This is a genomic window from Gottfriedia acidiceleris, assembly GCF_002128425.1.
GTDB lineage: Bacteria > Bacillota > Bacilli > Bacillales > Bacillaceae_G > Gottfriedia > Gottfriedia acidiceleris.
This window is the reverse complement of the sequence record NZ_NESS01000009.1, coordinates 1-115,343: the sequence shown is the minus strand read 5'-3', so window position 1 is coordinate 115,343 and position 115,343 is coordinate 1. Positions and strand designations below refer to the sequence as shown.

Below are 115,343 nucleotides of genomic sequence, written 5' to 3'. Positions count from 1 at the left end.
CAATTGTAAAACGATAGCGATCAGCCCGGTAAATACAACTTACATATTCTAGTGGTATTCCCTCATTAATAAACGTTACTTGATGTAATTCTAATGCAGGAGAATTCTCCGCTACTTCAAGAATTAATGAGTCTTTTTCTGTCATTAAAGATGCTTTAATCCATTTTGTAGCTTTTTTAATTGAATAACCTAATGAAACTTCAAAATATTCATATAAGGAATGATTCAATACTTTTTCATCAATTCGATTTACTAAGTTTTTAGGTAGATATGTTGTTTCGATTGCAATGGGATGATCATTTGCTAAACGAAGTCTTTCAATTTTAAAAATTTCAGATCCACTTTCAATTGATAATACTTCTGCTAAATATTCATCAGCTTCGATCGTTGAAAATCCAAGAAGTTTATTAGTAGGAGTCAATCCTATAGATGTAATATCTTCAGAAAAACTCCTTAATGATTTTAGTGATTCTTCAACTTCAATCCCATCTTTTACGGATACAAACGTACCAATTCCACGTTTCCGACTTATTAATGATTCCTTAACAAGATTGTTTAATGCTTGTCTAATTGTCATCCTGCTTACATTTAACATCTCACTCAATGTTTGCTCAGAGGGAATACGCTCACCTGGTTTCCATTCTCCTGAGTTAATTTTAAGCTTTAAAATCTCTTGTATTTGAAAATAAATCGGTAACGGTGAATTTTTATCTAGTTTTAACATTATTTATTACTAAGTGAGTATGCTTCTTCATCAACAACAATCGTTACATTGTTGTGGTTTTGAAGTGCAGTAGCAGGACAGTTAATATCTAATTTTCCATTTAACATTTCCTTAACTGCTTCAGCCTTTTTGATGCCTGAAGCTACTAAAATGATCTCTTTCGCTCTCATAATTGAACCAATTCCCATAGTTACTGCATGCGTAGGTACATCCTCTTCGTTCTCAAAATAAATTTTATTTGCGTTACGAGTTGATTCAGTAAGCTCTACAATATGAGTAGGTGTATCAAATGGTGTACCAGGCTCATTAAATGCAATATGACCATTTTCACCTATACCTAAAAGTTGTAAATCTACAGGATGCTTTTGTAGTAATTCTTCATAATTTTTACAAGCTTCTTCTAAATTTTTTGTATTTCCATTTGGTAAATGGTTTTCTTTAAAATTTAAGTGGTTAAAAAGCTGTTCTGCCATATAAGTGTGGTAGCTTGTTTGATCATCTTCAGCAAGTCCAACATATTCATCAAGATTTACAGTAATGACATTTGACACATCTGGTTTATGAATACGGAAAAGTTCATAAATACCTAGTGGAGACCCACCTGTAGCTAATCCTAATGTGAATTCCGCTTTCCCTTCAAATGCATTTACCATTTTTTCATATGCTACTTTTGAAATTTCTTCTGCATTTTTTACTACGATTACGTTCATAAAGTCACCTCATTCATATTTTTACCCTGTCTAGTTGTATCGATAACGAAGAAATCAGGAGTCATTTGCACAAAATCAGCGTCTTTACCTGGTTCTAATACGCCCTTATGTTTAAGACCAAACTCTTCAGCTTGGTTTATTGATGTCATTTGTACTGCCTCTTCAGGACTACAGCCAGTAAATGCCATAATGTTTCTGAATGCATCATCCATTTTCAGAATACTGCCCGCAAGCGTTCCGTCTTCTAATCTTGCACTTTTATTTTTTACAAATACAGGTTGTCCACCTAATTCATATTTGCCGTCCTCTAACCCTTTTGCTCTCATCGCATCAGTAATTACACTTATTTTTTTAGCACCTTTTAGGCGATAAGCAAGCTTTACCATATCAGGATGAATATGAATCCCATCAGGTATCACTTCTACCATTACTCGGTCATCAAGTAATACATGGCCAACTGTTCCTGCTTCACGATGATGCATTGGTCGCATTTGGTTGTACAAATGTGTAGCGTGGAAAATATTTCTACCTTCAAAATCTGATCTGATCGCATCAGAGTGACCAACAGTGCCAACTACATTAGTCCGCTCTAGCTCTGCTTCTAACTCTTTTGCACTTTCAACCTCTGGCGCATAAGTAACTAATTTGATTAATCCACCAGAAGCTTCTTGCCATTCCTTAAATAGTTCAACGTCAGGGTTAATAATGTATTCTAATGGTTGTGCTCCAGCTTTATTTTTATTAACAAACGGTCCTTCTAAATGAATATATTCAAAATGTGCACCGAGTTTTTTAGCCTCGTTTAAAGATTTTAAAGCATTTTTAATATTTTCTTTCGATTGTGTCATTGTAGTCGGGAAGAAGGTTGTAACTCCTTCCTTCATCATTTCTTTACCCATAGTTACCATTGAGTTTGGATCAGCATCCATTGCATCAACATCATATGCACCGTGTATATGAATATCAATCATTCCAGGAATAATAACTGTTCCTTTTCCATCAATTATTTCTTCACCATCATTTTCGTAACCATTCATATGACCAATAGAAGAAATTTTTTCATCGTATCGAATATAACCATTTTCAATTACTTCTGTACCTGTGTAAATTTTTACATTAATAATTGATTTCATTTTCTCTCCTCTTTCCTTTGCTTAAGAAGTCTTCGCCAATGTCCCAATATAGAAAGTAGTGTTTACTTAATCATCATTCACATTCATTTATATAAGTACCTTGATTTCTTCATAACTATTTTATGATATATACTCCTAGTTGTCTATACTACTTATAAGTAATTAACAAAAACATCACAAATTTGGATATGCTTTAAATCCCTATTCATCATAATTCACATAAAAAATAGAAGTATTGGTTTTTGTCCTTCATGGATCTACCAATACTTCTTCTTTTTCGATATATAATTTATGACCATTTGTTGATAATTCGATATCTCCGAACTGGTCTGTTGTATATTGCTTAATTCCAAGATGATTTAACCGCTTCATTACTGAACGATGTGGATGACCAAATAAGTTAAATTTATCATATGAAAGGATTGCGACTGTAGGATTTACAGCAAATAAAAACGCTTCTGAAGTTGATGTCGATGATCCATGATGCGGAATTTTTAGTACTTGAGCATTGATATCCTCATTTTTAATTAATCTTTGTTCGGCTTTTCTTTCAATATCACCAGTTAATAATATTGAAATGTCATCATATTTAACCTTCAACACGATTGAACTATTATTATTCGTATACGATTTTTTCCCGCTATTTAAAACAGTGATGTCTACATTAGGGTCAAGCATTATTTTTTCATTTAACTTTGCAATACTAATTGGAATATTCTTTTGATATGCTTCTTTCTTATATAAGTAATAAGAGTGTGAATTATATTTTTTCCCACTATCCAGGATTTTTGTTATCTTAACACTATTCATTACTTTTAATAACCCACCAATATGATCAATATCTGGATGTGTACTGACTAATAAATCAATCTCATTTATATGTAGTCGTCTAAGTTTTTTTATAACGACTCCACCATGTTCAACATCTCCTCCGTCAATCAGTACTGTCTTACCATTTGGTAAAATCATAACCATGCTATCTCCTTGACCTACATCAAAAAAATAAATTAATAATGGGTGAGTAATATAGCCGTAATTTGTAGTTCTTGCTTCACTATTTATGTTATTACTAAAAAAAGCAGTAAAAAAAATAAAGATAGAAAATATGAGAGAGTATCGTTTTCGATTTTTGTTCATTCACACTTCCTCCTAACATTATTTTCTCATAGCCATTTCAAAAGTATGTATGATGCCCATAAAAATAAGTTGGAAATTGAGTATACTTCAAATTGGATTTGTAATTCAAATCAATGTTAAAAATTTGCCAACTGCACAATAAAAAAACTGTAAGCAATTTTTCGCTTACAGTCTTTTTTAGTTATTCAAATACTTCCTCTAGTTTTTTTACAACTAACAAGGAGTCACTAACTTGTATGGTCGTTTGATTTGTAATATAAACTCCGTGCATACCTAATTTTAAAGCAGGAGAAATTTCATTAATGAAATTATCACCGATTGACACAATTTCATGTGGCATAACATTGAACTTATTCATGATATTTTTAAAATGGTTTTCAGTTTCTAATGGCTTCTTACCATCCGTAATTTCTAGATGAAATAAATCATTTAAATTAAGTAACTTCAATAATCTAGTTACATCTTCTCGATCAGAGTTCGTTAACAATACTAATTTTTTTGAATCCTTAACCTTTTCTAAAGCCTCTTTTAATCCTCTTATATAAGGAATATTAAACTCTTTTGTTGCCATATACTCTTTTGTTTTATCATAACAGTGATATACGTCTCTTGCACCGTAGTGATAACTTGCTACTAAAGGAATCCACCAACCATCACCTACTGGGATATATGGTAATTCATAATTAATTTTTTCAAGATATTTCTCTGGAAGTTCGTCTTTAGAAAGTAGTTGCCCTTCCCAAGTAAATACTTGTATTGGCTGCAATGTAATTGGATCTAACGATATGATTAAATCATTTTCTGAGTCATAAATTTTTCCAATTGTTAATGCATGGTCATAATCTTTTATTTTTTTATAATCCTTTAAAAAAGAATCACGCTTTTCTGAACTTATTTCATTAGCTAGTAATTTAGCATAGTAATCGTAGTGCTCAGTACCATCATACAAAGTACCATCTAAATCAAAAACTAATACTTTTGAAATCATTAATAAATTATGCATTTCTTACTCCTTAGCTGTCTTTGTCTTTTACGTCTAAAATAAAATCAAATGATTTATGATCGTCATTTAATTTAAATTCATAAAATATTTTATACATTCCTGCTTCAGGTAAATCAAGCTCATAGTTTACTTTTGAATAATTATTAGGATTACTAATTAGCTTAAAATATGTTCCTTCTTCATTCATAATATAAAATTGCTGATCTGTAAATTTGGAACGTTTTTTAAATTGATCAAAATCAAATGTAATTTTACTCTTAGTTTTTGGAAGAATTGAAGTATATAGTAGAGAAACTCTATAATCATCAGTCTTTTTCGTTAAAATTGCTGTCGGAAATACTTCTTCTTTTTTGTCCTTTTGTTTTTGGAATATCTTTGTATCAAGCGTTTGATTATTTAAAAATATACTAACATAATAAGGAATGTCTTTCTTAAAAGAATACTTAAATGTAAATTGATTATTTCCATTATATACTGGTTCAATGACTTTATAAGATTTTAATTGATCTGTCGTAATAAATATTCTGATTTTTTCGCGTTGTAACACATTCAAAGCTCTAGAGGATACGGTTACTTCTTGTGAATTTTTTTTAGTCGTAAGATTCCATTTTACCTTTTGAACTTTTAGGTGGCTAACCTGACTACTACTTGATAATATACTATGATTAACTAGGCGATTGCTAATTAATAGAATAATTAATATAGCTATACATAGAGCTGCAATAAAACGAAATTTCATAGATCATTCTCCCTTAACTAGTTAAAATTAATAATTTTTAGTTATTTCAAGAAAGCTGAAATTCTAATTGTAAACTCTTTCATTATTTTATCACCTGTGCAATAATTAAAATTCGCCATAAATTATCTGTATTGGTTAATTTTGTCTATGAGTATTTCTATATTTAATATGTACTACGTCCATCTTACTTTTTCCTTTAAGTTGCTTACAAATAAGAATGTTTTTTATTTAAATGTAGAAACTAATATACTGATAATTGATGGGCTATATACACACAGTTTTAAGGAGGAACATTAAATGAGTATACATATTGGTGCCGAACAAGGTGCAATTGCTGATAAAATTTTATTACCTGGTGATCCATTAAGAGCTAAATATATCGCGGAAACATTTTTAGAGGATGTTGTCTGTTATAATGATGTACGTGGAATGCTTGGATTTACTGGTACATATAAAGGCCAAAGAATTTCCGTTCAAGGTACTGGAATGGGAGTACCTTCAATTGGTATTTATGTAAATGAACTGATTAATAGTTATGGTGTAAAAACTTTGATTCGCGTTGGTACATGTGGTGGACTTCAAAAGGATGTAAAAATTCGTGATGTCATTATTGCGATGACGACTTGTACAGATTCAAATATGAATCGTCAAACATTCCCTGGTTTCGATTATTCTCCATGTGCTAGCTTTGATTTATTAAAGAAAGCGTATGATGGTGCAGTGAATAAAGGGTTAAATGTTAAAGTAGGAAATATTTTAACTTCAGATCTTTTCTATCGAGATAGTATGGACATGTATGAAAAATTAGCTAATTACGGTGTTCTTGCTGTAGAAATGGAAACTACTGCATTATACACAATCGCAGCAAAACATAACGTAGACGCACTTACTGTTTTAACTGTAAGTGATCATATCTTCACTGGTGAAGAAACATCTGCACAAGAAAGACAAACTACTTTTAATGACATGATTGTCATCGCTCTAGATGCAGCAATCGCTTAATATAGCTAAAAAAACCTGGGATTATGATCTCAGGTTTTTTTTAGCTTTTAAAATATTCTTTATATCAAAATCAAAAAGCCCAAAATATTGCCAGGCTCTTTAAAAAAACTAAAATTTAAATTTATTAAATATTAGTGACCAAACGTCGTTTTTATACCACTTTACATCCAATCAAAGGTACAATAACAATATCGAAAATCAAATTAAGGATGGTAAGGAATGAAGAAACAGCAATCAATTTTATTTTTCACCTGGATTGTAAGTATTATTGCAACACTAGGTAGTTTATCATTTTCAGTAATTAATCATTGGACACCTTGTTCATTATGCTGGTATCAGCGAATTTTTATGTACCCAATCGTTTTTATAATAGGAATCGCTTTTTATAAAAATAAAATAAAAGATGTTATTTATGTTTTACCTTTATCATTAATAGGTATGTGTATTTCGATCTATCATATTTTAATTCAAAAAGTTCCTGCACTTAAGGAAACAGCAACACAGTGTGGTCCGGTCCCTTGTACTGGAGATTATTTAAATTGGTTTGGATTCATTACAATTCCAATGCTGGCATTTGTTGCATTCCTACTTATTAATATTTGCTGCATAACTCTTTTACGAAAATCAAATTAAAATAATTCAAGCTGCTCGGTAGAAGATGGCCCAAATTCTATACCTAGCAGCTTCATTAATTGTTTAGCATTATCCGCTGCATCTCCACCAGAGTTATTATTAAACAGTATACAAATTTCTTTTGTGTTTTTAGATAACTGTTCAATTCGTTCTACCCATTCGTATAATTCTTCTTCATTATATCGGTATAAATAACGTACCTCACGCCAATTATCTTGTCCATTATGATTCCATCCATATATATTTCTACCGTGGAAACGGATTAAAGTTAAATTTGGATTCGTAGGATGTAATACGATTGGTATGCTTCCATTACCTGCTTGTGGCTCATCACAAATTGAATGAATCCATCCTTCATCCTCCATAAACTTCAACGTTTGCTCATAAAACCTAGGATAAAACCATGACTGATTACGAAATTCTAAAATTGTAGGAAGACCTTTAAGTTTACTTTTCAAAGTTCTTAATAATTCAACATTTTCTTTTTTACAATTAAACCATGGTGGAAACTGAAATAATATACCTTTTAATTTATTCGCTTCAATTAAAGGCTGGATTGATTCCAAAAATGGCGTTAACAGTAAAATTTGTTCCTCTTTAGAATAGTTTTGCCTTGAATGGCCGGTGATTCCGCCATACGCTTTAACGATAAATGAAAAGTCAGCTGTTGTTTCATTTACCCATTTTTGATAGTTTGATTGTGGCATAATACTATAATAGGAAGAATCAATTTCTACAATTGGAAAATGCATACAATATTGTCTCAATTTTTTTGAAGAGTGAATCCGATCTGGGTATAGACTATCATGATCGCCCCACCCAGTAACTCCAATTTTTATTTCCATACTTCTCTCCCATTAGTTCTTTCTTTACTAATTAATTATTTCTAATTTTCATTAAAATAAACGAATTAGTTTGATATAATGTCTACAGTATAATCTTATTTTAGTAGAAATTGGAGTATAGTGTAAATGATTAACGAGACAGTACAAGAATTAAAAAATAAAATAACCGAGCTTGAAGAAAAAGTAAAATCGTATGAAACAATTTTAAATACAATAACTTCCGGATCTATATTTTCAAATGAAACTCGTGAATTATCAAATTCGAATCATTTAACTAGAAATACAAGTTTATGTAATTCAAATAATGAAACACTTCCATTACATACTAAATTCTCTATCTTTTTATCTAATAGTCGAAGAACTTTACAATCCATCTACGATGCTTTACCGCATCACATAGTATTTATCGATAAATATGGGATCATTACGCTATATAACCAACAAGTTGCGATTGATTTTAGAATTACTAAATACGAATTAATTGGACGGCATATTAGAAATTTATTAAAAATAGACGATAAAGACATTTGTTTACTACAAACACTTTATTCAGGTGAAGAATTTTATAATAAGGAAATTTTAAATATTAACTATGGCATTATCAATACCCGTATCATTCGTGATATTAATGGAGAAATTTCGAGAGTAATTGGTGTTTTTCATAATTTAAACGAGGCAAGGGATTCTGAAAAGCTAGCAATGTCAGGTAGAATTGCTGCAGGTATAGCACATGAAGTTCGCAATCCACTTACAACTGTTAGAGGTTATTTACAATTCTTGCAAGAAGAAGCTCCACCTCAATATAAGCAATTGTTTAATGATTTATTGATACCAGAATTAGATAGAGCAAATGGAATTATTACTGACTTTTTATCTATTACAAAGAATGCGAACTATAAACCAGAGCCTATTAATATTAATGAATTTTTATCGAATCACATAAAACAACTATTATTTAGCGAGACTGTTTTAAATAATGTTACTATTGAATACTACCTATCTGAGGAATTAACAGGAGCACATATTTTCTTTGATAAAAACCAACTTGTACAAGTTATTTTAAATTTATTTCATAATGCATTGGATGCTAAAAAAGAAGGTCTGCTTACAATTATCATTGCAACTTATATTGATAAGGATTTTATTTATATTGCATTAAAAGATGATGGATCAGGAATTCCACCTTCAGATTTACCATATATTTTTGATCCATTCTTCTCAACTAAAGATGACGGTACTGGACTAGGTTTATCTTTAACAAAAAAACTAATCCAAAATCATAACGGTACTATATGCGTAATGAGTGATAATAATGGAACTACTTTTACAATTACATTACCAATTAAATAGTTTACAGACTGCCCGCCAAGCGCTTTCAATCAGTCTAAAAATCAATTTTTTAATATTTTGTCTACAAACAAAGACCAAAACATCAAAGTTTTGGTCTTTGTTATTAAACAGATAATATGATTTTTCCAGTTGATTTTCTACTTTCTAATAGATCATGAGCAAGCTTACCATCTTTTAAAGGAAACACAGTAGGTTGTTGTACGATTAATTGTTTAGTTGCGATCCAATTAAATAGCTCATTACTTCTAAGTAGTCTCTCTTCTTTTGAAATTAGAACATTCCACAAGTCTCCACCAGTTAGTGTTTTTGAAGTATCCATTAACATTCTTGGATCAATATGTACTGGATCCCCTCCAGCCATTCCATAAAATACAACTGTACCGTGGACTTTTGTTGCTTCAAAGCTATCCATTATTGTAGATCCTACTGATTCATATACAACATCTACACCATTTTTTTCTTTTGTAAACTCTTTTATTTGTGAAACCCAATTATCAGTATATAAAAATACTTCTTTCGCACCGATTGATAAAGCTTTTTCCCTTTTTTCTTGTGATGAGGTTAATCCGATTACCTCTCCACCTTTTAAAAGAATCATTTGAGTCAATAATTGACCAACACCACCTGCTACTGCATGAACAAGTGCAACATCACCTGCTTTTATTTTATAACTATCATTAATTAAATAATGTGCAGTTAACCCTTGTAGCATAATAGAAGCAGCAATTTCAAAATTAATTTCATCTGGAATTGGTACAATATGAGATTCCTTTGCAGCAACATACTCTGCATTCGAAAAAGGAACATCTGCAAACGCTACGCGATCTCCTACTTTATAGTCCGTTACATCAGAACCTACTTCGGTAATAATTCCAGAGCCTTCATACCCTAAAATATACGGAGGATCACCTGCTAAATGATAATTTCCTTTACGACGATAAATATCTGCAAAATTAACTCCTACAGCCTTCATTTCAACTAATACTTCATCGTTTGAAATTTTAGGTGTTGCTATTTCTTCGTATTTCAATACGTCTGATTGACCAAATTCTCTAAAAACAAGTGCTTTCATTTACATACTTCCTTACATTTAAAATTCAAAGACAAAATCCTCATCTGTTAATTTTTCCACTGTAACTGCTTTTACATACCCATTACCTTTAACAGAGAAGAAATCATGATTTTTTGTATCCGTTTTTAAACCATTTAAAACAATCGGATTAATATCTTCTTCATCAAAATAATAATCAAAACCTAAGTTCATTAACGCTTTGTTTGCATTATATCGAATAAACTTATTAACTTCATCTACTAAACCAATTGAAGAATAAATTTCTTCTGTATATTGTAACTCAATTTCATATAATTGAACTAATAATGACATTGTTTCATTGTAAAGTCGAGTTTTTTGTTCATCTGTAAATTGGTCATAAATTTGTTGCGCTAATATTCCTACAAATACACCGTGAATACTTTCATCACGTAAAATTAGATTAATAATCTCACCACTAGCAGTCATTTTACCTTGACCGGCTAAGTATAACGGGAAGAAAAATCCACTATAAAATAAGTAACTCTCTAAAAATACACTTGCAACCATTGCCATGTATAACTCTTCATCCGAAACATCGCGCTTTAATAAATTTAAATAATAAGAAGAAATTAATTCCGATTTTTTAGTTAAAATTGGATGCTCGTCCACCCATTTAAATAAATCTTCAATTTCATCTTCTGTAGCAAGAGTTGTAAAAATATGCGAATAGCTTTTTGCATGTACTTCTTCCATCGCACCCATGAATGCTAGTACACTTTTTGCTTGTAAATTTTTAAGATGAACTAAGATTAAAGGCATACCTTCTCCGCCTTGCTTAGTATCTAATAAAGTTAGACCACCTAAAACCTTTTTAAATGCTGATTGTTCCTCTTTTGATAATGTATTCCAAGTATTTTTGTCAGATGAAACGACAATTTCTTCTTCAGTCCAAAACTGCGATAGATTTTGCTTCCAAAATACTAAACTAAAATCATCTTCTTTTTTATTCCAGTTAACAGCTTTCATTCATATTTCCCCCTAATCATAAAGAAAGCTCGATGATATAGAACAATAGCATAAAGCATTCTATATTCGAGCTTTTCATTTTAGATCATTAAGTAATTTAATTTAGATTTCAATTTAGACTATTGAACTCTTTATATACTAAAGTCCAATACTACTTTTTATACTGAACAACTAATACATTCTTCTACACTCAATTTACGAGTACGTGTGTAATATAAACTCTTTAATCCTTTTTTATTAGCATAAATATAGTATCTAGCAAGCTCTCGCGTTGAGATATCACTGTTTACATATAGGATTGTACTAATACCTTGATCGACATGTTGCTGAATTTCAGCAATTAAGTCAATTAACTTAAATTGGTTAATATCATAAGCTGATTTATAATACCAGAAACTATTTTTTGATAAATATGGCATCGGATAATAAGTTGTTGAATTTGCGTAAGTTCTAGACTCTATAACATTTACAATCGGCATAACCGATGAAGTAGCATTTTGAATGTAGCTAATCGATTGTGTAGGCGCGATTGCTAGACGATAGCTATTATATAACCCATACGCTTGTACTTGCTTACTTAATGTAACCCAGTCAAATTCATTCGGGATATAGATCCCATTAAATAATTCCTTTACCTTGTCAGTTTTAGGCTCAAATGATTTTGAAGTATACTTTTCAAAATAAGTACCTTTAGCATATTCACTCTTTTGGAAATCCTTAAACGTTTTACCAGTTTCTTTAGCAATTAGCATACTTTTTTCAATTGAATAAAAGTTTACCATCATAAAGAATGTATTCGCAAAATCTTTTGCCTCAGCACTTTCATATGAAATTCCATTTTTCGCTAAAAATCCATGCAAATTCATTGCACCTAGACCAACCGAATGAAGTTCTTCATTTGCCTTTTTCACTGTAGGTGCATTCTCTATTTCCGTCATATCTGTTACAGCTGTTAATGCCTCAATTCCAACATGTACAGATTCTCTGATCTTTTTATTTTCCATTACGTTAACAATGTTTAATGATCCTAAATTACAATTCACATCACGTTTGATCTGATCTTCTTCACCATAGTTATTGATGACTGATGTTTCTTGTAGTTGGAAAATTTCTGTACACAAATTAGACATTTTAATTTCACCAATATCTTTTAATGCATGCTGCTGATTAGCATTACTTTTATACATCAAATATGGATAACCAGATTCTAACTGAATCGCAGCAATTTTTACTAAAAGGTCACGTGCACTTAAATCTAGTTTTTTCTTTTTAACTCGCTCATTATTTAATAATTCTTCATATCTTTCATCTATATCAAAATCATCTAAATGAATTCCATATTCTTTATACACTGTATATGGTGCGAATACGTAGAATGGTTCATTTTTTTCTGCTAGTTCAAAGAATTTATTTGGAACAATTAAACCGATTGATAGTGATTGAATTCTACTCTTCTCATCGGCATTAATTTTTTTTGTATCAAGAAATTCAACTACGTCCCAGTGGAAAATATTTAAATATGATGCACCAGCACCTTTACGTTGTCCAAGCTGGTTAGCATATGAAAACGAATCTTCTAATAGCTTCATAACAGGAACAACACCACTTGCAGCGTTATCAATTTCTTTAATTTGCTCTCCACGAGCTCTAAGTTTTGATAGATTTAATGCAACACCACCGCCGATTTTTGACAGTTGCATTGCTGTATTAATTTGAAATCCTATTGAATTTAAACTATCGTCCATTTCCAGTAAGAAACATGACACCAATTCGCCTCTACGACTTCTACCAGCATTTAAGAAAGTCGGAGTAGCTGGCTGATAGTTTTGTTGAATCATCATTTTTGCTAATTTCAATGCTTTTTCAATATTGCCTCTTCCTAAATATAGTGCAACGATCGCAATTCGATCTTCATATCCTTCTAAATAATGCTTTCCATCATTTGTTTTTAATGCGTAATCTTTAAAGAATTTTGATGCAGCCATATATGATTGAAAAGTGAATCCGGCATTGTATACTAACTCATACAATTTTTCTATTTCATCAAAGGAGTAATCCATCTCAACATTATAATAGTAGTTTTCTTGAATCATATAGTTTAAGCGTTCTTTTAATGAAGAAAACTGAATCTTTTTATCTTCAACTTCTTTTAAGAAACAAAGAAGCGCTTCTTTATCTTTTGCGAGATCAAAAAAACCATCTTTTTTAATCGTCAATTCATTATTCAGCTCAATATGTCTCAAGCTTTTCCACTCCCTCAATAAAATATTGTACATCTCGACTTGTCCCTGACAGTTCAAACTTTGATAACACTGGAACTTGATAGTCTGATGCTATTTTATCTGCACTTGCTGCAAAAGAATCTCCCCAGTTTTTATTACCACTTGCACTAACTGCTTTTAAATACTTTGAATTACTCTTCAAAAAAGTACTTACGTTTTCAGGTACGTTACCAAATCCTGTAGTATAAGTTACGAGAATATACGGTACTTCAATTTTTAGTCCATCTTTTATTTGGATTGACGGCATTCTAACTTTATTGACAAATCGCTTAACATTGCCAGTCATTGAACTGTAAACTATCACCATATTATCACCCTCGTTAATATGTAAGAATATTGAAAATACTTATATTATATACCTACATATTGTATTACCTTTTTAGAACAAACACAATATATAGGTATTGAAATTATAAAATAAACATTTCGACATTATGTCTCGAAATAAAACAATATATGAAATTTAACAAATTATGGAGAAGAGTGCAATAAAGTGTAAAACGATTTTTTTGTCAAATCAGGTCATAACATTTTCACAAAAAAAGTACTCATTAACACCTTGCGAAATAAGAAAAAAAGCTATAAAAACTTTTTTTTTTCGCAAACTTTTAATGAGTACACAATTAAAATAATATTATTTTGACTTTAGATTTAAACAAAAATTAGTTAACTTCTAGCTTCTTCCAAGTAAGTATAGATTACATGGCCTCCATGTTGAGCAATCCCACGAAAGTGTTTAAAGTCCTCTCGATTAACAATTATTTGCCTAAATGTTAAAAAATCATCTTTTGTAACATTAATTTCTGAAATCTCACCTTTAACTAGCCGATCAATCAAATTGATAAATTCATTTTGTTCCATATTATCACCCTTTATTATGTAGATTGATTTTTTGATGGTTACAAGAGATAAACTTCAAACCTAACATTAACAAAGAATGTACTTATTGGAAACTAAATAGTTACATCAAGTATTTTTTCTGTAACAGATAAATTCATATTTTTATTATTTACTAAAATCACTTCACTTTTTCCATCTTTTAAAACTAAGAATGCTTTAGGAATTACTTCTACTCCTGTTCCGATACTCGCAAACTCGTATGATGAATGAGCTTCGCCTAGCGCTAAAATCATTTCAAAAAATGGTACTAAAATAATTTTTTCAAAAAATAAAATCGGATCACCTATTAGAGTATTACTACTAACCAAATTTTTAATTTCATTTGAAATTTCTACTTCAAACTCTTCAAACCATTCTTTCAACAAACTAACCTCCTGAAAGTGCTACAACCATTTTTGCCTTTCAAAAGGTTTTTAAACATAATTTCTTATGAAAAAAGACACAATTGTAAAAAAATTTAAATTTTCTCTTTACCTTTAAACCGTTTTCATGCATTATAGAAGGTGTCAAGTCAAAACTTTGTTAGGAGATATGCTCATGAAAATTGCAGAAGCAGGAAATATCATTGAGTTTAAACAGGGGTTGAAAGGTAGAGTACAAAAAGTTAATAAAAATTCTGTCATTGTTGACATATCCATAATGGAAAACTTCAGAGATTTAGAAATGGAACCGCTAACAGTCGTAAACCATAAAAATTATAAAATAGTAATAACAGCAGAATAGTTTAAAAATAGTAGATTCAGCTTATATTCAAATTTTAAAAGGTCCGAACTACATATATTTCAATTCTATTAAAATTTCATTAGAATTCTTTACCAAATCAGTCTCAGGTCCCGTGTATATCACGGGACTTTTTTTTATGATTACAAATGAAAATGTGATAAGTGGAATACATAGTAAAATCTAGTACCAATTACTCTTTAGTAAAGGAGATGTCTATTTTGTTTCTTTGTCCAATTCTTTAAACGATTTTACTTTATCGTGTGGCTGTTGGTTCGACTTTCTTTCATTCCAAAATCGTTCCTTTTCTTTTTTTGATTTTGTCATTTTCATCACTCCTAAAATTAATCAATTTCTTGTCATCTTATCATTTCACAAATAATGAAAATCTATGTTAATTATTTTTAGTAGGATTGAGCAATAAAATCGTATAAATCTTTCGGAAGAAAAAACGCATTTAAAAGATTGAAAATTCGGATTATATTTGTTTATCACTATTTATGGAAAGGAAGGTATTAAATGAACTTTTTGACAAAGTTTAGTTTGAAAAATTCTGTAGCAATTTTTATTATTTCGTTTTTATTAATCTTTGGAGGATTATATTCTTACTCAAAATTAAAAGTAGAAGAGCTTCCAAATATCGAATTTCCAGCAATTTCTGTTCAAGTTGTTTACCCTGGCACAGCACCAGATGATTTAAATGACCAGATTACAACAAAACTTGAAAATTCATTTAAATCAATCGAAGGAATAAAGACACTTTCAAGTTCTTCTTTCGAAAGCGTTTCTGTTATTAATTTAGAATTTCCGTTTAATACAGATATGGATAAAATTGAACAACAAATTAACACAACATTAAAGGATGCTGGCTTACCTGAAAATGTAACAACAAAGGTGGACCGTTTTTCGTTTGGATCATTCCCTATTTATTACCTCTCAATGTTTTCAAAAGATGGTTCAAATATCGAAACAACTATAAATGATGAAATCGTACCAGCTTTAAATAAAATTGAAGGTGTAAACAGTGTTTCAATTGGTGGAGAAAAATCAACTTTTTTATCAATCGAAGTTGATAAGCAAAAAATAGCAAATTTAGGGCTTTCTTTAACAAGTATAAAAGATCAAATTAATGCAAAATTCCTATCTTTCCCAGCTGGAAAAATAACTAATGGCGATATTAAAATACCAATTCGAGTAGAAGAAAAATTAGATACACTTCAAAAACTAAAGGATTTAGAATTACAACCTGCATCATTTACTTCAACTGCTTCTAAACAAAATACACAAACTCCGAAAGTATTATTAGGAGATGTCGCTAAAATTGAATCAGTAGACTCTAAATACGAATTAATTCGTTATAACGAAAATGATGCTATTTCAATGGCAATTACGAAGAAACAAGATGCAAATACAGTTGAAGTAGCTGACAAAGTAATAAAAGTACTAGATAAATACAAAAATGAAATTTCATATAAAGTTGGGTATAGTTCTGCTGATGGCGTAAAGTCATCTGTTGAATCTTTAATTAAAGAAGGCTTATTAGGCGCATTATTCGCTTCATTAGCAGTATTGATCTTCTTACGTAACTTCCGAGCTACATTTATTGCTATTATATCAATACCTTTATCTTTATTAATTACATCAATTTTCTTGCTTAAATTAGATATCACGTTAAATATTATGACGTTAGGTGGTATGGCAGTTGCAATAGGGCGTGTAGTTGACGATAGTATCGTTGTAATTGAAAATATTTTCCGAAGAATACGTAAGTCAAAAGAGGGCATTTCAAATAATTTAATTATATCCTCAACAAAAGAAATATTAAAAGCAGTCACATCTTCCACTATTACTACAATTGTAGTTTTCTTACCTTTAGGTGTTGTAGGTGGATTTACGAGTAAAATATTCCTACCTTTTGCTTTAACGATTGTTTTTTCATTACTTGCTTCATTGTTAGTTTCGATTACAATTGTACCAATTTTAGGACGCTATGCATTTAAGAAAGTGCCACCTGAAGAAAAAGAAGAAAAGATTCAAGTATGGTATGGTAAAGTGATCGAAAAATCATTAAATCGCAAATGGATTGTCATTGTACTAGCTATTGTTTTACTTGCAGGTTCATTCTCATTAGTAGGTAGACTTGGTTTCACATTTATTCCAAATGAATCTTCACGGTCAATCATTGCTTCATTGGAACTTCTATCATCAACATCATTAGAAAAAACAAATGAAGTTTCATTAAAAATGGAAAAGATGTTCTTAAATATGAAGCAAGTTAAAGAAGTTTCTACTGGTGTTGGTAGCCGTGACTTTATGACTGGCTTAAAAACTGAGAATAAAGCTAGCTATTTTATTAATTTAAAACAAAGTGCAGATGTTGATCAATTTATTAAAGATACAAAAAGGAAAATGGAAAAAATAGCAACTTCAGAAGTTCAAGGTGCTAAAGTAGGATTACAAGAAAACTCTTCTGGTGGTCCACCATCAAATAATAACGTTGACATCAATTTATATTCTAATAACTTAGTTGCACTTCAAGAAAGTGCAAAAAAAGTTGAAGACTATATGAAAAAGAAGGATCAATTAAAATATGTTACGAATAATTTCTCAGAAAAACAAAAACAAGTTATTGTTTCAGTTGATGAGAAAAAAGTTTCTGAAAATGGTCTTTCTGCTGGAATGATCTTAGGTTTAGTTGCTGACCAAACAAACCCAGTTAATATGGGAACATTAAAAATTGATGGTAAAGATCAAAATGTACAATTAACTTATAATAAAGAACTCCAATCCGTAGAGGATATTAAAAATATTAAACTGTTTGGTAAATTAGGACCAATTAAATTGTCAGATGTAGCCCAAGTTAAAGTAATTGAAACATATTCTGCAGTTCAAAAATTAGATGGTAAAGTATTTGCTAAAGTTTCTGCTCAAATAAAAGGAAAAGACATTGCAAAAGTAACAAATGAAGTAATTAATGATGTGAAAAAATATGTAGACTTACCGTCTGATGTAACTTTAAAAGGTGGCGGCGGTAGTGATGATACTACTCAAACATTTAAAGACTTAGGTGTTGCAATGGGAGTTGCAATCGGATTAGTTTATTTAACAATGTTAATTACTTTTGGAAAAGCTCGAATTCCATTTATTATTTTATCTGCATTAGTATTTGTACCAATCGGTTCATTTGTTGCACTATTCTTAGCAGGCGAACCGCTTTCAATTAGTGTAATGATTGGATTACTTATGTTAATTGGGATCGTAACAACAAATGCAATCGTACTAGTCGATCGAATCGGACAAAATATAGAACAAAAAAGATTACCTCTTCGCCAAGCAATCATCGAAGGAGGTAAAACACGTCTTAGACCTATTTTAATGACTGCATTTGCTACAATAGCTGCTTTACTACCTTTAGCATTAACAACGTCTAGTGGTACACTTATTTCGAAAGGATTAGCTATTACAGTAATCGGTGGTCTAACATCATCGACTTTATTAACGCTAGTATTTATTCCGGTTGTGTATGAGCTGTTCTTTTCTAAGAGAACAAAGAAGCATGCTAAATCAGAGGAAACTGCTAAAGTAGTTAATAATTAAATTTGATAAAAGAGGAAGGTATTAATCCTTTCTCTTTTCGTGCTGCTGAAAAATGAATTTGTCAATTAAAATGCTGAATTAATTATTGATAAGTAAGTTGTATCATATTGATTTCCACTACAGGGTGCTCGCTTTCCATGGGGCGAGATTCTTTAGCCTCCTCGGCGCCGCCTGTGAGGTCTTTAGCCTTCCCGCTAATTCCATAGGAGCCTGGCACCCTTTCGTTCCAATCATTCCTTTATAAAAAAATAATAATCTAAAATACAATAGAATATTCAATTGAACGGATGAATTGCCCTTTATTAATCAAATCCCAAGTGATATATTACCGACTATTTACACATCTTTACAAATAGTAATCCAATATATTTGTAATGATAATGACATTAATTGTATTGAGTTTTCGAGTAATATATCAATATATCTATCACAAAATTCACTTGACCATCTTATTTGCAATTTCTCAGATTTATTTATACTTTTACAATTTTTATTTGCACTTCATCAACTAAAAGAACATTCGTTAAAACTAAATCACTTCAACTTTTTACTCTTTTATTGTACATAAAAAAACTCCGACTTTTAATAAGTCGGAGTAATTACTTATAGATTTTGATCGTTAACTCCTGCTAGCCATTTTCTAACAGGTTCTAAAGTTTCCTCAATGCAGCCATCGTTAAATGGCGATTCAAGTTTAGCTTCTTTAACTAAGCCTAAAAATGATTTACTTCCTCCTAATTGGCAAAGTCCAACATAATCTGACCACGCTGAATTTCGGTCTTCATGCATCTTATTCCAAAATTGTAATGCACAAATTTGAGCTAATGTATAGTCAATATAATAGAATGGTGACTGGTAAATATGCCCCTGTCTTTGCCATAAACCACCCTTTTCTAAATAACTATTTCCATCATTTGCTCGATGAGGTAAATATTTTTCTTCAATTCTCTTCCAAAGTCCGTGGCGTTCCTCAGGTGTTAATTCAGGATTTGCGTAGATTTCATGTTGGAATTCATCTACTGCCACACCATAACTAATGAAAGTAATTGCACTACTTAAATGTGTGAAATAATATTTTTGTGTATCTTCTTTAAAGAATTCTTCTTGCCAAGGCCATGTAAAAAATTCCATACTCATTGAATGAATCTCACACGCCTCATAAGTTGGCCAGTTATACTCAGGTGTTTCAAATTTACGACTTTCATAAACCTGGAATGCATGACCAGCTTCATGTGTTAGTACGTCAATATCACCAGATGTTCCGTTGAAATTTGAGAAAATAAAAGGAGCTTTATAGTTTGGAATATAAGTACAATATCCCCCACCTTGTTTTCCTTCCTTAGCAACTAAATCTAGTAAATTTTCCTTTAACATAAAATTGAAAAACTCACTTGTTTCTTTCGACAATTCATCATACATTTGTTTACCGTTTTCAATAATCCACTCAGGACTACCTTTTGGTGTTGCATTGCCAGTTACAAATTCGAATTTATCGTCATAGTAATAAAGTTGTTCCACACCAATTCGATTAGCTTGTCGTTCTCTTAATTCGGTAGCGATTGGAACAATTGTTTCAAGAACTTGCTCTCTAAATTTTTTCACATCACTTGCATCGTAATCCGTTCTCATCATACGAGCATATCCTAGTTCAATAAAGTTTGAGAATCCAAGTTTGTTAGCAATACGAGTTCGAATTTTTACTAATTTATCGTAAATCTCATCAAATTTATCTTGATTTTCCGAGAAATATCCAAAGTATGTATCATAAGCTGCCTTTCTTACCTCCCGATCTTTATCCTCAAAATGTGCTGAAATTTGTGCTAACGTTTTCACTTCACCATAAAATGGAAGTTTAGCAGCCGCTACTAACTTAGCATATTCAGTCGTTAGTTTATTTTCTTCCTGTAAATCTGGAATTACTTCTTCACTTAAAATTTTCACTTCACATTCAGCTAAAGCAAATAATTGATGGCCATATTTTTCTTCAAGCTGCTCTCTAAATGGTGAACCAATTAACGCTTTATAATATTGTTGCCCATATGATTGAACAATTGGAGTGTTCTCATCAAAAAACGCTTGCTCATCCTCATAAAACTTATCATTTGTATCAACCGAATGGCGAACTGCACATAAATTTTCCATTGTTGAAAATTCATTTCTTAGATCATTGATTTCATTCATTGCTAATTCTTGTTCATAGACCGTTGAAGCATCATAAAAATTTTGTAGTGAACGTTTAAATTGTTCTCCAAAGTTCTTAATATTTGGTCTAGAATACTGGTAATCTTGAAAACCCATGTTAATCCCTCCATTTTTTTGTGATATTGCTATTATATATAAAATCTTCTAGTAAAAAAACCTAAATCTAAATAAATTTCTGAAAATTTAAAAATTAGTTAAATAGAAATAAATAATGTAATTCCAAAAGAAACTAGTTTTTACAAGTATAATAAAGTGTTTATACAAAATAATTTTAAAAATAATCGTTTAAAAATAAAAAAAGCTCTATCAAATGAGAGCTTTTTTAGTTAGACCCATGGTATCCAATTTTCTTCAATAAGTGAATTAGGAAATTTTTTTCTTCATTAGAAAGATCACTCATATGTTCATGTAAAAATTTTTCGTGCACTGGAAATATTTCTTCCATCAGTTTATTTCCACTTTCAGTTATTTCTGCATAGATTACTCGACGGTCTGCACTACATGGATTTCGATAAACTAGACCCTTTTTCTCAAGTTTATCTACTACATAAGTAATACTTCCACTAGCAATTAATATTTTTTCTCCAATATGTTGAAGTGGTTGGTTTCCTTTATGATACAAGAGCTCTAGCACTGCAAATTCAGTTGGATTTAAATTAAAACTAGCGATCGATTTGTTTGCAGAATCATTTATCTTTCTATGAGCACGCGATAATACAATAAATAACTTTAAAGAAAGCTCTATATCTTTTCTATTTGTCTCTTCCATAATAATACCCCTTTAATTTCTTTTACATAGTTCATTCTATATTATTATTTTACACTTATTAATTGATTTTAAGATTATTTCAATGAAAATGACTTATTTAATTCAGTTAGTAATTTTTTTTGGTATGAAATAATTAACTCGTCCAATTCTTGACTGGCCTTTAAGGTCAAATGTTCGTTTAACCCTTTAGTTTCCGCAAAATATACCATTTCTTCCCTTTTTAATGAAATAGATAATAATAAACGGCTGAGTTGATATTCATTCATTAGACTGATTCCCTTCTACAGGATGTTTTTTAACACATCTTTTCATAATAATCGAGTTATTTTCTATTATTCATTCTATCTATATTATTTAAAATACATACAATATGAAACCTACTAAGCAAAATTACCTAGTAGGTTTATTTTTGTTATGAATTAACGTTTTTATCTATAGCTTAATAAATTAGACGACTTTTCATTAAATCCTGCTTAAAATGATTAATTTTGATTTAAGTGAAATGGTATAAGCAAATTTTTATTTAAAACTTTTATCTTAATTGTAGAACAGAACAAATAGAATTGTTCAATTCCTTTATCTCCAGTATACTCTAAAAAAATTTTATTTTGCACAATCTACTAGAAAGATCCTTTTTCAAAATTAGCTATGATTTTATTATAAAATAAAAAAGCTGAAAAGTAATGGAATTTATTTACCACTACTATTTCAGCTTTTTTTCTTTTATTTAGTTGCCTGCTTTTATTTTATGACCTTGAATCATCATTAGTTTTACTTTATAACTTATTAGAAATTCAATTCCTTCTAGCCACTTTTTCGTTTCTAGTGGGCTTCTTCCCCAAACAGTGATCCCGTGATTTCTAACAAGAACACCCCCAAAATCCTTTGTTAGAAATGGCGTATATGCACGTTTAAAAGTTTCCATGTCTTGTGCATTCTCTATGATAGGAACTGTTATTTTATTTTCAAAATAAGAGCTTGTTAATATATGGATCATTTCATTATTTTCAAGCTCTACTTGCCCTTCATTACCAAACAATTCAGAAATAACATTATTATCTACAGTATGTACATGGAGCACACAAGTAGCAGATGTTTTTTCGTAAATATTTGCATGAACCAATGTTTCAAGTGATGGCTTTAATACCGTATCAAATACTGGTTCACCGAGGTTATTAACTACAATAAATTCTTCATCACAGCGTGCCCTCTTATCCTTCTCATCAGCTGTTACAAGAAATAATAATGGATCGTCTGAAATTTTCATAGACAAGTTTCCACTCGTACCATAAAACCAATCTCTTTTAGCCAAATCACATTTAATATTCGCAAGCTTTTTCCATTGTTCTAAAAATAAACTCATATTAACACCTCCACTTATTTAGACTATCTATTTAAACACCGTCAAAAATTCAAACTATTCATACTATTTAATAAAATTATGTCATGCGTCGGTCTTCATTGTCAATAGTTCTAAGTAAATGAACAATCATCAATTTTCTACAACTTTTATCCATTTTTGATAGTAATTAATGATTTAGTACTTTTTTTACATCCTGATTTGACAGAACTCCTATTTTATTACACAAATACGTAAAAAATAAAATTTTCCTACTCATTTTCTTACCCTTTCTTTCCCTAGGGAAACTTTTTTGTATTTAGTGAATTATATGTCATTTATGAAAAAAATGTGAAGAAAATCTACTAAAAAAATAAATCAGATTCCTCTTATTTATTAAAGTATTATATTTCGAATCTTCTCCTAAATAGTGCCCCTCATTTGATCTCATGTAATAATTAGAATCTTTTTTCTTTGCTTTTGTGCTAAAAAAATGTCTCTATAATTTTCTAAAACATTCATTTTCAATTTCACTTATGAAAATTTAGTAATCTCATTATTTTATGATAAAATAAATCGATAATAATTTAGAACGAGGTATATAAATGAACATTGTTTTAGCAACATTAAATGCAAAATATATTCATACTAACTTAGGTATTCGATACATTAAAGCGTATGCTCAACCTGAATATAATATAGAGCTTGCAGAATATTCAATTAAAGATCCAAGTCTTAATATCATTACAGACTTATATAAACGCAAGCCAAAAATTCTTGGCTTTAGCTGCTATATTTGGAATATCGAACAAACAATTGAAGTAATCCGTATGTATAAAAAAATTGATCCTTCTGTTATTATTTTTGTTGGCGGACCTGAAGTAAGCTATGATGTGAATTATTGGCTAGATCGCGTAAAGGAAATTGACATCATTACGATTGGTGAAGGTGAAATTACCGTAAAGAAATTAATTAAAGCAATTGAAAATGGGATGGATTTCACTTCCACAAATGGCATTGGATATCGAGATGAAGGAAAAAATATCATTAAACCACAAACTGAAAAAATAGATTTAACAACTATTCCTTCCCCTTATCGCTTTAAAGAAGATTTACCATTCTTAAGTAAAAGAATTCAATATATCGAAACTAGCCGAGGTTGCCCATTTAATTGCCAGTTTTGTTTATCTTCTATTGAAGTTGGCGTTCGATATTTTAATCGTGAGGTTATCAAAGATGATATTCGTTACCTTATGGCAAACGGAGCGAAGGTTTTTAAATTCGTAGACAGAACTTTTAACATAAGTCGTAGTTATGCAATGGATATGTTCCAATTTCTAATTGACGAACATGTGGAAGGAACTGTATTCCAGTTTGAGATTACTGGTGATATTATGCGTCCAGAAGTCATCGAATTTTTAAATGAAAATGCACCTAAAGGCTTATTCCGATTTGAAATAGGTGTACAATCTACAAATGATGCTACAAACGAACTAGTTATGAGAAGACAAAATTTTGAAAAGCTTTGCAGAACTGTCACACTTGTACGAGATGGAGAAAAAATAGATCAACATTTAGATTTAATTGCCGGTTTACCTGAAGAGGATTACAATTCATTCCGTCAAACATTCAATGACGTTTTTGCATTAAGGCCGGAAGAGCTGCAACTAGGGTTCTTAAAAATGCTAAGAGGAACTGGAGTACGATTAAGAGCACATGAACATAATTATGTATATATGGATTATGCTCCGTATGAAGTATTAGGTAATAATGTACTATCATTCGATGATATTGTAAAAATTAAGCAAGTTGAAGACGTACTCGAAAAATATTGGAATGACCATCGAACAAATAATACGATCGAATATTTAATTGAAAATGAGTTTGAAAGTCCATTTGATTTCTTCCAATTATTTGGTTCATATTGGGAAGAACGAGGTTGGTCAAGAATCGGCCACCAGCTTGAAGATTTATTTAAGCGTCTAAATGAGTTTTTAACTCAATATGAAATTAAAAATGATTCAATCGTAAAAGATATTATGAAAATCGATTATTACTTAAATCATAAATATAAACCTCGCAAACCATGGTGGGACGAAATATCAAACCATGATTTGACGAAGGAAATTTATAAACGAGTTATCCAAAATCCTGAATATTTAGGTTCAGAATTTGTTTCACTTAACTTAAACGAAAAAGAAATCTATAAACATACAATGATTGAATCACTTTCATTTGATATCGAACATTTTCTATTAACTGGAGAATATAGAACTGGTAATTATGCAATGCTAGTTTATTTCTCTCCTAAAACACTATCACCTTCATTTTTCACAATTGAAGCATAAGTAAAACAGGACAATATTTTTTAATATTGTCCTTTTGTATTGATTTCACTAATTAGCAAATAATAATTTGTAAGTAGAGGTGATATTTAATGAAAAGAAAAAAAGACAAAACCGAAATTGATTCACCGGTAATGGAAGATACATTACCCCATATTTCAAATTTTCCTTCTTTTAAAGGAACAGACATTAAAATGGAAGAACCTTTTGTAAATTCAAAGGGTGTAGTTATTGGAGACAGTAAGTATAGCTCTCCTAACTCTCCATTAAATAATTGGTCGGACGATGTTGATCCATCGGTTATGGCAGGCGACGAATGGGTTCATCCAACAAATGATATTGGTTGGGCAAGTGCAGAAAACACAGACCTATTAGAATCAAAAAAGCGAGAAGAACCCGCAAAACAATTTATGCATCCACAACACGAAACAAAAGACTGATTATGTGCAATATTTAGGGTATAGAAGAAGATATGATCATTTCCTTCAATACCCTACTTAACTTTGTCTTTAAAAAAGAGCGATATTGATATCGCCCTTTTTTTGGACTAGTAGCATATGTAATTGTGCTCTGTGGTGAGTAAAATGGACTAAAATCTCTAATAACCATTCGAATCTAGAATATTGAAGTCCCCAATATGAAGTAGTTTCTTCCACTAAATCCTCTTCATTCATATTAAAATAGAAATCCTTTAATTCATGTAAGTTCTTTTGCAACATACTTTTCATTTCAACTATTGATTTGCATTTGACCAAGGTATAATATTGTACCATCTTTTCCTTGCTTGCACCTCTCATAATTTCCATATCAGCACCAATAAGCTCACACAAATGTTGGACTACCTCCCCGATTGATTTCTTATCATCAACCGGTCGAAAATTTAAATCTTCTTCATTAATTAGATCCATCATTTCTAAAACACTTTTTACACATAAGCTCAACTGTTGAAATACATTTTCAATATACATATATTGGGCAGGTTTTATGGTTGTAGTATACCTACCCCTCCCCTCCTTTATTTCTTTTTGTAACTTTTCCTTTTTAAGAGCCTACTGCTTTATCCTATTTTTTATCCGTCATATAATCCTAGTCTACTGAATAGACATGTACAAAAAAGGAGGGATAAGTATGAGAACATTAGCTTGGCATGAGACCTTAGAATTACATGAGATTGTTGCTACAACTACTTATTATTTATATAAGCTTAAAACAAATATAAAAAATATAACAGATTCCGGATTAAAAGAATTATATAAAACTTCTATTACCTTGTTTGAAAATAATTTGAGGGAACTACTTAAATTTATGAGTAATATTACAATTGGAGAAAGAGATGCAGCAAGTGATAAATTAGGAAGCGAAATGAGTGCTGAAGATTTATTATCAGCAACAAAAGTATTAACAAAAATGTATGCACATGCACTTACAGAAACAGCTACTCGTGACTTAAATAATTTATTTATTAAGCACCTAGTAGCGGTGAACAATTTGCATACTCAAATTTTTAGCTATTTATCAAAACAAGGTCAATATTCGGTATTTAATATTAATAAGTTAATCGAAAACGATGCTAAAAAAGCTATGGATGTCTTAAAGATGCCGTATTAAAAAAATGGACGTTAAATAACGTCCATTTTTTAATCTTTGTTGAAGTTTTTATTAGATAAGTCTGTGACCTTTTCAGCAGCTATGTGGTGATATCTTTTCGTATTTTCAACCAATTTTATCAAATTGAGATATGTTTGCTTTGCTCCTAATACGAGTAATGGTACCCCTATAAAATCAATATGCAAAAATCTTGATGTAAAGCCACCTAAAGTCATAGCTAATGGTACAGTTGGCGATGTACTTGATAAAATAATTTTATCTTCTTCATTTAATAAAATCTTTCCCAAACTTTCGATCGCAGTGGGCACATTTTTAGTATATCTTTTTGCTACTGTATACACTTGGTCTCCATTTTCATCTTCACCGTGATAAAAAAGTTTTCCACCATCTTTTGGTTTTAATTTATTAAATAAGTAGGTATTTTTTACTTCTTCTGTTGTAGGCTGGCGATCAAGAGGTAATTGCTTCAAATGATATGCAGCAGCTAAAGGTGAAGAATGTGTTCCTCCAAAACAGTAATAAATATAATATTTCATTTTTCTCATCCTCAAATTTTTATATTAATACGTATGTAAATGTAATTGCTTTGAATCCCATTCTGCAAAGCAAACTTGTTTAAGTGATAAATTTGACTCAGAAAGTTTTTTATGTACCCACTTTTCATCTTTTTTCAGAGAGTTTAGAGCTCTTTTAATTATTTTCCCATCACTTATTACTACGACAGGTAAGAATTCTTTTTCCATTTGAATTTTTAAATCCTGTTTAGTTGGCGTGTCAAAATTAGATTTCTTCAAGACACTAACCGTACCGTCATTTTCTAAAATAGCATACGCAACTTCGCTAACTGCAAAAGTATCCTTAGCTCTGAGTAATTGCATCAATTGATCAGTATCCAAACGATTTCTTTTCAATTCTTTCCATTGAATTGCTCCGTGTTTAATAACGACCGATGCGTCACCTTCTAAGAACTTTCTAGCCCACATTGACTTTTGTGTTAAGACCTCAGTAACAAATATTAATGCACCCCAAACAAAAATACTAAAAAGAATTTTAGGTAGATTTGCTTCTTTATCATATATTCCATCCCCGAGTATATTTCCTAACACTAGTGACGAAATCAAATCAAATGGCGTTATTTGTGTAATTTGTGTTTTTCCATTAATTTTAACGACAATAAAAAGAGCTATATATCCTAAAAACAATTCGGTAAACATTTCATGATAACTCATGTAATACACTCCTAAACTTTTATTACCTATTAAATTTTCTTACTACTTTACTCTTTTTATACATAAAATTGGTAATCAATCATCATTCTAATTAAATTTTAATTATCCATATAAAGATATGCGTCTGGATGAGATCCGACGGTAACTAAATCTTTTAATATTTTAGCTAAGATATAACTATAAACCGTTCCATTCCCACCATAGGCCATTAAAAAAAGGCAATTAGGATATTCATTATATTGTCTAATCATCGGTAAGCCAGTATGTGTTCCTCCAAATGCACCAGTCCAATAATATTCTGCTTTAGCATCTTTATAATTAGGAAATAACTCTATTAAATTTTTTATAAGCTGTTCTTTTTTATGAAATAACATAGATTCACGTTTTTCTGGTATTAATGTAGGTTCATCAAGTCCTCCGACAATTATTCTTCCATCAACAGTTGTACGAAGATATAAATATGGCCTTGCTGTCTCCCAAATTAAACAATTGTCATACCATGCATTATTTTTTTCAACTAGAGGTTGTGTTGCAATCGCAAAAGTCGAAGTTAAAACAGCATTTTTCTCACTTTTTACTTCTAATGATTCATAGCCCCCAGCAAAAATAACTTTTTTTGCTCGAATCGTATGTTTATTTTTAGTAAATATTTGCACCCCTTCATCTGTACCATTTATCCGAGATACTTCGGTATCAGAGTATACCTGCAATCCTCGCTTTATAGCATATAACAGTAAACCATGAGCACATTTATATGGATTTACTTCTGCGTCATCCCCTGTGTAAAGCGCACCTTCTTTCGTAAAATTAAACTTTTCTTCAATTTGCGATTTAGTAAATTGCTCAACATTAAAGCCATTTTCTGTTAAAACTCTATACTCTAAATCAATCATTTCTTTTCCATCTAAATTACTAGCAAAGTATAAACTTTTTCTTTTTATAAAATCTGGATTAATTTCAATTGTTTTTGACATTTCTTCAATGCCTTTAATTGCCTCTACACATAATTGATAATGACGAACAGCTTTTTCTTTTCCATATGAATTAATAAACGAATTTAAAGATTTGTCATTTGTATACTGTAAGAGCCCAGTATTTGCACTAGTACTCCCCTGTACAATTTTTTTTCTTTTATCTAGTAAAATTACCTTAGCACCCGTTTGAATTAAAAAATATGCACATAAACTTCCTGATTCACCACTACCTACTATTACAAAATCACAATCTACGTCTTCATCAAGTGGTATTATATTTTCTAGCTCGGTATGTGAATTAGTGTAAGTCGTAGGCCAATACAAGACTCCGCTAATACTTTTCACATCTATACTCCTTTCAGGCAAATCATATTTAATGTAGTTTTTGTCAGTTGAATGAAAAAAATCCCACTTTTTTAAAAGTGAGATTTTTTTAACGTAATATATATAATTTTTAGTACGAAGGATTCCTAGAAATTTACTGAAATTATGATCTTTCAGCTAACCATTTACCAATTGTCGGATATGTCGTTTTTAATGAGACAGGTCCAAACATGATTGATACATGACCTGATGGGATCGATACATACTGCTTATCTACGCTTGAAATATGCTCATTTAATGCTTCAACTTGGCAAGGCATCGCAATATGGTCTTTCGTAGCAGAAATATTTAAAACATTAGCTTTAATGTTAGATACATCTACTTTTCTTCCTCTAATTTCTAAGTCGCCGCTTAATAATTTATTTTGTTGGTAAAACTCTCTAATCCATTGGCGATAAGATTCACCTGGGAATGGAATACCATCTGTAACCCATTTTTGCATTAACTGCCACGCTTTAATGAATTTTGTATTATCAGAACGATCTAATAATGTAACATAAGGTCCTACAAAATTCGTAATTGGTTTTAACATTTTGTTACCAAAATCGATCATTTCAGGAGGAATATTTCCTAATGTATCAACAGCTTTATCAAGTGCAAAGTATTTTTCATTTAAAAATGCTCCATATAATCCTGTATCTGAAAAATCGAATGGACTAGTTACAAAAATTAAGTTTTTAATTGGTGCATTTTCATAAAGTGATGCATAAATACTTGTTAAAGTACCACCCATACAATACCCTAACATTGATAATTCTTTTGCACCTGAAAAACGAAGAACCTTATTTACAGCTTTTGCAATATAATCGTGAATAATATCGTCAAATTTTAAATGACGATCTTCATGACCAAAAGTTCCCCAATCTAATAAGTAAACATCAAATCCTTCATTAACAAGATACTCAACAAAAGAGTTCCCCTTTGTTAAATCAAGAATATAAGGTTTATTAATCAGAGCATAGATCAGAAGGATCGGAGTCTTTTTTACCTTTTTTGTAGTTGGAATATAATGATACAATTTACTTTTATTTTTAGTCCAAATCACTTCTTTAGGAGATTGGCCTACTAAAGGCTCTCCCTCCTTTATTAGAATATCTGCAGTTTTCTTCAATCTTTTGTATGATTCTTTTAATCCGCTCGGAAGCGACTCCGTAGCTTCTTCTAACATTTGTGAATTAAACACACTTTTCCCCCCCTTTTGTTCTTAAAAAAGGTCATCTATAAATAAATCTTAAACGTAAAGTCCGCCATTTACATTTATCTGTTGGCCAGTAATGTACTCTCCACCTTCACATAAGTAAATAACAGCTTTAGCAATTTCATCAACTGTACCAAATCTTCTTTTTGGTATTCTAGATTTAATTTGCTCTTTTACATTTTCAGGAATTTCATTAACCATGTCAGTCTCAATAAATCCTGGACATACAGAATTTACTGTAACGTTTGTTTTTGCTAATTCAAGTGCTAATGATTTAGTAAATCCAATCATTCCAGCTTTTGCAGCAGAATAGTTTGTTTGGCCGAAACCGCCTGCCTGACCAATAACTGATGAAATATTAATGATACGTGCATTATCAGATTCTAATAGGTATGGTAAAGCAGAATTGCATGTGTTATATACACTGCTTAAATTTACATCAATAACTTCATGCCAATCTTCTGCACTTAGTTTTTTGAAACTGCGGTCTCTAGTAATACCAGCATTATTAACAATAATGTCTAGTCGGCCAAAATGCTCAACTGTACGATCTATTAATGCTTTCGCTTGATCTAATTCAGCAACATTAGCTTGCACCGCTAACGCCTCATAACCATTTTCAAAAAGTTCATCTACAACTGCTTTTGCATGTGCTTCACTATTATTATAATTAATTACAACTTTTGCGCCTTTTTCTGCTAAAGCGAATGCTATACCTTTTCCTATTCCTTTTGCTCCACCTGTTACGATCGCTACACGATTTACTAAATCCATTATCATTTCTCCTTTTTTAACTAATTATTGTTTTGTTGGTTGTTTAGTAGTTAATTGTTGTAAAAGTTGCTCTATGTTAGCCATTGAAGACTTTAATTCACTAACTTGTTGATGAATTGATTTGGTTTCAGCTTTCAATTTTGTAAGATCTCGTTTTACCGTCACAATGTCTAACTCTTTTTTCAAAGTTGCTACATCTAACTCAGGTTGGGAATCTAAATATAATTGATCCTCTAATGTATCTACTTTGGATTCTAAATTAATCACTAAGCTAGCTACATTTGCGATATCTTCTTTGGAAGCAATATTTGAAGCCTCTAAGAAGGTTTTTGATTGGTCATTCAATATCTTTTTACAGAATAGATTAAAATCTATTACAGAACCCATCCACTCGGAAAATTCTTCTTTCTGAACATATTCGTTCATCATTTTTCCAAAGTATTTTTCATTTACATCATACATTTGCTTCCACATTTTCAATGGATCTGAATAATTTTGCTCTGACATCTTAATCCCCCTCACTACTTTTAAGTATAGAAAACAAGCCAATGACAAAACAATCCAATATTTTCGCGATATTTCTACATCTACTGTCGAAATTTGTTTTTTAATATTCATTATATTTAAAATACATTGACAATAAATTTAACTAAGTGTAAATTACACCTAAGGGATGATGATTCCATTACTACGATATAGGGGGGAACATAACTTTATGACAAATGAAAAGGAAACAAGTAAAAAAAATAAACATGAAACTTCTGAATCGATCACATTGCCTAAAAACTTCTTAGTTCCCTTTCTACTTCTTAGCCTTAAGCAATGGAATATGCATGGCTATAAATTAATGCAAGTATTATTTGATTTAGGCTTTACTACTCTTGATTCAAGTAATGTTTATCGAATTCTAAGACAACTTGAAAAAGAAAGCTATATTAAATCTAGTTGGGAATATGGAATTGAAGGTCCAGCAAAGCGAATTTATTCAATTACAGATGCCGGAGAAGAATATTTAAAAACTTGTCATAATTCATTTACACAATATAATCAGATGCTCCAAACCTTTTTTTCGATTTACACGAATTCATTCTTTCCATTTAGCAACTCTGACGAAAGTTTTAAAGGTGATTGAAATTGCAGCAATGCATTCAATAATAAATTTTTTTGGAGGAAACACTAATGACTGAAAAAACAATCGAATTACAAACTGAACTTGCAGCTGAGAATTTTCAAAAAATGCTTCAATATTTGTTAGACAATCAAATTCAAATTCAACAATGGACAGAGTCTTTATTTCAAGAACAAGCAAAACAGTGGAAAACTTTAAACGAGCAAGTGCAAGTACAACAACAAGAGTCTTACGAACAGTTCCAAGAAATGATTAAGTTATTAAATGAAATTAAGCCAACTATTAATCAAGAGACTTATGAAAAAACTTGGAAAAAATTATTTGATCAGTTTTCTCCATTTCAATCTTTATGGACAAATATGAATCAAAACCCATATCAACCATTTTTTCAAGCTATGAGTACATTTTCAAATCAACAACAACAATTTTTCCAACAATTTTTTAAACAACCTTTAAATAACACACCTTACACTGCTTGGACGGACATGTATCAACAGTTCAAAAAAACTCAAGAAGATTGGTTTAAAAACTTACAAGAATTCTCATTCACAAAACTATAATCAATATTTAAACAATTTTCTTGATTAGCTAGGCATTTCATCAAGGAGAGGATGAAACAAAATGAATGTTTTCGAAAGTGCAAGAAATGTACAGGAAGTTCATTTTGACTCCATTTCAGTTGGTGACGAAGCTACTCTTGAAGTTAAAATTACTGCAGAGTTAATTGAACAATTTGCTGCAATTTCAACAGATGTAAATCCAATTCACTTATTAGATGATTTTGCTAAAGAAAGCATCTTTAAAGAAAGAATTGCACATGGCATGTTGATTTGCAGCTTTATTTCCTCAGTACTAGGTACTAAACTACCCGGCAAAAACACCATCTACTTATCTCAAGAAGTATTTTTCAAAGCACCAGTAAAAATTAATGACACAATTAAAGTGATCGTCAGTGTTGTACGTAAAAGAGAGGATAAAAAATTATTAACGCTTCAAACAAATGTATATAATCAAGAAAATGTACTTGTCGTTGAAGGCTCAGCGTTAGTTAAAAAGTTAACATAACCCTAATATGACTGTATTTACCAAGCATGATAAAACCCTAAATGTAAAAAATAGAATTGTAAGCTATTACTTACAGAAAGGGAGATAATAATCATGACTAGAACGAATAAATTATTAGTTCCAGGTGTAGAACAAGCACTTGATCAATTTAAATATGAAATCGCTAATGAATTCGGAGTAACTTTAGGATCCGATACAACTGCACGTTCAAATGGATCAGTTGGTGGCGAAATCACTAAACGTTTAATTGCTCAAGCTGAAAGTCATTTAAGAGGTCTTTGATTGAAGTAATACAAACTATATAAAATGGCTTAATATAGGGGAAGATTTGATTCTTCCCTTTTTATTTTTAATTTTTTTGGAAGAAAATAGCAATTTTTATCTTATCTAGTTGTATAGACAAGTTGAAGCTTTTAGGTTAATATTGAAAGCGTAATCATTATAATAATTTTCGGAGGGAAAATAATATGCTTAGTTTCTTACAACGAATTGGTAAAGCATTAATGCTTCCAATCGCTGTTCTTCCAGCTGCAGGACTTTTACTGCGCTTTGGACAACCAGATCTACTAGACATTCCGTTTATGGCGGCTGCTGGTAATGCAATTTTCTCTAATCTTCCATTAATCTTTGCAATCGGTGTAGCAATCGGTATTTCAAAGGATGGAAATGGAGCCGCTGGTCTTGCAGGTGCAATCGGTTACTTCGTATTAACCGCAGGAACAACTACTATAAATAAAGATATAAATATGGCTGCTCTTGGTGGTATTATTACAGGGGTTGTTGCTGGTCTACTTTACAACCGTTTCAGTGGTATTAAGTTACCTGAATGGTTAGGATTCTTTAGTGGTCGACGATTCGTTCCAATTATAACTTCAGCTACTATGCTTGTATTAGCAGGAATATTTGGTTATGTATGGCCAACAATTCAAGATGCAATTAACTCTGTTGGTAACTGGATTATTGATATTGGTCCAATTGGAGCTGCAGTATTCGGTTTCTTAAACCGTATTTTAATCCCATTAGGATTACATCACGTATTAAATACAATTTTCTGGTTCAACTTAGGTGACTTTACTGATGCTGCTGGTAAATTAGTTCACGGTGACTTAAACAGATTCTTCGCTGGTGACAAATCTGCTGGTGCATTCATGACTGGTTTCTTCCCAATTATGATGTTTGGTCTTCCTGCTGCTGCATTTGCTATGATCGCTGCTGCGAAACCAGAAAGACGTAAAACTGTTTCAGGTATGTTTATTGGTCTTGCTTTAACATCTTTCTTAACAGGTATTACTGAACCAATCGAATTTGCTTTCATGTTCATTGCTCCAGTACTATATACGTTCCATGCAATCTTAACTGGTTTATCAATGGGTATCGTAAATGCTTTAGGAATTAAAGATGGCTTTACATTCTCAGCTGGTTTCATGGACTATATTCTAAACTACAATATTGCAACTAAGCCTATTCTGTTAATTCTAATTGGTTTAATCTTTGGTGTAATTTACTTTGTAGTATTCTACTTTGCAATTAAGAAATTTAACATTAAAACACCAGGTCGTGAAGACGAAGAAATTGAAACTGATGAAGTTACGACTGAAATTGGTGATTCTTTATACCTACAAGCTTTAGGTGGAAAAGAAAACTTAACTAATATTGATAACTGTACAACTCGTTTACGCTTACAAGTAAAAGATGCTTCTAAAGTTAATGAAGCACTTCTTAAAAAAGCAGGTGCTCGTGGAGTTATTAAATTAGACGATAAAAACGTACAAGTAGTTGTAGGGACTAACGTAGAGTTTGTTGCTGAAGACTTGAAAAAACAAGTTAAATAATTGAAATTTAAAGCTTGTCCAGTTTGGGCAAGCTTTTTTCTTGCTTACTAACTCCAAAGGGGATTTATTAATCTAAATCAAAATAAACGAGTTAAGAAAGCAATCCTCCACATACAGCACGTTAATAATTTTCACCATCGCTTTAAAGGATTGATGGAAGCTTGCCAAAAATCCAACTATTTCACAGTAGAGGCACTTAGAACAAACTAATATTACCTCTGAAATTTTAAGTTTTACTTAAATATTGAATGACTTTTTCTTGCATTTAACTAATGTGTATTTTGGCAGTATGATTATTAATAATATAAAATTATTTTTCGAAATCAAATCGTAAAAAGCTTATTCTTATACACAATTTAGAATGTGCCATTATTCAACAAAAGGCACATTTAACTAAATAGTGAAAAAAGTTATTATATTTTCAAAATAAACACCTCACATTTTTATTTATTTTTTCCTAGGATATTTATTAAAGGCTTTTGAAGTACATCCACAATGGCAGCGATGATAGCTGTTGCTAAAATCCCTATTAGACCTAGTGCTCTCGGACCGGCTGAGTCATCACCTGTGAAATAAGAATGCACCCTTAAGTAAACTATTCCTAACAAAATGAAGAGAATGATTGTAAAAGCACATTTTTTTATAACCTTCAAGGATTTAAGGGATAACTCGTAAAAAGCGTTATTTTTATCGATATAGCTCAATAGTTTAAATGCTTGATACAAAGCAACAGAAAACGTAATGCATATTCCATACGCACATACTAACAATGGATATATCGAGTAATCTCCTGGACGCACTTTCGCATCTTTTATAGCTGCTTGAGGTAACCAATATATACACACAGCAAGTACCGCAATTCCAATAAGAACAGCAACGACTCTCAAGAAAAAAGTTGAACCTAGTTTAACACGCATTTAAAGCACCTCACTGATTTATGATAATATGATTTTAGTACACTTATTATCGTTTATCAATAAATTTATATTGTTTTTTATTATATTGTTATTGTTATTTAAATATTAATTTAATTATATGTGGGAATCATACTTCAGTTTTTGTAAGTGTTATTATAAAGTATCATAACAATAGGGGCATTTTGTTTAAAATCAAAAATTATAAAAAGTAGGAAATATGCGCGACTTTATTAATTTCTTCAATAAACATACTGCCACAAATTTAATTGAACCTAATGTTACATTAAATGAATATTTCTTTAATAAAATAAACAAAGATAATTAATTTACATAAAGTAGGTGGTAAGAATGGAAAGAACATACTTTATTACTGGATTTCCTGGGTTTATTTCGAAACATTTACTCCTCAAAATTCTTGATAATGAAATGTCATTTCAAAAAATATATTTACTCATTCTTCCTAATACTGAAAAACAATGCCGAGACTTTTTATTTACATTAGATCAAAAGTATCCAGATTACTCTCTGTCAAAAATAGAACTTTTAAGTGGTGATATCACAAAAAGAAACTTTGGACTCAATTTAAAAAACCTAAATGTGCTTATGAACAATATAACGGACTTATTTCATTTGGCGGCAATTTACGACCTTGCTGTTCCTAAAAAAATTGCATATGAAGTTAATGTGAAAGGAACCATTAACGTAAATGAATTTGCACTTAAACTGAAATCTTTAAATCGTTATACTTATTTTAGTACTAGTTATGTCTCAGGTTCTCGTGAAGGTATAATTTATGAAAACGAGTTAGAAATGGGACAAACCTTTAAAAATTTTTATGAAGAAACGAAGTATTATGCGGAAATAGAAGTTGAGAAACTAAAAAAACAACTTCCAATAACAATCATTAGACCTGGAATTGTAGTTGGTCATTCAGAAACTGGTGAAACAAGTAATTTCGATGGACCATATTTCATTTTAAATTTCTTCACAAAACTGCGCTATTTACCTATACCACAAATAGGTAAGGACCATGCTTATTGTAATTTCATTCCCGTCGACTATTTAATTAATGCTGTTTACTATTTGAGTCATACAGAAATCGGAGTCAGCAAAACTTATCAAATTACAGATCCTTCACCATACACAGTACAAGATGTTTATACAAACTTTCTTTCCTATTATTTAAACAAATCTACCGTAGGAATTATTCCAATAAAATTTATAAGCCCTCTTCTCTCAATACCATTCATTAGACGCTTACTTAAAGTTGAAAAAGAAGTTTTATCTTATTTTAATTGTAATTCTGAATACGATTGTACGAATACATTAACGGATTTACAAAACACAAATATTAAATGTCCAGACTTTATAGAAATACTCCCTGTGATTACAAATTATTATAAGAAGCATAAAACTGCATTAGAAAAGCATGTTTTAATAAAATAATGTCTCGTTTGTATATTTTGCTTCTATAATATGAAGAAAAATAATAATTAAACTGCACCCCAATGTTAGACACAACTAACATTTGGAGGTGCAGTTCAATTTAAGTGTACTTTTATTAATAACCTATTTAACCGTTTTTTCTTTTCTTCTATTATAGTGGCTTAAATTTCATTCTCCATTTTAAAAACAACATTTAATTCATCGCTATATAGATCTACGGTACAGGATAATCTTCTGCAATAAGCCCTCTTTATAAAGCCTATTCCGCTTTCTCTTCTAAATCCTAGCTATCCAGATTTGTTTAAATTGTTAATGTTTGCATTCATATAAAGCTTCCTAAAACGGATCTTGCCAATATATATCCGTATGTGATGGCCTAGTATCATCTATAAATAATTTCAAATTATTCACCCTCAATACGTTCTTTACAGAATGATTACAATCGTAACTGAATAACAACAAAACTGGATTTTTCTTCCTGTAATATAACGTGAAAATATGACGTTTTCTTAACTTCAAAATTTTTTTATGGAAATTTTAAGCAAAAATTTACGATACTGGTTTAATATTATTCTAGTAATATAGTTGTAATAACAACGATTTATTTTGTTTCTGTATTAAAACAGTACTACCAAAAAAATCCTCAAATTAAGCTCACCATTATTTCCCATAATTATGTCATGCGTTTTCATGCTAAAGTATTACTTGTACAGCGAGACAATAACCAAACAAATGGAGGAATAAGACATGAAAAAAGTAATCTCATTATCAACATTGGCTGCTACTCTACTAGTGGGTGCTCCTGTAACTGCAGTACACGCGGATACAATTAATAAGGATACAAAATCATATACTCAAAAAGCTGATTTAAATAATATTTTATTTAGCTACTTTAATCTACCAAGCTTAAACACTACTAATGGTAAAGTAGATTTATCAAAATTTGGTATTGATATGACTAAGCTTCAAGATGCAATTAAACAACAAATAGAAGCTCAATTAAAACAAGGTAATGGTTCAAATACAACTACAAAACCAACAGTACCAACAACACCGGCTAAACCTGAAACACCATCTACTAAACCAACAGTACCAACAACGCCGGCTAAACCTGAAACACCATCAACAAAACCGACGGTACCAACTACACCGTCTAAACCATCAACAGAAACACCGTCAAATTCAGCATCATTATCAGCTTATGAATCAAAAGTAGTTGAATTAACTAATGCTGAACGTACAAAAGCTGGTTTAAAACCGTTTACTGTTAATGCAACATTATCTAAAACAGCACGTTTAAAATCACAAGATATGACTGACAAAAATTACTTTGACCACAATTCACCGACTTACGGATCGCCATTTGATATGATGAAACAATTCGGAATCACTTATAGCTATGCAGCAGAAAACATTGCTAAAGGTCAAAAAACACCTGAAGAAGTAGTTACTGCTTGGATGAACAGTGCTGGTCACCGTGCTAATATCTTAAATCCTAACTTAAACCAAATTGGTGTTGGTTATGATTCAAGATCAAATGCTTGGACTCAACAATTTATCGGTAAATAATAACTAATATTTGTATAAAGCTGTATTTAAAGTAGTCCGTTTTGCGGACTACTTTTTTATTATGTGAAATTAATTTAGATGTATTCAAACAATAATTAACTTATCCTCGTACTAATCTTCTTAGCAAACTTTCCATTAAAGAAGGATCAATGACTTCAACTGCAGAGTTATTTTTTCGAACACCAGAACCAAAATGAATTTCTTCTACATTCGTATAATCAATGAAATCTGATACATTTTCAATGGATAGTCCGCTTCCTGCTAAAATTTTTATATTCGATTTATTTACAAATTCAATCATTTTTTTTATCGTTTCTTTTCCATCAATCGCACTAGCAACACCACCAGAAGTTAATACATGCGTAATTTCAGGATATTGTTTTAATGTATCAATAGCTGATAGAAGATCATTCGATTCATCTATCGCCCTATGAAATGTAAAATTCATCTCATTAACACGAGCTGTTACTTTTTTTAATAAATCTTCATCTATTGTATTTTCTTCAGTCAAAGCACCAAAAACGATACCAGCTGCTCCAAGCTCATTACATACTTCAATATCGTTTAAAATTACTTCTTGATCATACTGATCATATATAAAAGAACGACTATGGGGGCGAATCATTACATGTACTGGAATTGAGACACTTTGTACAACATGTTTAATTGTCGCGTAACTTGGTGTCAATCCTCCCTCTTTTATCCCAGTAACTAACTCAATTCGATTTGCCCCAAACCTTTCTGCATCAATTGCATCTTTTACATTTGTGGCAATTACTTCTAATAACATTTCTTTCATCTCACTTTTCGTTAAGTATTTGTTTTATGTCCGACGGGAATGGGATATGAACTGATACAATTTCTTTCGTGAAAGGATGCGTAAATTGTACATTACTAGCGTGTAATCCTTGACGATTCAATAATTTTTGTTTCCCACCATATAGTAGATCTCCAATTAACGGGTGACCTAAAAAACTCAAATGAACTCTGATTTGATGTGTTCGACCAGTTTCTAACTGACATTCTACTATCGTTACATTCAACTTTGATATATACTTTATTTTTTTATAATGTGTAATAGCATTATCGCCTTTTGGTGAAACTCTTCTTCTAGTAGGATGATGTCGATCTCTTCCAATCGCTTCATCTATTGTACCTTTTTGTGATTTTACATTCCCTTCTACAATAGCTGTATATGTACGTTTTATTTTACGTTGACTTAACATCGAATCTAGAATTGCACTACTTAATGCGTGTTTAGCAAATACTACTCCACCGGTAGTGTCTTTATCGAGGCGGTGTATGTGGCGTACTTTTGTTTTTAATCCATTTTCTTGGTAATGAAATGCTACGCCATTTGCTAATGTATTTAACTGTCCTTGTTCATTCGGATGTGTGTCGACCCCAAACGGTTTATTAGCAATTAATAAATGTTCATCTTCGTAGCAAATCTCAATAGATTGTTCTTGTGGAATTACACCATATTCCTCCTCTATGAACAAAAGCATTTCAACTTGGTCACCACTTAAAAGGATCGTATTCCAAGGTTTAATTTCTCCGTTTATCATACAACCTTTTGCCATCCTTAATTCATGTAGTAACTTCTTTGGAAACTGCCATGCATTTTTTAAATATGATTCTATTGTTTGATTTTTATGCTCTTCACCTATTTTTACCTTGAACCAAGGATTTAGTTTCTTTAATTCCATTTATTATCACCACTTTCAATATGACTATTATATCAAAATAAAATTAGTCAAAAAAGAAGCACCCGTTTAGGTGCTTCTTTTTCACGCTGTTGAAAAAGACCTTTGTCAATTAAGATGGAATTTTATCACTGATAAATAAGTTGTGTGTTCTTGATTTCCACTACAGTGTGCTCGCTTTCCATGGGGCGAGGTTCTTTAGCCTTCCCGCTAATCCCATAGGAGCCTGGCACCCTTTCGTTCCAATCAACTTCTTAATAAAAAAGAATAATCTAAATGAATTTCGCTTTATTAATCTAATTGTAATTGATAGATAACCAACGTCTTACAAATCTTTATAAATATTTAGCCTAAAAAAAATATTTGTGATAATAATAACGTTAATTATGTTGCATTTTTGCAAGTTAGTTAAAAAATATATTAAATCAATTGTCTTTCAATAAGAGACGATTAAAAGATCATATTTAAAAAAATTGCAAATTGCATCGAATATCATTAAATGTTCGTATTTTTTATATTGATACAATATATTTCAACACTCTGAAAAACAATCTTATCAATTCAGTTTGAGATCAGATCAATTAAGATCGAACATTAAACTTATTAATTATTATTTGAACTTGTTTTCTAAATATTAGCACCTCATATTTTTAACTTCTGTAGAAGAAATTGTTGGGGTAATAAATTGCTAAAAACATTTACGTTAAAACCATTAATAGATATCATAAATGATAATGTGTATTAATTAACATCCTTTGAAAGCATTCATATAAACTTCTTCTAATTCTTTTACTAGTGGTAGTTTTGGATTGGCAGTAGTACATTGATCTTCAAAAGCACGATCAGCTAAATATGAAACTTTTTCTTTAAATTCTTTTTCATTAACTCCCTGTGCTTCGATGCTCATATTAATATTTAATTCCTTAGATAACTTAATAACTTCTGCAATTAAACATTCAACACCCTCCTCAGTTGTTGAGGCTGGTAGACCAAGGAAACGAGCAATTTCAGCATAACGTTCATCTGCAATGAAATGCTTATATTTAGGGAATGCTGTAAATTTAGTTGGTTTTTTAGCATTATATTTTATTACATGTGGCATTAAAATTGCATTTGCTCTGCCATGAGGGATATGGAATTCCGCTCCAATTTTATGAGCTAAGCTGTGGTTAATACCTAAGAACGCATTTGCAAATGCCATACCTGCTATTGCTGATGCATTATGCATTTTTTCCCGGGCTACTATATCATTTCCATCTTTGTATGCTTTAGGCAAATAGTTAAATACTAATTTGATCGCTTGTAGTGCTAATCCATCTGTATAATCATTTGCCAATACACTTACATAAGCCTCAATTGCATGTGTCAATACATCCATACCTGTATCTGCTGTAATGCTTTTTGGAACAGTTGATACGAACTGTGGATCAATAATTGCAACATCTGGTGTTAATTCATAATCAGCTAAAGGATATTTAATATTATTTGCTTTATCAGTTATTACTGCAAATGGTGTAACCTCTGAACCAGTACCTGAAGTAGTAGGTATTGCTACAAACTGAGCTTTACGACCTAATTTAGGATATTTATAAGCTCTTTTTCGAATATCTAAGAATTTTTGTTTAGGCCCGTCCAAAGTAGTTTCTGGGTATTCAAAAAACATCCACATACCCTTAGCTGCGTCCATAGCAGATCCACCGCCGAAAGCAATAATTGTATCCGGTTCAAATGATTTCATTCGATCTGCACCATTCATCACAGTAACATCTGAAGGATCTGGTTCAACGTCTGCAAAGATTTCAATCTTAATATTTTCTTGTCTTTTCTCTAAATAATATTTAATCACGTCTACGTAACCTAATTTAACCATTGCTTCGTCTGTAACAATAAATGCCTTTTTAATATTTGGCATTTTTTCTAAATACTGAGTTGAATATTTTTCAAAATAAATTTTTGGTGGTAGTTTGACCCATTGCATATTCACATTTCTTCTTCCCAATTTTTTAATATTTAATAAGTGAACAGTTGTTAAATTAGTCGATACAGAGTTTTTTCCGTACGATCCACAGCCTAAAGTTAGAGAAGGAATAAATGCGTTATAGATATCCCCAATTCCACCGTGAGCTGAAGGAGCATTTACAATAATACGACATGCTTTCATTCTTAGTCCGAATTCTTTTTGAATTTCTTCATTATTACTATGAATAACTGCCGAATGACCTAATCCTCCAAGCTCTAACATTTCTTCACAACGCTTAAATCCTTCTTCTTTTCCATTTACTTTTATTACAGCTAAAACCGGACTTAGTTTTTCTCTTGTTAAAGGTTCATTAACACCCACACTTTCACATTCAACGATAAGAATTTTTGTATCTTTTGGTACAGTTACTCCAGCTAACGTTGCTATTTCAAATGCAGATTTACCAACAATGTCACTATTTACAGCACATGTAGCTTCATTTATGACAAGCTTTTCTAATTTCTTTTTATCTTCTTTTTTAGCAAAATAACAATTATTTGCTCTTAATTCTGCTTTCACTTCATCATATACTTCTTCATCTACAATAACTGCTTGTTCAGATGCACAAATCATTCCATTATCAAATGTTTTTGAAAGAATAAGATCATTCACTGCACATTTTATATCAGCAAATTTCTCGATATAACATGGTACATTACCAGGTCCAACCCCTAAAGCTGGTTTTCCTGTACTATAAGCCGATTTAACCATTCCAGCACCACCTGTTGCCAAAACAAGTGCTACTCCTTCATGATTCATTAAACACTTTGTTGCTTCTATAGATGGGACTTCAATCCATTGTACACAGTTTTCAGGTGCTCCAGCTTTTATTGCCGCATCACGAACGATTCTTGCAGCTTCTCTGCTACATTTTTGCGCTGAAGGATGAAAAGCAAAAATAATTGGGTTTCTTGTTTTAATTGCAATTATTGCTTTGAATAATGTTGTTGACGTCGGATTAGTTGTAGGAGTTACACCTGCAATTATACCAACTGGTTCAGCAATTTCTGTTATTCCTGTTTGCTGATCTTCATTTATGATCCCAACCGTTTTATTGTCTTTTATTGAGTTCCAAATATATTCTGTAGCAAATATATTTTTAATAATTTTATCCTCATAAATTCCACGCCCTGTCTCCTCAACTGCCATTTTTGCAAGTGGCATATGCTGCTCTAAACCTGCTAGAACCATCGAATGTACAATTTCATTAATCTGAACTTGATTAAAGTATTCAAATTCCTTTAATGCTTTTTGTCCTTTTACGACTAATTCATTTACCATTTCAGAAGCGCTACAAATTTCATTAATAATTTTTTCTTGAACAGCCATTTGGCTCTCCTCCTCTGATGTTGAACATTAATAATCAAATTAAGAATCATTAAGTCCCAATTATCATTTTATAATGTGAAATATTTCACATTATAATTTACAAATATAATATATATTGTTTTTATTTAAAATGCTATGTCTATTTTGTGAAATATTTCACATAATTCCTATCGTTAATTTCAACAAAACTCTGTTTCCTAACCACTTAATACAACCCTATTTCTAATATTTTGTAGATTTTTGTTAATTCTTTTCTTTTTTCAAATATTTTCGCATATGATAAAATTAAGAATAAGTTCTCAAAGAACTTATTTTTCACCTGTTAGATTTTTCTAACAAAACTGGAAAAAAGGACGTGTAACCATGATTGCTCGAAGGAGCATTTGGCAACGTAAAGACTTATCCTACACTTAGCGGTTTTTATTTAGAGAACCAAAAGAACTCTAAAATAAAACTGAAGGTAGGCGAAACTATGGTTGACAGGCGATTATGTTATTTCTTCAATGATATATAGCTTTGTAGTTAGAAAGATGAAAAACTAACTACGAGCTTTATATGTACGTAGTTAGTTTATAACTTTACTTTTTAACTACTAACTACGAAAAGAGGAAATAACAATGAGTAACAATCGTTTGGGTGAGACCTTAATGATTTTAATTGGTTCATTTATTTTAGCCACTACACTGTATCATTTTCATTATCAAAATAATCTAGCTGAAGGTGGATTTATTGGTATTGCTTTATTAGTAAAAAACGCATTAAATATATCACCTTCAATCACAACTTTGCTACTCGATATTCCGATTATCTTGATCGCTGGATTGTATTTAGGTAAAAAATTATTAATCAATACTACCATCGGAGCCATCTCATTTTCTGCTTTTTATTCTATAATTGAAAAAACATCTAATATTACATTTAACTTTGGAAATCATCTATGGATACCCGCTATTTTAGGTGGAATTTTCGCTGGACTTGGTTTAGGGTTAATTCTAAGAAGTGGCGGTGCAACCGGTGGAGATGATTTAATAACAATTATAATGAGCAATAAATCAAAAATATCAATTGGTAAAGTATATTTTATTTTTGACGCTGTAATTCTTCTTTGTTCACTATCTTATCTATCATGGAACGAAGTAGGATATACAATCCTTTCAGTTGCAATCTGTGCGAAAGTAACTGAACTAGTCTATGAAAGTAAATTTCAAAAAAAATCTGTTACAATTAAAACGAATGAAAAAAGATTACATGCTTAATGCATGTAATCTTTTTTTGACTCAGAAAAATCAGTGAGCTCATTTAGAACATTTTCGGCAGCTAAATCATATAGACAATCTTTAAATAGTATTGCCAGTCTTCGATAATCATTATATTTATCTAATAGCTCGTCCACAGATGAAGCTTCATCGATGTTTGTTTTCTTTACTTCTTCTTGTTTTTTAGCAAACTTAATTGTAAATGTACCTAGTTTTTCAAACATTGAACCATAGAACTCATCAAAGTTCGAAACGCTTACTAATTCTTCTTCTTCAGCGTCAACTTGTAGACCATCAAATTCTCGTAAGAGTTCGTAAATAATGCTACTGTACTCATCATTTAAATAAATACTTTTTTCGATCCTGTACCCGATCACTCGATAGAAATGACCATCGTTCTTCACAAATTGAACAGTATCATTTATTTTAAACTTAAAATACTTAAACATTGTACTTCACCCCTACCAATGTCTTTTATCATACTATTTACAAAACACTATAGATACTATACAGCCAAAACTTGACAAATTTAAAAATCTTGCCTAAATTCCATTCATTCTTGAAAATGATGTAGAAAATGGGTAACCTATACGTACAATACCTATTTTATTTACATCTTAAAATCATAATTTAGGAGGTGTATTTTGAGTTGTTAACCGAAAACGACAAATTTCTTCTAGATGATTTAACAAGTTTAATGATTCGAGTACGAAAAAACTGGCAAAAAACTGATGAGGAAGTAAAAAACTCTTTAACCCCACCAAAATATTTACTTCTGTATTTAATAAATAAAAATCAAAAAATTACAGCTTCAGAACTTGGAAGACAAATGGGATTATCTTCAGGTTCTATTACAACCGCTGTCAATAAATTGGTTAATAATCATTTAATTACTCGAAAAAGGGATAGCCGTGATCGTAGAGTTACATGGCTTGAATTATCAGATGAAGGAAAACGTCTAATTGAAGAAATCTTCAATTTCCGTCAGGAACTATGGCTATCATTATTTGAAAACTTATCACATAATGAGAGAGACCAATTTCGATTTTTATTAAACAAATTAATCTCAAATTAAAAAGGTTATCTCGCAGGAGATAACCTTTTTCATGCTGTTGAAAAAGAACTCTGTCAATTAAGTTGGAATTTTATCACTGATAAATAAGTTGTGTGATCTTGATTTCCACTACAGTGTGCTCGCTTTCCATGGGGCGAGATTCTTTAGCCTCCTCGGCGTTCGCCTGTGGGGTCTTTAGCCTTCCCGCTAATCACATAGGAGCCTGGCACCATTTCGTTCCAATCAACTTCTAGATAAAAAAGAATAATCTAATAGTAAGTGATAGATAATCAACACCTTACAAATCATTATAAATATTGAGCCTCAAAGATATTTGTCATAATAATAACGTTAATTTATGTTGAATTTATGCAAGTTAGTTAAAGAAATATATTAAATCAATTGTCTTTCAATAAGAGACGATTAAAAGATTTTATTTACAAAATATTGCAAATTTCATTGAATATCATTAAATGTTCGTATTTAATTTATTACTTTCCAGTTTTCAATTCTGTCCAATACTTATCATATAATTCTGTTTGGTCCCCAACGTCCTTAATCCAGTTGGTTGCATCAGTTTGTTCCTTTGTTACGTTAATAAACGGATTTTGTTTATAGTCCGCAGAATGATATGATCCTGATTTACTATTTGGATCAGCATAGCCAATTGCCTCATAATTTTGTGCACTAACTTTTGGATCATATAAATAATTTATAAACTTTTCAGCTAGATCTTTTTGTTTAGCATCTTTTGGTATTGCCAAAGTATCTGCCCATCTTGATGATCCTTCTTTTGGTACAACCCATTTAATATCTTTAAGCTCTTTTTGAATATAAGCAGCATCTCCAGACCATACTTGACCAATCCAAGCATCCTCAGTTATAAACTTTTGTTTTACCGTATCTGTGTCGAATGCTAATAAGTTAGGTGTTAATGTTTTTAAATTGTTATATGCTTTTAGCAATTCGTCTTCATTTGTGGAACTATTTGAGTAGCCATTTTTAATTAATCCCATTCCAAATACTTCTCTATTGTCGTCAAGTAAAGTAACATGTCCTTTGTATTTTGGGTTCCATAAATCATCCCAGCTATCTATATCTTCTTTTACATATTTTGGATTATAGGCAATCCCCGTTAATCCTCCAGTGTAAACAACTGAATAGTCACCTTTTGGATCAAACTCTTGATTTGTATATTCCGGTGAAATATTATTTAAATTTGACATCTTACTTTTATCTAATTTAGCCAACATATCTTGATGAATCATTAGTTTAACCATATAATCTGAAGGTTGGATTACATCATAATTCGAACCACCGGCTTTTAGTTTTGCGTACAACTCTTCATTACTTGCAAAAACCTGATAATTAATTTTAACATCATATTTCTTTTCAAATGATTCTAAAACTTTCTCGTCAAAATTATCTGCCCAGCTATAAATATTTAATTCTTTTTTTCCAACTGAACAGGCAGATAATAGCAAACTTACTAAGCCTAAAGAAACCATTATTGTAGCAGTTTTTTTAAATATACTCATAATGCCTACTGACTACCTCCTTAAATTTTGGCTGTACTTAAGATTTATTATCTAAAACCAGTATGCCTTGATTGATTTCTAGAAGATTTTGTTTTGTTGAACTTGCCCTAAAAATGGGTCTCTAGAAAGCACTTTAACTTTAAACGATATAGGATTTTTTCTCCGATTTTTCATTACTGTTAATACCTTTTGTGCGATAAACCTCAGAAATGACCATTAAAAGAATAATTGTAACAATTAAAATCGTTGAAATTGCATTTATTTCAGGAGTTACACCTTTTTTAACCATACCATAAATATAAATTGGCAATGTAGTGGAACTCGGTCCTGAAACAAAAAAGCTTATTACAAAATCGTCAATACTTAATGTAAAACATAAAAGTGCTGAAGCAATAATTCCAGGCATTAGCGCTGGTAAAGTTACAAATCTAAATGTTTGCCAAGGTGTAGCACCTAGATCACTTGCAGCATCTTCTAAATCAGAAGACATTCCTGAAAGTCTAGCTGCTAAAAGAATAATTACGTATGAAATACAAAAAGTGACATGGGCAATAATAATTGTGATACTACCTAATTCAATATGAAAATTAGTAAATAGTATTAGTAATGAAAGTCCCATTAATATATCTGGAACGACAATTGGTAAGTAAACTAGCCCACTAATAAAATTTGAAAATTTATATTTATGCTTATGTAAGGCAAGTGCACAAATAGTACCAAGAATTGTTGATAGGATTGTCGTTACAATCGCAATAAATAAACTATTCATAAAGGCATCAACAACTTGTGGGTTTTGAAATAAATTTAAGTACCAGTCAAACGTAAATCCAGTCCACTGTGCATTAATCTTTGATTTATTAAAAGAGAATAGAATTAAAATCAAGATTGGTAAATATAAACAAATTAAAATAATTGTTGAAAATCCAATAAGTATAGGTTTTTTCATTTATTTTTCACCTCTACTTCTACTTTTACCAACACCAATATTTTTTGTCGCTAAATAGTATAGCCCTATTAAACCGATTGAAGTAATGACTAAGAATATTGAAAGTGCGGATCCAAATGGCCAGTTCCTTGCTGCTAAGAATTGATTTTGAATGACATTTCCGATTAAAGCAACTTTTGATCCACCCATTACATCCGAAACGACAAACATACCAAATGATGCAACAAAAACTAAAATACTACCTGCAAAAATCCCCTTCATGGTCAATGGAAGAGTTACATATATAAAGGTTTGAAATGGAGTAGCTCCTAAATCATTAGCAGCGTCCAATTTTCGGTTATCCAATTGTTCAATGGCAACAAAAATCGGTAACACCATAAATGGTAATAATGTATATACCATTCCCATTATGACTGATGGTGTATTATAAAGTAGCTGCAAAGGTTCTTTTATAATCCCTAGTTGGATTAATAATGTGTTAATAATCCCTTTTGAACGAAGGATCACAATTAATGCATATGACCTAACTAAGAAATTAATCCAGAAAGGAATTGTGATTAATAATAGTAAAATCCTTTGCCATTTTTCATTTACAACTGTGGCTGTATATGCATAAGGATATCCAATCAAAAGTGTTATTATTGTAGTTACTAAAGCAATCCAGAAAGTTGTCCATAAAACTTTTAAATAAAGTGGGTCAAAAACTTTTACAATATTTTCTAGTGTAAATGTTTTTTCAATTTCTCCATACATACCATTTTTCATAAATGCAAATCCAAAAATTAATAATAAAGGTACTAGAAAAAAAACGAATAGCCAGATAATCGTAGGTGCAATTATGTACTTTTCATTTCTCAATACATAATCACCTCATCTTCCGACTTCCAACTAATCTCAACTTTATCATTTCTATAAAAACTTGTTTGGTCTGGCATTTGATAGACAATGATTGTTTGTTCATGTTTATGTAAATCTATAAAGATTTTATTTAGCGTACCAACAAATTCTACATCTCTTACAATGCCTGAGTAAATATTAGCTTCATTTGTAGAATGAGAAACTTTAATATTTTCTGGCCTTACTGCAATTTCTTTCACACCTTTATCAAAGAAATTATTTTCACCAATAAATGTAGCAACAAATTTGCTTGCTGGATTTTGATAAATTTCTTTTGGTGTTCCGATTTGTTCGATTTTCCCATTATTCATAACAACAATTCGATCACTCATACTCATCGCTTCTTCTTGATCATGTGTCACATAGATAAAAGTAATTCCTAATTCACGTTGAAGATTTTTTAGTTCTCTTTGTAGATCTTTACGAAGCTTAAAATCAAGTGCTCCTAATGGTTCATCTAATAATAAAACTTTTGGATTGTTCACTATTGCACGAGCAATTGCAACCCTTTGCTGTTGACCACCAGATAACTGACTAGGTTTACGGTTTCTAAATTCAGTTAATTGGGTTAATCTCATCGCTTCGTCGGCACGGACCTTTTGCTCTTCTAACGAAATACCCTTCATTTTCAAACCAAATTGAATATTTCTTTCAACATTCATATGAGGAAATAATGCATAGTGTTGGAACACTAAGTTCATATCCCTTTTATATGGAGGTAAACTATTGATTGCTTCTCCATTTAGTTTAATCACACCTGATGATGGTTCTTCAAAACCAGCAATCATTCTTAAAAGTGTCGTTTTTCCACAGCCACTTGGTCCTAAGATTGTTAAAAATTCTCCAGAATAAATTTCTAATGAAAGTGGAGCGATTACATTATTTTCACTAAAATTTTTCTCGACTTGTTCAATTTCAATTATATTTTTCATTTTCCCGTCCCATCTATATTAATATTTTATTATTATGTAAAAATGAATAATTTATTTTCAACATATAAAAAGCCCCTTTTGTCAAGGAGCTAATAAACTGGTTACAATTAACCTTTATTTTAACAATTTACGAATAAACCGTAAAGCGTTTTTTGTTGTATGATATCTAATTTTCAAGTCAATTTTAGTAGTTTGTAAAAGTACACTTTTATCATGTGTAAAAGCAGCAAAACTGTACTCCCCATGATAATTTCCTGAACCACTTTCCCCTACCCCTCCAAAAGGTAAATTAGGATTCGCCATATGATAGAGGGTATCGTTTACACATCCACCACCAAATGGAACTCTCTCAATTACTTTATTAGCAACCTTTTTACTTTCTGTAAAGACATATAGTGCTAATGGCTTAGGGTGTTGATTAATTTCATGAATTACTTCATCTAAATTTTCATATGTAAGAATCGGTAAAACAGGACCGAATATTTCTTCAGACATAATTGGGGAATCCCAAGATAAATCAGCAATTAGGGTCGGTTCAATTTTATGAGTTAATTGATCATATTCCCCTCCATGTAGGATTTGACCATTTTTCATAAAGTCAACCAATCGATTAAAATGGCGAACGCTGATGATCTTTGTATAATCATTATTTAACAAAGGCTTATCACTATAAAACTGAATAATTTCATTCTTTAATGCCTCAATAAAATCCTTTTTTACTAATTTGTGTACATAAATATAATCTGGAGCAATACAAGTTTGTCCAGCATTCGTAAATTTTCCCCAAACAATTCTTTTTGCAGCTAGTTTGATATTCGAATCGTTATGTACAATTGTTGGACTCTTCCCACCTAATTCAAGTATTAATGGCGTTAAATTTTTACTTGCCGCTTCCATCACAATTTTTCCAACTTGAACACTGCCAGTAAAAAAGATGAAATCAAACTTTTGTTGTAATAATATCGTGCTTTCTTCAATTCCACCTTCAACTACTGCGATATATTCTTTATCAAAATTTTCATTAATTATTTTATTAATAATAGTTGATGTATTAGGCGTTAATTCTGATGGTTTAATGATTGCTGTATTTCCCCCAATTATTGCACCAATTAACGGAGCCATCGTTAATTGAAAAGGATAATTCCAAGGTGAGATAATTAATGTTACTCCATACGGTTCTCTATAAATATATCCTTTTGTACCAATATGTGTAATCGGTGTTTTAACTTTTTTAGGTTTCATCCATTTTTTAATATTTTTAATTGCTTCTGATATTTCTTTTAAAGTAAATCCTATTTCAGTCATATAAGCTTCAAAATCAGACTTATTTAAATCCTTTTTTAAGGCTATTTTTATTTCTTCCTCTTTCTCTACTATTGATTTATATAATTTTTTTAATTGTTCAATTCGAAAATTTGAAGTTTTAGTTGAACCAGTCTGAAAAAATGCTTTTTGCCTTGTTACTAATTGTGTAATTTCAGATGCCTTATATATGCTTTCCAACATCATCACATCCTTTTATAGTCGAATAGTTTAAACGTATAATCTAATGCTAAATTAATAACTCACATAAAGTCAATAATTCTGTGAATACTATTATTTATATTTAACTAGTGTAGGAAACGAAATATTAACTTTGTTAAGGGATTGTAAAGATATTGTAAATTTGTAAATTAATTAAACGTTTTTAATTGATTAATTTCAAAAACCAATTATTATTATTAACGTGGCCTTTACTTTTTTCGACATTTTTACATAGTTTCTGACATTTAAAATTAACTGACAAAAGTGAAGGTGATAATAAATTATATGTTTTAGTTGGAGGAATCATAATGTTTTTTGGACAAAAAAAGGATGTATTCTTTGAAAAGCTTTTAAGTATAGCTGAAAACTTGCACGTTTCATCAAAGTATTACGTTGATTTTAAAATAAAAAATGCAAGCGACTTAAAGAAGTTTCAAGAAGAAATGAAAGAATATGAAACAAAAGGTGATAAGTTTATTCACTCTTTAATCGTTGAATTAAACAAAACTTTTATTACTCCAATTGAGCGAGAAGATATTTTACAACTTGCAATGAAAATGGATGATGTTTTAGATGGGTTTGAACATTGTTCAGCACGATTTGAAATGTATTCAATCACATCTGCTGATGACTATATGGTTAAATTCGTTGATATTCTTCAAAAAGCTGTTGAAGAAATTTTACTTGCTGTTAAATTACTTTCAAATAAAAAATTATTAGAGATCCGAGTTCATGCAATAAAAATTAAAGATTACGAATCTCAATGTGATGAATTATTACGTACTTCTATTAAGCAATTATTCATGAATGAAAAAGATCCTATCAAAATTATTCAATATAAAGAAATCTACGAAGGTTTAGAATCTGTAGCTGATAGTGCACAGGATGTAGCAAACACTCTTGAGCAAATTATCATGCGAAATGCGTAAGGAGTTATAAAATGGAGCATTTATTTTTACTTACGATATTAATCGTGATTTTTGCATTTTTGTTTGATTTTATTAATGGATTTCATGATACTGCTAATGCAATTGCAACGTCCGTTTCAACAAAAGCACTGAAACCACGTACAGCAATTTTAATAGCAGCTCTAATGAATTTCATTGGTGCGATTACATTTACAGGAGTTGCAAAAACGATTACAACTGGTATTGTTGATCCGGTTACAATAGAAGGTTCAAGTGGATTAGTTGTTGTTATAGCTGCTTTACTAGGCGGTATATTTTGGAACTTATTAACTTGGTATTTTGGAATTCCAAGTAGTTCATCTCATGCAATCATTGGTGCCATAGCTGGTGCGGCTGTCTCTGCAAAAGGATTTGGCGTATTAGAGGCTGACGGTTTTATTAAAATTATCGAAGCTTTATTAATTTCTCCAGTCATTGCAATTACACTTGGTTTTATCGTTATGACAATTTTAGCAACTATTTTCAGACGTTCAAACCTTTCTAAAACTAATAAAGGATTTAGATTTGTTCAAATTTTAACTGCTTCTTTACAGTCATTTACTCACGGTACAAATGATGCACAAAAAGCAATGGGAATTATCATGATCGCTTTAATTGCAGCTAAAATTGAACCATCAGGTGCAGATGTTCCACTATGGGTACGTATCGGTTGTGCTATGGCAATGGCTATTGGTACATCAGTTGGTGGATGGAAAATTATTAAAACTGTTGGTGGAAAGATTATGAAAATTCGCCCGATTAATGGTGCAGCAGCTGACTTATCATCAGCAGCTATTATTTTCACATTTACTGCATTACATTTACCAGTAAGTACTACTCACGTAATTTCATCTTCTATCATGGGTGTTGGTTCTGCTCAACGTGTTAAAGATGTAAACTGGGGTACTGCTCAACGTATGGTAATTACTTGGATTATTACAATCCCAATTTCAGCAACAGTGGCTGCAATTTTCTATCAAATTCTAAAACTAATCTTACTTTAATAATATACAAAAAGGCGAAACGTAAAAAATACGATTCGCCTTTTTATATTACATATATTCTCTTTTCCTTTTTGGTTTTGTAATAAAAAATATGACAACCAATAGTAAAATTACCGATCCTGCAATGATAAATGTATTCATAGAAAGGATTGTAGGTCGGTCATACGATTTAGCAGCTAATAACTCAGTACTTAAAAGCTTATCGTTATTGGCCCATACTTCAACTGTACCAAGCTTTTGATTTTTAGAAATTCCATTTTCCTTGTATGTGTTATCAATCACAGATAATGGTTTTAATTTAATATCGTAGTTTGTATTCGTGCCTAGCGCAGTCAAAAAAGATAAATCGTTCGGTATTTTTGTTTGAATTAAATCATCTCTTATTTTTAATTCTCTTTGCCAATCATTTTGTTTTATAAGCGTTTTTTTATGGATTCTTGAAAATGCATAGGAATCTAATAATTTAATGTCCTGTAGATATTGCGGCTTTGATGAGCGCAATAAAATATTAATAATCATTTGGCCGTCTTTTTTATCTATTTCAATTAGAGTATTCCTAGCAGAATCAGTATATCCAGTTTTCCCAGCAAAAAAGTAAGGATTTTTAAACATTTTTCCACGATTAAAAATGTATACATTCTTTTGCTTAGATGTATTAATATGAGCATCTTTTGTACCCATTGCTTTAATGATTAATGGGTATTTTAAAGCTTCCTTTGTTATTAAAGCTAAATCATGTGCAGTTGTGTAATGATTTACATTATGGAGACCATTTGGATTCATGAAATTTGTGTGATTTGCGCCAATCTTTTTAGCTTTTTCATTCATCATTTTTACAAAGTTGTCCATATTTCCGCCGACTCGTTCACCAATAGCATATGCTAAATCATTGGCACTTAATATCATCATTGTTTTTAATGCTGTATTTCGATCTAAAACTTCGCCTTCAGAAAAAAGAATTTGGGAATTACTTTTTTCTTCTTGGATACTTCTTTTTGTCATTTGAATTTTATCATTCTCTTTTAAATGATCCATCATAACCATGGCGGTCATAATTTTTGTAGTGCTAGCTGGGAAATCAACTTTATTTGCGTTCTTACTATAAATTACTTCCCCACTATCTGCCAATATTGAAATTGCCTTATCACTAAATAACTTTATTTCTTCTGCGTGAACAGTTTTTTGAATAAAGAAGCTACTAATTAAGCTAAAACAAAGACATAGTTTTATAATATTATTAAAAGTAGATTTCATGAACACTAAATCTCCTTTGAATTTTTTTCATTTAGTAATTTTCGAACAGGTAACATAACTCAATTTTTAATAACACTTCCGCATAAAAGAGGAATGGTTTGAAAAAACAATAATGCACCTATTATAACCTTTTCATCCTAATGTCTCAACTGACTTAATTTAGTAGAAGATTTCACTAAAAATATTTGTTATTTCCCGGAAAATCGACAAGTCTCATTACTTTAATTTATTAATATATTTTAATCCCTCCCTTTTGCTTAATGGTGATAAATCATTTTGTTTTATAAATAATTCAACCTCTTTAGGATTGATATAGGAGTATTCTCTCAATGCCCAACCTATTGCTTTTTGGATGAAAAATTCTTTGCTTTCTATGAGTAGAAGGCAGTAATGAAATAAACGCTCCTGATCAGTTTTATCCTTAAACTTCATTTGAAATAATAACGCTACTCTATTCAGCCACATATTATCTGAAGAAATCCACTTATTAGCGTACTCATCAATCAATTCTGGATAAATTAAAAAATGATAACTAATTAATCGTCCAGCAATTGTATCAACTGTATCCCACCAAGACTTTTCTACCACTAGTTGTTCATATAATTTAATCCGTTCGAGTTCTGCTTTTTTATACTGACGGTCTAAGCATGTTAATGAAATGTATTGAAACTCTCTTTCCTCTAAGCTCCAAATATTGATTATTGATTTTAAATTTGGTGGTTCACCATTACTCATTCTAAACTGTCTCAACAGTGCATTTCGTTCCGGTGCTTTAATTCCTAAAAATGCAAATTTATTTTTCATATAAGCTTCCATTGCAGGTCTATTTTTATTATTTTTATGTTCTTTAAAAAATTTCATTAACTCTGCAGTATAGTTGTCCATTATACACTCCTTATCGATTACTCTAATTAGCATCTTTATTAAAAAATTCACTTGGCCAGTTTCTTAATTAAAAACAATTTAATTTATTTCTTCTATTATAATTCAGCATAAAGTTTAATGAATAGTGTATGAGTCAAAATTGTGTAAATTTTTCGAAGATTAGTTTATGATAGATACGTCAATAAGAAAGGAGGATATTATGCAACCAGCAGTTAATACAAAGGTTATTAATCAGTCAACAATGTATCAAATTTTATTTGCAATCAGTTTAGGCCATTTATTAAATGATTCTATGCAAGCAGTTGTACCAGCCATATTTCCAATTTTAGAAAAGACAATGAATTTAACTTATACAGAAATTGGATTCATAGCCTTTGCACTAAATATGACTTCCTCTGTAATGCAACCCGTTTTTGGTATTTTTTCCGATCGTAAGCCTTCACCATTTCTCCTACCTATTGGAATGGCATCCAGTCTACTCGGAATGCTTTGCTTAGCATTTGCACCTAATTTATTTATTGTATTATTATCAGTTCTACTAATCGGTATAGGTTCTGCTATTTTCCACCCAGAGGGCTCAAAGGTAGCCTTTTTAGCGTCTGGTTCAAAAAGAGGACTCTCACAAGCCATCTACCAGGTAGGCGGAAATACAGGGAACTCACTAGCTCCAATCTTTACAGCACTAATTTTCGTACCATTAGGACAAAAGGGTGCTGCATGGTTTACGATTCTAGCTGCCATTGGAATTTGTGTATTAATTTACGTATCTAAATGGTATCGAAATAAACTAAAGGAAAACCCGTTTAAATTAAAAAGTAAAGGTCAGTCGTCAGGTGAAAATATCAAAATTACATCAGCTGTAAAATTTGCTATTATACTGCTAGTATTTATTACATTTGCACGTTCATGGTACTCTGCAGGCATAGGTAATTATTATCAGTTTTACTTAATTAAAAGCTATGGTTTATCGATTAAGAGCACACAATTATATTTATTTATCTTTATGATTGCAGGCGTAATAGGTACTTTCATAGGTGGAACACTAGCTGATCGCTTCGGAAAACGGAATATGATTTTATTTTCATTAGTAGGTACATTTCCATTAGCCTTATTATTACCTCATATCTCTTTGTTAGCAGTTATTCCAATATTATTTTTAATCGGGATCATCAGTTCAAGTTCTTTTAGTGTAATTGTTGTTTACGCTCAAGAACTCGTTCCTGGAAAAGTTGGTTTAGTAAGTGGGTTAATAGTTGGTTTAGCATTTGGAATGGGTGCTTTAGGAGCTGTCTTATTAGGTGTAATTGCCGATGCAACTAGCCTTAATTTCGTTATGAACTTATGTAGCTTCTTACCACTATTAGGTTTAGTAGCTTTTATGCTGCCAAATGATCGAAAAAAATCAATTTAAATAAGTATGTATGTTTCAAAGCTCTTTTATATTTACAATCTAAAAAGGCTGTCTATATGACAGCCTTTTGCATGCTTTAAAAACATATTTATATAAACAAAAACCACCAATCTATCAACGAGATGAGAAGATATATCTATATAAAAATATACTACTTTTTCATAGAAATTCATTTAATGTTTGTATATATAAATGAAAAATCCTCCCTGAATGTTCAGGAAGGATTTTTATAAATTGTTAACTTATATTATTAATAGTGTTTCACTGATTGCTTAGTCATTGATTTCTTTTTACATGTATGTTTATTCATACAAGGTCAAAACGATCTGCATTCATGACCTTAACCCACGCAGCTATAAAGTCACGTACAAACTTCTCTTTGTTATCGTCTTGAGCATACACTTCTACTATCGCACGTAGAACTGAATTTGAACCGAACACTAGGTCAACACTAGTTGCTGTACGTACTATTTCACCTGACTTGCGATCACGTCCTTCAAATACGTCTCCGTCTACAGGTGTCCACGCAATTCCCATGTCTAGCAAGTTTACAAAGAAGTCATTAGTAAGTGTGCCAACCCGATCAGTAAACACGCCATGTTGTGTACCACTATAGTTAGTACCTAGTACGCGCATGCCGCCAATAAGTGCAGTCATTTCTGGTGCGGTAAGACCTAACAGTTGTGCCTTATCTACGAGTAGCTCCGCTGAACTTACATTATACTGTTTCTTTTGATAGTTACGGAAACCATCAGCGATAGGCTCTAGCACTGCAAAGCTTTCTAAATCGGTTTGCTCTTGTGTTGCATCACCACGTCCTGGAGTAAAAGGAACTTTTACATCGTAACCTGCATCTTGTGCAGCTTTTTCTACCGCGGCACTACCACCAAGTACAATCAAGTCGGCCAAGCTGACTTTCTTATGTAAATGGTTTTGGATATCCTCTAGTACATTTAGTACTTTTGCAAGTTGATCAGGCTGATTTACTTCCCAATCCTTTTGTGGAGCTAGACGGATTCGGGCACCATTAGCACCACCACGCATATCTGAGCCACGGAAAGTACTTGCTGAAGCCCAAGCAGTGTTTACCAACTCGCTGATTGTAAGTCCTGTGTCCAGGATCATTAATTTAATTTTTTCAACCTCTGCATCAGTTATTTCATATTCACAAGCAGGTATAGGATCTTGCCAAATAAGAACTTCTTCTGGGACTTCTGGACCTAAATATCTTGAACGAGGCCCCATATCTCTGTGAGTTAGTTTAAACCATGCACGAGCAAATGCATCAGCAAAATCTTCTGGATTTTCATGGAAACGACGAGATATCTTTTCGTATTCTGGATCAAAACGCAATGACATATCAGCTGTAGTCATCATCGTAGGAACACGAACACTTGGATCTTCTGCATCTGGAGCAAGATCCTTTTCCTCAGGATTTACAGCAAGCCACTGAAACGCACCCGCTGGACTCTTTGTAAGCCACCATTGATATTTAAACAATAGATCAAAGTAACCATTATCCCACTTTGTTGGATTTGCAGTCCATGCACCTTCAATACCACTAGTGATCGTGTCACGACCTCTACCAGAGCCATGAGTGCTTAACCAACCTAAGCCTTGGAATTCAATTGGAGCTGCTTCTGGTTCTGGACCAACATGAGCAGCATCTCCTGCGCCGTGAGCTTTACCAAAAGTATGCCCGCCAGCGATTAATGCAACTGTTTCTTCATCATTCATTCCCATACGTGCAAAGGTTTCGCGTATGTCGCGACCACTTGCAATAGGATCTGGATTACCGTTTGGACCTTCTGGATTAACATAGATAAGACCCATCTGAACTGCAGCCAGTGGATTTTCTAGCTCGCGATCACCTGTGTAACGCTTATCTCCTAGCCATTCCGTTTCAGTACCCCAGTATACGTCTTCTTCTGGATGCCAAACGTCTTCGCGTCCTCCTCCAAAACCAAATGTTTTTCCGCCCATTGATTCAATAGCTACATTACCAGTTAGTATAAATAAATCAGCCCAAGAAATCTTGTTACCATACTTTTGCTTAATCGGCCAAAGCAGTCGACGAGCTTTATCAAGGTTTCCATTGTCAGGCCAACTATTAAGTGGAGCAAACCGCTGAGTACCAGTTCCTCCTCCTCCACGGCCATCACCTGTACGATATGTACCTGCTGAGTGCCAAGCCATACGTATAAAGAATGGACCATAATGTCCATAATCAGCAGGCCACCAATCTTGACTGTTTGTCATTAGATTGTGAAGATCCTGCTTAAGCGCTTGATAGTCTAGCTTTTTAAATGCTTCTGCATAATTAAATTCTTCATCCATAGGGTTAGATTTTCTGTCATTCTGATGTAGAATGTTCAAGTTTAACTGGTTTGGCCACCAGTCTTTATTTACTGTGCCGCTTGACTTAGGAGTAGTTGTGCTACCGTGATTAAACGGGCACTTTGCAATGTTAGAAGTGTCATTCGTTTCCATATTTGTTTTCCTCCTTTAAAGTAAATAAATATCAAATAATTATGTATCTTGTACTACGTTTCAAACAAGATATGATAATTATTATGCAATCATTATATTAAACTATTACCTATATTAATAGAAATAAGTATCACAATTAATAAATTATTCATAACATTGTGAACAATCGATGTCTTTAATAAAAGCGATTAATAAAAAGTTGGATTTTCGCTGTGTAATAGACGCATTACTTTTTTAGGATTTTGTACCTCATTCAATCAATCTTCAATAAATGGATTAAGATGAGAATTTAAGTTTTTAGGATTCTTCTATTACGTATTTCTATATATAATGCTAGACGACCTGCTTTTAAATTGATCTATCGCTTTATAAAGATTTTTCTTATTTAAACTACCTTCATTAAGTTGTGTAGGAAAATCTAAAATCCACTTAAAAATAGCAAAAAAAAAGCTCTTCAAATTTCGAAGAGCTTTTTAATATTACATACCCCAAACTAATGTCCAAAGAGTACCGAATACAATTGCTACTGCAATAAATACTGCGTAACCTAAATTGATATATAATACTCCTTTATTTTCATTTTCATTCATATGCATGAAAACGATTAACTGCAGACCACCTTGTAATAATGCAGTTACAATTAAAATAATAAATGAGACATTAAATGGTAAATCTAAATAGTAAACACTTAAAGCTATGATTGTTAGAACAAGTGATTGGATGAAGCCAACCACTTGATGCTTAGGGAATAATGCGCTCATCCAATCAGTCCTTTCACGTAAACAAAACTAAAGATAAAGATCCATACTACGTCTAAGAAGTGCCAGTATAATGAATAAATAAATGTTTTGTTTGCTGTAGTTTCTGTAATACCCTCACGAGATACTTGGATTAAGATTGCAATACCCCATAACATACCGAATGATACGTGGGCACCGTGAGTACCTAATAATACGAATAATGCTGATAATGCACCACTACTTTGGATTGTCGCTCCTTCATGAACATAAGTAAAGAATTCTGTAATCTCTACTCCTAGGAAGACTGCTCCTAAAGCTAGTGTTAAAACAAGGAAGCTTATGAAAGCTTTTTTGTGATTTAATTTTATTGCGTTTACGACTAAACCAATCGTAAAACTACTTGTTAATAAGGCAAATGTTTCAATCATTACACCTTTCATCTCAAATAACTCTTTTTGAGTAGGTGCTGTACCAGTGTTATTTGCTAAAGTGAAATAAACTGCGAATAATGTACCGAATAAAGCAATCTCAGCTCCTAAAAAGATCCAGAAGCCTAGAATCTTATTAGAACTTTCTTCACCTAGACTATATAGAGGCTTGCTGTTCATAATGATCACCTCGTAATTTTTTCTCTGTTTCAATAATTTCTTCTTTATGAATATGGAAGCCATGATCGCGTTGGAAAGAACGTGCAATTAAGCAAAGCGCGATAGGAACTGCAAATACAATCATTGGAACCCACCATTCAAATATTAAGAAGAAACCAAATGCCATAAATGCTGCACCTAAAATGAACGGTATACCACTATTACTTGGCATATGAATATCTGTAATCTCGCCTTCAAGTAATGATTTACCTTCTTTTTTAGCTTTCCAGAATGGATCTAATGAATCAACCTTTGGAATTACTGCGAAATTATAAGGAGCAATTGGACTGCTTGTAGCCCACTCTAATGTTCTTGCATTCCATGGATCACCAGTTGTTTCTCTTGGTGCGTAGCGTACACTGTAATAAATATTGTAAACAAGTAACATAAATCCGATCGCTAAACCTACAGCTCCAATTGTAGCAATCATATTTAATGGTCCGAAACCTGACTCTGCACTATAAGTATACGTACGACGAGTCATACCTTTTAATCCTAATAAGAATAACGGGAAGAATGTTACGTTAAAGCTCACGATAATTGTCCAGAACGTAATCTTACCAATTTTTTCATCTAATTTGAAACCAAATACTTTTGGGAACCAGTAGTAGAATCCTGCGATTACCGCAAAAACAGTACCTGGAATTAATACATAATGGAAGTGAGCTACTAAGAACATTGTATTATGATATTGATAGTCAGCACTTGCCATAGCTAGCATTACACCTGTAACCCCACCGATTGTAAAGATCGGAATAAATGCTAGTGAGTACAACATTGGAACGGTAAATTCGATTTTACCTTTTCTTAATGTAAACAACCAGTTAAAGATTTTAACACCGGTTGGTATACTAATTGCCATTGTTGTAATACTAAAGAAACCATTTACAACAGAGCCTTGACCCATTGTATAGAAATGGTGAACCCAAACAAGGAAACTTAAAGCAGAAATGGCGATCATACTGACAACCATGCTCTTATATCCGTATAAATTCTTTCTTGAGAAAGTAGAGATAATTTCACTATATATACCGAATGCTGGAAGAATAACGATGTAAACTTCAGGATGTCCCCAAATCCAGAATAAGTTCGCCCAAAGCATATCATTACCATGTGCCATCGTAAAGAATTGAGTACCAAATTCACGATCGAACATCATTAAAGCTAATGCTACAGTAAGAACTGGGAATGCGAATACGATAATAACGTTTGTAATTAAGATACTCCAAGTAAACATTGGCAATTTCATTAATTTTAAACCTGGCGCACGCATTTTTAAAATTGTAACGATAAAGTTAATACCAGTCATTAAAGTACCTAGACCAGCAATTTGTAGTGATATTGCGTAATAGTTATTCCCAACACCTGGGCTGAATTCCTTACTTGCTAGTGGGAAATAAGCCGTCCAACCAGCATCAGGTGATCCACCGATAACAAAGCTTAAATTTAGAAGCATTGCACCTGCAAAGAATAACCAGAAACTAACTGCATTTAAATAAGGGAATGCTACGTCACGAGCTCCGATTTGCAAAGGAATAACGATGTTCATTAATCCAATAATGAAAGGCATCGCCATGAACAGAATCATAATTAAGCCGTGAGTTGTAAAAATTTCATTATAATGTTGTGCATCTAATATTTTTAAATCTGGTCCTGCTAACTGTGCTCTCATTAATAACGCATCTACTCCACCACGGAATAGCATTAATAATGCACAAAGAATATACATTACACCGATACGTTTATGGTCAACAGTTGTTAACCATTCTTTCCATAAATAACCCCATTTTTTAAATTTGGTTAAACCAATTACAATAGCAAGAGATACAACAACGATACTCACCATTGCGCCATAGATCATTGGTTCACCTGTTACAAAAAAGTGATCCCATTTATAACCCATTATTTCATCCCCTCCATATTCTCCATGTCATGGTGATCAGATGAATCCTTCATAGAACCATGTTGATGTCCTGCATTTTTTCCTTCTGGAGCTGGTCTAAATTCTAAATGAGTCGAAGTATATGTCTTTCTACCTAAATGCTCAATTTTTAGTAATTTATTAAACTCTTTTTCTGTTAAAGCAGGAGCTGTTTCTTTAACGTCCTTAACCCAGCCGTTAAAATCCTTATCATTCATTGCCAATACTTCAAATTCCATTCCTGCAAAACCTTTACCATTGAAGTTACTGTTCTTACCAATGAATGAACCTTCATTTGAAGCAACAAAATTTAATTTAGTGATCATGTCACTCATCGCGTATTTTTGTCCACCTAATTGTGGAATCCAAAAACTTGTAATAGGACCGAATGAGTATAGTCGGAATTCTACATTTCTATTTGTTGGGATATTAACATAGTTAACAGTTTCAATTCCTTGTTCAGGATAAGAGAAATGCCATTTCCAGTTTGAAGAACTTGCATAAATAACAAGTGGTTTATCATTTTCATGACCTTTTGGTACACTTTCAACTGCATTTGTTGTCTTAACAGTTACTACTGATAAAACTGCAACGATAATTATTGGGATGACAGTCCAAATAATTTCTAGTGTTTTACTTCCCTCTTCATGAGGAGGTTCGTAATCTTTTGGAAGTTTACTAGCACGATATTTATATAGAATAACAATATAAAGAATGTAAACTACTAGTAAAACTCCTAACATCATCAACATCGAGAAGATAATCGTATCTGCTTGCGTTTTAGCAACAGGACCCTTAGGATCAAGTACTGTAATCTTGTCACAAGCACCCATTACTAATGCAACCAGCATGATCATCATGCCCATTAGAAATTTTTTCATTTCGCTCTTCCTTCCTATAACGTAAGTAAAAGTTCAAAATAGTTTTTTTGAATTATTTCTTAGATAAGTATTTTTATAAATTGTCACTAAAATGACAAACAATGTCCACAGTTATAGTAAGATACTTTAATTAAAAAAACAAACAATTAATTACCATTTTGGAAGGAAAAAAAGAGTGTTCACATTTTAGACATAATTGAAAATATGATTTTTTCTAAAAAACCTATATGTTTCAAGGCTTCGACGTGATTGTTCAGTTATTCACAACGTTCACATTTTAGACAAATATTAGATTATGATTAACTTTTTGTTCACATTTTTGAAACATACATATTAGTAAATTAGTATAATAATTTTTGTGGGTTTTTACAAAATAATCTGTATTTTCACACAAAAAAAATAACGCAGAATGATCTGCGTCAAAAAACAGGGTTATTTATTTGGTGAAGAGAAAAACTACTGTCCTAGCACGTTCTTCTCTTCTATAGGGTTGGGGGGTTCTAGGGTCGCACTCCACATTTTACTTTTTAATGTGTATACAAACGAAGAACTAAGAAAAACAATGGCTTATTTCTTAAACTTCTTTTATTAATCTTAGATTACCACAACTGAAAATGATTATCAATACCAATTATTGTATTTTTTTATAAAATATAATACAACATATTCATAAGTAAATTAAGTTATAATTGTAGAAAAAAGGTGGGACATATATGCCTCAATTATTAATTAAAGGGATTTCAACTGATGATATTTGCAAAATTAGTAAGCCATTAATCGAAGAACTTGCAAAGGTTTGTGAGTGTGGAACAGATAATTTTACGATTGATTGTATCCATTCAACTTCAGTCTTTAATGGTGAAATTGTAGAAGGCTTTCCATTTATTGAAGTAAAGTGGTTTGAACGTGGAGTCGAAACTAGGGACCTTTTTGCAGCTACTATCGAGAAACATATTAACACTTTACATATTCCAGAGTTTGAAATTGCATTTAGTACATATCAAGAAGATTGTTACTATATAAATGGAAAGAGATTTCCTTAATTGATATTCCAATATAATTATGGTCAGCTTAACAGCTGGCTATTTTTTTTTGAAAATTGAATTTTTTGAGGCAACTGTACCTATAGGACGATGTCATTTCAGGACATTTCAACTATGTGGACAAATATACAAACTAAAAAAAATGGTCTATTAACTAAGTACATCAATACTAAAATTGAATATTAATATATTAATCGGACAAGTAGGACACAAAAAAATGCTACCGATTAGAGAAAGGTGAATGAAAATGAATTTTGAAATTGCAATGACAGCATTTGTTTTCATTATGACAATGGCTGTCATATTCTGGAGACCAAAAGGAATTCATGAAGCATGGCCTGCTTCAGTTGGAGCAATAATCATTCTAGTAACTGGAATTGTTAGTCGACACGATTTATATGACATTATTACGAAAATCGGTGGAGCTTCAATAACAATTATCGCAACAATTGTTATGGCAGTAATTTTGGAAAGCTTCGGGTTCTTTCATTGGTCAGCAGCTCGACTAGTTACATTGGCAAAAGGATCAGGTTATCGATTATATTGGTACATCCAACTATTATGCTTTTTAATGACTTTACTCTTTAACAATGATGGCAGTATTTTAATTACAACTCCAATCTTAATCCTTCTATTAAAAAATCTTCGTCTAAAACCACACCAACAAATTCCTTATTTATTATCTGGAGCACTTATTGCGACAGCTTCTAGTGCTCCAATCGGAGTAAGTAATATTGTAAACTTAATCGCTTTAAAGATTGTCCATATGACGCTTTATATGCATACAGCAATGATGTTCGTCCCTGCAACATTAGGTTTATTGTTTATGTCAGTGCTCATGTATGTTGTTCTAAAAAATAAATTACCTGAGAAACTTCCAATTTCAACAGATGATATTGAAGAATCGTTCTTTATAAAAAACTTCCATCCATTAAAAACAAAAATTTCAGTTGAAACGAAAAAGAAACGTACAAAATTTATGTTAAAAGTTCTTGCCTTCGTATTCTTAATGAGATGTCTGTTATTCGTTGCATCTTACTTTTCAATCCCGATTGAATTAGTTGCGGTACTTGGATCCTTAATTTTATTAATTTGGAGATGGTACCATTTAAGAACAAAGCCTACAGATATTTTAAAAAAGACACCTTGGCAAATATTACTTTTTGCATTTTCAATGTACGTAATTATCTATGGGCTTCATAATGCTGGTTTAACAGAGTTTTTAGTAAAAGAATGTGAACCAATCGTTAACCAAGGAATATTCCAAGCGAGCTTTATTATGGGCGGTTTAGTAACTGTTTTATCAAATCTATTTAATAATCACCCTGCGCTTATGATTGGAACAATTACGCTAACTGAAATGGGTCTTGACCCAATCACCTTAAAAACGATATACCTTGCTAATATCATCGGAAGTGACATGGGATCATTATTATTACCAATTGGTACTCTTGCTTCATTAATTTGGATGCACATATTAAAACAAAATAAAATTAAAGTAAAATGGAAAGATTATTTAAGCGTCACAATAATTGTTATCCCTTTATCAACGGTCGTTACATTATTTCTACTATACTATTGGGTACAATTAGTATTCGCACATTAATCAATACTTTTACCTCTAGGAGGAGATCTAAGTGAGTGATGTATCTACATTACTTGGAGAACAAGTTTCAGTAAAACTATCTGGAGATGTAGTTTTCGAAGGAATTCTTACTGATTTAGGACAAGATATTTTAGTGCTTTTTAATGGCATAAAATATTATTATATTCCTTGGATGCATATCCATATGGTATATCAAAAAATTGATTTAATAGAAAAAATAAAGAATCCTCTTGAACCATCCATTAGTCAGGAAATGGAGACAATTTCTTATCGTAAAATTTTACTAAATGCAAAAGGTATATTTTCAGAAATATATGTAACTGGTAATATAACTTTTCATGGGTATATTATGAACGTACTAAGTGATTATCTAGTGTTTTACTCACCTGTATTTCATACTATGTATATTTCTTTATCACATTTAAAATGGATCACACCATATAACCATAAAGTTATTCCGTATAATTTAAACGATGAATCTCTAGCAGTTCATCCATCTACTACTCCTTTAAACAGATCTTTAGAAAGTCAACTTAAAAAAGAAATTGGAAAGCTTGTGATTTTCGATGGTGGAACAGATCCAATGAAAATTGGGCTTTTAAATAAAGTAGAAAATAATCAATTAGAGCTTTCCATTGCGAGTGGACAAAGTGTTTATCTAAAACTAGGTCATATAAAATCTGTCCACTTACCTTAGCTGGATATTACCTTTGATACGAATTGTATTTAAAGGTTTTTTTTTGCTTTTTTTACTTAACTTAAAAAAGATCTTAACTTTATTCTTTACAAAATTTATGATAGCAATTACAATTTTGATAAATCAAAAAAAGTTGTACGAAGGAAACATTTCTAATCATCTTTTAATATTCCCTTACATATAATGCTTTAAATCAATATTTTTTCGATCAAAAAGTTGCCCTAACACAAAAAATATAGACAAGCGCAAAAGGAGGTTTATTTATGAGTCATTCAATTACTATTGACGAGCTTTATGTATCCTATCTTGGAAATCCTGTTATTCAAGAAGTTTCTTTTGAAGTAGAACAAGGTAAGCTTGTTGGGATCATTGGTCCGAATGGTGCAGGAAAATCAACATTAATTAAGGCAATTCTTGAATTAATTCCACGTGATAAAGGATCGATTAAAATTAACGGAGGTTCAATACGTGCAAATCGAAAACTGATCGCATATGTTCCACAAAGAAATCATATCGATTGGGATTTCCCGATTACTGTTTTAGATGTTGTCCTATTGGGTACATTCCCTCATCTTGGCTTTTTTAGAAAGCCTAAAAAAAATGAAAAATTACTTGCAACTGACTGTTTAAAAAAAGTAGGAATGGAAGCATATAAAAATAAACAAATAGGAGAACTTTCCGGTGGTCAGCAGCAACGTGTATTTTTAGCAAGAGCATTAGCACAAAATACAGAAATTTTGTTTTTAGATGAGCCTTTTGTAGGCATTGATATGACAAGTGAAGAAACAATTATTTCAATCTTAAAAGAATTGCGTGATGCAGGTAAAACGATCATCGTAGTTCATCATGACTTAACTAAGGCTCAAACTTACTTTGACGAATTATTATTACTAAATCAACGACTAATTCAATATGGATCGGTCGAAGACGTACTTAATCCATCAGTCATTTCTAAAGCGTATACAAATCATCCATTCTATTCAATTGAAAGGGGAAAGGTAAGTTTAATATGAGTGTAATAAATTTTTTTGAAGCATTAATGACGTATGATTTCTTACAAAAAGCATTGCTTACTTCAATAATTGTAGGCATTATTTGTGGAGTCATTGGTTGCTTTATTGTTTTAAGGGGCATGGCATTAATAGGAGATGCTATTTCACATGCTGTACTTCCAGGTGTTGCGATTTCATACATGTTAGGATTTAACTTTTTTATAGGTGCTGTTGTTACAGGTATTTTAACGGCCATTGGTATCGGATTTGTTAGTCAAAATAGTCGCATTAAACATGATATGGCAATTGGAATTATGTTTACATCAGTATTTGCAGTCGGAATCATTCTCGTCACTTTTATGAAAAGTAGCGCAGATCTATATCATATTTTATTTGGAAATGTTTTATCAGTCCGTTCTTCTGATATGTGGATTACGGTCTGTATCGGTATTGTTGTAATTAGCCTAGTCTACTTATTTTATAAAGAATTACTTGTATCAACGTTTGATCCGACGATGGCACAAAGCTACGGTTTACCTACAAAATGGATTCAATATGGATTAATGGTTCTTCTAACCTTAGTCACTGTAGCTTCTTTACAAACTGTTGGTATTATTCTTGTCGTTGCAATGTTAATAACACCTGCAGCAACTGCTTACTTACTAACGAATCGACTTTGGATCATGATTTATTTAGCTGCCTCGTTAGGGATATTTTCATCTGTAATTGGACTATATTTTAGTTTCACATACAATTTGGCTTCTGGGGCAACAATTGTACTTGTAGCAGCATTCTTCTTTACGATAGCCTTCTTCTTCTCTCCATCTCAAGGCTTAGTATGGAAACTAATAAAGACAAAGAAAAATAGAAAAAGTATTTCATTTCAGAAGTAAATAAAGGAGGTAATGCTCATGAGGATTTTTAAGAAACTAATACCATTGATACTAGTATTCATATTGGCATTGTCAGCTTGTTCAAATAAAAATGTCGACAATCATAACAAACTGAAAGTAGTTACTACTTATTCAATTATTTACGATCTTGTGAAAAATATTGGAGGAAATAAAGTCGAGATTCATAGTTTAGTTCCAATTGGGGCTAACCCCCATGAATATGATCCACTTCCAAAAGACTTAATGAAGACGACTGACGCTGATGTTGTTTTTTATAATGGTTTAAATCTTGAACAAGGGAATTCTTGGTTTAATAAACTTTTAAAAAGCTCCAATAAATCCGGTAATGAAGCTCCAGTTTATATGGTTAGTCAAAATGTAAAACCTATTTACTTAGAATCAAATGGATTAGAAGGTGAAACAGATCCACATGCGTGGCTTGATATACGAAATGGAGTCATTTTCGCTAAAAATATACGTGATGCATTAATAAAGGAGGATCCAAAAAACAAATCATATTATCAAAAAAATGCAGATAAGTATATTCAAAAGTTAGAAAAGCTACATGAAAATACTTTAACAGAATTAAGTAAAATACCACTAGAAAAGCGATTCCTCATTACTAGCGAAGGAGCTTTTAAATATTTTAGTAAAGCCTATCAGTTACAATCAGGCTATATTTGGGAAATTAATTCTGAAGGTCAAGGTACTCCTAGCCAAATAAAAAATGTTGTTGATTTAATTAAAGAAAAAAATGTAAAAGTACTTTTCGTCGAAACAAGTGTTGATCCACGTAGTATGGAAACAGTATCAAGAGAAACAAGTATACCAATAGCAGGTACAGTATTTACGGATTCCTTAGGCAAACCAGGTGAGGCTGGTGACACTTACTTAGGTATGATGGAGTGGAATACAAAAACAATCATTAATGCATTAAGCAAGAAATAAAGGAGAAACACAAAAAAGCCCCATGCAATGCTTGGGGCCTTAACTTAAAATATAGTAATCTTCTAATTTTTATTTACGTAAATTGATCCATCCGACGTTTTTAAATTTAATTGATGTTCTCCACTTCCAACAATCGCTTTATTTGTATGATTTTCATCTTTATTTTTAGATTTCCAACCTATATTCCCACTAAAGCTACCATCATTTGTTTCTGCATTGATTGTAACGTTATTGTTCTTTAATAAGTCGATTTGAAGTTCACCGTCATCAGAAGTAATTTTGCTATCTCCAATTAATAATGCTTCCTCAACATTAATTGCACCATTATTTGTTTTTGCATTAATTTCTCCTTTAAAATCACTCAAGTGAATTTCTCCATCATTAGTCGCTATTTCACTTTTTCCTTCCATATTAGCATGGTCAATTGAAATTCTACCTTGACTCGTATTTGCATTTAAATAACCAGAAATATGTTTAATTGTGATTTCTCCATCATTTGTTGCAATTTCACTTTCACTTTTTAAATTAGCGTTCGTTAAGCTAATCGATCCATTTCTAGTTTTAGCAACTAAGTTTCCAGTTACATTTTCAAGATTAATTTGACCGTCATTTGAATTAATGACTGTTTTATTCTCTTTATTTGTTAGGTTTACAGATCCATTATCTACCTTTATGTTTGTCAAAATACTTTTAGGCAACTCTATATTTAGCTCCGCTCTATCATTATCAAAGTGAAAGATCTGATTGTGATCATTACTAATCTCTATATACATTTTGTTGCCGAGTGTTTTTACCGAATAAAAATCTGCTAATTTCCCACTGCCTTCTTTATCTCTATCTGGAATTCGTATGTTACCATTTACTTTCAAGGAACTTGAGTCAGTTCCATTTACATTAATCTCTCCATCAGAAGCTTTAATAATAACCTCATTAATTGATGGAGAAATAGTTTGTGAATCATTTATTTCAATATTTTTAGATTTAAACGTATAACCAATTTCTTTCATAAACAAATGACCAATACTAAATATAATTGAAACAACCATCATTAATATGAGTAAAAAAATACTAAATCCATGAAAACGAAGCGAATCTTCTTTTCTAACTAAATGGAATAGTAATATTTCAATTCCTAATAAAATACAAGCAACTGGCCAAGCATTAATTAGAATCTTCGAGTAAGGAATTGATATAAAATTTTGTAGAAACCATAGTAAACCAATTGCGATTAATATAATTCCTGCTGTTATAGTACCAACCTTCCAATTTCTCATACTTCTTTTTTCGACTTTCCAGTTAATAATTTAATTCCAAGTACGACAAAAACAATACTGATAAGTAAATTTTGAACTAAATTATAGTCAATAAAGATATTGTAATGTCTAGAAATATAATCAGAAGCGTTCTCTAATAAAGATAAGCAACCAAAACCGATTAGTACCCAGCCAATTAAAAACTTATTAAATTTAAATTGATGATTTACGATTGGCTCATCTACCAATTCAATGTCCTCACGATATTTACTATGATATTGAAGTGCATCAAAGTAGCTATAAAATACGATAACTGGTATAAAAAATCCAAAGCTTGAAATTAAATGGGTTAAAAATACTGTACCGAAAAATAACAGCATAAACTGCAATCCTCGACTCATTAATCCTAAATAAAAATGGCCAAGACCAGGTAAAATCGATAATAAATAAACTAATTTTTTACGTTTTTTCAATGTTTGTACCTCCATTATTTTTTATTTCCTTTCAAAATTTTTGGAATTGGAATTGATAGTTTAATTTTTTCACTTTTTTCAATTAACGAAGACGTCTGATCAATCGTTTGGACAACGTGACGATTTGAATTTGTAATACGTTCAGTTAATTGAAATTGGAAGAATAAAAATGTTGCTGCAGCAGCCAATACTAAATGGATCAAGCGAACTTTTTTTGAATTAGTTTTAAATGTCTTTTCGTTAGCTTGTTCAGAAATCTGTACTGATTCTGTTTGTTTCATTATTTCGTTCACTAGCTCATCTGAAAAATGAAATTCAGGTGGATTCATCCATTCCTCATCTAATTCATATAGAAGTTCAAGTTCCGTCTGGCATGAGATACATTCATTTAAATGCTGTTTAAGCAAAAGAGATTCTTTATTTGAAAGCTTCTTTTGTTGATACGATAATAGTTGATCAAAAGTTAAATGTTTCAAATGATCCCTCCTTTATGCTTGTCTTTAATTAATCGTTTGGCTCGATATAAACGTGATTCTACAGTTTTAACAGCTACATTTAATTTCAAAGCTATTTCCCCATAGGTAAGTTCTTCAAAATAATATAATTTCAATACATCGCTATATGCTTGTGGTAACTCAATTAAATATGAATGAATAAGTTCTTTATCAATCGTTTTTATTAAAGCTTCTTCAGGTGATAATAAATTCTCCTCTGGTAAAATAGAAAGTAATTCACTAGTTTCATTTTCCTGTTGTTTAACTTGTTTTCTTTTAAAATCAATTGCTTTATTCATTGTAATTCGATAAATCCATGTGGCCAAACTAGATTCCCCGTTAAAGTTTTCGAGAGAACGATACAATTGGAGAAAGACCTCTTGCGAAATATCTTCAGCATCCTTTTGGTTATTTGAAACTTTCAGTGCTACTGCATATACCTTTGATTGATATCTTACTATTAATTCCCTAAATAGCTGATGATTCCCCTTTACTATATTTCTTACTAATTGTTCATCCGACTCCATTGCATCACCTCTTTTCCTCTTCCATAACTTTAGACGAAGACAAATTTAAAAACCCTGCAAATTTTTTTAAAAATTTTTTAAAGACTTCCATGTGGCGGGGTATGGGCCTCCGTCGTGTTCACTATTATAGGGTCTATGGCTTCTCACATTTCCCATGGTGTCGAGAAAAGTACCAAATCAACTTCCTTTAATTATCAGATTTTCAAAATCTATTCATAAATCCCAACTATTAAGTAGTTTGTGAGAAAATACTTATTTAATGAATGAAGAACATAAAAAAGCTTGTATTGTAGGTATACAAGCTTTACGTATTCAGGGAATAAATCTAGATTAAGTCTTTTTTTATATTTTTTTGATCGTTTTTTATGATTTTGCTTCGTTTTAAACAATTCTGAGACTGTTTTATCTAAATTTTTAATTTTTAATTGCGATTTGCCTTTTTTATTTACGAATCACCCTTTTCATTTAAGATTTACCTTTTTATTGAGTATTAAAAACTATAATTTATTGAACCTCCGAAATACTTTTTAAATCCTTTATATATGTTCGCATATGGTTCATTATTTCGTTGTATCTCATTTTGCCATTTTTGAGATGGACATCATTAATATTTTCTAAAGACATAATTTTAAAATTACGATTATCACGATAGTAATTATAAGTTGGAAAAAAGCTTGGATTTTCCAATTCAATTTTTACATTTTGATCAGTTTGAGTTTTAATAACATCAATTGTAGCCATTCCACCAGTTAACTCATAGATTTCATCTTGAGCTGATAAGTAATTTCCTAATGAGTAAAACACGATTGTTTTATTCCCCATTTTTCCAGTGATCCATGCCGGTGGTTGCAGGACGTGGGGATGATTTCCAATAATAATTTGAACTCCCATATCAGCCAATTGTTTTGCAAGATTCTTTTGTGTATTGTTCGGCATTCTTTCATATTCAATACCCCAATGCATGGCAACTACTAGCACATCTGATATTTTCTTTGCCTTTTCAACATCACTACGTATTTTGGCAAGGTCAATCAAATTAACTAAATAATCTTTTCCTTTAGGGACGGGAATCCCATTTGTACCAAATGTGTAAGCAAGAAATGAAAATTGAATATTATTTTTACTTATCACTCTAATTTGATCATGATCTGCTTGTGATTTAAATGCACCTGTATACGGCATATGAATAGCGTTCCAATGAGAAAGTGCACTTTGTATAATTTTTTCACCTCGATCAAGTGAATGATTATTGGCCAGTGTTACAAAATCAACCCCAGCCCCTTTAAGTGCATCTCCAACTTCATATGGACTATTAAACGCTGGATACGTAGATAATCCGAATTGCTTTCCACCAATCATCGTCTCTTGATTTGCTACTAAAATATCTGGCTTTTCCATCGTTTTTCTAACTTCATCAAACATTTTATTAAAATTATAAACACCATTAGGAAGCATAGCATCTTCATAAACTTCATTATGAATTAATAGATCCCCCACAGCACCAACAGTCGCCTTCGAAACAACCTGATTGATTTCTTTAACAGGTTCTTTAACTTGTTCTGTTTTTGGTTTATTTTCTTTTACTTTGTGTTCTTCTTGATTATTTTTTGTACATCCACTCATTAAAGCAAAAATACAGGTTACTAATAGTACAATTATTTTCTTCATCATTTTCTCTCCTGTTAAAGCGAGGTTCAATGGAATGCAAAGTATAGGAAAAGACAAAACAATCCGGAACCTTTATGTAGTCATATTTTTATCCATATCATTCTTTAATACTCTTTATAATCATTAAAAAACTATATTCTTCCAAAGGTATTTCTCTAATTTCCATTTTTTAACAAACGGACATTATATTTTACAGTGTTTATTTAAAAATATCAACCTATATTAATAGTTTACTATAATACTTTTTTTAAAATTGAGAATTATTGGACTTTACAATTGTTGAACTTTAAAATAATAGCATATTCAACAATTTTTTAGATTTTTAAACAGATTAAAATTCATATTTAATCATTCTTAATACGTTTGAAAGATAAGGAGAGAACAATGGAAAGATCAGAAAAGTTATTACAACTAAAGAAAGAGATAAGTCAAGTTATAATTGGTAAAGATGATGTCGTTGAAATGATCTTCATCGCTCTCATTAATAATGGGCATATTCTATTGGAAAGTGTCCCTGGTACTGGAAAGACACAATTAGCTAAAAGCTTCGCCAAAACGATAAACGGTTCGTTTAAAAGAATTCAATTTACTCCGGATTTATTACCTAGTGATGTAACAGGTATTCAATTTTTTCATCCAAAAGAACAAGACTTTCAACTTCGAATCGGTCCTGTTATGACGAATATTTTATTAGCAGATGAGATTAATCGTGCTACTCCTAGAACCCAAGCTAGTTTATTAGAGGTAATGGAAGAACGTCAGGTAACAATCGATGGAGAAACTATCCCTCTTCCAAACCCGTTTATCGTTATAGCAACTCAAAATCCTATCGAATCACAGCAAGGTACGTTTCCATTACCAGAAGCACAAATGGATCGATTTTTTATGCAAATTAGTTTGGAATACCCAACATTCGAGGAAGAAAAAAGCATTATGAAGTCATATCGTTCAAATACTCCATTTACGAATTTAAAAAATGTACTAACTTTAGAAGAAATTGATGAAATGAAAGAACAAGTGAAGACTGTTACAATTTCGGAAGAAGTAGAGGATTATATTTTAAATATTATTCATTCAACGAGAAATCATGAAGATATTCAACTTGGCATTAGTCCACGTGGTACATTGGCATTAATGAGAGCTTCACAAGGTAAAGCATATATAAACAATAGATCATTTGTCACTCCACAAGATGTGAAAGATGTTGCGATCTATCTCCTTTCACACAGATTAGTCTTGACCCTTGAAGCATCCTTAAAGAAAAATGCTAGACAAGTTGTTGAATCAGTTTTAAATCATGTTGAAGTTCCTGTAGAAGCTGGAGCTGGTCAATAAATGACTTGGAATAAAGAAATACATGGTAAAAATTCACTTGATATCCTCATTATTTTTGGGGTTATATTTCTAATCATTAATTTCTATCAATCTTCCTACTTATTAATGTTTTTAGGAGGATTTTTAATAATTATTAGTCTGATGAGTCGATATTATTTAAAACATATTGCTGATCACCTTTTAATCGAAAACGACAAGGAGCCTATTCGAGTTTCAGTTGGAGAACAAATTAATTTGCCTATAAAGATAATCCAAAATAATTGGTTACCAATTATTAACGCAACAGTTCGAATAAAATTGGAACCAATAGTAGAAGGTATAAACTTTAAAACGGTTAGTAGCGATTCGAATTTAGAACTAATTTTACCTATTCAACTAAAAGGTAACGAGAAGATTCAGATTACATTACCACTTTCTGCTACTAAACGTGGTGTTACTAGAATTAAACAAGTAGAATTAAAAATTTCAAACTTTTTCAGTTTAGGTCATCTATATTTAACCTATAAACCATTTTTACATAAAGAAATTATTATTTACCCTACTTTAATTCCTGTACCTCAAATTGACCAAATAATTTCAACTAACTCATATGGTGGTTTTGTAACGAATACTAGTATGTTTGAAGATTTTTTAGCTCCGATTGGAACAAGAGACTATGTATATTCAGACTCATTTCATCGAATCCACTGGAAAGCTAGTGCTAAAACTCAAGTACTTCAAACGAAAATTTATGAACGGACTGCTGACTATTCAATTACATTTATTATAAATTTACGTGATACTCGTCATGATACTTTTAGATTAAGTATAATTGAAAACATCGAATCAATTGCTAGCAATATAGCCTATATAGTCCAATACGCTGCAATAAAAAATATTAATTATGAAATATTTCTAAATTTGAACATGGAAAGTGGAGTTCCTGTTTATCATTTACCTATTGGTGGAGGTAAATCTCAATTAAGTAAAACTTATGATATACTTGCCCGAATTAATGGAGCAAGAATGACACAGCCAATCGATAGATTATTGCATTACGTAGAAAAGCAACAACGAAAATCTCCTGTTGTTATTTTATGTGGCCCGTTCTGTAAGCATGGAGATCGCTATTTCTCCCAAATGCAAAAACGGGGCCAAAGTATCTATTATCTACAAGATGATTTAGAAAGTCCAAAGCTGGTTCCATTTGGACAACATTAGTCGAAAGGATAATGAAATGATTTTACGTTTAATTTCTGCATACTTTTTTTCATTAGAATATCTATTACTCTATTTATTCGTTTTATTCATATATGAATCAAAAAATCAACTGCCACCTACTTTGGCGATCATTTGTATTTTTATGATTGGAATTCTATTTTTACTTTATTCATTACGAAAGTCTCAAGTATCCCGAGTTATTCTGTTTTTAGCAGCCATTATTTCTGGAGGAATTAGTTATACTCTTGGTTTAAATTCAGTTACATCTATTTTATGTGCTAGCTTTATATATTTTCGTCTTGAGGCTTTTCTTAAAGACACTTCGTTATGGATAGAAGAAAGGAATAAATTACAAATCATTTTTTATTTAACTAGTTTGGTAGTCCTCTTTTTTGGCTGGACTTCACAATACTCTCATACAAACTTGATATTATGGATCATAATCATTTTTACAATTCTATTTAGTTTAGGTAGATACTTGCAACAAACAGCCACTACACAAACCGTTAAAAACTATCGAGGAATTATCGTATCTATTAGTATAGCAGCCCTGCTTACTGGTATCATTACGTTAATATTACCTTTTCTAAAATGGGGGATTTTTAAATTACTAGACGGTTTATTTAGCGCAGTTGGTTTTTTAGGAACTCCTCTCTTTAACTATGTAGATCATATCACTATAAAAGAGAAAAAAATTAAGCTGAGTCACGACTCAAGTGCTGAAGATAAACTTCCACAAAATATTCGTAATCACCATTACATTTTAGAGTCGATTCCTACTTGGGTATGGATATTAATTCTAATTATCACTTTAATCGTAATTTGGCTAGTCATAAGAAAACTTGCATTTATACGTAATGAAAAACATACGTTCCAACAAGAAATCAACATTGAATATAGTGCAATACCAGAGAACAGTAGTAAAAAAAGACGTCTTTTCAAACACTCCTCCCCAACAGAGCAAATGAGAAAACTAATCTTTCAACTTCAAAAATATGCATCTAAATACAAGATGGGTCGAAACCAAAATGAAACATTAAAAGAATGGTTGGAGCGAATTCAAATACTAAATGAAGATGAACTAATCAATGCATATAACTCTGTGCGCTATGGTAAAGGTGAATTAAATGATATTGAAAAATATGAAGAACAAGTGAAAAGAATAAAGGAAAAGATTAAGAGCAAGGAAAAGGAATAAAGATAATTAGCAAGATTAAGAGTAAAGAAAAACCCCGAACCTTAGGTAATTGATGTTATTTGCTTACTCATGAAGGGGGCATGAGTAAGTATTAATGATATATCAGGTTATTTACTTACTCATAAAGGAGTCATGAGTAAGTATTAATGCTAAATCATTAAATTTACTTACTCATAAAGAGGTCATGAGTAAGTATAAAACCAAAATCATTAAATTTACTTACTCATAAAGGGGTTATGAGTAAGTATTAAAGCAAAATCATTAATTTTACTTACTCATAAAGAGGTCATGAGTAAGTATAAAACCAAAATCATTAAATTTACTTACTCATAAAGGGGTCATGAGCCAACACTCAAAAAAACACAAACCTACACTTAACGAGGTTTGTGTTTTCTCTTTATATACTTCTTGCAGTTAATTCCTATTATAAACTTTCGTACCTATTGTATATTTTTCAATATTTTGCATGTGTGGGTCGTAGCCGATGCCTGGTTTGTTTGGTACGGTGATTATTCCATTTTCTACGGTTACTTCTGGTTCAATAATGTCTTCAGCCCAGTATAATGCAGATGCTGCTGTGTCACCAGGTAGAATGAAATTTGGTAATGAAGTGATCGCAATATTATGCGCTCTTCCGATACCTGATTCTAGCATTCCACCACACCATAAAGGAATTCCATTTTCCTGGCATAGATCATGTATCTTTCTTGATTGAGTCAGTCCTCCAACTCGACCGATTTTAATATTAATAATTTTACAGCTTCCTAGTTTTAGTGCTTTTCTAGCATCTTCTAGTGAGTGAATACTCTCGTCTAAACAGATTGGAGTTTTCATTCTTTTTTGTAAATCTGCGTGATCGATTATATCGTTGTATGCAAGTGGTTGTTCAATCATCATTAAATTATAATCATCTAAAGCAATTAATTGGTCCATATCAGATAATGTGTATGCTGAATTAGCATCCGCCATCAAAGGGATAGTTGGATACACTTTTCGTACTTTATCGATTAGTTCAATATCCCAGCCTGGTTTAATTTTTAATTTAAAACGTTTATATCCTTCTGCTAGTCGGTTTTCGATAATTCTAATTGTTGAATCGATTGAATCTTGTATCCCAATGCTTACTCCTACTTCGATTTCCTTTTTAGTTCCACCTAATGCAGTTGAAAGTGAAATATTTTCTTGTTTAGCATACATATCCCAAATTGCGCCTTCAATTGCAGCTTTGGCCATATAGTTGCCACGAATATGTGAAAAATACTTTTCGGAAAGTTCGTCTGGATGGTTAATATCATTATTTAAAACGATTGGAATTAAATAATCTTCTAGAATATGCCAGTTTGTTTTTAAAGTTTCTTCATTATATAGTGGATCAAGCATAGCAACAGATTCAGCCCAACCTGATATACCGTCTTCGCTTATTGCTTCTAATAGAATAAACTCACGGTCGTACTCAGTACCAAAGCTGGTTGTAAATGGATGCAATAAATCTAGCTTCATATGGCGTAATATTACTTTATTAATTTTCATTTCCGAACTCTCCTTTATAATACTTTTCTATTTTTTTAGTACATAAAAATGAACAGGCATATCTGATTCTGAATTCTTATAAAATCCAGTAACTTTCCATCCGCTTTGAAATAATTTTTTAAAGGACTCTCTAGTAAGCATTCGCCACTGGCTTGCTATTTTTATATCAGTTTCTCTAATTGTTCGGAAATCTTTTGGTACTGCAACAAAGGCTAAATCGTTAATCTCAAAGGAATCGTTTTGAATCGGCATTGGCAATCCGTCAATATTTTCTTCCCATTTAATAAGAGAATTCTTAACTGCTTCATTTAAATCAATTGGTCTCAAACTCTCCTTTTCCTCTTCCCTTTTTGCAATATGCCATTCAACTAGAAAACGGTCAGATGGAATTCCACTATTTAATAAGTCTTCCATTTCCCCATAGCAGTTTTCAATATACGTATTACAAACTCCACCTAACTTAGAAATATTTAAATATCCATTTGCCGTTTCCAATGGATCATATGTCCAAGTAATTAGTTTATAGCCGAGTTTAAGAGCTTCTTCTCGTTGGGCAATTTTAAGCAATTTTCCAATCCCTTTATTACGAAACTCTTGATCAATTCCAAGCATATGAGAACATAGATAAACATTTCGTCCATCATATCCAGGAAAACTATATTGAAATCCAATCATTTTATCTTCAAAATAAGCCCCTAAAACTAAGCCGCCATTTTTTGCAGCTGTAATTGTTTGATGCGTAGGAATTGAATCCTCAGCCCCCCAAATATTTGATTCTAATTTTCGAACCTGCTCCATTTCTTCAATTGAATGAAGAGAACGGATCTTAATTCCAGAATTAACTTCAGATTGATTCAGTTTGCTTAGCATAATCTTCACCTCTTAATAGTTCTTGTTCTGATGCTAATAAAACTGTTTGAGTTAAAATTTTCGCTCCATAATGTAGTGCTTCTAAATTAAAACTCATATGAGGATGATGTAGCCCCGGAGCTAATCCACATCCTAAACCGACCATTGTGGCAGCAATTTGAGGATATTTACTTGTATAGAAATGGAAGTCCTCACCCCCATTTGAAATACATTCAGGCACTACGTTTTCACGTCCTATCATTTCAGCAATGGCTCTTTCGGTAATTTTTATTGCGTGTTCGTTTTGTACGGCCGCTGGAACAAATTCTTCCATAGACCACGAAATCTTCGCTTTTGTTTCAATCATCGTTTCCTCAAAAACCTCAACAGTACGAGCGTTTAATTGATTCATAATATCATTTGTTTGCGCTCTAACATCAAGTGAAAACTTTACCGTTTCTGGTATCGTATTTGATGCTTCATTCTCAGTTTGAATTTGCGTCATTTTAATTGAATGAGGGATATTCGTATTTAAATTTATTTGTTTTAATTTACTTACAATTTCAGCAGCTACTTCTATTGCATTAATACCATCTTGAGGTCTAGATGCATGAGCCTGAATTCCTCGTATTGTTCCTTTAATCGTTTCAGCAGAGCCATGTATGATCACTGGAGACGCCATTTGAAAAGGCACTTCTCTTTCCGGTCTTAAATGTACGCCAAACAATGAAATGACATTATTTAATGCTCCATCTTCCATCATTTGAAGTGCTCCTTCACCCTTTTCTTCAGCTGGTTGGAAAATAAATCGAATCGTATGTTTTGGCTTCATTCCACTTGCTGAAATAGCCAACGCTGCAAATAAAACCATCGTACTATGAGCATCATGACCACATGAGTGATTTGGCATTACAACACCATCTACTTCTTGAACTAGTGCATCCATATCAGCTCTTAGTGCAACAACTGTATCATTTTGACCTTTAATTTCAGCAATAAATCCAAAATGATTTTTAAACGTTTTGATCTGAACGTTTGCATCAATCAGTCGTTCTCTTAAATACTTTGCTGTTTTTTCTTCATGCCAACTAGGCTCTGCTAGCTTATGTAAATCTTGATAAGTTTTTAAAATATTTTCTTTATTACACTCAAGAAAAGATTGTGGATTCATAAGATTTTCTCCTAACTGTTTTTACTCTATAAATACTTCATAGGTAGAATAGATTTTTTCCAATTTTTGTTGATACATTTGAATTCTTTTTTGGTCTTTTTCATATAATCCGGCAATCACTAAATTTAATAGGCTAATAACTGATGCGATCGAGTTAGAACCACTTTCTACATTTTCTTCTGTAGTTAGAACAATATTTGCAATTCGACCAATTGGAGATAATAATCGATCAGTAACCGAAATCAAACTTACTCCATTTTCTTTCGTACATTCTGCAATTGTAAGTGTTTCTTTTGCATACCTTGGAAATGAAAATGCAACAACAACTGATTTTTCTGTTAAATTACAAAACTTTTCATAAAAGTCACCTGCTGGTGAACAATACATTACGTTACCTCTTATTGTGCTTAATGTATTCGAAAACCAATATGCTGCTATGTGGGATACACGATGACCAACTATTAATACTTGATCAGCAGAGGTAATTGCTTCAACAGCTTTTGAAATTTCCTCTAGATTCGAAGGTTGTAATAAGTTTCTTAAAATATTTACTTCATTTTCAATAATTTTTGTAAAAGTATTTTGAACTTCCGCATATTTAATCTCTTCTTTTTCTTTTATAAAATCGGCTTTATTTAAATGAAGAAACTCATTTTGAACACATAACTGCATATCACTGAAGCCTTCAAATTCGAGTGCATATGAGAGACGAATGACTGTTGTTTCACTTACATCAGCTTTTTTTCCAATTTGGAAAGCAGTTTTAAAAGCACACTCCTCTAGATTTCCAATCATATAAGTCGCTACTTTTTTTTGCCCTGGTGATAATTGTGAAAACTTTTCCTTAACTAACAATTTAAAATTTGGTCGCTCCATTATTTTTAATCCTTCCGATAATGAAGTTTATCCTTCATTTATTTTAAAAGTTGCAGTTAATACTTCTTTTTATTATACATTATCATATCCCTAAATTAGGAGCAAGGAAAAATAGAAGTAAGTTTTTCTGCTTTTAACCTAATAAATATTTGTAGTTAGTAGTTAATTGCCCTTACAATTTACCTCAATTTGAATTAACTAAAATAGGACTACTATTCAAAATTTGAATCCGGTCAAAAGCCGTAATCGTGTATACAATAAGTTTTCAAATAGGTTTAAAAGTTATTTGTATACCCTAAAACTAAGGAGGGGAAAATTTGAAAGTCTTAATAATCTGGCGTCTCTTAACAGTTGGTGGAGTAAATGCTGGCTGGAGGAATCGTTCAATTTATTTTAAAAAGTTTGGAATTCAAACCGAGTTTCTATATACAACTGATCATGGTGGATTACACATAATGGAAGATATTGCACCGGTCTATTTAACGAAGGACGAAAATGAAATTATTAATATTATTAAAAACAATGCATATGACGCAATCATTGTAGTAGATACGGGATCAGCGTATAAGTGGTTACAAAAAGCTAAATATAAAGGTCCAGTTATTGTAGAAGCACGTACGCCCGAGCTTATGAAACTACAGCCTCATTTAAAGAAATTCAGATCGATTGAACCTGTTTCGATTATTGTTCCATCAAATTATCAAAAAAGATTAGTCTCCATCTTAACAGATAATATCCCCATTAAAGTAATCTACAATGGTGTTGACACATCATTTTTCCATCCATTAACACAAGATGAAATCGCATACGAAAATATTCCAATCCTACCAAACAATAAAAAAATTGTGTGCTGTATCGGTAGAGTGGATAAACGTAAAAATTGGCCAATGTTAATCGAAGTTGCAAAATTGATAAAAAGTGAACGGTCGGATATTGAAATCTGGTTAATTGGAGGAGCTCAAAGTGTTCAGCGAGAGGATTTTTCTTTAATTTGGAAGGAAGAAGGTCTAACCGATATTATCAAATGGTTTCCTGTCATTCCTTATCAACAAATGCCCCATGTATACGCAAAAGTGCTTCAATCTGGTGGTTGCACGATCGCAACCACAAAAGTTGAATCATTTGGAAATACTTTTATTGAATCTATGGCATGTGGGGTCCCTGTTGTTGCTTCTAATATAATGCCTATTTCGGAAATCGTTCTCCAAGGTGAAACAGGTATGCTTTTTCGAGGACATGATGTACAGGATGCTGTAAAGAAGATTTATTCGATCGTTGATAATCAAAAACTTCATCAAAAGCTCTCACAAAATGCCATCAAACATGTTGAGCAAAACTTTGCTATTCAAAAAGTTGCCGATATTTATCGAGAATATCTGTTAAAAATTGGTAATACGAATAGTGATGTGATTCAAAATGATTGAACCAGTTTCCTATATTAAAAAACTAGAAGGAAAATCAAATGCTCATTTAATTACCTTTAGTGATGGTAGAGATTATGTTGTGAAATATTTTCAGTCTGGATTTGAGAAAACATTACCAAACGAATGGGTTGCCTATTGCATTGCTAGATTTTTAGATTTACCAGTTCCTTTTGCTCAAATCGTTTCGATTCCTGAAGAATTTTCAAGTACAATACCGGATATAGATATGGAAAACGTCAGGCAGTCAAAGTTTCAATTTGCTTCTTTATATGTACCTGAAACGTTAAATGGTCACCAAGTTGTATCAGTTCCTAATATTTTAAATAACAATCAGCTTGCTGGAATCATTTTATTTGATTATTGGCTATGTAATGGTGATCGTACTCGAAAAAATATTTTACTTCGCGAAGAAAGTTTAGATCAATTTAAACTTTGGATCATTGACCATGCTGAAGCATTTGGCTCCTATAGCTGGTTAACTTCGGAGTTAGAAACTTTGCCTCAAAATATAATGAAAAGTTCAACTCATCAATTCATGTCCCAATATATAAATAGTGAAGAAGAATTTAATGAACAACTGCAGATCATCCAAAGATTTCCGGTACTGCTTTTAGAAGAAATAGTAGAAGTAATACCTGATGATTGGTTATTATCAAAGGAAGACAAAAAGGCAATTGTAGGCAGATTAGTAAATCGTAGAAAAAAAATTCTCCCTTATCTTAAACATAAATTTGTCAAAACGATTTACCGTCCATTACATGAACAAAATGAGTAGAATTGTGACTAAATAAGATAAAAACGACTTCAAATTAGTTTGAAAGTCGTTTCAGTCCTGTCTGAAAATCAAGTTTTTTAACTTTGTTTAAAACACGAAAACGACTTCAATTTATATTGAAAGTCGTTTTTTCTTTTTAATTATTCTATTTAATGATAGACGGTTTACCAACTGGGTAATATTCTATTTTCTCACAATCTCTTACTCTGTCTTCCTTTATACAGTTTCTTCCGTCAAAGATGATTGGATTCTTCATTTTATTTAGTATGCTAGGTAAGTCAAGTTCTCTAAATTCTCTCCACTCAGTAACAATAAAAATTGCATCTGTATCCGTTACACACTCATTTATTGAGCTAGCAAACGTAATATTGCTACCTAGATTTTTTTTTGCGTTTTCAATTGCAACAGGGTCATATGCAATTACTTCTGCTCCTAATTTAGTTAAAGAATTTATAATATTAATAGAAGGTGCTTCTCTCATATCGTCTGTATCTGGTTTAAAAGATAATCCTAGACATGCAATCTTTTTCCCTTTTAATATACCAAATCGTTCAATAGCTTTCTTAACGAGCAATTCGCGTTGAAAATTATTTATCGAAATCGTTTCCTTTAAAAAACTAAATTCAATCCCATTTAATTCGGCTGTATGCAGTAATGCTTTAACATCCTTTGGGAAACAAGAACCGCCATAACCTATTCCTGCGTATAAAAATGCTTCACCGATTCGTTTATCTTTACCCATTCCTTTTGCCACATCTTCAACATTTGCACCGAGTGCTTCACAAAGATTTGCAATTTTATTTATATAACTTATTTTACTAGCTAAAAATGCGTTGGATGCATATTTAATCATTTCTGCACTTCGAATACTAGTAATTAAGATTGGTACATTTAACGGTTTATACATTTCTTCAACAATTCTAGCAGACTCTTGATTATTGCTACCAATAATGATTCGATCTGCTTCCATCGTATCCTTTATTGCAGAACCTTGTCTAAGGAACTCAGGATTTGAGACCACGTCAACTACAATATCTTTGCTACAATTTTGTTGAATAATTTCCTTTACGTTTTCATTCGTTCCAACCGGAACCGTGCTTTTAATAGCAACAATTACATCTTGTTTAATATTTTTCGCAATATCAATCGCTGCACTTTCAAGATAGGATAAATCTGCTGCCCCATCTTCTCTTTGAGGGGTACCTACTGCAATTACAATAACACTTGCATCTTCTAAGCCTTTATCATATGAGGTTGTGAAAAATAATTTTCCTAACTCTATATTTCTAGTTATTAATTCTTCTATCCCTGGTTCATATATTGGCGAAATACCTGCATATAAATTATTAATTTTAAGTTCATTTATATCAATACATGTTACTGTGTGACCAATCTCTGCCAAACAGACTCCTGTTGTTAAACCTACATAGCCCGTACCTAATATAGAAATTTTCAAGTTAATCCACTTCCTGAATATTCATATTTAGAGCATTATTTGATATGACCTCATTTAAAAAAGCAATCACTTCATCTTTTATATCTTCTCTATTAATCGCAAAATCAATCGTAGCCATTATGAATCCGATTTTATTTCCAATATCATAACGTTTCCCCTCGAAATTAAATGCTAGGACAGACTGATCTTTATTTAATTCATTAATCGCATCAGTTAATTGCAATTCGCATCCTTGTCCAACAGAAAGTGTTGATAAAATATCGAAAATCTCTGGAGTAAGAATGTATCGTCCCATAATTGCATAATTTGATGGGGCATCTTTCAATTTTGGTTTTTCTACTAGACACTCAACTTGAAATAGGTTTGTATTTGTATCGTAAGTACTTTCTTTTTGTTTAATAACGCCATATTTACTTACTTCTTGATCAGGTACAGTCTGAACAGCAATAACTGGGGCATTATATTTCTCGTAAACATTAATAATTTGCTGTAAGCAAGGTGTTTTGGACATAACGATGTCATCCCCTAACAAAACAGCAAACGGTTCATCTCCTATAAAACTCTTAGCACATAATATTGCATCTCCTAATCCTTTCGGTTCCTTCTGACGCACATAAAAGATTTTCACCATATTGGATATTTTCTGCATTTCTTCTAAAACAGTTAGCTTGTTTTTTCGAGATAATGATTCTTCTAATTCATATGATTTATCAAAATGATCCTCAATTGCACGTTTGCCTCTACCACTAATAATAATGATTTCCTCAATGCCGGAAGCAACAGCTTCTTCAACGATATATTGAATAGTTGGTTTATCAACTATAGGTAACATTTCTTTTGGCAACGCTTTTGTTGCCGGCAAAAAACGAGTCCCGAGACCAGCAGCGGGAATTATAGCCTTGCGGATTTTCATTAAACTTGCCTCCAAACTTTTGTTCATTCTACTTTATATGTAATTTAAGGAGGACTTGTCACCATATATACCTATTATGTTTAGAAAGTTTAGAACATAATAACTAGCTTTTTTTGACCTTCAGTTTTTTTAAATAAGAACACTGGAACAATCTATTACAAGGAAATATTTATAGGAAATCATGCACCAATATAAATATATTTGAGAGATTTTCCGTGTTATTTGAACTAGTTTTGTACTATATAATTCGTGTTTTGGTATTAAATACTTCGGTCTGACATTCATTAGGCGATTTGAAGATTAATTGCGTCGGCATGAAAATTAATTGAGCCATTTAGCATTATTTAAGACAGATTTTCCATTCACGGTATAGTCATTCATTGCACTAGGATGAGCGTTGATTAAGGCGGTTTAAGCTTTAATTAACCATGTTTACCATTCATGGTATTGGCATTCATTACACAAGTTTTAGCGTTAATTTAGCCGGCTCAAGCATTAATTTAGCCATGTTAATCGTTCATGGTATCGACTTTCAATTTTCAAACTAAAAAAGGCTTATCTCAAAAGTCCTTAACCTTATGAGACAGCCTCTTTCTATTTAGACAATTTCCATAATATGAAAATTTTTATCGATTTCTGTTTCTATATAATTCAGTGACGCTTGTAATTCTCTTTAATGCAAAAGGTTCTGAATTAACTTGATTAGATTGATTGTTAGATCCATTTCCTACCCTTCTTACTTCATTTGCATATGGGTTTGGGTATGGGTTTGAGTTTGAATTTACATTATTTACAACCTGATCAGTTACTCTTCTAATTCGTTTTAATACCCTTGGATTAGTATTAGCGGTATAATCCTCAATTTTTACGACTACATTATCTCTTGGAACTAATTTAGCTTTTTCAACTAGGATTTTTTCCATTGGTTCTGTTTCAGTCTGAGTTAGAGTTTCTGATTCTTCTACTTTTGATTCAACAGTTGGCTCTTTTACTTCAATGATTTCTGTTGTTGGTTGTTCTAATACTTCAGATACATTGTTATTAGTTTCGATCAACTGTGTATTTTGTACTGCAGTTTTAAATAATGTTTGAGGTTCATATTGTTCTAATTGTTCTGGAGAAATAGATGAAGCATATTCAGTTTGGCTCCATGCAGATAGAATTTCATTCGCTACACGACTCCATAAATACTTAGTAACTGCAAGTTCTCTACCTTTTCTTCCCATATTCTTCATTAAAGTTTTATTTGATAATATTTCTGTGATTTTGGTAGCGAATTCATTTGGATCGACTGGATTTTCTACGATTAATCCATTCTCACCTGGAATAATGACTTCAGGATTCCCCCCTCGAGCAGTTGTTACAATTGGAAGTCCAGCTGCCATCGCTTCATAGTGAACCCTTGCAAGTGGCTCTTGCCATAATGAAGTACATACAAATAAATCGGCTACAGCAAACCAGTTGTGTATTTCAAAAGGTGATACAAACCCTGTTGTAATAATTGGTACATCTTGTTTTTTTGCTATAGCTCGAATATAGGCAACATAGTCCGTAACATTATTTTGACTAAACCAATTGCTTCCTACGATGACTAAAGCTAAATCTTTGAAGGTTTTTGAAAGTGTTGGTAATGCTCTTATTAGACGGTCTACGCCTTTGTTTTCTGAAAGTCTTCCTGCAAATAAAATAACCGTTTTATTTTCTAAGCCAAACTCTTTTCTAAGTGTATTTCTCGTACTAATCATTTTTGAATCATTTCCAGGTAAGAAACGGTCAGAATCAACACCTGAGTAGATTGTTCTGATTTTATTTGCACTTTGAGGATAAAGTTCACGAATGACATTTCCTACATAATCACTTACCGTAACAATACTGGAAACTTCTTCTAATACCATATTCGCTTCATCAACAGCGATTTTCCCAATATTAAACATATCATTATGCATGCTTAATGTGATTTTTGATTTTGGTGCTACTTTTCTAATCGGAAGTACAAGACGTGGTCTGTTAAAAATGTGGATTAAATCAAATTGATTTCCTTTAATGTATTGAACTACACCTTCACGATATAGTTCTAATACTTTCCCTGGAACACGTACATAATTTACACCGTCGATTGTTTCTTCATCTGGTAATGATGGATCATTAACACCTAATACTGTTATATCGTGTACTTTACTTAAATAAGGTAAACTACCTGCTATATAAGTCTGAATCGCACCACCTAAAACTGGAGGTACTGGTAGGTTTTCTGTACATACCATTAATATTTTCATTCTTTTCCACTCCAGTCGTTGCGAACTTCATTCAATGTTGCCCACTTTGACTGCTCTAAGTCAACGATTGATTGAATTAATTGTTTAGTCGTTTCGCCTAAAAATAATTCTGGTTCATATAGTACTTCTTTAATGTTTTTATAGAATTCATTTGGCATTGCAAAATCAATCATTAATACTTCATATAATTCTTTCGAGATTGGATTTGCTTCGTGATATGCGTTAATCATTTCCCTTACCCATGTAGCATCCCAAGCAAATAAATCAGACATTGTACCAGATATTAGTTTTCTAAGATCACGAATTGGCAAATCATATGCAACCCCGTCTAAATCAATGATCCACATTCCATTTGGACCCATTTGACCATTTGACCATCCGTAATCTTGGTGAACTAAGCCCCAACTTGCGTTACCTTCATTCACCATATTAAAGTAACTAGAATTATTTAGGTCTTCCATACTCTTTCTTGCTTGTTCTTGAAATGTATCTACTACATTTAATAAATCCTGACTAGCAGGCATTTCTTCATAAGCTAAGGCAATCGTTCTGAACCAATTCATTTTGTTATATATTTTTTCATAACTTTTTGGCCATTTGTGCAATCTTGATGCAATTTCTGCTTGAATCGGTGGTACATACCCTTTACTTAAATGATGAAACTCACCAAGTGCATAACATAACTGCTTAGCACCTTCTAAATCTTTAGAAACAGGTGCCAATTCTTCTATCCATTCTGCAACGAACCATAGCTTTCCACCAGCTTCTACATATTCCTCGCCATCTCTAGTTCGAACGATTGCTGGAACTCTTGCCTTTTGCACTTCTACTAAATACTTCTGAGCTCCTAAACTAAACATACTTCTCGTAGGTCTTCTGTGTAAAAGCTTAAAGCTTTTTGGTCCATCGTTCGTTTCAATTTTCCAAATTGCTCCACCTTTGTCGGCTTTAGTAGTGATGACTTGCATGCTATTTACTTGAAGGTCATAAAACTTTAGTACTTCAAGTCCAATTTTTTCAATATATTCAGGCACATAGAATTCATCATGAATAAGCTCATCGACGATCCAAGGCTCAATTATTATATTATTCAATTTCTCCCTCCTACTTTTTAGAGCCCATAAAAAAATTCACATTTCTTTTTAATGAAATGTAATATATGGTTGCTTATTTATTTTTTTGCTCTAAATGTGATTAGACCTAATGTAATAATATGATTTTGTCCAAGTATTGTGAGGGTATATGTGTATTCTATTAAAAAAGTATTTTCTTCTAATCTAGTTAAATACATATTTCGATTTGGATTCGAACTTTGTCGATTTATCCATCATATGATATTGCAACTCTTGTTAAATAAGGAGGTTTTTAACATTAAAAAAGCTGATACTAAGCGCATCTTAATTACTGGGTGTGCCGGATTTATTGGATTTCATCTAAGTCGGCGACTATTAGAACAAGGTTCTCAGATCATCGGAATTGATAATATAAATGATTACTATGATAGACGTCTAAAATATGATAGATTGGATCTTTTAAAAAAATATAAACACTTTAGTTTCATAAATGGCTCAATAGATAATTTGGAACTACTAGAAGATCTCTTTGTACAAAATAATTTCGATCTTGTCATTAATTTAGCAGCACAGGCTGGAGTGAGATATAGTTTAGAAAATCCAGGTTCATATATCCAATCAAACCTTGTAGGTTTTGCTAATATTTTAGAGTGTTGTAAAAACCATCAAATTAAACACCTCATATATGCCTCTTCAAGCTCTGTTTACGGCAATAACAAAAAAACTCCTTCTTCGATTAGCGATCGAGTTGATGAACCAATTAGTTTATATGCAGCTACAAAAAAAGCAAATGAATTAATGGCACATTCATATAGTCATACGTTTAATTTACCTACTACTGGATTACGTTTTTTTACTGTTTACGGACCGTGGGGTAGACCAGATATGGCACTGTTTAAATTTGCAAATTCAATCGTTAACGGACAACCAATAGAGGTTTATAATTATGGAAATATGAAACGAGATTTTACTTATATTGATGATGTTGTTGAATCGATTGTAAGAATCATTAAAAATGGACCACCAAATGAATCGTCTTCGTATTATAAGCTTTATAATATCGGTAACAATAGCCCCGTGAAATTAAACTATTTTATCGAGGTTTTAGAAGAGCAACTAGGTATAAAAGCAAATATTCGATTATTGCCGATGGTTACTGGGGAAGTACTTGAAACATATGCAGATATTAATCAGCTCGTAAATGACATACACTTTAGCCCAACTACTTCAATTGAAAATGGGATTGCTAAATTCGTCGAATGGTTTAAGGAGTATAAAAAGATAAACTAAAGCTATTTAAAAATCAATCTAGAAATTTAAATAACCACAAGGATTGCAATTTCCCTTGTGGTTATTAGTACTTTTTGGATCCCAAACTAAATTACCTAATTCCTAATGCACTCTTAACTCTTTCTAATGTTTTCGATTAATATTTATTATTAGGTGTTAACAGTTGGATTTTGCTTTAAGTAATTCAATTGCTGTTTGATGGCAAAAAAAGAAGCCCGTTTTATGGGCTCATTACATACAAATTACTCGTCCGATTCCGATCGTCACTTAACATTTGGATATAATCTTCATTTAATTGATCTGTTAAATGATCTCTATAGTGCCAAATTGATAATAGGCAAATTTTAAATTTTTCTATTATTCCTGCATTCTTTACTTTTCGAGCTACCTTTATTAATTCATTTAACCCTTCAATATATTGCTTAGTTTCACATTTTAAAAGTGATTGTGCGTAGCAGAAGTCCAAATACAATTGCTGTTTATATAAATTTGAACTATTTGCCATTTCATTAATTACATTTTCATGGAGATTGATTAACGCCGAAGCTTCTTCCAATCTACCTAATTTTACAAAGGATTCTATAATTCTCGGAATTCCTACATATAGATCATCTCGATCTTTAATCCAATCATAATATTCATCAACATAATGTAATTCTTCAAAATCAAGTAATGTAACATAACGATTACCGATTGCAGCCTCTGCAAAAAAATCATTTATTTTACTATACTTTTTAATTATATCTAGCACTTCATCTAAAGAATTACTTAACCTATTTAAAGCGAAACCTTGATATACTAATGCGTAGCCAAAATGCTTTTCATTTTTTGCCATTTTTTCTAATCGCTTAGCATAATGAAGGACTTTGTCCCATTGTTTTAACATATAGTAAGTGGCCGTAATCCATAAAATTGTTAATTCCTGAAAATCATCTGGCATATAACTCACATATTCTAATACATGGACAAGAGTAGCTGGTCCTTCCTCTGTTAATCTAATTAAATAGTACTTTCTAAAATAACTAATAGCAACTTCCTCTGCGGTTTGATCTGGCATGTGATGAATAATGATTTCATATAAAGGCAACGCCTCTTTCTCTTTCCCTTCAGCAAATAACTTTTCAGCAATCTCAAATAAATTTTGTAAATTTTTAGTCCGTATTGTCTTTGATTTTTCCTCTAACATTTCAGAAATGATAAAGTTTAACTCTTTTTTAAATCCATTTATTGCACATTTATAAATAAACGCTACACTTCTTCGTTTATCTAAATATCGATTCTGATTAAAACATAATTGTGTATAGCTCGAGTAAAAATGACCTTCTGCCAAACCGAACGCCTCTGTAATTGCATCTAAATAATGCAAAGATAGTGGCTTTTTATTATTAAAAACTCTACTAATATCACTAATATGGATTCCAGAGCATTTAGCTAAATCAGCTTTATTCCAATTTTTGTCTTTCATTAATGTAAGAAAATCATATAGAAGCATCTGATTCATAAGCTTTCCTCTCCATACTCGGTAATAATCTTTTTTAATTGATCATTCAACCTTTTAACTAGATAAAAAATAGAAAATTAGGTAATATCGCACATAATCTATTAGGTTTATTATACTATTTTGCCGTTTTTTTAAAATAGGAAATATTCAATTATTTAATTAAAATTGATTAATTATTTAAATACTGCTTCATTATCTAGTGTTTTTATTTCAATATGAATATTACTTTTCCTATCTTTCTGCATTCTTTTCCTACAATGGGAAATAATACCTTTAAACTTTATTTATATTTTACATGAGGATGATTAAATGTTTAAAAAGATTATTTCACTAATACCTGAGTATCCGATTTTTATCCAAGCTTTTGTTACCTTTATCGTTCCTGTTGGTTTATCAAAATTTTTCAAATGGGTTCATTTTATGGAGAAAGAGTGATTTAAATGAAGCGGTGGAGATCCAAAGTTAATCAAGAAAATACGGAATCTCTAAATAATGAATCTCAAGATAGTAATGAGAATTTGTCCAGTGATCTTCAAGTAAATTTGGATCGGATGTTTAATGAAATCGGACATAATTCTGATGTGAAATTTAGAGAGTTTCTATTAGGTGAAACAGAAATTCAACTTGCACTTATTTTTATTGATGGTTTATCAGATACGGACTTAATTCAAACTCATATAATGAGCGAGTTAATGGCTGGACTTTCTGCAATTGCAAATGATCAAAAAACAAATGGACTCTCTCTTAAACAAAATGAAATTAAAAAATATATTAAAGAGCAATCACTTGCTGTTTGTACAATTGAAGATGTTAATACTTATAAAAAATTAAAATTGGGAGTATTATCTGGTTCAATTGCATTATTAATAGATGGTATAACTGGATGCTTTTTAATCGGTGAAGCATTAACAAAATCAAGAGATATTAAAGAACCAGATTCAGAAGCACTAGTACGTGGACCAAGAATTGGCTTTGTTGAAAACTTATCTGATAATACAGCACTGCTTAGGCGTTCTGGAAAAACTCCAGATTTATCTATTATAGGATTTGAGATAGGAGAAGTATCAAAAAAAGAATTAGTTATAGCGTACATTACAAATCTTGCTGATTCTCAACTTGTAGAAGAAGTAAAAAAACGAATTAAAAGAATTGAAATTGATACAGTCCCAGATTCTGGTTATATTGAACAATTAATAGAAGATGATTATTTAAGTCCATTTCCTCAGATTCAAAGTACCGAACGTCCTGATCGAGTTATGAGTGCTTTAATGGAAGGTCGAGTTGCCATTTTATTAGATGGATCACCATTTGCACTAATTGCTCCTGTAACATTTCAGATGTTAATACAATCTCCTGAGGACTATTATGAAAGATGGTTGGCAGCTACTTTAGTTCGATTATTACGATATCTTTCATGTTTTATTGCTTTATTTGCTCCATCTTTATACATTGCATTTATTTCATTTCATCAAGGCTTAATTCCGACAAAGCTAGTATTTCATATAGCAGCAACTAGAGGTGGCGTACCATTTCCTCCGTTAATTGAAGCACTAATAATGGAAATTTCGATTGAAGTATTAAGGGAAGCCGGCCTTCGTTTACCAAAACCGATTGGGCAATCTTTAGGAATTGTTGGAGGATTAATTATTGGCCAAGCCGCAGTTGAAGCAGGAATTGTAAGTACAATCATGGTAATTGTAGTTGCAGTAACGGCAATTTCCTCATTTACATTACCACAATATAATGTAGGAATTGCCCTTCGTATGCTTCGTTTTTTATCCATGCTTTTTGCAAGTGTATTTGGTTTATATGGAGTCATATTATTTTTCCTATTAGTATTTAGTCATTTAGTTAAACTCAAAAGCTTTGGTGTTCCTTACTTAAGTCCCGTTGCTCCAGTTCGATTTAGTGATTGGAAAGATTTCATCGTAAGAGCTCCTTTATTTATGATGAAAAATCGACCTAAAAGCCTACAAGCAAAAAGAACAAGAAGAATGAAATAGAATATGAAAGGAGGAGTACTAAGTTATGAATTCAGAGCCAATTGATCGTATATCAGCGCATCAAACTATGATGCTAATCGTAAATTTTATTTTTGGTGCAGGTATTTTAATATTACCAAGAACGATTACTGACAAAGTAAAAACGCCAGATGGTTGGATATCAGTTATTATTTCGGGCTTGCTTATTACCTGTTTAATCTTTTTACTAGTTATGTTGTGTAAACAATATCCTAACGAAACATATTTTCAATTCAATCAAAAAATAATTGGTAAATGGTTAGGTATTTCATTAAGTATCATTATCATCATATATTATATTTGCCTTTCAGCTTTAGAGGTTCGGGTAATGGCAGAAACTACTAGATTATTCTTATTACAAGGCACTCCTACTTGGGCTATTTTAATACCCTTTTTGTGGATTGGTTTATATTTAGTTCTAGGAGGGATTAACCCAATCGCTAGAATTTTGGAAATTATTTTTCCAATCACTGTATTATTCTTTCTATTAGTTATTTTATTAGGAATTGGAATTATTGAAATAGACAACCTACGTCCTGTACTAGGAAATGGAATTAAACCTGTCTTTAATGGACTCAAAACAACTTCCCTTTCTTTTTCAGGTTTTGAAGTGATTTTATTTATCTTTATGTTTATGAAGGATAAAAAGAAAGTATCAAAAACAATTATGTTAGGAATAGGTATTCCATTCGTTTTTTATACAATAACGGTGGTAGCAGTAGTCGGTGCTTTCTCGGTAGATGGTGTTTTATTGCAAACTTGGCCCGTTCTTACTTATATTCGCAGCTACGATATACAAGGTCTATTTGTAGAACGTTTTGACTCACTACTTTTAGTTATTTGGATTATGCAAATTTTTGCTACATATATCATTGCCTATTATATTTGCACCCTTGGAATGGCTCAAATTTTTAATAAAAAAAATTCGAATCCATTCCTCTTTGGTACATTACCATTTATTTATATTATTTCAATGATTCCTAAAGATATAAATCAAACTTTAAAAATGGCCGATAGAATCGGAAATACTGCATTTTATTTATTTGGTATTGTCCCTATTCTCCTATTAGTGATTTCTTTTGTGAGGAAAAAATTAAATGAGAAAATGTAAGTATAAGAGAACTTTGATCATTTCAATTTTAAATATAAGTCTTTTAATTTTATTATCGGGTTGCTGGAGTAGTAAACCAATTGAGGACTTAAACATAATAGTCGGTTCTTCTATAGATAAAGATGAAAACGGCAAATTAAAATCGACTCTTCAATATGTTGTTCCTGAAGCAATGACCACAAAATCAGGTGGAGGCGTTCCTACAAAACCTTATATAAATGTAATCGGGGAAGGCATTTCGTTAGAACCTTCTGGATGGGAAACAACTTTAAGTAGGGAAGGATACATTTTTGGGGCGCATCAAAAATGTGTTGTAATTAGCGAAGAACTTGCTAGAGAAATAAAGCTACGTGAGCTGACCGATTTGTATTTTCGAGATATAGATATTCGAGGGAGTACTCTGATTTTCATTTCAAAAGGCAAAGCTACAGAAGCACTAGAATCGAAGGAACCAAATGTCATCCCTTCATTACGGATCGTTGAAATTGCTAATAAATCATTGACTTCAGAAATTGTCAGCAAAACACCTTTAATAAAAATAGGTGGATTAATGAACTCTGGTTCTAGCTTCCTCCTCCAATTATTAGAAACCACAGATAAAGGTGCTAAATTTTCTGGCGGTGCAATTTTTAACGGTAAGAAAAATAAAATGATTGGCACTCTTAATACACAAGAAGTAGAAGGGATTAATTGGATCACTGCACAAGGTAGAGGCGGAGCAGTTAAGGCTTACACAAAAAAATCTGATGGTCCGACTTGGTTTCAAATTGAATCGGTTAAAAGTAAAGTGACACCTCATATAAAAGGTGACAAAATCTCTTTCGACGTAAAAATTGAGTCTGAAGGAAGAATTGCAGAATATTGGAATCCCAAATTAAGACCTGCATTTCAAGAGAAAACTCTTAAAAGAATCCAAAAAGCAACTGAAGAGGAAGTTACAAAAATAGTAGAAAATGTTACAAACAAGCTTCAAAATGATTATAAAACAGATGTTGCTGGATTTGGAAACGAAGTAAGAATTCAATACCCAAAAAAGTGGAAAAAAATGAGTAAGAATTGGGATGAACGATTTAGTAAAGCTAAAATAAACTACGATGTTAATATTATAATAAGAGACTATGGAATGATCGGAAAGAAAAAAAACAAATAAAAAATAAGGCTCGAATCCATAAACTAACAGGATTTGAGCTTTATCATTTTTAAGGTTTTAGTTTTAGTACTTCATTTGTTTGTAATAACACGTTAGAAATTATTCGTTCTTTACTTAATTCCAATGTAATTATTTTTTTCATTTTTAATACTAGACTAGGATCCTCCAAAAGTGATTCCTTACTTTCGTAATGTGTAGAATATATGTCATAAAATAAATGAGGAAATAATAAATCAGCTTTAAGTAACTGGTACTGCGAACATGATAGCGGATTCATCTCCTGATATGCGATAATTATTTTCTTCATTAACTTTGGATTCCAATTTTGTTCTTCTTTCATTACGATATTTAAAATTCTTCTCATATCATGAATCGGCAATTCGATTTTTAATGAACTCATATTTAAGAAATATAAATTCCCGTCTTCTCCAATTGTAAGATCTTTTACATCAAAATTTTGGTAGCATAATGTTTTCGCGGTCTCTTCTCCCACTTCTGCTATATAATATTTATCAATTATTGCTAAAGCTTTTTCACATTGCATTAAAAGCATATTTATATTTTTTAAAAACAACTTATCGATTTCATTTTGATGCTTTATCTTTGCTCGCTCTTCTTTCCATTTTGTTAATTTTATAAATTTAGTTTGTAATTCATTTTTCCAATTTGTTTGAATGGATGAAACGTTCTCATTTGTTAATTCAATACCTATTGAAGCTTTATGAAAAGAAGCAATCCCATTCATCAACAAGATAAGATCTTCTTCACTCTCAAAATTTGGACTCTTTCCATTAACAGCTTCAAATAACATAAAATATTCATCTTCCATTCTTACAAAACCGTCACCTAATTTAGCTGTTAATACCTCTGGTGTAAATACGCCATTATCTCTAAGATAGTCAATTGCATAGATCATAAATTCAATATACCTTTCATCAATTAAAACTTTCTTCAATAATACTTCACCGATATTTGTATCAATGGGCCACTCAGCTTTTTTTTCATCAATGTATTCTAAAGTTCTATGTTTTACTTCTAATGGGTAATTTGCAATAACTTTTTTTACTAAATCATTAAAAAAAGCGTCCAAAATGATTCCTCCCAAATAATACTTATCCACTTTTTAATTTATGAATATGTACAAGTTTAGAGACGGCTAATCTACTAAATAAATTAGGGAGTAAAATATTTTCTACTAATAATTCTTAGACTTTTTTACTTTAATAATCAATTTTATATTGAAGATTTTTGAATTAGTTTCTTTCTATTACAGTTTACTTTAAATTTCCTAATAAAATACAAGACAGAACACAAAAATTAATTTAAAAATCCTAAAGATTAAAACTTTAGAATTTCTCATAAGTTTCAAAAAAGCAGTGTTAAGAATGAAAGAATTATTGAATTTTATTTTGTTTTCTTTTTTGTTTCTTGATTTTTTACGGACTTACATTATTACAAGGATATGATCTACATTATTTAATTTTAGCGATTTATTATATAATAAAGTTGGTTTTATGACTCTTGATAAAATTTTAATTTTTTATTTCATTCTCTATTTTGGACTAACAATGTTTGTGAAACTAAGAAAGAGATAACTTTTTCTAAAATCTTTAAAGTCACGAATAAAATAACCGGCAAAATAATTTGAAACGGTACATGAGTCACTAAAGACAAAACAACATAAAAAACGTCGGATCATTAGACCCGACGTTTTCATGCTGTTGAAAAAGACCTTTGTCAATTAAGTTGGAATTATATCACTGATAAATAAGTTGTGTGATCTTGATTTCCACTACAGTGTGCTCGCTTTCCATGGGGCGAGACCTGAGCCTCCTCGGCGTGCGCCTGTGGGGTCTCAGCCTTCCCGCTAATCCCATAGGAGTCGAGCACCCTTTCGTTCCAATCAACTTCTTTATAAAAAAGAATAATCTTAAAAATAATCTAGATAATTTACAAATCATTATCAATATTGAGCCTAAAAATGTTATATGCCATTATAATGACGTTAATTATGTTAAATTTTTGAAAGTTATTTAATCTATCAATAAGAGACGGTTAAAAGATCATATTTAAAAATATTGCAAATTGCATCGAATATCATTAAATGTTCGTATTTTTTATATTGACGACAATATATTTCAACACACTGAAAACGTCGGATCATTAGACCCGACGCTTTTCTTACTTATAGATGTCTCATTGCTCGACTACTCTATCTATCCGCTTATTCGCTGACATACTATTTCTTGTAATAAGACTAACAGCAACCATTACAAGTGCATTAATAATTAGGGCAATAATCCCCACATTTAAGTCTTTCACCAATTGTGGAAGGTGTGGAAAAGTTTGTGCAAACGTCTTTTCACCTAAATCAAAAATTGAAACAATAACCCCACCAAATATAATTCCAGTTGTAGCGCCCTGCTTTGTTACAAAGTTCTTTTTCATTAAACTTAAGAAAAATGGTGGAGCAAGCTGCGTTATAAAATTATACGCCACAATTGCAATACTAAATAAAGAGCTACCACCTTTAAAAGTAAAATATAAACCAATTAAAGTAATAAAAGGAACAATTAATTTTATTAGTTTTGTAATATGTACTTCTGATTTAGAAGGAACTACTACTTGATAAATATTTTTAACAAATAATGTGGATATTACCATTAAAATCAAAGAAGCAGGTACTAATGCAGCTAATACCCCCGTTCCTCCTATTAATCCGACGAACCATGGATCAAAAGTCTTTTTTGAAAGAAGCAATAATATTTTGTCACTATCACTTCCTTGTAACCCTTTAATTTGTAAGATTGCTGCAAAGCCCACGAAAAAAGCAAATAATAAAATTAATTGATACAAAGGCATTATGATTGCGTTTTTTCTTAAAACTTTTGCATTTTTCGCTGCAAAAATAGGCGGAAATGAGTGAGGCCACATATACATCCCAATCCCACTTAATATAATAGTAGAAATATACCAAGTTAAATTCATCCCATGTTCTGGAAGGATTGTAAAGTTTGGCTTTGCTTGTTCAATCGCCTGATACATCGGCTTAATACCGCCATAAAAATGAATCGGAAAATAAATACCTAAAAATAAAATGATAGCAAGAATTAAAATATCCTTTAAAACAGAGGTCCATGCTGAACCATGAATTCCTGATAGCATGACGAATAAAGTAACCCCGAGTGCGCCAAATAAAATAGCCATCTTTGAAGAAATAACGCCATAAGATGTAATTTCAACGATATAGCCTAAGCCTTTAAGTTGTAATACTAAGTAGCAAAATAAAGCGACGATTCCAACTATAGCAACAAGTACTCCAAGAATTGGACTACTGTATTTCTTCGCCATAAAATCTGACTGAGATATTAGTTTATGTTTTTTAGAGTATTTCCAAATCTCAGGAAAAGCCCAATAAGATATAATTGATGCAATACATCCGTAAGATACGATACTAAATATGGAACCACCTTCACCGTATGCTGATCCACTTGCACCTAAAAAGGTAAAGGTTGTATACATTTCGCCAGCTGATAATAAAAAGATGAAAAGCGTTCCCATTCCCCGGCCACCAACAGACCATTGTTCTAAGTTCATTTCTTTACCTTTTTTTGACCATATTCCAATAATGATGGAAACAGCGAAAAATAAAAATATAAATAATGTTCCTGTATTCATTATATTGCCTCCTCTTTATTCGCAGGATCAAAAAGATAGATTAAACCTAAAAATACAGTAGTGAGAAGTGACCAAAGTACAATCGAAAAATGGAAAAATGGCATACCAAGTACGTAAGGAGTAACCTTATTCGAAAACAACGCACCTATTACAAAACCAATAACCGGGATAAAACCAAGTAAATAGATTTTTTTCATACTCTACTCTCCTTCATTTTAATTATTTAATATGTTAATAGCTCCTTGGACAAATATCTTTATTCCATCTTTTAAAGCTCTCTCATCAATATTAAATTTCGGATGATGGTGTGGATACACTATTCCCTCTGCCTTATTTCTTGCACCTACAAAAAAATAAGTCCCAGGAACTTCATGAAGGAATGCTGAAAAATCTTCACTTCCCATTATTGGTTTAATTAATTCACGATTTTCTTCTCCAACTATTTCACAAACAGTTTTGTCTATTAAACTAGTTACTTCATTATCATTAATGACCGGTGAGTACCCGAAATGGTATTCAATCTCATATTTAGCTCCATGAGCATCGGTAATACCTTTTACTATTTGCTCAATCAAGTTCGGTATGTTATTGCGAACTTCATTGTTAAAGCTCCGAACAGATCCACCAATAGTAGCAAAATTAGGTATAATATTTACTGCTGTACCACCATTAAATTGAGTAACTGAAATGACAGCTGTATCAATTGGATCAATCCTCCTTGAGATGATATGCTGTATGTTTGTTACAACTTGAGTTCCAATCAGAATTGGATCAATTGTTTGATTCGGCAAAGAAGCATGGCCTCCCTCACCAATGATTGTAATTTTAAACATGTCTGCACCTGCCATCATAGGGCCATAATTTAAACCAATTTTTCCGGTTTCCAAATTACTTACTAGATGTGCTCCGATAATCATATCCACTCCATCAAGCACTCCTGCATTTACCATCTCAATTGCACCACCAGGTGGTAATTCTTCTGCGTGTTGGAAAATAAATCGTATCTCACCTTTAATCTTTTCTTTAAAACTACAAAGGATTTTCGCAGCTCCTAATAGCATCGCCGTGTGCCCATCGTGACCACATGCATGCATTATGCCATCTTTTTTAGAACGAAATTCAATTTGATTTTCTTCCTGTATTGGAAGTGCATCCATATCCGCTCTGATTGCAAGCACTTTTCCTGGATCATTTCCTTTTAGTCTAGCTACAATACTAGTCTTTGTTGGTCTAGAAATTTCTAAGCCCCCAAATGACTTTAGTTTGTCATACACAAATTGAGCAGTATTTTCTTCTTGGAATGATAATTCCGGGTTTTCATGTAAATACCTTCTCCATCCAATTACTTCTTCGTTAATCGCACTTACTACATCATCTAATTTTAATTCAGAAAAAACATTATACTTCATCACTAAACCTCCATGATTCTTTCAAAATTCTTTTAAGGAATATTTACGGTCATTTTCCTTATATACTGATTTTATTACTTGAAAACGTTTTCTACAATATATTTTTGTTAAAAATTCAAAATATTAACAATGTTTAATGCAAAAAATAAACATTCCAAATTTGAAATGTTTATTTAAAGCGATATATTTTACTAGGTCTCCCACGGTAAGATAAGGATTCCTCACCTATGCATTCTAGTAATTCAACTTCACATAAATCTGCTACAATACGTCTAGCATTTCGTTCAGTCATATTAAGCTGCTCAGCTAAACTCTTTGTTGTAAAATTATTCCACCCCATTCTCTTAATAAGGTTTTCAACTTTATGAAATGTCTTTACACTAATATTTCCTAGTTTAAGCTTTTGCAACAACTCTTGGTCATCTGTTCGATAAGCATATGTAATCTCTTCTTCACTACCAAGGGACTCGATGATTTCACCATTTTCTTGTACAATTAATATTTTATGCTTATTCATTTCTTTTGACTGTTGAATTGATTCAATCGCATTTTTCTCTGCAGAAAAAACAGTCTCACCAAATCCAATCCCTACAGAAACCTTTGAATCAGCTTCTAATGATAAATGCTCAATCGTATTTTCTAACATATTAATCTCTCTTTCAATTGCACCTCTAGAACTATAAATTAAATATTTCCCATATCCTTTTTCAATCAATGAACCATTTAATTGTTCGCAAAGTGTTAGAAGTACATTCTTGATACGAAGTTCGATATGCTGTAAATGATAAGGCGATTTTGATTTCCTTATAATACTCTCATAATTTTCTATTTCAACCAATTCTACTCCAATTTGAGAGTCTTTAAAATAAAGCCCTTTTACTTTCTCTATTAGTAGCTTTAATGTATGTCGAATATCAACTTTACTAGTTGAAATCCATTCAACTGGAATTTCAAGTTTTTTTAATTCCTGATAAATAGATGGAAAATTAGTCAAAACACCTTCAATTTTATTTGCGTTCCATAATTCAAGGTGAAATTGTAATATTCCCTCTAAATTAATATCTTCTTCATCAAACTTTTTGATAAAAAGCTGATTGAATGGTTTATTCAACTGCTCTAAAGCATCGTCTAATAAATTTGAATATGTTGGCATATCTACGCTTAATTGCCTAATTAATTTACCATTAAGATATATAATATTTAACAGACTTTTATAAACAGATGACTCTGTATGAGGAACATACAATAATTTTTCAATGGAATGAAGCGTTTTTTTTGCAATATTATATGGTAATTGCCCTGAAAAAAGCCAGACATCAACATCTCGATCATGTTTCTTTACAATCTCTTTTGTTTGCGCAGGCTCATCATATGCAAATGGGAAAAATTCTAACTCCTTTTCATATTCTTTAGAAAAACTTAAAATTCGTTCTAAAGACCACTCTGGGCCGATCAGTCCAATCCGATACATTATTACACCTACCAATTTCTCTAATTTTTATATGGATGACTATGATTTTCTATTTTATCAAGTACTTTATATGCTTATTAATAATCTTAACAGTATTTCACTCGACATGACCATGTTATTTACGTATAGTTGAATAAAAAAAAAAACTTTTCATCAAGAATCGTTTCTTGATGAAAAGTCTTTTTTATTCTTTAAAAGCTTCCCTAAATCTGCTCTTAATATTCTTTTTAAGATTTCCTAAGCATTAAAACGAACTTAAATAATCCTTCATCTCGTTAACTAACTCCTCAGGAGACTCATACATGCTCATATGCCCGGCACTGTTTAAAGTAGCAGTTTTAATATTTTCTTTTTCGATCGAAAAAGTCTTTTCAGGCGGAATAATCTGATCGTCTTTACCCGCAAGTAAAAGTACAGGTAATTTTGTACCGTTAAGTACATGATTTCGGTCTGGTCTATTTTTCATGCTAATTAAAGCATTAACCGTGCCATCTACTGAAGTTTTATACCCAATTTGTTTTGCTTGATCTATTTCTGCACTATTAGTTTGGATATTTTTTGGAGAGAAAAGTTTAGGAATTAACCCATCCACTACGTTTTTCACTCCTTCATTTTTCACTTTATCACTAGTTGCTACTCTACCTTTTTTTGCTTCTTCACTATCCGGATATGCAGTAGAGTGGATTAATGAAAATCCATTTAAGTAATTAGAATATCTTTCCGCGAATGCAAGTGTAATATAGCCTCCTAACGAGTGGCCAAATAACGTTATTTGCTTAATGTTTAATTGATCAAGTAGATCTTTTATGACATCTGCATAATCTTCAATTGTATGCTCTTCTTTTATAGCAGTAGAGTCTCCATGTCCTGGTAAATCAATTGCTATCACACGATAATCCCCTGCTAATTGTGGAATTACTTCTTCCCAATATGCATGACTTCCCATAAAACCATGAATTAAAACGATCGGCTTCCCCTTACCTTGATCCTTATACGCAATTGATAAATTTTCAAGTTCTATTTTACTAGTAATGATCCTTCAACTCCATTCGAGATTTTTCAATGAATACAGGACTTTTTTCATTTACTAAAATACCTATATTCAAAAAGAGATACGAACTAACATAAAGAAATCTTATGAACAAAATTCTGCACTTTAACTATTTTCTCCTCTCTTTTCTCGAAATAATCTTTAAATTAAAAAAGGAGTGTCTCAAAAAAGAGAGACACCCCTATTCATTAAAATTCATCTACTTTCTGCTTAAATACCTCATCGTTATGTTGAATTTTCTGACCTTTATTTTTATTTATAAATAAGTAAGCTACCGATAATACAATTAACCATGGTATTCCAAATTGAAGCATAATTTTAAAGCCAGTAAACCAAGAAGTAATTGTTAGTCCCAACAATAAAATAGCTCCTAAAATTGTGAAGTAAGGGAAACCGATCATTTTTACTGGTAATTTCCGCCCGCCTGACTGTTCCCATTTCCTTCTAAAAAATAAATGTGAAATAAAGATTGTCATCCAAGTAAACATTGCACCAAACATCGAAATTCCCATCATAAATGCATATGAGGAATCTGGTAGTACTGCATTTACGATTCCGGCAACTACAATACCAATGGTTGAAACTGCAAGAGCATTTACCGGAACAGCTTTTTTACTTACTTTTCCTAAAATTTTTGGCGCATGATTAGTTTTTGAAAGTGAATAAACCATACGAGTTGAAGCATATAATTGGCTATTCATCGCTGACAAGGCTGCCGTTAAAATAATAAAGTTCATAAGGCCTGATGCAAAAGGTATATTTAATATTTCCATTACCTTTACGAAAGGACTTTCATCAACCCCCGCTGATTTCCATGGAACGATGATGAGCATGATTGCAATTGTTAATACATAAAAAATTGATAAACGAAAAACTGTTGCTTTAAGAGCTTTTGGAACAGCAATATCAGGTTCTTTTGCTTCACCCGCTGTAACCGCTATCATTTCAGTTCCTAGAAAACTAAATAGTGAAATAAAGACAGCTACCCACATGCCCCACCAACCAAATGGCATAAATCCTCCATCATTTGTTAAATTCTCTACACCAATACTCCCGTTGTGAGATGAACCAAACAAAACATACGATCCAAGAAGGATAAAGCCAACAATTGCGCTTACTTTAATCATTGAAAACCAATACTCGAATGTTGCAAATGTATTAACACTTGTAGCATTTATATAGATTAATACTGCTGCAAAAAAGGCGATCCATACGATTCCAGGTACAGTTGGAAACCAATACTTCATGTAGACTGCAATTGCACTTACCTCTACTCCAACAGCAAGTACTTGCGCCACCCAATATGAGTAGCGAACAAGATATCCAGCCATAGGATGAATATATTTTTCTGCGATTGTTCCAAACGAACCGCTGGTAGGATGTGCAACGGTCATCTCAGCTAAGCACCCCATGAGCAGTAAGACGATTAATGCACCAACTGCATAGCTTAGTAATACGCTTGGTCCGGCAGTTTTTATTGCTAGTCCACTTCCAAGGAATAACCCCGTCCCAATCGCACACCCCATTGCAATCATAGTTAGTTGACTAGTTTTTAGCTCTCTTTTTAAGCCTTTTTCTTGCTCGTTTTCAATTTTATAATTAGTGGTGGATTTCTTCATGATTTCATCCCCTTGTCCCCTTAAATAGCCAACTAAACTTACGCCACAACTTCACGTTCATTTTTAAATTTTTCATATTGCTTTTTTGTCATGATTTTCTTAAGTGTTTGTACAACTTCCCAAACTTCCTCGTAAGAAGTGTAAAGTGCAACTGGTGCAAGTCGAATAATATTTGGTGCTCTGAAGTCAGGTATAATACCATTTTCTTTCAAACATTTACAAATACGCGCTGCTTCTGCATGCTCAAGACTTACATGTCCTCCTCGTCGTGCATCCTCTCTAGGTGATCCAATGAAAAATCCCATGTCTGGTAATTCTTGTTCAATACAGTCCATTAAAAATTGATTTATTCGAAGTGATTTTTCTCGAATCGCATCAATTCCCGCTTCTGAAAAAATCTCCAAAGATCCTATTAATGGTGCACAGCTTAATACATGTGGAGTACCGATTTGATAAGCTCCAGCGGTTTCAGCAGGAGTTAGTATGTGCTCCATATCAAATTGCTTATCTTTTCTTGAACTAAACCAGCCTGCAAGTCCCGGCATTGCTCCAAAATGTTTACGATTAACAAATAAACCACCTACACCACCTGGTCCACCATTTAAGTGTTTATAATTACACCAATATGCAAAATCAACATCCCACTCACTAAAAGAATGTGGAATTGATCCAACAGAATGACAACCATCAAAACCGATTAAAATTCCTCGTTTATGAGCTTCTTCAGTCAAGCGTTTCATATCTAAAATTTGACCACTACGGTATAAAACTGTTGGTAAAATAATTAAAGCGATTTCTTCTGTCATTGCGTTAATAATGTCGTCTTCTTCTAAATAACGTCCATCTTTACTTTTAACGCAAATAAGATCTTGATCAGGATCTAACCCATGTATACGTAATTGACTTTGAAGAGCATAAATATCTGATGGGAATGTAAGCTCATCTGCTAATATCTTTTTTCTATTACCTTTTGGTTGAAAAAAAGTAGCAACTAATTGATGTAAGTTAACGGTCGTGGAACCGGTTACAATTACTTCCTCAGAAGAAGCACCAACTAACGGAGCTAATTTTTCTCCTAATTTTTCAGCCATGAAAAACCATGGATGATTTCCATTTGTCCAACCGTCTATACCATAGTTCTTCCAATCTTCCAATGATTCTAGTAAAGTACGTTCAGCTCTTTTAGAAATTAGGCCTAATGAATTACCGTCCATATAGATTGAACCAGGTTTTAAGTAAAACTCATCTCTAAACTGTCTAAGTGAATCAAGACTGTCCATTTTTTTTGCGTATTCTAAACTTGTTTCAGTAACTTTCGTACTCATACTGTTCCTCCTCTATCAATCTACTATATAAATCTATTTGTGAAAAAATCATATCAAATTAACTGACATTATGTCAATGACACAGTGTCATATTTTCAGATAATAAAAAAAGTTTCAACTAATGACCAGGTTTTTTATTAACCGTACAGTGTTTTTCTGTCATTTCTTCCATTTTTATTCATTTACCTATATGCTAGAAGTAACTTATGTTGGAGGATCGTAGTATGAGTAATGACAAAGCAGAATCTAAGCGTCAATTACGTTCAATGATGACAAGACAAAAACTTCTAGAAGCTGCTAAAGAAGTATTTCTTGAAGAAGGTTTTCAAAGGGCGACTATCACACAAATGATAAAAAAAGCTGATATTGGTTATGGAACAGCTTATGTTCACTTTAAAGGTAAAGAAGAGCTTTTGATTGTGTTGATGGAAAATGTAATGGAAAAGTTTTATGAAATTGCCGAAACTCACTTTTTTCCAGAAACGAAAGAATCCGCTGAATCTATTATTAATAAACAAGCTACTTCTTTTCTAAAAATGGCAGAAGATGAGAGAAATATGATGCAAATTTTTGAACAAGCTATTGGAGTATCCGAAATCATCTCAGACAAGTGGAAATCGATTCGTGAAAAGTTTATAGACCGCATCTCCATAGATATTAAATATGCACAAGAAACAGGTTTAGCTAGAAAAGCGTTAAACCACGAACTAGTCGCGCGAGCTTGGTTTTTTACAAATGAGATGTACTTATGGGAAATAGTTCGAAATGAACAGCATTATACAATTAAAGAAATTGCAAAAACGATCACATCACTTTATACAACTGGTCTTTATTAAGAACCACATTAAAAAGCTCAAACTTTCACTTCTAGTTTGAGCTCTTTTTAATTTCTAATTTGACTTAGCGCCACAATACATTTCTCGTAAAATATACTTCTGAACTTTCCCAGATGCATTTCGAGGTAGCTGCTCAATAAATTCAACTACTCTAGGAATCTTATACCCTGCTATTCTTTCACGGCAAAAAACTTTGATTTCCTCTAAAGTTAGACGATGTCCTGGTTTTAATACGACAATTGCTGTTACGACCTCTCCCCATTTAGAATCAGGCGTACCGATCACCGCAGCTTCTAAAATAGAATGATGTTCGTATAAAATGTTTTCAATTTCAACTGAATATATATTTTCACCACCGGAAATTAGCATATCCTTACTACGGTCAACTAATGTAATATACCCTTCTTCGTCTACTACAGCTAAGTCTCCTGTATATAACCAACCATCTTTAATCGTTTCTGCCGTTTCTTTCGGTTTTTTATAATATTCCTTCATAATTGTTTCACCTTTTAAAATTAATTCCCCAACTTCACCTGGTAAAACATCTTCATCTTGTTTATTGACTACTTTAATAACTGTATAAAGTAAAGGTGTTTTTCCTGTTTTTCCTAAATGGTGCTCATGATCTTCTGGTGAAAGATAAACGCCAGTAGGTCCCCCTTCTGTTAATCCACATAAGCTGAAAAATTGTTTTGTATTAAATAGATTCATACTTTTCATTAAAATTTCAGGAGGCATAGGGGCTGCACCGTATGCACATCTTTTTATTGAAGAAAGATCATATTGATCAGCATTTGGAACTTGCTGTAAATAGTTATACATTGTTGGAACACCAAAAAATAAAGTGATCTTATATTTTTCTATATCATTTAAGACGTTTACTGGATTAAAATCTCGATGAATAATATTTGTCATTCCTAAATACAACCCTGGTAATAGATAAATTACGAGCTGAGCACAGTGGAATAATGGAGCGACATGTAAAAAACGATCCTGGCAGCTTTGCCCCATTACCGCACTCAATCCATTTATGAGCTTTTCAATTCGTTTATAATCAAAAAGCGCACCTTTTGGTTGCCCGGTTGTACCCGAAGTATATAGTAAATGAAAATCATCGTCTCCTGAAATCTCTACCTGGGGATCTTCGTCAATAGATGAAAACACATCAAAGAAGCTTAAACAATTCGGCGATAAAGTTGTTGGAGCAGTAATGATATTTCTTACTTTCAATGAAGACTTTGAAGCATCTAAAACGACTTTTTCTAGTTCTGAATCACAAACTACAATGACACTATCCGACTGCTCTAAAATATATTCAACTTCTCGTGAAACAAGGCGGAAGTTAATTGGGACGACAACAGCACCTACTTTTACAGCAGCACAATAACTAATCACAAACAAGTCAGAGTTTGCCATCATAAGAGCAAGTTTTTCACCTTTTTTTAAACCTAGTTTCTGTAATCCCCATGCAAAACGATTAACCATTTTATTGAATTCCATGTAAGTGTATGTACGGTCTTGATAGACTAATGCTAATTTATCTGGGTGCCTTTGTGCGTTTAACGATAATACATTTCCAAAACTCATTTGCTTACCCCCATATTAAATAATTTAGATTTAATCAGCTGACCTAATAACTCCTTTTTCAATGAATTGATTAATTGTTTGATCATCGTATCCTAATTTTAATAAAACTTCTCTTGTATTCGTCCCAGGTTTTACTCCAACATGTTGATAAGTAGGTTTAAACACTGACGATTTAATAGGTGAACCAATTTGCAATTGATTTGTTCCGTCATTTTTATGGACCTTAACTAATAGCCCCCTTTCTTTTACTTGAGGATGTTTACATGCTTCTTCAAATGTTAAAACTGGTTCAACGCAAGCATCAAACTGACTAAAAATTCCAATGAGCTCATTAAACGTTTTCTTACTAAATGCATTCTTTATTTCGTTTTTAAATAAATCCAACTCTTCTTTAATCTCGCTAAAAGAATAAGGAAGAAATTGAATGATTCCTAAGGCTTCACATAATTGTTTTCGAAATGAAGGTTCTAGACTGCCAACAGAAAAAAATCGACTATCTGCTGTTTCATAATAGTCATAAAACACGCCTCCATTTAAAAGGTGTTCTTCTGGCTTTGGATTAATCTTTTGAGTTAACCAACCAGATCCCATTAAAGATTGCAATGCAAAAGTACAATCTGTCATGCTAATATCAATCCACTGTCCTTCACCAGTTTGCTCACGATGAATAACAGCCGATAAAATGCCAATAATCGCGTGTAATGATCCACCTACTTGGTCTGCAACTTGCACTCCCATCGGAACTGGACGCTCATTCTTTCTTGTCGAATAACTCAATACACCAGTTAATGAAAGATAATTGTTATCATGTCCTGCTCGATTTCGATACGGTCCTGATTGACCATAACCAGTAATTGAACAGTAAATTAGTTTCGAATTTAATTTCCTTAATTTCTCATAACCTAAGCCAAGCTTTTCCAACACTCCGGGTCGAAATTGCTCAATGACAATATCGTACTCCTTTACTAGCTTGTAGATAATTTCAGTACCTTCTTCGCTTTTTAAATCAAGGGTAATAGATTTTTTAGAACGATTAATCGTTTGATGTGCGGCAGATTGGTCTCCATCAAATGGAGGTGAAGTTTGTAATATGTCGGGATGATATGGAGATTCGATTCGTAATACTTCTGCACCTAAATCCGCTAGAATCATAGTTGCATAGGGACCCGGTAAAAGACGAGTAAAATCCAGAATTTTCAATTTATTTAACATGTAGCAAACCTACTTTTCAATATAATTTCCTCACTCCATCTCTAAAGTTTGTCCTTGTACTTTAATTATTCTAGATTAATCGGTATCTCACCTTTTTTTAAAAAGTAGTTAATAAAATATTATTGGATTTATTAAAATTTAGTTAAATTAGAAAAAATGTTTTCATTTATTAGTTGTAGAATAAAGTAGTATAAGCATCAACAAAAAAACTAATAAAGTAGGTGAAATTTTGAAAAAAACCCATGAAACAGAAATCTCTGATGGCAACATTTACTTGGATGATCACAAAATATATTCACCGATAGAGGATCTGCAAAAAATAGATGGTATGAGCCCTTTAAATAGGACTAGTTTAGAGTTAGAAAACAAGCCAAAAGCAATTAGATTTATAGGATATTTTATTATTACTTTTATTATCCTATCTACTTTACTAGTTTTAATTGCAAATTTATTTTACAACTAAATATGTGATACTTTAATTTTCGAGATGCATAGATTGCATCTTTTTTTATTTTCAAGTCGAAAAAAAATAAAAAACCACATATAGTGGTTTTTTTAGTCACGCATTGCTCCTGCCTCACGTGAAGTCATTGCTCCTTGTCCTTGGCTTACATCATTTTGAATTTGTTGTTTTACTTTTTGCGGATTAGTTCCTGATTGCATATTAGTTCCCATATTACCTTTACCTTGTTGATTCTTTGGCATAAAATTCTCCTCCTAATATAATTGTTAACAATCATATTATTTACAAAAACGCTTAGTATATCCCATGGATTTGAGCTAATCAAATAATTAGAATGTTGAGCTATGGTTTATAAAGGGTTTCTCTTTTATCAGTCCTTTTTGAATTCAAAAATAAACATTTTCCCAATAAATAGTTTGACTATTCAGATTTAAAGAACTATAATCATATTAAACTAACTACCGGTAGTTAATAATCAAAAATTTATACAATTTGGAGATGATTTTTATGAAATATCCACTTTCCCCTGATGTAAAACCTGAGTTTTGTACAACTGGAACATTTATGAGACTACCTTCTGCAAGAGAAAATGCGAAATTAGCAATCGTTGGCATGCCTTTTGATACTGCTGCTTCATTTCGTGTTGGTGCACGCTTTGCTCCACAAGCAATCCGACAAGCTTCTATGACTTTATTCCCATATCATCCGATTCATAAGGTATATCCATTTGACGACAGCAATGCGATCGATATTGGAGATGTATCAGTTATTCCTCATAATATTCATCGAAGCTATAAACTGATGGAAGACGCAATGTTTGAATTAATGGATAGTAATATTATTCCAATTGGTTTAGGTGGCGACCACTCAATCACTTTAGCAAACCTACGAGCTGCTGCAAAAAAGTATGGCCCTGTTGCGATGATTCATTTTGATTCGCATACAGACACTTGGGATACATATTACGATGAAAAATATTGGCATGGTTCACCTTTTATTCGAGCTCACGAAGAAGGTCTTCTAATTCCAAACAAGGTATTCCAATTAGGTATTCGAGGCACGTTGAATCATCCAGGAGATATAGATGCTAGCCATGAGCTTGGATACAATGTTATTACTACTCCGGAAATGTATGAACGTGGTTTTGAAGGTATTTTAAAACAAATGAAAGAAGTTATTGGAGATACTCCGTGTTTCCTAACTTTTGATATTGATTTTGTCGATCCATCTTGTGCACCAGGCACTGGGACACTTGAAGTAGGTGGATACAATAGTATGGAGACCTTAAAAATGATTCGTTCATTAACTGGCTTCAATTTTATTGGCTTTGATATCGTTGAAGTACTCCCATCATATGATCCAACCCAAATTACATCACTTTTAGCTGCAACTCTTGTTCATGAATTTGCTAGTTTAGCTACATTGCAAATTAATAAAGAAAACTCAAAGTAATTTAAAAAGCTCTGTTTCTTTTAGACAGAGCTTTTTCCAGGGTATTGAAATATAGCCTTTTCTGATGAAACTTTTATGAGTAAGACGTTTTCTGCTTTTTTCTTATTTACTTACACATGAACCTCTTATAAGTAAGTATGTTTCTCGTTTTTGCTTTTTTAGTTACTCATGAACTTCTTATGAGTAACTACATTTTAGATTTTTGCTATTATACTTACTCATGAACCCTTTATGAGTAACTACATTTTAGATTTTTGCTATTATACTTACTCATGAACCCTTTATGAGTAACTACATTTCTCGTTTTTGCTTTTTTACTTATTCATGAAATGAGTAACTACATTTTAGATTTTTGCTATTATACTTACTCATGAACCTCTTATGAGTAAGTATGTTTCTCGTTTTTGCTTTTTTACTTACTCATGAACCCTTTATGAGTAACTACATTTCTCGTTTTTGCTTTTTTACTTACTCATGAACCCTTTATGAGTAACTACATTT

Annotated in this window: 104 protein-coding genes and 1 pseudogene (1 of these 105 running past the window's edge); 38 read left to right on the top strand and 67 right to left on the bottom strand. The window is 31.7% G+C overall.

The features are described from left to right. The 6 genes from B6K90_RS16720 to B6K90_RS16695 all read right to left on the bottom strand — a co-directional run. Window positions 1–724, bottom strand: the 5' portion of a protein-coding gene (locus B6K90_RS16720; protein ID WP_114341753.1) for a GntR family transcriptional regulator. 14 nt of this gene lie to the left of the window's left edge; only the first 724 of its 738 coding nucleotides appear in the window; its start codon is at window positions 722–724; the stop codon falls past the left edge of the window. Beyond that, window positions 724–1,434: a glucosamine-6-phosphate deaminase gene (gene nagB, locus B6K90_RS16715; protein ID WP_139840747.1), complete on the bottom strand. Its 711-nt coding sequence runs from the start codon at window positions 1,432–1,434 to the stop codon at window positions 724–726. The genes B6K90_RS16720 and nagB overlap by 1 nt, the downstream gene beginning before the upstream one ends. Beyond that, a complete protein-coding gene (gene nagA, locus B6K90_RS16710) occupies window positions 1,431–2,567 on the bottom strand; it encodes an N-acetylglucosamine-6-phosphate deacetylase (protein WP_088013898.1) in 1,137 nt (378 codons plus the stop codon). Before nagA ends, nagB begins: the two co-directional genes overlap by 4 nt. Before the next feature lie 249 nt (window positions 2,568–2,816). Beyond that, the gene (locus B6K90_RS16705; RefSeq protein ID WP_088013897.1) at window positions 2,817–3,704 is read right to left on the bottom strand and encodes a ComEC/Rec2 family competence protein; all 888 of its coding nucleotides are present in this window, start codon (window positions 3,702–3,704) and stop codon (window positions 2,817–2,819) included. A gap of 181 nt (window positions 3,705–3,885) precedes the next feature. Further along, on the bottom strand, window positions 3,886–4,707 hold the full coding sequence (locus B6K90_RS16700; protein ID WP_088013896.1) for an HAD family hydrolase: 822 nt from the start codon (window positions 4,705–4,707) through the stop codon (window positions 3,886–3,888). Window positions 4,708–4,717: 10 nt separating this feature from the next. Beyond that, entirely contained in the window at window positions 4,718–5,446 is a 729-nt protein-coding gene (locus B6K90_RS16695) for a hypothetical protein (protein ID WP_088013895.1), read from the bottom strand. 297 nt (window positions 5,447–5,743) lie between these two features. Between B6K90_RS16695 and deoD the strand changes: the two genes are divergently transcribed. Together deoD and B6K90_RS16685 are read left to right on the top strand one after the other, a co-directional pair. Next, on the top strand, window positions 5,744–6,448 hold the full coding sequence (gene deoD / locus B6K90_RS16690; protein WP_088013894.1) for a purine-nucleoside phosphorylase: 705 nt from the start codon (window positions 5,744–5,746) through the stop codon (window positions 6,446–6,448). Between the two features lie 219 nt (window positions 6,449–6,667). Beyond that, window positions 6,668–7,081, top strand: a complete 414-nt coding sequence (locus B6K90_RS16685) for a disulfide oxidoreductase (RefSeq protein WP_088013893.1) — start codon at window positions 6,668–6,670, stop codon at window positions 7,079–7,081. On the opposite strand, the gene B6K90_RS16680 is transcribed toward B6K90_RS16685, so the two are convergent. Continuing rightward, entirely contained in the window at window positions 7,078–7,926 is an 849-nt protein-coding gene (locus B6K90_RS16680) for a DUF72 domain-containing protein (protein WP_088013892.1), read from the bottom strand. The two genes, B6K90_RS16685 and B6K90_RS16680, sit on opposite strands and share 4 nt — an antisense overlap. 126 nt (window positions 7,927–8,052) lie before the next feature. On the opposite strand from B6K90_RS16680, the gene B6K90_RS16675 reads away from it, so the two are divergent. Continuing rightward, window positions 8,053–9,276, top strand: a complete 1,224-nt coding sequence (locus B6K90_RS16675; protein ID WP_088013891.1) for a two-component system sensor histidine kinase NtrB — start codon at window positions 8,053–8,055, stop codon at window positions 9,274–9,276. Between the two features lie 103 nt (window positions 9,277–9,379). Here the strand turns inward: B6K90_RS16675 and B6K90_RS16670 are convergent, their stop codons facing one another. The 6 genes from B6K90_RS16670 to B6K90_RS16645 form a co-directional block, all read right to left on the bottom strand. Further along, entirely contained in the window at window positions 9,380–10,348 is a 969-nt protein-coding gene (locus B6K90_RS16670; RefSeq protein WP_088013890.1) for a quinone oxidoreductase family protein, read from the bottom strand. Between the two features lie 18 nt (window positions 10,349–10,366). After that, window positions 10,367–11,335: a class 1b ribonucleoside-diphosphate reductase subunit beta gene (gene nrdF / locus B6K90_RS16665; RefSeq protein WP_088013889.1), complete on the bottom strand. Its 969-nt coding sequence runs from the start codon at window positions 11,333–11,335 to the stop codon at window positions 10,367–10,369. 158 nt (window positions 11,336–11,493) lie between these two features. After that, window positions 11,494–13,578, bottom strand: a complete 2,085-nt coding sequence (nrdE, locus tag B6K90_RS16660) for a class 1b ribonucleoside-diphosphate reductase subunit alpha (RefSeq protein WP_088013888.1) — start codon at window positions 13,576–13,578, stop codon at window positions 11,494–11,496. Continuing rightward, window positions 13,565–13,924 (bottom strand): class Ib ribonucleoside-diphosphate reductase assembly flavoprotein NrdI, encoded by a 360-nt coding sequence (gene nrdI, locus B6K90_RS16655; RefSeq protein ID WP_069035506.1) that lies wholly within the window; start codon window positions 13,922–13,924, stop codon window positions 13,565–13,567. Before nrdI ends, nrdE begins: the two co-directional genes overlap by 14 nt. Before the next feature lie 359 nt (window positions 13,925–14,283). Beyond that, window positions 14,284–14,478: a hypothetical protein gene (locus B6K90_RS16650; protein WP_088013887.1), complete on the bottom strand. Its 195-nt coding sequence runs from the start codon at window positions 14,476–14,478 to the stop codon at window positions 14,284–14,286. A 92-nt stretch (window positions 14,479–14,570) separates the two neighbouring features. After that, window positions 14,571–14,879, bottom strand: a complete 309-nt coding sequence (locus B6K90_RS16645) for a spore germination protein GerW family protein (protein WP_088013886.1) — start codon at window positions 14,877–14,879, stop codon at window positions 14,571–14,573. A 175-nt stretch (window positions 14,880–15,054) separates the two neighbouring features. Between B6K90_RS16645 and B6K90_RS16640 the strand changes: the two genes are divergently transcribed. Next, on the top strand, window positions 15,055–15,240 hold the full coding sequence (locus B6K90_RS16640; RefSeq protein WP_088013885.1) for a YkvS family protein: 186 nt from the start codon (window positions 15,055–15,057) through the stop codon (window positions 15,238–15,240). A 213-nt stretch (window positions 15,241–15,453) separates the two neighbouring features. On the opposite strand, the gene B6K90_RS24230 is transcribed toward B6K90_RS16640, so the two are convergent. Continuing rightward, window positions 15,454–15,564, bottom strand: coding sequence for a DUF6254 family protein (locus B6K90_RS24230; protein WP_220270703.1), 111 nt, complete (start codon window positions 15,562–15,564; stop codon window positions 15,454–15,456). 192 nt (window positions 15,565–15,756) lie between these two features. Here B6K90_RS24230 and B6K90_RS16635 point away from each other — a divergent pair, with 192 nt between their 5' ends. After that, a complete protein-coding gene (locus B6K90_RS16635) occupies window positions 15,757–18,834 on the top strand; it encodes an efflux RND transporter permease subunit (protein ID WP_088013884.1) in 3,078 nt (1,025 codons plus the stop codon). Between the two features lie 603 nt (window positions 18,835–19,437). On the opposite strand, the gene B6K90_RS16630 is transcribed toward B6K90_RS16635, so the two are convergent. From B6K90_RS16630 to mtnB, 4 genes are all read right to left on the bottom strand, one after another. Then, entirely contained in the window at window positions 19,438–21,132 is a 1,695-nt protein-coding gene (locus tag B6K90_RS16630) for a M3 family oligoendopeptidase (protein ID WP_088013883.1), read from the bottom strand. Between the two features lie 226 nt (window positions 21,133–21,358). After that, window positions 21,359–21,805 (bottom strand): MarR family winged helix-turn-helix transcriptional regulator, encoded by a 447-nt coding sequence (locus tag B6K90_RS16625; RefSeq protein WP_088013882.1) that lies wholly within the window; start codon window positions 21,803–21,805, stop codon window positions 21,359–21,361. Between the two features lie 74 nt (window positions 21,806–21,879). Further along, complete coding sequence (locus B6K90_RS16620; RefSeq protein ID WP_088013881.1) at window positions 21,880–22,071, bottom strand: aspartyl-phosphate phosphatase Spo0E family protein; 192 nt, start codon at window positions 22,069–22,071, stop codon at window positions 21,880–21,882. A gap of 461 nt (window positions 22,072–22,532) precedes the next feature. Continuing rightward, window positions 22,533–23,168: a methylthioribulose 1-phosphate dehydratase gene (mtnB, locus tag B6K90_RS16615; RefSeq protein WP_088013880.1), complete on the bottom strand. Its 636-nt coding sequence runs from the start codon at window positions 23,166–23,168 to the stop codon at window positions 22,533–22,535. Between the two features lie 581 nt (window positions 23,169–23,749). Here mtnB and B6K90_RS16610 point away from each other — a divergent pair. Together B6K90_RS16610 and B6K90_RS16605 are read left to right on the top strand one after the other, a co-directional pair. After that, entirely contained in the window at window positions 23,750–25,492 is a 1,743-nt protein-coding gene (locus B6K90_RS16610; RefSeq protein WP_088013879.1) for a B12-binding domain-containing radical SAM protein, read from the top strand. Window positions 25,493–25,581: 89 nt separating this feature from the next. After that, window positions 25,582–25,929, top strand: a complete 348-nt coding sequence (locus B6K90_RS16605) for a DUF3905 domain-containing protein (protein ID WP_088013878.1) — start codon at window positions 25,582–25,584, stop codon at window positions 25,927–25,929. A 69-nt stretch (window positions 25,930–25,998) separates the two neighbouring features. Here the strand turns inward: B6K90_RS16605 and B6K90_RS16600 are convergent, their stop codons facing one another. Further along, a complete protein-coding gene (locus B6K90_RS16600) occupies window positions 25,999–26,457 on the bottom strand; it encodes a DinB family protein (protein WP_088013877.1) in 459 nt (152 codons plus the stop codon). A gap of 160 nt (window positions 26,458–26,617) precedes the next feature. Here B6K90_RS16600 and B6K90_RS16595 point away from each other — a divergent pair, with 160 nt between their 5' ends. Further along, window positions 26,618–27,097: a spore coat protein gene (locus B6K90_RS16595; protein WP_167555404.1), complete on the top strand. Its 480-nt coding sequence runs from the start codon at window positions 26,618–26,620 to the stop codon at window positions 27,095–27,097. A gap of 29 nt (window positions 27,098–27,126) precedes the next feature. On the opposite strand, the gene B6K90_RS16590 is transcribed toward B6K90_RS16595, so the two are convergent. From B6K90_RS16590 to B6K90_RS16565, 6 genes are all read right to left on the bottom strand, one after another. Then, window positions 27,127–27,633 carry a DUF3189 family protein gene (locus B6K90_RS16590; RefSeq protein ID WP_069035495.1) on the bottom strand — a complete coding sequence of 169 codons (507 nt, stop codon included), beginning with the start codon at window positions 27,631–27,633 and terminating at the stop codon, window positions 27,127–27,129. Window positions 27,634–27,657: 24 nt separating this feature from the next. Next, window positions 27,658–28,326 carry a DUF421 domain-containing protein gene (locus B6K90_RS16585; protein WP_088013875.1) on the bottom strand — a complete coding sequence of 223 codons (669 nt, stop codon included), beginning with the start codon at window positions 28,324–28,326 and terminating at the stop codon, window positions 27,658–27,660. Between the two features lie 98 nt (window positions 28,327–28,424). Further along, on the bottom strand, window positions 28,425–29,645 hold the full coding sequence (locus tag B6K90_RS16580; RefSeq protein WP_167555403.1) for an NAD(P)/FAD-dependent oxidoreductase: 1,221 nt from the start codon (window positions 29,643–29,645) through the stop codon (window positions 28,425–28,427). Window positions 29,646–29,787: 142 nt separating this feature from the next. Continuing rightward, window positions 29,788–30,852 (bottom strand): class III poly(R)-hydroxyalkanoic acid synthase subunit PhaC, encoded by a 1,065-nt coding sequence (gene phaC / locus B6K90_RS16575; protein WP_088013939.1) that lies wholly within the window; start codon window positions 30,850–30,852, stop codon window positions 29,788–29,790. Between the two features lie 63 nt (window positions 30,853–30,915). Beyond that, window positions 30,916–31,659 carry a 3-oxoacyl-ACP reductase gene (locus B6K90_RS16570; RefSeq protein ID WP_088013938.1) on the bottom strand — a complete coding sequence of 248 codons (744 nt, stop codon included), beginning with the start codon at window positions 31,657–31,659 and terminating at the stop codon, window positions 30,916–30,918. A gap of 21 nt (window positions 31,660–31,680) precedes the next feature. Further along, the gene (locus B6K90_RS16565) at window positions 31,681–32,163 is read right to left on the bottom strand and encodes a polyhydroxyalkanoic acid synthase subunit PhaR (protein ID WP_088013873.1); all 483 of its coding nucleotides are present in this window, start codon (window positions 32,161–32,163) and stop codon (window positions 31,681–31,683) included. A gap of 208 nt (window positions 32,164–32,371) precedes the next feature. Here B6K90_RS16565 and phaQ point away from each other — a divergent pair, with 208 nt between their 5' ends. The 5 genes from phaQ to nagE all read left to right on the top strand — a co-directional run bounded on the left by phaQ (window position 32,372) and on the right by nagE (window position 35,682). Then, a complete protein-coding gene (gene phaQ / locus B6K90_RS16560; protein WP_088013872.1) occupies window positions 32,372–32,788 on the top strand; it encodes a poly-beta-hydroxybutyrate-responsive repressor in 417 nt (138 codons plus the stop codon). Window positions 32,789–32,835: 47 nt separating this feature from the next. Next, the gene (locus tag B6K90_RS16555) at window positions 32,836–33,345 is read left to right on the top strand and encodes a hypothetical protein (protein ID WP_088013871.1); all 510 of its coding nucleotides are present in this window, start codon (window positions 32,836–32,838) and stop codon (window positions 33,343–33,345) included. Between the two features lie 61 nt (window positions 33,346–33,406). Continuing rightward, window positions 33,407–33,850 carry a MaoC family dehydratase gene (locus B6K90_RS16550; RefSeq protein WP_088013870.1) on the top strand — a complete coding sequence of 148 codons (444 nt, stop codon included), beginning with the start codon at window positions 33,407–33,409 and terminating at the stop codon, window positions 33,848–33,850. Window positions 33,851–33,943: 93 nt separating this feature from the next. After that, the gene (locus B6K90_RS16545) at window positions 33,944–34,132 is read left to right on the top strand and encodes an alpha/beta-type small acid-soluble spore protein (protein ID WP_069035487.1); all 189 of its coding nucleotides are present in this window, start codon (window positions 33,944–33,946) and stop codon (window positions 34,130–34,132) included. A gap of 185 nt (window positions 34,133–34,317) precedes the next feature. Next, complete coding sequence (gene nagE, locus B6K90_RS16540; RefSeq protein WP_088013869.1) at window positions 34,318–35,682, top strand: N-acetylglucosamine-specific PTS transporter subunit IIBC; 1,365 nt, start codon at window positions 34,318–34,320, stop codon at window positions 35,680–35,682. A gap of 443 nt (window positions 35,683–36,125) precedes the next feature. Here nagE and B6K90_RS16535 read toward each other — a convergent pair whose 3' ends face one another. After that, a complete protein-coding gene (locus B6K90_RS16535) occupies window positions 36,126–36,599 on the bottom strand; it encodes a DUF2975 domain-containing protein (protein ID WP_088013868.1) in 474 nt (157 codons plus the stop codon). A 348-nt stretch (window positions 36,600–36,947) separates the two neighbouring features. Here B6K90_RS16535 and B6K90_RS16530 point away from each other — a divergent pair, with 348 nt between their 5' ends. Both B6K90_RS16530 and B6K90_RS24455 read left to right on the top strand, forming a co-directional pair. Then, window positions 36,948–38,045, top strand: coding sequence for an SDR family oxidoreductase (locus B6K90_RS16530; protein ID WP_088013867.1), 1,098 nt, complete (start codon window positions 36,948–36,950; stop codon window positions 38,043–38,045). 747 nt (window positions 38,046–38,792) lie between these two features. Continuing rightward, window positions 38,793–39,614, top strand: coding sequence for a CAP domain-containing protein (locus B6K90_RS24455; protein ID WP_328588134.1), 822 nt, complete (start codon window positions 38,793–38,795; stop codon window positions 39,612–39,614). Window positions 39,615–39,714: 100 nt separating this feature from the next. On the opposite strand, the gene B6K90_RS16520 is transcribed toward B6K90_RS24455, so the two are convergent. The 3 genes from B6K90_RS16520 to adhE all read right to left on the bottom strand — a co-directional run bounded on the left by B6K90_RS16520 (window position 39,715) and on the right by adhE (window position 44,669). After that, the gene (locus tag B6K90_RS16520; RefSeq protein WP_088013936.1) at window positions 39,715–40,404 is read right to left on the bottom strand and encodes a copper homeostasis protein CutC; all 690 of its coding nucleotides are present in this window, start codon (window positions 40,402–40,404) and stop codon (window positions 39,715–39,717) included. A gap of 10 nt (window positions 40,405–40,414) precedes the next feature. Further along, window positions 40,415–41,323 (bottom strand): RluA family pseudouridine synthase, encoded by a 909-nt coding sequence (locus tag B6K90_RS16515; RefSeq protein WP_088013866.1) that lies wholly within the window; start codon window positions 41,321–41,323, stop codon window positions 40,415–40,417. A gap of 742 nt (window positions 41,324–42,065) precedes the next feature. After that, window positions 42,066–44,669, bottom strand: coding sequence for a bifunctional acetaldehyde-CoA/alcohol dehydrogenase (gene adhE, locus B6K90_RS16510; protein WP_088013865.1), 2,604 nt, complete (start codon window positions 44,667–44,669; stop codon window positions 42,066–42,068). Between the two features lie 647 nt (window positions 44,670–45,316). Between adhE and B6K90_RS16505 the strand changes: the two genes are divergently transcribed. Continuing rightward, window positions 45,317–45,925 (top strand): YitT family protein, encoded by a 609-nt coding sequence (locus tag B6K90_RS16505; protein ID WP_088013935.1) that lies wholly within the window; start codon window positions 45,317–45,319, stop codon window positions 45,923–45,925. A 250-nt stretch (window positions 45,926–46,175) separates the two neighbouring features. Here the strand turns inward: B6K90_RS16505 and B6K90_RS24595 are convergent. Continuing rightward, a pseudogene (locus B6K90_RS24595) lies at window positions 46,176–46,374 on the bottom strand (histidinol dehydrogenase); the annotation flags it as partial. A 200-nt stretch (window positions 46,375–46,574) separates the two neighbouring features. Here B6K90_RS24595 and B6K90_RS16495 point away from each other — a divergent pair. After that, window positions 46,575–47,000, top strand: coding sequence for a MarR family winged helix-turn-helix transcriptional regulator (locus B6K90_RS16495; RefSeq protein WP_088013863.1), 426 nt, complete (start codon window positions 46,575–46,577; stop codon window positions 46,998–47,000). Window positions 47,001–47,470: 470 nt separating this feature from the next. Here B6K90_RS16495 and B6K90_RS16490 read toward each other — a convergent pair whose 3' ends face one another. The 5 genes from B6K90_RS16490 to B6K90_RS16470 form a co-directional block, all read right to left on the bottom strand. Then, complete coding sequence (locus B6K90_RS16490) at window positions 47,471–48,517, bottom strand: polyamine ABC transporter substrate-binding protein (protein ID WP_088013862.1); 1,047 nt, start codon at window positions 48,515–48,517, stop codon at window positions 47,471–47,473. 139 nt (window positions 48,518–48,656) lie between these two features. Next, window positions 48,657–49,463, bottom strand: coding sequence for an ABC transporter permease (locus B6K90_RS16485; RefSeq protein WP_088013861.1), 807 nt, complete (start codon window positions 49,461–49,463; stop codon window positions 48,657–48,659). Beyond that, a complete protein-coding gene (locus B6K90_RS16480) occupies window positions 49,464–50,321 on the bottom strand; it encodes an ABC transporter permease (protein WP_328588123.1) in 858 nt (285 codons plus the stop codon). Next, window positions 50,318–51,292 carry an ABC transporter ATP-binding protein gene (locus tag B6K90_RS16475; protein WP_088013860.1) on the bottom strand — a complete coding sequence of 325 codons (975 nt, stop codon included), beginning with the start codon at window positions 51,290–51,292 and terminating at the stop codon, window positions 50,318–50,320. Before B6K90_RS16475 ends, B6K90_RS16480 begins: the two co-directional genes overlap by 4 nt. A 114-nt stretch (window positions 51,293–51,406) precedes the next feature. Continuing rightward, a complete protein-coding gene (locus B6K90_RS16470) occupies window positions 51,407–52,786 on the bottom strand; it encodes an aldehyde dehydrogenase (protein WP_235821826.1) in 1,380 nt (459 codons plus the stop codon). A gap of 338 nt (window positions 52,787–53,124) precedes the next feature. On the opposite strand from B6K90_RS16470, the gene B6K90_RS16465 reads away from it, so the two are divergent. Beyond that, window positions 53,125–53,745, top strand: coding sequence for a DUF47 domain-containing protein (locus B6K90_RS16465; RefSeq protein ID WP_088013858.1), 621 nt, complete (start codon window positions 53,125–53,127; stop codon window positions 53,743–53,745). A gap of 11 nt (window positions 53,746–53,756) precedes the next feature. Further along, entirely contained in the window at window positions 53,757–54,767 is a 1,011-nt protein-coding gene (locus B6K90_RS16460; RefSeq protein WP_088013857.1) for an inorganic phosphate transporter, read from the top strand. Between the two features lie 48 nt (window positions 54,768–54,815). Here the strand turns inward: B6K90_RS16460 and B6K90_RS16455 are convergent, their stop codons facing one another. Together B6K90_RS16455 and B6K90_RS16450 are read right to left on the bottom strand one after the other, a co-directional pair. Further along, window positions 54,816–56,021, bottom strand: coding sequence for a D-alanyl-D-alanine carboxypeptidase family protein (locus B6K90_RS16455; RefSeq protein WP_088013856.1), 1,206 nt, complete (start codon window positions 56,019–56,021; stop codon window positions 54,816–54,818). A gap of 216 nt (window positions 56,022–56,237) precedes the next feature. After that, the gene (locus tag B6K90_RS16450; RefSeq protein ID WP_235821824.1) at window positions 56,238–56,906 is read right to left on the bottom strand and encodes a DNA alkylation repair protein; all 669 of its coding nucleotides are present in this window, start codon (window positions 56,904–56,906) and stop codon (window positions 56,238–56,240) included. Between the two features lie 199 nt (window positions 56,907–57,105). Here B6K90_RS16450 and B6K90_RS16445 point away from each other — a divergent pair, with 199 nt between their 5' ends. Beyond that, on the top strand, window positions 57,106–58,317 hold the full coding sequence (locus B6K90_RS16445) for an MFS transporter (RefSeq protein WP_088013855.1): 1,212 nt from the start codon (window positions 57,106–57,108) through the stop codon (window positions 58,315–58,317). Between the two features lie 306 nt (window positions 58,318–58,623). Here the strand turns inward: B6K90_RS16445 and katG are convergent, their stop codons facing one another. The 5 genes from katG to qoxA form a co-directional block, all read right to left on the bottom strand. After that, entirely contained in the window at window positions 58,624–60,807 is a 2,184-nt protein-coding gene (katG, locus tag B6K90_RS16440; protein ID WP_088013854.1) for a catalase/peroxidase HPI, read from the bottom strand. 479 nt (window positions 60,808–61,286) lie between these two features. Further along, window positions 61,287–61,568: a cytochrome aa3 quinol oxidase subunit IV gene (qoxD, locus tag B6K90_RS16435; protein WP_088013853.1), complete on the bottom strand. Its 282-nt coding sequence runs from the start codon at window positions 61,566–61,568 to the stop codon at window positions 61,287–61,289. Beyond that, entirely contained in the window at window positions 61,565–62,164 is a 600-nt protein-coding gene (locus B6K90_RS16430) for a cytochrome c oxidase subunit 3 (protein WP_407920536.1), read from the bottom strand. Before B6K90_RS16430 ends, qoxD begins: the two co-directional genes overlap by 4 nt. Beyond that, complete coding sequence (gene qoxB, locus B6K90_RS16425) at window positions 62,133–64,097, bottom strand: cytochrome aa3 quinol oxidase subunit I (RefSeq protein WP_088013851.1); 1,965 nt, start codon at window positions 64,095–64,097, stop codon at window positions 62,133–62,135. The genes B6K90_RS16430 and qoxB overlap by 32 nt, the downstream gene beginning before the upstream one ends. Further along, on the bottom strand, window positions 64,097–64,996 hold the full coding sequence (gene qoxA / locus B6K90_RS16420) for a cytochrome aa3 quinol oxidase subunit II (protein ID WP_088013850.1): 900 nt from the start codon (window positions 64,994–64,996) through the stop codon (window positions 64,097–64,099). The genes qoxB and qoxA overlap by 1 nt, the downstream gene beginning before the upstream one ends. A 713-nt stretch (window positions 64,997–65,709) precedes the next feature. Between qoxA and B6K90_RS16415 the strand changes: the two genes are divergently transcribed. The 6 genes from B6K90_RS16415 (at window position 65,710) to B6K90_RS16390 (ending at window position 71,175) form a co-directional block, all read left to right on the top strand. Next, a complete protein-coding gene (locus B6K90_RS16415; RefSeq protein WP_088013849.1) occupies window positions 65,710–66,039 on the top strand; it encodes a DUF1904 family protein in 330 nt (109 codons plus the stop codon). A gap of 247 nt (window positions 66,040–66,286) precedes the next feature. Further along, window positions 66,287–67,645: an arsenic transporter gene (locus B6K90_RS16410; protein WP_088013848.1), complete on the top strand. Its 1,359-nt coding sequence runs from the start codon at window positions 66,287–66,289 to the stop codon at window positions 67,643–67,645. Between the two features lie 31 nt (window positions 67,646–67,676). Beyond that, the gene (locus tag B6K90_RS16405; protein ID WP_088013847.1) at window positions 67,677–68,342 is read left to right on the top strand and encodes a DUF2642 domain-containing protein; all 666 of its coding nucleotides are present in this window, start codon (window positions 67,677–67,679) and stop codon (window positions 68,340–68,342) included. Between the two features lie 263 nt (window positions 68,343–68,605). Further along, window positions 68,606–69,355, top strand: coding sequence for a metal ABC transporter ATP-binding protein (locus B6K90_RS16400; protein ID WP_088013846.1), 750 nt, complete (start codon window positions 68,606–68,608; stop codon window positions 69,353–69,355). Continuing rightward, window positions 69,352–70,227: a metal ABC transporter permease gene (locus tag B6K90_RS16395; RefSeq protein WP_088013845.1), complete on the top strand. Its 876-nt coding sequence runs from the start codon at window positions 69,352–69,354 to the stop codon at window positions 70,225–70,227. The genes B6K90_RS16400 and B6K90_RS16395 overlap by 4 nt, the downstream gene beginning before the upstream one ends. Before the next feature lie 18 nt (window positions 70,228–70,245). Then, complete coding sequence (locus tag B6K90_RS16390; RefSeq protein WP_088013844.1) at window positions 70,246–71,175, top strand: metal ABC transporter substrate-binding protein; 930 nt, start codon at window positions 70,246–70,248, stop codon at window positions 71,173–71,175. A gap of 62 nt (window positions 71,176–71,237) precedes the next feature. Here the strand turns inward: B6K90_RS16390 and B6K90_RS16385 are convergent, their stop codons facing one another. The 5 genes from B6K90_RS16385 to B6K90_RS16365 all read right to left on the bottom strand — a co-directional run bounded on the left by B6K90_RS16385 (window position 71,238) and on the right by B6K90_RS16365 (window position 75,590). After that, window positions 71,238–72,449, bottom strand: coding sequence for a DUF4097 family beta strand repeat-containing protein (locus tag B6K90_RS16385; RefSeq protein ID WP_088013843.1), 1,212 nt, complete (start codon window positions 72,447–72,449; stop codon window positions 71,238–71,240). Further along, window positions 72,446–72,901 carry a hypothetical protein gene (locus B6K90_RS16380; protein ID WP_088013842.1) on the bottom strand — a complete coding sequence of 152 codons (456 nt, stop codon included), beginning with the start codon at window positions 72,899–72,901 and terminating at the stop codon, window positions 72,446–72,448. Before B6K90_RS16380 ends, B6K90_RS16385 begins: the two co-directional genes overlap by 4 nt. A gap of 14 nt (window positions 72,902–72,915) precedes the next feature. After that, on the bottom strand, window positions 72,916–73,377 hold the full coding sequence (locus B6K90_RS16375; protein ID WP_088013841.1) for a hypothetical protein: 462 nt from the start codon (window positions 73,375–73,377) through the stop codon (window positions 72,916–72,918). Continuing rightward, window positions 73,374–73,922, bottom strand: coding sequence for an RNA polymerase sigma factor (locus B6K90_RS16370; RefSeq protein WP_088013840.1), 549 nt, complete (start codon window positions 73,920–73,922; stop codon window positions 73,374–73,376). The genes B6K90_RS16375 and B6K90_RS16370 overlap by 4 nt, the downstream gene beginning before the upstream one ends. A gap of 504 nt (window positions 73,923–74,426) precedes the next feature. Further along, window positions 74,427–75,590 (bottom strand): CapA family protein, encoded by a 1,164-nt coding sequence (locus tag B6K90_RS16365; protein WP_088013839.1) that lies wholly within the window; start codon window positions 75,588–75,590, stop codon window positions 74,427–74,429. 384 nt (window positions 75,591–75,974) lie between these two features. On the opposite strand from B6K90_RS16365, the gene B6K90_RS16360 reads away from it, so the two are divergent. From B6K90_RS16360 to B6K90_RS16350, 3 genes are read left to right on the top strand one after another with little or no spacing between them, the layout of a single operon-like run. Then, window positions 75,975–76,925, top strand: a complete 951-nt coding sequence (locus tag B6K90_RS16360; protein ID WP_088013838.1) for an AAA family ATPase — start codon at window positions 75,975–75,977, stop codon at window positions 76,923–76,925. Continuing rightward, a complete protein-coding gene (locus tag B6K90_RS16355; protein WP_088013837.1) occupies window positions 76,926–78,125 on the top strand; it encodes a DUF58 domain-containing protein in 1,200 nt (399 codons plus the stop codon). Between the two features lie 16 nt (window positions 78,126–78,141). After that, window positions 78,142–79,323: a hypothetical protein gene (locus B6K90_RS16350; RefSeq protein WP_139840746.1), complete on the top strand. Its 1,182-nt coding sequence runs from the start codon at window positions 78,142–78,144 to the stop codon at window positions 79,321–79,323. Between the two features lie 414 nt (window positions 79,324–79,737). Here the strand turns inward: B6K90_RS16350 and menC are convergent, their stop codons facing one another. The 4 genes from menC to B6K90_RS16330 are packed head-to-tail and all read right to left on the bottom strand — an operon-like array spanning window position 79,738 to window position 83,749. Beyond that, entirely contained in the window at window positions 79,738–80,853 is a 1,116-nt protein-coding gene (gene menC / locus B6K90_RS16345) for an o-succinylbenzoate synthase (RefSeq protein ID WP_088013835.1), read from the bottom strand. Window positions 80,854–80,880: 27 nt separating this feature from the next. Next, window positions 80,881–81,723 carry a GNAT family N-acetyltransferase gene (locus tag B6K90_RS16340; RefSeq protein WP_088013834.1) on the bottom strand — a complete coding sequence of 281 codons (843 nt, stop codon included), beginning with the start codon at window positions 81,721–81,723 and terminating at the stop codon, window positions 80,881–80,883. Beyond that, a complete protein-coding gene (locus B6K90_RS16335; RefSeq protein WP_088013833.1) occupies window positions 81,698–82,873 on the bottom strand; it encodes an amidohydrolase in 1,176 nt (391 codons plus the stop codon). Before B6K90_RS16335 ends, B6K90_RS16340 begins: the two co-directional genes overlap by 26 nt. A 21-nt stretch (window positions 82,874–82,894) precedes the next feature. After that, the gene (locus B6K90_RS16330) at window positions 82,895–83,749 is read right to left on the bottom strand and encodes a MurR/RpiR family transcriptional regulator (RefSeq protein ID WP_088013832.1); all 855 of its coding nucleotides are present in this window, start codon (window positions 83,747–83,749) and stop codon (window positions 82,895–82,897) included. Window positions 83,750–84,066: 317 nt separating this feature from the next. On the opposite strand from B6K90_RS16330, the gene B6K90_RS16325 reads away from it, so the two are divergent. Then, window positions 84,067–85,173, top strand: coding sequence for a glycosyltransferase family 4 protein (locus tag B6K90_RS16325; RefSeq protein ID WP_088013831.1), 1,107 nt, complete (start codon window positions 84,067–84,069; stop codon window positions 85,171–85,173). Further along, window positions 85,166–85,948 carry a HipA family kinase gene (locus tag B6K90_RS16320; RefSeq protein ID WP_088013830.1) on the top strand — a complete coding sequence of 261 codons (783 nt, stop codon included), beginning with the start codon at window positions 85,166–85,168 and terminating at the stop codon, window positions 85,946–85,948. The genes B6K90_RS16325 and B6K90_RS16320 overlap by 8 nt, the downstream gene beginning before the upstream one ends. Before the next feature lie 145 nt (window positions 85,949–86,093). Here B6K90_RS16320 and B6K90_RS16315 read toward each other — a convergent pair whose 3' ends face one another. The 4 genes from B6K90_RS16315 to B6K90_RS16300 all read right to left on the bottom strand — a co-directional run bounded on the left by B6K90_RS16315 (window position 86,094) and on the right by B6K90_RS16300 (window position 91,687). Then, complete coding sequence (locus tag B6K90_RS16315) at window positions 86,094–87,404, bottom strand: UDP-glucose dehydrogenase family protein (RefSeq protein WP_088013829.1); 1,311 nt, start codon at window positions 87,402–87,404, stop codon at window positions 86,094–86,096. Window position 87,405: 1 nt separating this feature from the next. Next, window positions 87,406–88,317, bottom strand: coding sequence for a UTP--glucose-1-phosphate uridylyltransferase GalU (gene galU, locus B6K90_RS16310; RefSeq protein ID WP_088013828.1), 912 nt, complete (start codon window positions 88,315–88,317; stop codon window positions 87,406–87,408). A gap of 626 nt (window positions 88,318–88,943) precedes the next feature. Next, window positions 88,944–90,593, bottom strand: a complete 1,650-nt coding sequence (locus B6K90_RS16305) for a glycosyltransferase family 4 protein (protein WP_088013827.1) — start codon at window positions 90,591–90,593, stop codon at window positions 88,944–88,946. Next, complete coding sequence (locus B6K90_RS16300; RefSeq protein ID WP_088013826.1) at window positions 90,590–91,687, bottom strand: CotS family spore coat protein; 1,098 nt, start codon at window positions 91,685–91,687, stop codon at window positions 90,590–90,592. Before B6K90_RS16300 ends, B6K90_RS16305 begins: the two co-directional genes overlap by 4 nt. Before the next feature lie 237 nt (window positions 91,688–91,924). On the opposite strand from B6K90_RS16300, the gene B6K90_RS16295 reads away from it, so the two are divergent. Beyond that, window positions 91,925–92,956: an NAD-dependent epimerase gene (locus tag B6K90_RS16295; RefSeq protein ID WP_088013932.1), complete on the top strand. Its 1,032-nt coding sequence runs from the start codon at window positions 91,925–91,927 to the stop codon at window positions 92,954–92,956. 220 nt (window positions 92,957–93,176) lie between these two features. Here the strand turns inward: B6K90_RS16295 and B6K90_RS16290 are convergent, their stop codons facing one another. Continuing rightward, window positions 93,177–94,457, bottom strand: a complete 1,281-nt coding sequence (locus B6K90_RS16290; RefSeq protein ID WP_088013825.1) for a helix-turn-helix domain-containing protein — start codon at window positions 94,455–94,457, stop codon at window positions 93,177–93,179. A gap of 309 nt (window positions 94,458–94,766) precedes the next feature. Here B6K90_RS16290 and B6K90_RS24375 point away from each other — a divergent pair, with 309 nt between their 5' ends. The 4 genes from B6K90_RS24375 to B6K90_RS16270 are packed head-to-tail and all read left to right on the top strand — an operon-like array spanning window position 94,767 to window position 98,739. Next, window positions 94,767–94,892: a hypothetical protein gene (locus B6K90_RS24375; protein ID WP_088013824.1), complete on the top strand. Its 126-nt coding sequence runs from the start codon at window positions 94,767–94,769 to the stop codon at window positions 94,890–94,892. A gap of 5 nt (window positions 94,893–94,897) precedes the next feature. Then, the gene (locus tag B6K90_RS16280; RefSeq protein WP_088013823.1) at window positions 94,898–96,460 is read left to right on the top strand and encodes a spore germination protein; all 1,563 of its coding nucleotides are present in this window, start codon (window positions 94,898–94,900) and stop codon (window positions 96,458–96,460) included. Window positions 96,461–96,485: 25 nt separating this feature from the next. Next, window positions 96,486–97,589 (top strand): GerAB/ArcD/ProY family transporter, encoded by a 1,104-nt coding sequence (locus B6K90_RS16275; RefSeq protein WP_088013822.1) that lies wholly within the window; start codon window positions 96,486–96,488, stop codon window positions 97,587–97,589. After that, complete coding sequence (locus B6K90_RS16270) at window positions 97,576–98,739, top strand: Ger(x)C family spore germination protein (RefSeq protein WP_088013821.1); 1,164 nt, start codon at window positions 97,576–97,578, stop codon at window positions 98,737–98,739. The genes B6K90_RS16275 and B6K90_RS16270 overlap by 14 nt, the downstream gene beginning before the upstream one ends. 49 nt (window positions 98,740–98,788) lie before the next feature. Here B6K90_RS16270 and B6K90_RS16265 read toward each other — a convergent pair whose 3' ends face one another. From B6K90_RS16265 to kynU, 8 genes are all read right to left on the bottom strand, one after another. After that, window positions 98,789–99,829, bottom strand: a complete 1,041-nt coding sequence (locus tag B6K90_RS16265) for a CotS family spore coat protein (protein WP_167555402.1) — start codon at window positions 99,827–99,829, stop codon at window positions 98,789–98,791. Window positions 99,830–100,935: 1,106 nt separating this feature from the next. Further along, window positions 100,936–102,417, bottom strand: coding sequence for a sodium:solute symporter family protein (locus B6K90_RS16260; RefSeq protein WP_088013819.1), 1,482 nt, complete (start codon window positions 102,415–102,417; stop codon window positions 100,936–100,938). Next, window positions 102,417–102,614 (bottom strand): DUF3311 domain-containing protein, encoded by a 198-nt coding sequence (locus B6K90_RS16255; RefSeq protein WP_088013818.1) that lies wholly within the window; start codon window positions 102,612–102,614, stop codon window positions 102,417–102,419. Before B6K90_RS16255 ends, B6K90_RS16260 begins: the two co-directional genes overlap by 1 nt. A gap of 18 nt (window positions 102,615–102,632) precedes the next feature. Further along, window positions 102,633–103,826 (bottom strand): M20 family metallopeptidase, encoded by a 1,194-nt coding sequence (locus tag B6K90_RS16250; protein ID WP_088013817.1) that lies wholly within the window; start codon window positions 103,824–103,826, stop codon window positions 102,633–102,635. Between the two features lie 169 nt (window positions 103,827–103,995). Continuing rightward, window positions 103,996–105,297: a hypothetical protein gene (locus B6K90_RS16245; RefSeq protein WP_088013816.1), complete on the bottom strand. Its 1,302-nt coding sequence runs from the start codon at window positions 105,295–105,297 to the stop codon at window positions 103,996–103,998. Window positions 105,298–105,541: 244 nt separating this feature from the next. Further along, the gene (locus B6K90_RS16240; protein ID WP_328588124.1) at window positions 105,542–106,297 is read right to left on the bottom strand and encodes an alpha/beta fold hydrolase; all 756 of its coding nucleotides are present in this window, start codon (window positions 106,295–106,297) and stop codon (window positions 105,542–105,544) included. Window positions 106,298–106,536: 239 nt separating this feature from the next. Further along, entirely contained in the window at window positions 106,537–107,967 is a 1,431-nt protein-coding gene (locus B6K90_RS16235; protein WP_088013814.1) for an amino acid permease, read from the bottom strand. A gap of 38 nt (window positions 107,968–108,005) precedes the next feature. Continuing rightward, complete coding sequence (kynU, locus tag B6K90_RS16230; protein ID WP_088013813.1) at window positions 108,006–109,292, bottom strand: kynureninase; 1,287 nt, start codon at window positions 109,290–109,292, stop codon at window positions 108,006–108,008. Between the two features lie 224 nt (window positions 109,293–109,516). Between kynU and B6K90_RS16225 the strand changes: the two genes are divergently transcribed. After that, a complete protein-coding gene (locus tag B6K90_RS16225; RefSeq protein WP_088013812.1) occupies window positions 109,517–110,128 on the top strand; it encodes a TetR/AcrR family transcriptional regulator in 612 nt (203 codons plus the stop codon). A gap of 54 nt (window positions 110,129–110,182) precedes the next feature. On the opposite strand, the gene B6K90_RS16220 is transcribed toward B6K90_RS16225, so the two are convergent. The 3 genes from B6K90_RS16220 to B6K90_RS23800 all read right to left on the bottom strand — a co-directional run bounded on the left by B6K90_RS16220 (window position 110,183) and on the right by B6K90_RS23800 (window position 113,632). Further along, window positions 110,183–111,715 carry a long-chain-fatty-acid--CoA ligase gene (locus B6K90_RS16220; protein ID WP_088013811.1) on the bottom strand — a complete coding sequence of 511 codons (1,533 nt, stop codon included), beginning with the start codon at window positions 111,713–111,715 and terminating at the stop codon, window positions 110,183–110,185. A gap of 30 nt (window positions 111,716–111,745) precedes the next feature. After that, on the bottom strand, window positions 111,746–112,927 hold the full coding sequence (locus B6K90_RS16215) for a CaiB/BaiF CoA transferase family protein (protein WP_088013810.1): 1,182 nt from the start codon (window positions 112,925–112,927) through the stop codon (window positions 111,746–111,748). 555 nt (window positions 112,928–113,482) lie between these two features. Beyond that, a complete protein-coding gene (locus B6K90_RS23800) occupies window positions 113,483–113,632 on the bottom strand; it encodes a hypothetical protein (protein ID WP_167555401.1) in 150 nt (49 codons plus the stop codon). Window positions 113,633–113,897: 265 nt separating this feature from the next. On the opposite strand from B6K90_RS23800, the gene speB reads away from it, so the two are divergent. Further along, window positions 113,898–114,842, top strand: a complete 945-nt coding sequence (gene speB / locus B6K90_RS16205) for an agmatinase (protein ID WP_088013808.1) — start codon at window positions 113,898–113,900, stop codon at window positions 114,840–114,842. Window positions 114,843–115,343: the final 501 nt, after the last annotated feature.

Excerpts from the sequence above, each read along its gene's own strand:
- nagB (WP_139840747.1), bottom strand. The coding sequence starts at position 1,434 with ATGAACGTAATCGTAGTAAAAAATGCAGAAGAAATTTCAAAAGTAGCA.
- nagA (WP_088013898.1), bottom strand. The coding sequence starts at position 2,567 with ATGAAATCAATTATTAATGTAAAAATTTACACAGGTACAGAAGTAATT.
- B6K90_RS16705 (WP_088013897.1), bottom strand. The coding sequence starts at position 3,704 with ATGAACAAAAATCGAAAACGATACTCTCTCATATTTTCTATCTTTATT.
- B6K90_RS16700 (WP_088013896.1), bottom strand. The coding sequence starts at position 4,707 with ATGCATAATTTATTAATGATTTCAAAAGTATTAGTTTTTGATTTAGAT.
- B6K90_RS16695 (WP_088013895.1), bottom strand. The coding sequence starts at position 5,446 with ATGAAATTTCGTTTTATTGCAGCTCTATGTATAGCTATATTAATTATT.
- deoD (WP_088013894.1), top strand. The coding sequence starts at position 5,744 with ATGAGTATACATATTGGTGCCGAACAAGGTGCAATTGCTGATAAAATT.
- B6K90_RS16685 (WP_088013893.1), top strand. The coding sequence starts at position 6,668 with ATGAAGAAACAGCAATCAATTTTATTTTTCACCTGGATTGTAAGTATT.
- B6K90_RS16680 (WP_088013892.1), bottom strand. The coding sequence starts at position 7,926 with ATGGAAATAAAAATTGGAGTTACTGGGTGGGGCGATCATGATAGTCTA.
- B6K90_RS16675 (WP_088013891.1), top strand. The coding sequence starts at position 8,053 with ATGATTAACGAGACAGTACAAGAATTAAAAAATAAAATAACCGAGCTT.
- B6K90_RS16670 (WP_088013890.1), bottom strand. The coding sequence starts at position 10,348 with ATGAAAGCACTTGTTTTTAGAGAATTTGGTCAATCAGACGTATTGAAA.
- nrdF (WP_088013889.1), bottom strand. The coding sequence starts at position 11,335 with ATGAAAGCTGTTAACTGGAATAAAAAAGAAGATGATTTTAGTTTAGTA.
- nrdI (WP_069035506.1), bottom strand. The coding sequence starts at position 13,924 with ATGGTGATAGTTTACAGTTCAATGACTGGCAATGTTAAGCGATTTGTC.
- B6K90_RS16650 (WP_088013887.1), bottom strand. The coding sequence starts at position 14,478 with ATGGAACAAAATGAATTTATCAATTTGATTGATCGGCTAGTTAAAGGT.
- B6K90_RS16640 (WP_088013885.1), top strand. The coding sequence starts at position 15,055 with ATGAAAATTGCAGAAGCAGGAAATATCATTGAGTTTAAACAGGGGTTG.
- B6K90_RS24230 (WP_220270703.1), bottom strand. The coding sequence starts at position 15,564 with ATGACAAAATCAAAAAAAGAAAAGGAACGATTTTGGAATGAAAGAAAG.
- B6K90_RS16635 (WP_088013884.1), top strand. The coding sequence starts at position 15,757 with ATGAACTTTTTGACAAAGTTTAGTTTGAAAAATTCTGTAGCAATTTTT.
- B6K90_RS16630 (WP_088013883.1), bottom strand. The coding sequence starts at position 21,132 with ATGGGTTTTCAAGATTACCAGTATTCTAGACCAAATATTAAGAACTTT.
- B6K90_RS16625 (WP_088013882.1), bottom strand. The coding sequence starts at position 21,805 with ATGGAAGAGACAAATAGAAAAGATATAGAGCTTTCTTTAAAGTTATTT.
- B6K90_RS16620 (WP_088013881.1), bottom strand. The coding sequence starts at position 22,071 with ATGAATGAATATCAACTCAGCCGTTTATTATTATCTATTTCATTAAAA.
- mtnB (WP_088013880.1), bottom strand. The coding sequence starts at position 23,168 with ATGAGTTTATTTTTAGAACAATGGAAAAAGCTTGCGAATATTAAATGT.
- B6K90_RS16610 (WP_088013879.1), top strand. The coding sequence starts at position 23,750 with ATGAACATTGTTTTAGCAACATTAAATGCAAAATATATTCATACTAAC.
- B6K90_RS16605 (WP_088013878.1), top strand. The coding sequence starts at position 25,582 with ATGAAAAGAAAAAAAGACAAAACCGAAATTGATTCACCGGTAATGGAA.
- B6K90_RS16600 (WP_088013877.1), bottom strand. The coding sequence starts at position 26,457 with ATGTATATTGAAAATGTATTTCAACAGTTGAGCTTATGTGTAAAAAGT.
- B6K90_RS16595 (WP_167555404.1), top strand. The coding sequence starts at position 26,618 with ATGAGAACATTAGCTTGGCATGAGACCTTAGAATTACATGAGATTGTT.
- B6K90_RS16590 (WP_069035495.1), bottom strand. The coding sequence starts at position 27,633 with ATGAAATATTATATTTATTACTGTTTTGGAGGAACACATTCTTCACCT.
- B6K90_RS16585 (WP_088013875.1), bottom strand. The coding sequence starts at position 28,326 with ATGAGTTATCATGAAATGTTTACCGAATTGTTTTTAGGATATATAGCT.
- phaC (WP_088013939.1), bottom strand. The coding sequence starts at position 30,852 with ATGTTAGAAGAAGCTACGGAGTCGCTTCCGAGCGGATTAAAAGAATCA.
- B6K90_RS16565 (WP_088013873.1), bottom strand. The coding sequence starts at position 32,163 with ATGTCAGAGCAAAATTATTCAGATCCATTGAAAATGTGGAAGCAAATG.
- phaQ (WP_088013872.1), top strand. The coding sequence starts at position 32,372 with ATGACAAATGAAAAGGAAACAAGTAAAAAAAATAAACATGAAACTTCT.
- B6K90_RS16555 (WP_088013871.1), top strand. The coding sequence starts at position 32,836 with ATGACTGAAAAAACAATCGAATTACAAACTGAACTTGCAGCTGAGAAT.
- B6K90_RS16550 (WP_088013870.1), top strand. The coding sequence starts at position 33,407 with ATGAATGTTTTCGAAAGTGCAAGAAATGTACAGGAAGTTCATTTTGAC.
- B6K90_RS16545 (WP_069035487.1), top strand. The coding sequence starts at position 33,944 with ATGACTAGAACGAATAAATTATTAGTTCCAGGTGTAGAACAAGCACTT.
- nagE (WP_088013869.1), top strand. The coding sequence starts at position 34,318 with ATGCTTAGTTTCTTACAACGAATTGGTAAAGCATTAATGCTTCCAATC.
- B6K90_RS16535 (WP_088013868.1), bottom strand. The coding sequence starts at position 36,599 with ATGCGTGTTAAACTAGGTTCAACTTTTTTCTTGAGAGTCGTTGCTGTT.
- B6K90_RS16530 (WP_088013867.1), top strand. The coding sequence starts at position 36,948 with ATGGAAAGAACATACTTTATTACTGGATTTCCTGGGTTTATTTCGAAA.
- B6K90_RS24455 (WP_328588134.1), top strand. The coding sequence starts at position 38,793 with ATGAAAAAAGTAATCTCATTATCAACATTGGCTGCTACTCTACTAGTG.
- B6K90_RS16520 (WP_088013936.1), bottom strand. The coding sequence starts at position 40,404 with ATGTTATTAGAAGTAATTGCCACAAATGTAAAAGATGCAATTGATGCA.
- B6K90_RS16515 (WP_088013866.1), bottom strand. The coding sequence starts at position 41,323 with ATGGAATTAAAGAAACTAAATCCTTGGTTCAAGGTAAAAATAGGTGAA.
- adhE (WP_088013865.1), bottom strand. The coding sequence starts at position 44,669 with ATGGCTGTTCAAGAAAAAATTATTAATGAAATTTGTAGCGCTTCTGAA.
- B6K90_RS16505 (WP_088013935.1), top strand. The coding sequence starts at position 45,317 with ATGATTTTAATTGGTTCATTTATTTTAGCCACTACACTGTATCATTTT.
- B6K90_RS16490 (WP_088013862.1), bottom strand. The coding sequence starts at position 48,517 with ATGAGTATATTTAAAAAAACTGCTACAATAATGGTTTCTTTAGGCTTA.
- B6K90_RS16485 (WP_088013861.1), bottom strand. The coding sequence starts at position 49,463 with ATGAAAAAACCTATACTTATTGGATTTTCAACAATTATTTTAATTTGT.
- B6K90_RS16475 (WP_088013860.1), bottom strand. The coding sequence starts at position 51,292 with ATGAAAAATATAATTGAAATTGAACAAGTCGAGAAAAATTTTAGTGAA.
- B6K90_RS16465 (WP_088013858.1), top strand. The coding sequence starts at position 53,125 with ATGTTTTTTGGACAAAAAAAGGATGTATTCTTTGAAAAGCTTTTAAGT.
- B6K90_RS16460 (WP_088013857.1), top strand. The coding sequence starts at position 53,757 with ATGGAGCATTTATTTTTACTTACGATATTAATCGTGATTTTTGCATTT.
- B6K90_RS16455 (WP_088013856.1), bottom strand. The coding sequence starts at position 56,021 with ATGAAATCTACTTTTAATAATATTATAAAACTATGTCTTTGTTTTAGC.
- B6K90_RS16450 (WP_235821824.1), bottom strand. The coding sequence starts at position 56,906 with ATGGACAACTATACTGCAGAGTTAATGAAATTTTTTAAAGAACATAAA.
- B6K90_RS16445 (WP_088013855.1), top strand. The coding sequence starts at position 57,106 with ATGCAACCAGCAGTTAATACAAAGGTTATTAATCAGTCAACAATGTAT.
- katG (WP_088013854.1), bottom strand. The coding sequence starts at position 60,807 with ATGGAAACGAATGACACTTCTAACATTGCAAAGTGCCCGTTTAATCAC.
- qoxD (WP_088013853.1), bottom strand. The coding sequence starts at position 61,568 with ATGAGCGCATTATTCCCTAAGCATCAAGTGGTTGGCTTCATCCAATCA.
- qoxB (WP_088013851.1), bottom strand. The coding sequence starts at position 64,097 with ATGGGTTATAAATGGGATCACTTTTTTGTAACAGGTGAACCAATGATC.
- qoxA (WP_088013850.1), bottom strand. The coding sequence starts at position 64,996 with ATGAAAAAATTTCTAATGGGCATGATGATCATGCTGGTTGCATTAGTA.
- B6K90_RS16415 (WP_088013849.1), top strand. The coding sequence starts at position 65,710 with ATGCCTCAATTATTAATTAAAGGGATTTCAACTGATGATATTTGCAAA.
- B6K90_RS16410 (WP_088013848.1), top strand. The coding sequence starts at position 66,287 with ATGAATTTTGAAATTGCAATGACAGCATTTGTTTTCATTATGACAATG.
- B6K90_RS16400 (WP_088013846.1), top strand. The coding sequence starts at position 68,606 with ATGAGTCATTCAATTACTATTGACGAGCTTTATGTATCCTATCTTGGA.
- B6K90_RS16395 (WP_088013845.1), top strand. The coding sequence starts at position 69,352 with ATGAGTGTAATAAATTTTTTTGAAGCATTAATGACGTATGATTTCTTA.
- B6K90_RS16390 (WP_088013844.1), top strand. The coding sequence starts at position 70,246 with ATGAGGATTTTTAAGAAACTAATACCATTGATACTAGTATTCATATTG.
- B6K90_RS16385 (WP_088013843.1), bottom strand. The coding sequence starts at position 72,449 with ATGAGAAATTGGAAGGTTGGTACTATAACAGCAGGAATTATATTAATC.
- B6K90_RS16370 (WP_088013840.1), bottom strand. The coding sequence starts at position 73,922 with ATGGAGTCGGATGAACAATTAGTAAGAAATATAGTAAAGGGGAATCAT.
- B6K90_RS16365 (WP_088013839.1), bottom strand. The coding sequence starts at position 75,590 with ATGAAGAAAATAATTGTACTATTAGTAACCTGTATTTTTGCTTTAATG.
- B6K90_RS16360 (WP_088013838.1), top strand. The coding sequence starts at position 75,975 with ATGGAAAGATCAGAAAAGTTATTACAACTAAAGAAAGAGATAAGTCAA.
- B6K90_RS16355 (WP_088013837.1), top strand. The coding sequence starts at position 76,926 with ATGACTTGGAATAAAGAAATACATGGTAAAAATTCACTTGATATCCTC.
- B6K90_RS16350 (WP_139840746.1), top strand. The coding sequence starts at position 78,142 with ATGATTTTACGTTTAATTTCTGCATACTTTTTTTCATTAGAATATCTA.
- menC (WP_088013835.1), bottom strand. The coding sequence starts at position 80,853 with ATGAAAATTAATAAAGTAATATTACGCCATATGAAGCTAGATTTATTG.
- B6K90_RS16340 (WP_088013834.1), bottom strand. The coding sequence starts at position 81,723 with ATGCTAAGCAAACTGAATCAATCTGAAGTTAATTCTGGAATTAAGATC.
- B6K90_RS16335 (WP_088013833.1), bottom strand. The coding sequence starts at position 82,873 with ATGAATCCACAATCTTTTCTTGAGTGTAATAAAGAAAATATTTTAAAA.
- B6K90_RS16330 (WP_088013832.1), bottom strand. The coding sequence starts at position 83,749 with ATGGAGCGACCAAATTTTAAATTGTTAGTTAAGGAAAAGTTTTCACAA.
- B6K90_RS16320 (WP_088013830.1), top strand. The coding sequence starts at position 85,166 with ATGATTGAACCAGTTTCCTATATTAAAAAACTAGAAGGAAAATCAAAT.
- galU (WP_088013828.1), bottom strand. The coding sequence starts at position 88,317 with ATGAAAATCCGCAAGGCTATAATTCCCGCTGCTGGTCTCGGGACTCGT.
- B6K90_RS16305 (WP_088013827.1), bottom strand. The coding sequence starts at position 90,593 with ATGAAAATATTAATGGTATGTACAGAAAACCTACCAGTACCTCCAGTT.
- B6K90_RS16295 (WP_088013932.1), top strand. The coding sequence starts at position 91,925 with ATGATATTGCAACTCTTGTTAAATAAGGAGGTTTTTAACATTAAAAAA.
- B6K90_RS16290 (WP_088013825.1), bottom strand. The coding sequence starts at position 94,457 with ATGAATCAGATGCTTCTATATGATTTTCTTACATTAATGAAAGACAAA.
- B6K90_RS24375 (WP_088013824.1), top strand. The coding sequence starts at position 94,767 with ATGTTTAAAAAGATTATTTCACTAATACCTGAGTATCCGATTTTTATC.
- B6K90_RS16280 (WP_088013823.1), top strand. The coding sequence starts at position 94,898 with ATGAAGCGGTGGAGATCCAAAGTTAATCAAGAAAATACGGAATCTCTA.
- B6K90_RS16275 (WP_088013822.1), top strand. The coding sequence starts at position 96,486 with ATGAATTCAGAGCCAATTGATCGTATATCAGCGCATCAAACTATGATG.
- B6K90_RS16270 (WP_088013821.1), top strand. The coding sequence starts at position 97,576 with ATGAGAAAATGTAAGTATAAGAGAACTTTGATCATTTCAATTTTAAAT.
- B6K90_RS16260 (WP_088013819.1), bottom strand. The coding sequence starts at position 102,417 with ATGAATACAGGAACATTATTTATATTTTTATTTTTCGCTGTTTCCATC.
- B6K90_RS16255 (WP_088013818.1), bottom strand. The coding sequence starts at position 102,614 with ATGAAAAAAATCTATTTACTTGGTTTTATCCCGGTTATTGGTTTTGTA.
- B6K90_RS16250 (WP_088013817.1), bottom strand. The coding sequence starts at position 103,826 with ATGAAGTATAATGTTTTTTCTGAATTAAAATTAGATGATGTAGTAAGT.
- B6K90_RS16245 (WP_088013816.1), bottom strand. The coding sequence starts at position 105,297 with ATGTATCGGATTGGACTGATCGGCCCAGAGTGGTCTTTAGAACGAATT.
- B6K90_RS16235 (WP_088013814.1), bottom strand. The coding sequence starts at position 107,967 with ATGAAGAAATCCACCACTAATTATAAAATTGAAAACGAGCAAGAAAAA.
- kynU (WP_088013813.1), bottom strand. The coding sequence starts at position 109,292 with ATGAGTACGAAAGTTACTGAAACAAGTTTAGAATACGCAAAAAAAATG.
- B6K90_RS16225 (WP_088013812.1), top strand. The coding sequence starts at position 109,517 with ATGAGTAATGACAAAGCAGAATCTAAGCGTCAATTACGTTCAATGATG.
- B6K90_RS16220 (WP_088013811.1), bottom strand. The coding sequence starts at position 111,715 with ATGAGTTTTGGAAATGTATTATCGTTAAACGCACAAAGGCACCCAGAT.
- B6K90_RS16215 (WP_088013810.1), bottom strand. The coding sequence starts at position 112,927 with ATGTTAAATAAATTGAAAATTCTGGATTTTACTCGTCTTTTACCGGGT.
- B6K90_RS23800 (WP_167555401.1), bottom strand. The coding sequence starts at position 113,632 with ATGCCAAAGAATCAACAAGGTAAAGGTAATATGGGAACTAATATGCAA.
- speB (WP_088013808.1), top strand. The coding sequence starts at position 113,898 with ATGAAATATCCACTTTCCCCTGATGTAAAACCTGAGTTTTGTACAACT.